The 115,343-nt window shown below is 45.9% G+C and carries 92 protein-coding genes and 1 pseudogene (1 of these 93 running past the window's edge); 75 read left to right on the top strand and 18 right to left on the bottom strand.

From position 1 onward, the window contains the following. Positions 1-496 precede the first annotated feature (496 nt). The 45 genes from AB4133_RS09885 to AB4133_RS10105 all read left to right on the top strand — a co-directional run bounded on the left by AB4133_RS09885 (position 497) and on the right by AB4133_RS10105 (position 44,545). Entirely contained in the window at positions 497-1,627 is a 1,131-nt protein-coding gene (locus AB4133_RS09885; RefSeq protein ID WP_372118522.1) for a flagellin, read from the top strand. Positions 1,628-1,708: 81 nt separating this feature from the next. After that, on the top strand, positions 1,709-2,134 hold the full coding sequence (flaG, locus tag AB4133_RS09890) for a flagellar protein FlaG (protein ID WP_017066380.1): 426 nt from the start codon (positions 1,709-1,711) through the stop codon (positions 2,132-2,134). 22 nt (positions 2,135-2,156) lie between these two features. Next, positions 2,157-4,184: a flagellar filament capping protein FliD gene (gene fliD / locus AB4133_RS09895; protein ID WP_372224321.1), complete on the top strand. Its 2,028-nt coding sequence runs from the start codon at positions 2,157-2,159 to the stop codon at positions 4,182-4,184. Between the two features lie 3 nt (positions 4,185-4,187). Next, a complete protein-coding gene (locus AB4133_RS09900; RefSeq protein ID WP_017060688.1) occupies positions 4,188-4,493 on the top strand; it encodes a flagellar protein FliT in 306 nt (101 codons plus the stop codon). A gap of 12 nt (positions 4,494-4,505) precedes the next feature. Continuing rightward, complete coding sequence (gene fliS, locus AB4133_RS09905) at positions 4,506-4,916, top strand: flagellar export chaperone FliS (RefSeq protein ID WP_004736194.1); 411 nt, start codon at positions 4,506-4,508, stop codon at positions 4,914-4,916. A 228-nt stretch (positions 4,917-5,144) separates the two neighbouring features. Beyond that, the gene (locus tag AB4133_RS09910; RefSeq protein WP_372224323.1) at positions 5,145-6,611 is read left to right on the top strand and encodes a sigma-54 dependent transcriptional regulator; all 1,467 of its coding nucleotides are present in this window, start codon (positions 5,145-5,147) and stop codon (positions 6,609-6,611) included. A 184-nt stretch (positions 6,612-6,795) separates the two neighbouring features. Beyond that, positions 6,796-7,836 (top strand): PAS domain-containing sensor histidine kinase, encoded by a 1,041-nt coding sequence (locus tag AB4133_RS09915; RefSeq protein WP_017060686.1) that lies wholly within the window; start codon positions 6,796-6,798, stop codon positions 7,834-7,836. 33 nt (positions 7,837-7,869) lie between these two features. Then, the gene (locus AB4133_RS09920) at positions 7,870-9,279 is read left to right on the top strand and encodes a sigma-54 dependent transcriptional regulator (protein WP_017060685.1); all 1,410 of its coding nucleotides are present in this window, start codon (positions 7,870-7,872) and stop codon (positions 9,277-9,279) included. A gap of 132 nt (positions 9,280-9,411) precedes the next feature. After that, positions 9,412-9,723, top strand: a complete 312-nt coding sequence (fliE, locus tag AB4133_RS09925) for a flagellar hook-basal body complex protein FliE (protein WP_017060684.1) — start codon at positions 9,412-9,414, stop codon at positions 9,721-9,723. A 16-nt stretch (positions 9,724-9,739) separates the two neighbouring features. Then, the gene (gene fliF, locus AB4133_RS09930) at positions 9,740-11,482 is read left to right on the top strand and encodes a flagellar basal-body MS-ring/collar protein FliF (RefSeq protein ID WP_017060683.1); all 1,743 of its coding nucleotides are present in this window, start codon (positions 9,740-9,742) and stop codon (positions 11,480-11,482) included. Continuing rightward, positions 11,475-12,536 carry a flagellar motor switch protein FliG gene (gene fliG / locus AB4133_RS09935; protein ID WP_017060682.1) on the top strand — a complete coding sequence of 354 codons (1,062 nt, stop codon included), beginning with the start codon at positions 11,475-11,477 and terminating at the stop codon, positions 12,534-12,536. Before fliF ends, fliG begins: the two co-directional genes overlap by 8 nt. 124 nt (positions 12,537-12,660) lie before the next feature. Beyond that, a complete protein-coding gene (gene fliH, locus AB4133_RS09940) occupies positions 12,661-13,461 on the top strand; it encodes a flagellar assembly protein FliH (protein WP_017060681.1) in 801 nt (266 codons plus the stop codon). Further along, positions 13,461-14,780, top strand: coding sequence for a flagellar protein export ATPase FliI (gene fliI, locus AB4133_RS09945; RefSeq protein WP_017060680.1), 1,320 nt, complete (start codon positions 13,461-13,463; stop codon positions 14,778-14,780). Before fliH ends, fliI begins: the two co-directional genes overlap by 1 nt. A 19-nt stretch (positions 14,781-14,799) precedes the next feature. Continuing rightward, positions 14,800-15,237 carry a flagellar export protein FliJ gene (gene fliJ, locus AB4133_RS09950; protein WP_372224325.1) on the top strand — a complete coding sequence of 146 codons (438 nt, stop codon included), beginning with the start codon at positions 14,800-14,802 and terminating at the stop codon, positions 15,235-15,237. A 182-nt stretch (positions 15,238-15,419) separates the two neighbouring features. Next, positions 15,420-17,549, top strand: a complete 2,130-nt coding sequence (locus AB4133_RS09955; protein ID WP_372224327.1) for a flagellar hook-length control protein FliK — start codon at positions 15,420-15,422, stop codon at positions 17,547-17,549. 90 nt (positions 17,550-17,639) lie between these two features. Then, positions 17,640-18,128, top strand: coding sequence for a flagellar basal body-associated protein FliL (fliL, locus tag AB4133_RS09960; protein WP_017060677.1), 489 nt, complete (start codon positions 17,640-17,642; stop codon positions 18,126-18,128). Positions 18,129-18,135: 7 nt separating this feature from the next. Further along, positions 18,136-19,179, top strand: coding sequence for a flagellar motor switch protein FliM (fliM, locus tag AB4133_RS09965; RefSeq protein WP_372224329.1), 1,044 nt, complete (start codon positions 18,136-18,138; stop codon positions 19,177-19,179). Positions 19,180-19,208: 29 nt separating this feature from the next. Continuing rightward, entirely contained in the window at positions 19,209-19,619 is a 411-nt protein-coding gene (gene fliN / locus AB4133_RS09970) for a flagellar motor switch protein FliN (RefSeq protein ID WP_004736208.1), read from the top strand. Next, entirely contained in the window at positions 19,619-20,059 is a 441-nt protein-coding gene (gene fliO, locus AB4133_RS09975) for a flagellar biosynthetic protein FliO (RefSeq protein WP_017060675.1), read from the top strand. The genes fliN and fliO overlap by 1 nt, the downstream gene beginning before the upstream one ends. Beyond that, a complete protein-coding gene (fliP, locus tag AB4133_RS09980) occupies positions 20,046-20,975 on the top strand; it encodes a flagellar type III secretion system pore protein FliP (protein WP_017064117.1) in 930 nt (309 codons plus the stop codon). The genes fliO and fliP overlap by 14 nt, the downstream gene beginning before the upstream one ends. 11 nt (positions 20,976-20,986) lie before the next feature. Then, complete coding sequence (gene fliQ / locus AB4133_RS09985; RefSeq protein WP_029235191.1) at positions 20,987-21,256, top strand: flagellar biosynthesis protein FliQ; 270 nt, start codon at positions 20,987-20,989, stop codon at positions 21,254-21,256. A 6-nt stretch (positions 21,257-21,262) separates the two neighbouring features. Continuing rightward, complete coding sequence (gene fliR, locus AB4133_RS09990; RefSeq protein WP_017060672.1) at positions 21,263-22,045, top strand: flagellar biosynthetic protein FliR; 783 nt, start codon at positions 21,263-21,265, stop codon at positions 22,043-22,045. Between the two features lie 9 nt (positions 22,046-22,054). Further along, positions 22,055-23,185, top strand: coding sequence for a flagellar biosynthesis protein FlhB (flhB, locus tag AB4133_RS09995; RefSeq protein WP_017064116.1), 1,131 nt, complete (start codon positions 22,055-22,057; stop codon positions 23,183-23,185). A 210-nt stretch (positions 23,186-23,395) separates the two neighbouring features. Next, positions 23,396-25,495: a flagellar biosynthesis protein FlhA gene (gene flhA / locus AB4133_RS10000; protein ID WP_372224331.1), complete on the top strand. Its 2,100-nt coding sequence runs from the start codon at positions 23,396-23,398 to the stop codon at positions 25,493-25,495. Between the two features lie 27 nt (positions 25,496-25,522). Further along, complete coding sequence (gene flhF / locus AB4133_RS10005; RefSeq protein WP_029235190.1) at positions 25,523-27,085, top strand: flagellar biosynthesis protein FlhF; 1,563 nt, start codon at positions 25,523-25,525, stop codon at positions 27,083-27,085. Between the two features lie 13 nt (positions 27,086-27,098). After that, the gene (locus AB4133_RS10010) at positions 27,099-27,986 is read left to right on the top strand and encodes a MinD/ParA family protein (RefSeq protein ID WP_017060668.1); all 888 of its coding nucleotides are present in this window, start codon (positions 27,099-27,101) and stop codon (positions 27,984-27,986) included. Continuing rightward, complete coding sequence (locus AB4133_RS10015; protein WP_017060667.1) at positions 27,979-28,713, top strand: RNA polymerase sigma factor FliA; 735 nt, start codon at positions 27,979-27,981, stop codon at positions 28,711-28,713. The genes AB4133_RS10010 and AB4133_RS10015 overlap by 8 nt, the downstream gene beginning before the upstream one ends. A gap of 42 nt (positions 28,714-28,755) precedes the next feature. Continuing rightward, a complete protein-coding gene (gene cheY / locus AB4133_RS10020; protein ID WP_016767062.1) occupies positions 28,756-29,124 on the top strand; it encodes a chemotaxis response regulator CheY in 369 nt (122 codons plus the stop codon). A gap of 105 nt (positions 29,125-29,229) precedes the next feature. After that, positions 29,230-29,961 (top strand): protein phosphatase CheZ, encoded by a 732-nt coding sequence (locus AB4133_RS10025; RefSeq protein ID WP_017064113.1) that lies wholly within the window; start codon positions 29,230-29,232, stop codon positions 29,959-29,961. Between the two features lie 9 nt (positions 29,962-29,970). Beyond that, a complete protein-coding gene (locus tag AB4133_RS10030) occupies positions 29,971-32,151 on the top strand; it encodes a chemotaxis protein CheA (RefSeq protein ID WP_372224333.1) in 2,181 nt (726 codons plus the stop codon). 13 nt (positions 32,152-32,164) lie between these two features. After that, positions 32,165-33,289, top strand: a complete 1,125-nt coding sequence (locus AB4133_RS10035) for a chemotaxis response regulator protein-glutamate methylesterase (protein WP_372073038.1) — start codon at positions 32,165-32,167, stop codon at positions 33,287-33,289. Positions 33,290-33,299: 10 nt separating this feature from the next. Continuing rightward, on the top strand, positions 33,300-34,082 hold the full coding sequence (locus AB4133_RS10040; RefSeq protein ID WP_017064111.1) for a ParA family protein: 783 nt from the start codon (positions 33,300-33,302) through the stop codon (positions 34,080-34,082). Next, positions 34,069-35,169, top strand: coding sequence for a chemotaxis protein CheW (locus AB4133_RS10045; protein WP_372224335.1), 1,101 nt, complete (start codon positions 34,069-34,071; stop codon positions 35,167-35,169). Before AB4133_RS10040 ends, AB4133_RS10045 begins: the two co-directional genes overlap by 14 nt. A 72-nt stretch (positions 35,170-35,241) precedes the next feature. Continuing rightward, positions 35,242-35,736 carry a chemotaxis protein CheW gene (locus tag AB4133_RS10050; RefSeq protein ID WP_017064109.1) on the top strand — a complete coding sequence of 165 codons (495 nt, stop codon included), beginning with the start codon at positions 35,242-35,244 and terminating at the stop codon, positions 35,734-35,736. Then, positions 35,736-36,248: a DUF2802 domain-containing protein gene (locus tag AB4133_RS10055; RefSeq protein WP_017060660.1), complete on the top strand. Its 513-nt coding sequence runs from the start codon at positions 35,736-35,738 to the stop codon at positions 36,246-36,248. The genes AB4133_RS10050 and AB4133_RS10055 overlap by 1 nt, the downstream gene beginning before the upstream one ends. A 278-nt stretch (positions 36,249-36,526) precedes the next feature. Next, the gene (gene ccmA, locus AB4133_RS10060; RefSeq protein ID WP_017060659.1) at positions 36,527-37,144 is read left to right on the top strand and encodes a cytochrome c biogenesis heme-transporting ATPase CcmA; all 618 of its coding nucleotides are present in this window, start codon (positions 36,527-36,529) and stop codon (positions 37,142-37,144) included. Position 37,145: 1 nt separating this feature from the next. Further along, a complete protein-coding gene (ccmB, locus tag AB4133_RS10065; RefSeq protein WP_017060658.1) occupies positions 37,146-37,814 on the top strand; it encodes a heme exporter protein CcmB in 669 nt (222 codons plus the stop codon). Between the two features lie 148 nt (positions 37,815-37,962). Further along, positions 37,963-38,703 carry a heme ABC transporter permease gene (locus AB4133_RS10070; RefSeq protein WP_017064107.1) on the top strand — a complete coding sequence of 247 codons (741 nt, stop codon included), beginning with the start codon at positions 37,963-37,965 and terminating at the stop codon, positions 38,701-38,703. 14 nt (positions 38,704-38,717) lie between these two features. After that, the gene (gene ccmD / locus AB4133_RS10075; protein WP_009848525.1) at positions 38,718-38,924 is read left to right on the top strand and encodes a heme exporter protein CcmD; all 207 of its coding nucleotides are present in this window, start codon (positions 38,718-38,720) and stop codon (positions 38,922-38,924) included. Then, positions 38,921-39,403 (top strand): cytochrome c maturation protein CcmE, encoded by a 483-nt coding sequence (gene ccmE / locus AB4133_RS10080; RefSeq protein WP_372224337.1) that lies wholly within the window; start codon positions 38,921-38,923, stop codon positions 39,401-39,403. The genes ccmD and ccmE overlap by 4 nt, the downstream gene beginning before the upstream one ends. After that, positions 39,400-41,370, top strand: coding sequence for a heme lyase CcmF/NrfE family subunit (locus tag AB4133_RS10085; protein ID WP_017060654.1), 1,971 nt, complete (start codon positions 39,400-39,402; stop codon positions 41,368-41,370). The genes ccmE and AB4133_RS10085 overlap by 4 nt, the downstream gene beginning before the upstream one ends. 5 nt (positions 41,371-41,375) lie before the next feature. Beyond that, complete coding sequence (locus AB4133_RS10090) at positions 41,376-41,927, top strand: DsbE family thiol:disulfide interchange protein (RefSeq protein WP_017066365.1); 552 nt, start codon at positions 41,376-41,378, stop codon at positions 41,925-41,927. Beyond that, entirely contained in the window at positions 41,924-42,415 is a 492-nt protein-coding gene (locus tag AB4133_RS10095; protein ID WP_017066364.1) for a cytochrome c-type biogenesis protein, read from the top strand. The genes AB4133_RS10090 and AB4133_RS10095 overlap by 4 nt, the downstream gene beginning before the upstream one ends. Continuing rightward, positions 42,415-43,635, top strand: coding sequence for a c-type cytochrome biogenesis protein CcmI (gene ccmI, locus AB4133_RS10100; RefSeq protein WP_017066363.1), 1,221 nt, complete (start codon positions 42,415-42,417; stop codon positions 43,633-43,635). Before AB4133_RS10095 ends, ccmI begins: the two co-directional genes overlap by 1 nt. 124 nt (positions 43,636-43,759) lie before the next feature. Beyond that, the gene (locus AB4133_RS10105) at positions 43,760-44,545 is read left to right on the top strand and encodes a VacJ family lipoprotein (RefSeq protein WP_017060650.1); all 786 of its coding nucleotides are present in this window, start codon (positions 43,760-43,762) and stop codon (positions 44,543-44,545) included. Positions 44,546-44,636: 91 nt separating this feature from the next. Here AB4133_RS10105 and AB4133_RS10110 read toward each other — a convergent pair whose 3' ends face one another. From AB4133_RS10110 to AB4133_RS10125, 4 genes are all read right to left on the bottom strand, one after another. After that, on the bottom strand, positions 44,637-45,941 hold the full coding sequence (locus AB4133_RS10110) for an outer membrane protein transport protein (protein ID WP_372113795.1): 1,305 nt from the start codon (positions 45,939-45,941) through the stop codon (positions 44,637-44,639). 296 nt (positions 45,942-46,237) lie between these two features. Further along, entirely contained in the window at positions 46,238-47,500 is a 1,263-nt protein-coding gene (locus AB4133_RS10115) for an outer membrane protein transport protein (RefSeq protein ID WP_102320197.1), read from the bottom strand. 297 nt (positions 47,501-47,797) lie between these two features. Next, on the bottom strand, positions 47,798-48,526 hold the full coding sequence (locus AB4133_RS10120) for a DUF3379 domain-containing protein (RefSeq protein ID WP_017060647.1): 729 nt from the start codon (positions 48,524-48,526) through the stop codon (positions 47,798-47,800). Next, a complete protein-coding gene (locus tag AB4133_RS10125) occupies positions 48,519-49,067 on the bottom strand; it encodes a sigma-70 family RNA polymerase sigma factor (RefSeq protein WP_017060646.1) in 549 nt (182 codons plus the stop codon). The genes AB4133_RS10120 and AB4133_RS10125 overlap by 8 nt, the downstream gene beginning before the upstream one ends. A gap of 552 nt (positions 49,068-49,619) precedes the next feature. Between AB4133_RS10125 and fadI the strand changes: the two genes are divergently transcribed. Together fadI and fadJ are read left to right on the top strand one after the other, a co-directional pair. After that, complete coding sequence (fadI, locus tag AB4133_RS10130) at positions 49,620-50,927, top strand: acetyl-CoA C-acyltransferase FadI (protein WP_371721004.1); 1,308 nt, start codon at positions 49,620-49,622, stop codon at positions 50,925-50,927. Next, positions 50,927-53,143 (top strand): fatty acid oxidation complex subunit alpha FadJ, encoded by a 2,217-nt coding sequence (gene fadJ / locus AB4133_RS10135; RefSeq protein ID WP_372224341.1) that lies wholly within the window; start codon positions 50,927-50,929, stop codon positions 53,141-53,143. The genes fadI and fadJ overlap by 1 nt, the downstream gene beginning before the upstream one ends. A 303-nt stretch (positions 53,144-53,446) precedes the next feature. On the opposite strand, the gene AB4133_RS10140 is transcribed toward fadJ, so the two are convergent. Continuing rightward, positions 53,447-56,224 carry an insulinase family protein gene (locus tag AB4133_RS10140; protein WP_102320194.1) on the bottom strand — a complete coding sequence of 926 codons (2,778 nt, stop codon included), beginning with the start codon at positions 56,222-56,224 and terminating at the stop codon, positions 53,447-53,449. A 305-nt stretch (positions 56,225-56,529) separates the two neighbouring features. Between AB4133_RS10140 and sixA the strand changes: the two genes are divergently transcribed. Continuing rightward, positions 56,530-56,994 carry a phosphohistidine phosphatase SixA gene (sixA, locus tag AB4133_RS10145; protein WP_017064097.1) on the top strand — a complete coding sequence of 155 codons (465 nt, stop codon included), beginning with the start codon at positions 56,530-56,532 and terminating at the stop codon, positions 56,992-56,994. Between the two features lie 111 nt (positions 56,995-57,105). On the opposite strand, the gene smrB is transcribed toward sixA, so the two are convergent. After that, on the bottom strand, positions 57,106-57,636 hold the full coding sequence (gene smrB, locus AB4133_RS10150) for an endonuclease SmrB (protein ID WP_372224342.1): 531 nt from the start codon (positions 57,634-57,636) through the stop codon (positions 57,106-57,108). 62 nt (positions 57,637-57,698) lie between these two features. On the opposite strand from smrB, the gene prmB reads away from it, so the two are divergent. The 10 genes from prmB (at position 57,699) to hflX (ending at position 69,956) form a co-directional block, all read left to right on the top strand. Next, a complete protein-coding gene (gene prmB, locus AB4133_RS10155) occupies positions 57,699-58,631 on the top strand; it encodes a 50S ribosomal protein L3 N(5)-glutamine methyltransferase (protein WP_017060640.1) in 933 nt (310 codons plus the stop codon). Positions 58,632-58,884: 253 nt separating this feature from the next. Next, a complete protein-coding gene (locus tag AB4133_RS10160) occupies positions 58,885-59,526 on the top strand; it encodes a LysE family translocator (RefSeq protein ID WP_372224344.1) in 642 nt (213 codons plus the stop codon). A 535-nt stretch (positions 59,527-60,061) separates the two neighbouring features. Then, complete coding sequence (locus AB4133_RS10165; protein ID WP_372224346.1) at positions 60,062-61,519, top strand: protein adenylyltransferase SelO; 1,458 nt, start codon at positions 60,062-60,064, stop codon at positions 61,517-61,519. 159 nt (positions 61,520-61,678) lie between these two features. Next, complete coding sequence (locus AB4133_RS10170; protein WP_372224348.1) at positions 61,679-62,407, top strand: response regulator; 729 nt, start codon at positions 61,679-61,681, stop codon at positions 62,405-62,407. A gap of 13 nt (positions 62,408-62,420) precedes the next feature. Next, complete coding sequence (locus tag AB4133_RS10175; RefSeq protein WP_372224349.1) at positions 62,421-63,866, top strand: ATP-binding protein; 1,446 nt, start codon at positions 62,421-62,423, stop codon at positions 63,864-63,866. A gap of 111 nt (positions 63,867-63,977) precedes the next feature. Then, a complete protein-coding gene (locus AB4133_RS10180) occupies positions 63,978-65,225 on the top strand; it encodes an ABC transporter substrate-binding protein (protein ID WP_017066147.1) in 1,248 nt (415 codons plus the stop codon). A 181-nt stretch (positions 65,226-65,406) separates the two neighbouring features. Next, positions 65,407-66,345 (top strand): carbohydrate ABC transporter permease, encoded by a 939-nt coding sequence (locus AB4133_RS10185; protein WP_017060634.1) that lies wholly within the window; start codon positions 65,407-65,409, stop codon positions 66,343-66,345. After that, complete coding sequence (locus AB4133_RS10190; RefSeq protein WP_009848502.1) at positions 66,342-67,199, top strand: carbohydrate ABC transporter permease; 858 nt, start codon at positions 66,342-66,344, stop codon at positions 67,197-67,199. Before AB4133_RS10185 ends, AB4133_RS10190 begins: the two co-directional genes overlap by 4 nt. Positions 67,200-67,205: 6 nt before the next feature. Next, entirely contained in the window at positions 67,206-68,318 is a 1,113-nt protein-coding gene (locus AB4133_RS10195; RefSeq protein WP_372224352.1) for an ABC transporter ATP-binding protein, read from the top strand. Between the two features lie 270 nt (positions 68,319-68,588). Further along, a complete protein-coding gene (hflX, locus tag AB4133_RS10200; RefSeq protein WP_017071725.1) occupies positions 68,589-69,956 on the top strand; it encodes a GTPase HflX in 1,368 nt (455 codons plus the stop codon). Between the two features lie 113 nt (positions 69,957-70,069). On the opposite strand, the gene pfaD is transcribed toward hflX, so the two are convergent. Genes pfaD through AB4133_RS10220 form a run of 4 tightly spaced genes read right to left on the bottom strand, consistent with a single transcriptional unit; the run spans position 70,070 to position 87,637 of the window. Further along, positions 70,070-71,707, bottom strand: coding sequence for an eicosapentaenoate synthase subunit PfaD (pfaD, locus tag AB4133_RS10205; RefSeq protein WP_372224354.1), 1,638 nt, complete (start codon positions 71,705-71,707; stop codon positions 70,070-70,072). Positions 71,708-71,745: 38 nt separating this feature from the next. Then, a complete protein-coding gene (locus tag AB4133_RS10210) occupies positions 71,746-77,730 on the bottom strand; it encodes a beta-ketoacyl synthase N-terminal-like domain-containing protein (protein WP_372224356.1) in 5,985 nt (1,994 codons plus the stop codon). Further along, the gene (locus AB4133_RS10215; RefSeq protein ID WP_372224358.1) at positions 77,727-79,775 is read right to left on the bottom strand and encodes a PfaB family protein; all 2,049 of its coding nucleotides are present in this window, start codon (positions 79,773-79,775) and stop codon (positions 77,727-77,729) included. Before AB4133_RS10215 ends, AB4133_RS10210 begins: the two co-directional genes overlap by 4 nt. Next, on the bottom strand, positions 79,775-87,637 hold the full coding sequence (locus AB4133_RS10220; protein ID WP_372224360.1) for a phosphopantetheine-binding protein: 7,863 nt from the start codon (positions 87,635-87,637) through the stop codon (positions 79,775-79,777). Before AB4133_RS10220 ends, AB4133_RS10215 begins: the two co-directional genes overlap by 1 nt. A gap of 709 nt (positions 87,638-88,346) precedes the next feature. Here AB4133_RS10220 and AB4133_RS10225 point away from each other — a divergent pair. Further along, entirely contained in the window at positions 88,347-89,180 is an 834-nt protein-coding gene (locus AB4133_RS10225) for a 4'-phosphopantetheinyl transferase superfamily protein (RefSeq protein WP_372224374.1), read from the top strand. Positions 89,181-89,182: 2 nt separating this feature from the next. Here AB4133_RS10225 and AB4133_RS10230 read toward each other — a convergent pair whose 3' ends face one another. Beyond that, positions 89,183-89,590 (bottom strand): thioesterase family protein, encoded by a 408-nt coding sequence (locus tag AB4133_RS10230; RefSeq protein WP_048607892.1) that lies wholly within the window; start codon positions 89,588-89,590, stop codon positions 89,183-89,185. Positions 89,591-89,936: 346 nt separating this feature from the next. Between AB4133_RS10230 and AB4133_RS10235 the strand changes: the two genes are divergently transcribed. From AB4133_RS10235 to AB4133_RS10245, 3 genes are all read left to right on the top strand, one after another. Continuing rightward, the gene (locus tag AB4133_RS10235; protein ID WP_372224362.1) at positions 89,937-90,932 is read left to right on the top strand and encodes a TRAP transporter substrate-binding protein; all 996 of its coding nucleotides are present in this window, start codon (positions 89,937-89,939) and stop codon (positions 90,930-90,932) included. 64 nt (positions 90,933-90,996) lie between these two features. Next, positions 90,997-91,752, top strand: a complete 756-nt coding sequence (locus AB4133_RS10240; RefSeq protein ID WP_048607896.1) for a TRAP transporter small permease — start codon at positions 90,997-90,999, stop codon at positions 91,750-91,752. A gap of 2 nt (positions 91,753-91,754) precedes the next feature. Beyond that, on the top strand, positions 91,755-93,116 hold the full coding sequence (locus AB4133_RS10245; RefSeq protein ID WP_017060625.1) for a TRAP transporter large permease: 1,362 nt from the start codon (positions 91,755-91,757) through the stop codon (positions 93,114-93,116). A gap of 54 nt (positions 93,117-93,170) precedes the next feature. Here the strand turns inward: AB4133_RS10245 and AB4133_RS10250 are convergent, their stop codons facing one another. From AB4133_RS10250 to AB4133_RS10260, 3 genes are all read right to left on the bottom strand, one after another. Further along, positions 93,171-93,344 carry a hypothetical protein gene (locus tag AB4133_RS10250; protein WP_017060624.1) on the bottom strand — a complete coding sequence of 58 codons (174 nt, stop codon included), beginning with the start codon at positions 93,342-93,344 and terminating at the stop codon, positions 93,171-93,173. A gap of 78 nt (positions 93,345-93,422) precedes the next feature. Next, positions 93,423-94,772: a sigma-54-dependent transcriptional regulator gene (locus tag AB4133_RS10255; RefSeq protein WP_372224364.1), complete on the bottom strand. Its 1,350-nt coding sequence runs from the start codon at positions 94,770-94,772 to the stop codon at positions 93,423-93,425. 29 nt (positions 94,773-94,801) lie between these two features. Continuing rightward, positions 94,802-96,622 (bottom strand): ATP-binding protein, encoded by a 1,821-nt coding sequence (locus AB4133_RS10260; RefSeq protein ID WP_372224366.1) that lies wholly within the window; start codon positions 96,620-96,622, stop codon positions 94,802-94,804. 163 nt (positions 96,623-96,785) lie between these two features. Between AB4133_RS10260 and AB4133_RS10265 the strand changes: the two are divergent. The 8 genes and pseudogenes from AB4133_RS10265 to AB4133_RS10300 form a co-directional block, all read left to right on the top strand. Then, positions 96,786-96,968 (top strand): annotated as a pseudogene (locus AB4133_RS10265) (hypothetical protein); the annotation flags it as partial. A 294-nt stretch (positions 96,969-97,262) separates the two neighbouring features. Beyond that, positions 97,263-98,561, top strand: a complete 1,299-nt coding sequence (tig, locus tag AB4133_RS10270) for a trigger factor (RefSeq protein WP_017065881.1) — start codon at positions 97,263-97,265, stop codon at positions 98,559-98,561. Positions 98,562-98,666: 105 nt separating this feature from the next. Further along, positions 98,667-99,293: an ATP-dependent Clp endopeptidase proteolytic subunit ClpP gene (gene clpP, locus AB4133_RS10275; RefSeq protein ID WP_004736080.1), complete on the top strand. Its 627-nt coding sequence runs from the start codon at positions 98,667-98,669 to the stop codon at positions 99,291-99,293. A gap of 81 nt (positions 99,294-99,374) precedes the next feature. Beyond that, complete coding sequence (gene clpX, locus AB4133_RS10280; protein WP_009847283.1) at positions 99,375-100,655, top strand: ATP-dependent protease ATP-binding subunit ClpX; 1,281 nt, start codon at positions 99,375-99,377, stop codon at positions 100,653-100,655. A gap of 132 nt (positions 100,656-100,787) precedes the next feature. Then, a complete protein-coding gene (gene lon / locus AB4133_RS10285) occupies positions 100,788-103,139 on the top strand; it encodes an endopeptidase La (protein WP_017060619.1) in 2,352 nt (783 codons plus the stop codon). Positions 103,140-103,307: 168 nt separating this feature from the next. After that, positions 103,308-103,601: an HU family DNA-binding protein gene (locus tag AB4133_RS10290; RefSeq protein ID WP_012604504.1), complete on the top strand. Its 294-nt coding sequence runs from the start codon at positions 103,308-103,310 to the stop codon at positions 103,599-103,601. Positions 103,602-103,819: 218 nt separating this feature from the next. Then, positions 103,820-105,685, top strand: coding sequence for a peptidylprolyl isomerase (gene ppiD, locus AB4133_RS10295; RefSeq protein WP_102429106.1), 1,866 nt, complete (start codon positions 103,820-103,822; stop codon positions 105,683-105,685). A gap of 224 nt (positions 105,686-105,909) precedes the next feature. Further along, positions 105,910-106,209, top strand: coding sequence for a helix-hairpin-helix domain-containing protein (locus AB4133_RS10300; RefSeq protein WP_017060617.1), 300 nt, complete (start codon positions 105,910-105,912; stop codon positions 106,207-106,209). On the opposite strand, the gene rrtA is transcribed toward AB4133_RS10300, so the two are convergent. Beyond that, positions 106,200-106,748, bottom strand: coding sequence for a rhombosortase (rrtA, locus tag AB4133_RS10305; protein ID WP_017060616.1), 549 nt, complete (start codon positions 106,746-106,748; stop codon positions 106,200-106,202). The two genes, AB4133_RS10300 and rrtA, sit on opposite strands and share 10 nt — an antisense overlap. 9 nt (positions 106,749-106,757) lie before the next feature. On the opposite strand from rrtA, the gene AB4133_RS10310 reads away from it, so the two are divergent. After that, positions 106,758-107,357 carry a tRNA-uridine aminocarboxypropyltransferase gene (locus AB4133_RS10310; protein WP_017060615.1) on the top strand — a complete coding sequence of 200 codons (600 nt, stop codon included), beginning with the start codon at positions 106,758-106,760 and terminating at the stop codon, positions 107,355-107,357. A 26-nt stretch (positions 107,358-107,383) separates the two neighbouring features. Here the strand turns inward: AB4133_RS10310 and AB4133_RS10315 are convergent, their stop codons facing one another. From AB4133_RS10315 to AB4133_RS10325, 3 genes are all read right to left on the bottom strand, one after another. After that, positions 107,384-108,727 (bottom strand): anti-phage deoxyguanosine triphosphatase, encoded by a 1,344-nt coding sequence (locus AB4133_RS10315; RefSeq protein ID WP_017060614.1) that lies wholly within the window; start codon positions 108,725-108,727, stop codon positions 107,384-107,386. Positions 108,728-108,782: 55 nt separating this feature from the next. Beyond that, positions 108,783-109,367, bottom strand: a complete 585-nt coding sequence (gene yfbR / locus AB4133_RS10320; protein ID WP_017060613.1) for a 5'-deoxynucleotidase — start codon at positions 109,365-109,367, stop codon at positions 108,783-108,785. 344 nt (positions 109,368-109,711) lie between these two features. Then, a complete protein-coding gene (locus AB4133_RS10325) occupies positions 109,712-110,944 on the bottom strand; it encodes a pyridoxal phosphate-dependent aminotransferase (protein ID WP_017060166.1) in 1,233 nt (410 codons plus the stop codon). Positions 110,945-111,240: 296 nt separating this feature from the next. Between AB4133_RS10325 and AB4133_RS10330 the strand changes: the two genes are divergently transcribed. The 4 genes from AB4133_RS10330 to menB form a co-directional block, all read left to right on the top strand. Then, positions 111,241-112,548, top strand: a complete 1,308-nt coding sequence (locus tag AB4133_RS10330; RefSeq protein WP_017060167.1) for an isochorismate synthase MenF — start codon at positions 111,241-111,243, stop codon at positions 112,546-112,548. Beyond that, positions 112,545-114,269, top strand: coding sequence for a 2-succinyl-5-enolpyruvyl-6-hydroxy-3-cyclohexene-1-carboxylic-acid synthase (menD, locus tag AB4133_RS10335; RefSeq protein ID WP_372224367.1), 1,725 nt, complete (start codon positions 112,545-112,547; stop codon positions 114,267-114,269). The genes AB4133_RS10330 and menD overlap by 4 nt, the downstream gene beginning before the upstream one ends. A 9-nt stretch (positions 114,270-114,278) precedes the next feature. Continuing rightward, positions 114,279-115,076, top strand: coding sequence for a 2-succinyl-6-hydroxy-2,4-cyclohexadiene-1-carboxylate synthase (menH, locus tag AB4133_RS10340; RefSeq protein WP_102393523.1), 798 nt, complete (start codon positions 114,279-114,281; stop codon positions 115,074-115,076). Positions 115,077-115,181: 105 nt separating this feature from the next. After that, positions 115,182-115,343: the beginning of a 1,4-dihydroxy-2-naphthoyl-CoA synthase gene (menB, locus tag AB4133_RS10345; protein ID WP_017064079.1), read on the top strand. 705 nt of this gene lie beyond the right edge of the window; only the first 162 of its 867 coding nucleotides appear in the window; its start codon is at positions 115,182-115,184; its stop codon lies off the right edge, out of view.

Raw genomic sequence — 115,343 nt, forward strand, 5'->3', positions numbered from 1 at the left:
CGATGAACCTTTTTTATTGCCTGCAATTTGGAGAAGGGGGGAGTTTTGGTGTTGGTCGTTGATTGGAAAGCGAGATTCCCTATCACGCTCGCTCCTCACTGTAGGGAGTGACGGGAATTGGGAAATGATGGTTTCCTCGCTTACTACATCGAAGCAGTCTTTCGTCACCCCAGAATCGAGTAGAACGAGATATCAGGGATCTCTTCTGACTTTATATTCAACACTACGCTCATTAACTTAAATAATGGGGCAACTTTAGCGAATGTCGCCCTATTAATTGAAGCCCGATCACACTTTCCTTTGTTGTTGAAAAGAATATGAAAAAAAGCGCATTTTTTATTAAAGCTTCTAATTAAGGCGCCGTTAAAGGGATTGAGAGAAATGATATGTACCAATGTAAGGTGAGAGAGACACTGGTGCATAAACAAATTGACATGTATTTGTGTGAGGTGAGAGTCACATAAGTGCATTAAAAAATGCCTAAAGGAGATCAACTATGGCGATTAATGTAAACACTAATGTGTCTGCAATGACGGCTCAGCGCTACCTGAATAGCGCGGCTGAAGGTACTCAAAAATCAATGGAGCGTTTGTCTTCTGGCTATAAAATCAATAGCGCAAAAGATGATGCTGCAGGCCTACAAATCTCTAACCGCTTAACGTCGCAAAGCCGTGGCCTAGATATGGCTGTGAAAAACGCGAATGATGGTATCTCTATTGCACAGACAGCGGAAGGTGCAATGAATGAGTCAACCAACATTCTGCAACGTATGCGTGACCTTTCTCTTCAATCTTCAAATGGTTCAAACAGCAAATCTGAACGTGTTGCGATCCAAGAAGAAGTCTCTGCTCTGAACAAAGAACTTAACCGTATTGCTGAAACAACTTCTTTTGGTGGTAACAGGCTTCTTAACGGAACTTACGGTAGTCAATCTTTCCAAATCGGTGCAGATTCTGGTGAGGCGGTAATGCTTTCTATGGGGAACATGCGCACCGATACTCAAGAAATGGGCGGTAAGAGCTACGGCGTAGAAGAAGGCAAAGATGCTTCTTGGCGTGTAGGTGCTGGTGCTGATCTAACGATTAAGTACAACGATAAATTTGGTGAAGCTCAAGAGTTGTCCATTTCTGCGAAAGAAGGCAACGATATTGAAGAGCTAGCAACTTACATCAACGGTCAAAGTGAAGACGTTAAAGCGTCTGTGGGTGAAGGCGGTAAACTGCAACTTTTCGCTTCAAGCCAAAAAGTTGAAGGTGATGTTGAGTTTGGCGGCAGCCTTGCGGGCGAACTAGGTATCGGTGCTGGTAAAGACGTTACCGTTAACGATATCGACGTAACTTCTGTTGCAGGTGCAAACGAAGCAGTATCTATCATTGATGGTGCTCTAAAATCTGTTGATAGCCAACGTGCTTCTCTAGGTGCTTTCCAAAACCGTTTTGACCATGCAATCAGCAACTTAGACAACATCAACGAAAACGTTAATGCGTCTAAGAGCCGTATCAAAGATACCGATTACGCGAAAGAAACAACAGCTATGACGAAGTCTCAAATCCTACAACAGGCGAGTACTTCTATCCTAGCTCAAGCAAAACAGTCACCATCAGCAGCTCTAAGCTTATTGGGCTAAACTTACCTCGGTAAGTAGCGGTAAACTCTACTCTGGGTAGAGTTTTACTGTTTGGCTCATAAAGGAGGGAGGGAGAGTGTTATGGAAATATCATCCAACGCATCGAACATCCAGCCTTATGGCTCACCTAATGGCATTAAAATTGCAAGCGATGAAGGTAGTAGTGCGTCGAGTCTTTCGCGACTAAAAGAAGCAACATCTTATGACAAGGTAGAGAAATCGAAAGAGGAAGCTACCGAAGCGGCGATTCAATTAGCTCAACATAGACAAGAGTTAAATGATGAAGAGCGAGTCAAAATGGTGGAGAAGGTAAACGAGTTTATCTCCTCTCTCAATAAAGGTGTGGCTTTTAAGGTCGATGAAGAATCTGGGAGAGATGTGGTTACCATTTATGAGACCACAACCGGTGATATTATTCGCCAGATCCCTGATGAAGAAATGCTTGAAATTCTAAGACGCCTAGCAGCCCAAAACTCGAATAGTCGAATATTTGAGGTGAAGGTTTAAGTCGTATTATTGAGGTGATTTAATGAGTTTTGGCCCAATGGGGATTTCGTCTGGCATGGATATCAATTCCATGGTCAGCAAAATTGTTGATTCGGAGCGTGTACCTAAACAGCAACGAATCGACAATGAACGAACGCGAATCGATACCAGCATTAGTGCCTATGGAAGACTCAGAGAATCCCTTGATTCGATGAAAAACCTGATGACAAACTTTCGTCAGGAAAAAGCTTTTGCTGTGCGAACAGTGGAAAGTACCGATGAAGCGCTTGTCTCTGCAACCGCGACTACCGAAGCGATCGCTGGCAAATATGCCATCGATGTGTTGCAGCTTGCCCAAAGCCATAAAGTGGCTTCTGATGTACTGTCAGAGGACATGAAATTTGGCCCAGGTAAGCTGCAGGTTTCGCTTGGTGATGACAGCTTTGACGTGCAAGTTGGCGACAGATCGAGACTTATCGAAGTTGTTCGTGGTATCAACGGTGCAGATAGCAACCCAGGCGTTCGTGCATCTATTATCAACGATGTCGAAGGTCCAAGACTTATTATTGCCTCGAACCAGTCTGGTTCAGATCAGCAGATCAGCATTAATGTTGAGTCAGATGCTGCCAATCCCTTAAAAAAACTCGAATACAAAACGCTTGAAGAACGTGTTAAAGCGCTAGAGAAAGCGCGCGTTGCTGCTCAAGATATTCTAGCTCTAACCCCTGCAGGAAAAGCCGTTGAACTCATCGATGAAGTGATCGCTAGCGATGACCCAAATGCGAATGAAACACTCGATAAAGATGGCAATGTCATCCCTGCATCCCAAACTGATTCTACCTCCGTTGCTGACGAAGACTCTCAAAGCCTTAGCTACGGAGAACAAGCCGCCGCCGACGGCCAAGCAGCTCTTGATGCAGCTAAAGCGGCAAAATCTGTCATGCCTGAAGACAATATCCCAGGTTGGACGGAAACTGCCTCTGGTACGCTTCTTGACTCTTACTATACACCAGAACTTGAGCTTGATGAAAAAGCAATAGAGAAGGCACCTGATGTACCGGGATGGTCAAATGCTGCCTCAGGTACGTTGACGGATTCCTACGTGACACCGAAAGAAGCCCAACAAAAGCTTGAGGCTGAGCAAGCGCGTATCGAAGAGAAGATTTCACAAGAAAAAGCGGAGTTGGCTGAGAAAGTTCAAAAAGGCGAACTCACCGCAGAGCAAGCCAAGAAAATTGAGCGTGCCAAATTAGAACCCGAAGAGCGCGAGCTCTTAGAGAAGGTCGATAAAGCGCAAGCAGATCTTGAACAAGCACAGCAATCTTTTGATACCTATAGTGGAATGACTGAAGTTCAGGCTGGCCAAGATTCTATGGTTGTCCTAGATGGTGTTGCTCAACTCTCTAGTAATAACAATGTGATTGAAGATGCCATTGAAGGTATTGATATTACGGTGAAAGGAAAAACGCCAAAAGATAAGCCGCCGGCAGAAATTGGTGTGGAGTACGACCGTAACAGTGTTCGCCAAGATATCGAATCCTTTGTGAGCTCTTATAACCAGTTCTATCAAGTGTCGAAAGACCTCGCGGGTGTTGATCCAACGACTGGTCAAAAAGGCCCGCTCTCTGGTGACAGTACAGTGCGTAACGCCGACTCCCGATTGAAAGGGGTGTTCTCATCAAGTATCGAAGGTGCGCCAGACAATCTAAAGTCTTTGACTGAATTCGGTATCACCACCACAAGACAAGGCTCGCTAGAAATCAACTACGATATGCTTGACCGTCAACTCAACAATAACTTTGATAAGTTGGGTGAGTTCTTTGGTGGCAACAACGGTTTCGCCAAAAAAGTGGAAGATGCGATTCAAGGTATCACAGGTATCACGGGTTCAATCCGTACTAGAGAAAAGAGCTTGGTCGAGCAAAACTACCGTTTGGTTGATGACCAAAGCGCGCTCGACCGCCGCATGGACAGCCTAGAGAGCCGTACCCACTCTAAGTTCACAGCCATGCAAGATGCGACCAGTAAGATGCAATCTCAGCTGGGCAGTATGATGAATGCGTTGGGCTAATAGATGAATAGCCAGCTACAAGAGCTTTGTGAACTCGATCAACTAATTATCTCTAAACTGGAATTTAGTGAAATTAATGCTGAAGAAATAACGCAGCTTGTCGATAACAGAGAACAGTTATTGCAAAACGTGCTTCAAATAATCGACTCACATCCCGACGTTAAGCAAAGTTCTGAATGGTTTGAAGCCATTACCAGAACCAGAAAATTAGTCGAATTGATGCAGTCTGAGACGAGTCGAGTAGGTAAGACCCTACATAAATACCGTCACGGCGCTAAATCAGTTCAACAATACAAAAAGTTTTTATAGAAGAGGTTTACTATGCGCGGTTCTTTACAGGCATATAAAAAGGTATCAGTGGATAGTCAGCTAACGGCTGCCTCACCGCATAAGATTGTACAAATGCTAATGGCCGGTGCTATCGAGCGTTTGATTCAAGGCAAAGCGGCAATGCAAGCAGGCAACATCCCAGTGAAAGGTGAGCGACTTGGTAAGGCTCTAGATATCATTATTAGCCTACGTAGTTGCCTATCTATGGACGATGGTGGCGATATTGCGAAAAACCTAGATCAACTTTATGAGTTCATGATCACGCAAATTTCTGCGGCAAATCACAAAAATGACCCACAGCCTATTGATGATGTTATCGATATTATTCGCGAAATTAAGAGCGCTTGGGACCAAATTCCGAACGAATATCACAACTTGACGTCCGCTGACGTAGGTATTTAAAGAAAAATTGCAGTTTTAACCAATCTCATATCCCTTAATTGGTTGGTTGCCTTATTTTTTTAATCAAATAAAATAGAAGCCATTAGATAGCCTAATGGCTTTTTTCGTTGCTGATTTCCTAAATTTGTCCACGTAGACCATAATCATTGATACTTTTCTCTGTTTTATCGATTACGTCGCTCACCGTTTTTCTGCATCGCACCAAAATAAAGGCAATAATTCCTACTTATGCAAGGTTTGGCAAAACTGCTTGTCGTCGACGATAACGCTCAAGATCGTCACAATTTAAGCACAATATTAGAGTTTGTAGGAGAGAGCTGCGAAGTAATCAGCTCTGAACAAGCACGTAAAGTTGACTGGTCACTACAGTGGGCCGGCTGCATTATTGGTACCATTAAAGGTAAAGGCTTCAACGCATTACTGAATGAGAAGCTTGTTCACGCCAATCACATCCCTTTACTGGTGATTGGCAAAAACAATCACCCGGTTGACGAGTTGACTAACTATGTTGGTGAGCTTGAACTTCCTCTTAACTTCCCGCAATTAAGTGATGCATTAAGACACTGTAAAGACTTCTTAGGCCGCAAAGGTGTTCAAGTTGTGTCTTCGGCACGCAAGAACACCCTGTTTCGCAGCCTAGTAGGACAAAGTGCTGGCATTCAAGAAGTACGTCACTTAATTGAACAAGTCTCTTCTACGGAAGCGAACGTGCTGATTCTTGGTGAATCTGGTACAGGCAAAGAAGTCGTAGCGCGTAACATTCACTATCACTCTAAACGTCGTTCAGGGCCTTTTGTTCCTGTAAACTGTGGCGCGATTCCACCTGATTTGCTTGAAAGTGAACTGTTTGGTCATGAGAAGGGCGCATTTACTGGGGCGATTACCGCACGTAAAGGCCGTTTTGAATTGGCTGAAGGTGGCACACTGTTTCTTGATGAAATTGGCGATATGCCGATGGCGATGCAAGTTAAGCTGCTACGAGTACTGCAAGAGCGATGCTTTGAGCGTGTAGGTGGCAATAGCACCATACAAGCTGATGTTAGAGTGATTGCGGCAACCCACCGCAACCTTGAAGATATGATCGACGATGATTCGTTCCGTGAAGATCTTTACTACCGCTTAAATGTATTCCCGATTGAAATGCCGGCGCTTCAAGATCGTAAAGAAGATATTCCACTGTTGCTTCAAGAGCTGATGACTCGAATGGAAGCGGAAGGCAGCATGCCTATCTGTTTCACGGCTCGTGCTATCAACTCTTTGATGGAGCATTACTGGCCAGGTAACGTTCGTGAACTAGCGAACCTGGTTGAACGAATGGTTATCTTGTATCCAAACAGCTTGGTTGATGTGAATCACCTGCCAACTAAATATCGATACAGCGATATCCCTGAGTTCCAGCCAGAGTTTAATAGCTTTGGATCTGAAGAGGAGCAAGAGCGTGATGCACTTGCTGACTTATTCTCAGAAGATTTCAGTTTTGATCAGCAAGATGATATTGCCGACAATGCTAATGCGCCTCAAGAGTTACCGCCAGAAGGGGTTAACTTGAAAGAGCTACTCGCGGATATGGAAGTGAATATGATCAATCAAGCGTTGGAAGCGCAGGGCGGCATTGTTGCTCGTGCTGCTGACATGCTTGGAATGCGTAGAACCACTCTGGTTGAAAAAATGCGTAAATATAACTTGCAGCGATAGTGTCCAGTTTTCGATGAAAACGAAAAACTAGCACACACTTTTTAGCTATTTGGTAACTCTAGCTAAGTGAACAGATAAACCATAGTCGAGTTGTTGCTTGCTTAACTATGTGATAAATATAGCAAATAGCCTGACTCGTGTTGTACGTCTCAGGCTGTTTTAGTATTTGAGGCAAATTTTTGACATGCGCGTATCTAACGAACCAGAAAATCAATCACACCTAGATTCTGTTGAACAGCAGGTTGAGCGCTATAAGCAAGTACTCGACGTGATGCCAGCTGGGGTTATCTTGTTAGATACACACGGCGAAGTGAGAGAAGCGAACCCTGAAGCGCATCGTATTCTTGGTGTTGAGTTGGTTGGCGAGAAGTGGTTTTCAGTTATTCAAAGTGCCTTTGACCCAAAAGACGATGACGGTCATGAGATCTCATTGAAGAACGGGCGAAAAGTGCGTTTGGCGATTTCAGCCTCTACCACGGGTCAGCTGATTTTGATTACCGATCTGACCGAGACCCGACTATTGCAGTCTCGCGTGAGTGATCTTCAGCGTTTGTCTTCATTAGGTAGAATGGTGGCCTCGCTTGCCCATCAAGTGCGAACGCCGCTTTCAAGTGCGATGCTGTATGCATCAAACCTTGCCGCGCCAAATCTGCCGCCGGCAACAAAAACGCGTTTTCAATCTAAGCTTATGGATAGATTGCATGACTTAGAGAAGCAAGTGAACGACATGCTGTTGTTTGCCAAAGGTGGTGACAACAAAGTCGTTAAGCCATTTACTGTGGCTGAATTGATCACTGAATTTCACCCTATGGTGGAAGCGGCATTGAAAACTAACCAGATTGATTATTGCCAAGAAGTTGAGGGCGAACAGACTCAAATGTTCGGCAACGCCAATGCTATCGCCTCAGCGTTAAGCAACCTAGTGTTGAACGCGGTTCAAATTGCGGGTAAGGAATCGCAGATCGATGTGTTTTTTAGGCCCGTAAATGGCGAGCTTAAGATATCAGTGCAAGACAGTGGCCCCGGCGTACCGAAAGAGCTTCAAGGTAAAATAATGGAACCCTTCTTTACCACTCGTTCACAAGGTACAGGTCTAGGCTTAGCGGTTGTACAAATGGTATGTCGAGCACATGAAGGCCGACTGGAATTGATATCAGAAGAAGGCGACGGCGCATGCTTTACCATGTGTCTACCGCTTGAAAGAAGTGCTTCTTCTGAAGACTAATAAGTTTTAACTGAATTTACACTGGAGAATCCTATGGCTCAAAGCAAAGTGTTAATCGTCGAAGATGATGAAGGTCTACGCGAAGCCCTTGTCGACACACTCGCGCTTGCTGGCTATGAATGGCTGGAAGCGGATTGTGCGGAAGATGCTCTGGTCAAATTAAAATCGAACTCCGTTGATATTGTCGTATCTGACGTGCAGATGGCGGGCATGGGTGGCTTGGCACTATTGAGAAACATTAAGCAGCATTGGCCAAATTTGCCGGTATTGCTAATGACAGCGTACGCCAACATCGAAGATGCCGTTGCTGCAATGAAAGAGGGCGCTATCGACTATATGGCAAAGCCATTTGCGCCAGAAGTGCTGCTCAACATGGTCAGCCGTTATGCGCCTGTAAAGTCGGATGACAACGGCGACGCTATCGTTGCTGATGAAAAAAGTATCAAGCTAATGATGCTGGCTGATAAAGTTGCGAAAACCGATGCCAACGTCATGGTGTTGGGCCCGAGTGGTTCTGGTAAAGAGGTGATGTCTCGCTACATTCACAATGCTTCTAGCCGAAAAGATGGCCCGTTTGTCGCGATTAACTGCGCGGCGATCCCAGACAACATGTTAGAAGCGACCCTGTTTGGTTATGAAAAAGGCGCATTTACTGGCGCTATTCAAGCTTGCCCGGGGAAATTCGAGCAAGCGCAGGGCGGTACAATTCTGTTGGATGAGATCAGTGAAATGGATCTTAGCCTACAAGCCAAACTACTGCGTGTTTTGCAAGAGCGCGAAGTTGAGCGATTAGGTAGTCGTAAGAGCATCAAATTGGATGTTCGTGTATTAGCGACCAGTAACCGAGACCTTAAACAGTATGTTTCTGAAGGGAATTTCCGTGAGGATTTATACTACCGCCTGAATGTATTCCCAATTTCTTGGCCTCCATTGTGCGAGCGTAAAGGCGATATTGAGCCTTTAGCCAAGCACTTAGTTGAGCGCCACTGCACCAAACTTGGTATGCCTGTACCCGTTATGTCAGCACAAGCGATCAGCAAACTCGTCAATTATCCGTGGCCGGGCAATGTTCGCGAATTAGACAATGTGGTACAGCGTGCGCTAATATTGAGCGAACAAGAGAACATCTCTGGTGAGCATATCCTTCTTGAAGGTGTCGATTGGCAAGACGCAAGCAGCCTACAACAAATCGTCGAAGGCAGTGACGTAGCTGCGCCAGAAATTAAGCCTATTGCCGAAGCAAACCCAATCAATAAAATCGCGGCTAGCAGCGAAGGGTTAGGTAATGAGCTTAGAGATCAAGAGTATGCGATCATTCTTGAAACCCTGATTGCATGTAATGGCCGACGCAAAGATATGGCTGAAAAACTGGGCATTAGCCCTCGTACACTGCGTTACAAGTTGGCTAAAATGCGCGATGCTGGAATAGATATCCCAAACTGAGGATAGATTAGTAGTGTCAGCTTTCTGACTAGTGTAATACGATATCTAGTCAATTAAATGTGTGGCACGCTAATTGCTCTGTCAATAATATAGCTAAATAGATGGTCATAATTTTGACTCCTGAGGTAGTAGATGAGAATAGATGGTTTACAAGGCGAAATGCAGGCAATGATGGTCGAAGCTGCCAGCGCGCGTCCCGCAGCAACGGGGCAAGCGGTCGGTGCAGATTTTGGCAACATGCTGACTAATGCCATCAATAATGTGAACTCATTACAAAAGACCTCAGGTGATCTTCAAGCTCGTTTTGATAGTGGCGACCAAAGCGTATCCCTATCGGACGTGATGATTGCTCGTAATAAATCTAGTGTGGCTTTTGAGGCGACGATCCAAATTAGAAATAAATTGGTCGAATCGTACAAAGAGCTGATGAATATGCCGGTATAAGTTGGGTAGTTAAATAGTGGCAGATAATAGTCAAACAACAGATTTAACCGTAAGCGATAGCAACGACCATGCACTTATTGCAGGCTCTGAGCTAGACGGAGAAGGGCAAAATCCCGATCTAGGTGAACGCAGTTCATCGAAGTTCGATATGGCTGTCGGTGATCTTGATTTACTTCGTCAGGTCGTCTTAGTCCTTTCTATCTCTATCTGTGTAGCGCTGATTGTGATGCTGTTTTTCTGGGTAAAAGAGCCAGAAATGCGTCCATTAGGGGCTTACGAAACAGAAGAATTGATCCCCGTTCTTGATTACTTAGATCTGCAAAAGATCGATTACACGCTTGAAGGCAATACCATCTCAGTACCGGCGAGTGAGTACAACTCATTAAAGCTTAATATGGTACGAGCGGGTTTGAATCAAGAGCGAAACGCGGGTGATGACATCCTCATGCAAGACATGGGTTTTGGTGTATCACAACGTTTAGAACAAGAACGCCTTAAATTAAGCCGCGAAAGACAACTTGCCAAAGCCATTGAGCAGATGAAACAGGTGCGTAAAGCTCAGGTTTTATTGGCCCTGCCGAAGCAGAGTGTTTTTGTACGTCATAATCAAGAAGCCTCTGCTTCTGTATTCCTAACTCTAAAAACAGGTACTAACCTCAAGCAGCAAGAAGTTGATTCTGTTGTGGATATGGTGGCAAGTGCCGTTCCGGGAATGAAAACCTCACGTATTACGGTGACCGATCAGCATGGCCGATTGTTGAGCTCAGGCTCTCAAGACCCTATGTCAGCGGCGCGTCGTAAAGAACACGAGTTAGAGCGCAATCAAGAACAAGCGCTGCGTGAAAAAATTGACTCCATCCTGATTCCTATTCTTGGGTTTGGTAACTACACCGCTCAGGTTGATATCCAGCTCGATTTCAGTGCTGTGGAGCAAACCAGAAAACGTTTTGATCCGAATACACCGGCGACTCGAAGTGAATACACCTTAGAAGATTACAACAATGGAAATACGGTGGCGGGTATTCCGGGTGCGTTGAGTAACCAGCCTCCAGCGGATGCCTCAATTCCACAAGATGTGGCTCAGATGAAAGACGGCGCGATGACAGGTCAAGGCTCTGTTCACAAAGAAGCGACTCGAAACTTTGAGCTAGACACCACCATCAGTCATGAACGTAAACAGAGCGGCACGGTTAATCGTCAGACGGTTTCTGTTGCGATCAAAGACCGCCAATCCTTGAACCCAGATACGGGTGAAGTGGTTCATACGCCAATCCCGGCGAGCGAAATCAATGCGATTCGCCAAGTACTGATTGGTACGGTGGGCTTTGATGAAACTCGTGGTGATTTGCTCAACGTATTAAGCATGCAGTTTGCACCTCAAGTAACAGATGTTGTTGCTGATGTGCCAATCTGGGAGCATCCAAACTTCAATGATTGGGTTCGTTGGTTTGCAAGTGCCTTGGTTATCATTGTGGTGGTGTTGGTACTTGTTCGCCCTGCAATGAAGAAACTGCTTAACCCAGCAGCAGACAACGATGAACAGATGTACGGACCTGATGGCATGCCAATTGGTGCCGACGGCGAAACCAGCTTAATTGGTGGTGATATTGAAGGTGGTGAGCTGTTTGAATTTGGTTCAAGTATCGACTTACCAAACCTTCATAAAGACGAGGACGTGCTGAAAGCAGTACGTGCACTTGTAGCGAATGAACCAGAGCTAGCAGCTCAAGTAGTTAAGAATTGGATGGTAGATGGCTAACGAAATAGTTCCACAACAAACTGAAGGCGGTGAAGTGCTTGATGTCTCTAGCGTGGATATCGGCTCTATCTCAGGCGATGAGCGCGCTGCGATCTTGTTGCTCAGTTTAAATGAAGAAGATGCTGCTGGTATTATTCGTCACCTAGAGCCAAAGCAGGTTCAGCGTGTGGGTAGTGCGATGGCGCGAGCTACAGACCTATCCCAAGAGAAAGTAGGCGCTGTGCACCGTGCTTTCTTAGATGATATTCAGAAGTACACCAACATTGGTATGGGCAGCGAAGACTTCATGCGTAATGCGTTAGTTGCTGCTCTGGGTGAAGACAAGGCGAATAACCTTGTTGACCAAATCCTTCTCGGCACAGGTTCGAAAGGTTTGGATTCGCTTAAGTGGATGGATCCTCGTCAGGTGGCGAGCATTATCATCAACGAGCACCCTCAAATTCAAACTATTGTGTTGTCGTACCTCGATGCCGATCAATCGGCTGAGATCCTGTCTCAGTTCCCAGAGCGAGTTCGTCTGGATCTGATGATGCGTATTGCCAACCTTGAAGAAGTTCAACCTTCGGCGCTTGCTGAACTGAATGAAATCATGGAGAAACAGTTCGCGGGTCAAGCGGGTGCTCAAGCTGCCAAAATTGGTGGCCTGAAAGCCGCGGCTGAGATCATGAACTACATGGATAACAACGTGGAAGGCGTCTTGATGGATCAAATCCGTGACCAAGACGAAGACATGGCAACACAGATTCAAGATCTGATGTTTGTCTTTGAAAACCTTATTGAAGTTGATGACCAAGGTGTTCAACGACTACTACGTGATGTTCCACAAGATATTCTACAGAAAGCACTTAAAGGTGCAGATGAAGGTCTACGTGAGAAGATCTTCAAGAACATGTCTAAACGTGCTGCCGATATGATGAGAGACGATATTGAGGCGATGCCGCCAGTCAAAGTCTCTGATGTTGAAGCGGCTCAGAAAGAGATTTTGGGTATCGCGAGGAAGATGGCAGACAGTGGCGAAATTATGCTGTCTGGTGGCGCCGACGAGTTCCTTTAATACAGAAATCTCAAAAGCCCCACACTGTTGGGGCTTTTCTTTATCCAATCTCGAATCACAGATTAACTCAGTTTAACTGCTTGAATTCACAATACAGTTAAGCCACTCATAGATAGGTACTGATATGTCAGGTGATAGAAAACGCGGCTTCCTTCGCCCTGAAGAAGATAATACGGTTGCCCAACCTCAGAAATGGGGGCTGCCTGACTACACCTCTGACGTGAGCAAACAAGCCAAAGAAACCGCTTTTAACTACGACCCTAGTTGGATGCCAACGGTTGAAGAAGCCATTGAAGATGAAGAGCTGGTTCTGACTGAAGAGCAAATCGAGCTGATTAAACAAGGCGCTTATCAGGAAGGGCTGCATCAAGGCCAAGAGGCGGGCTTTAAGCAAGGCTATGAAAAAGGCAAAGAAGAAGGTTTTGCTGCCGGTCACGAAGAAGGCAACGAAGCCGGCAAGCTTGAAGGCGTAACCGCGGGTCAAGAGTACATTCAACAGCAGGTGGCCGTCTTCATGGGGCTGGCAAACCAGTTCGCTCAACCATTAGAGTTGATGAACGCTCAGGTGGAGAAGCAATTGGTCGACATGGTGCTTACCATGGTCAAAGAAGTGGTTCATGTTGAAGTGCAAACCAACCCACAAATCATATTAGATACCGTTAAAGAATCGGTAGAGTCGTTGCCGATTTCTGGTCACGCAATCACATTGAAACTCAATCCGGAAGATGTGGCGATCATTCGCTCTGCGTATGGCGAGACTGAATTGGACTGCCGTAATTGGACGCTGGTCGCAGAGCCAGCACTCAACCGTGGTGATGTACAAATTGAAGCGGGTGAGTCGAGCGTTAACTACCGCATGGAAGATCGTGTAAAGAACGTTATTCAAAATTTCTGCGGCGCAAATCGTCACCAAGGTCATGAGTAATGCTTGAGTTAGCGAATCGTCTCAGTCAGTACAAAGTCGAGGGGCTAAAATCGCGACCAATTGCCTCTGGTAAATTAGTACGCGTTGTTGGCTTAACGCTTGAAGCGACCGGCTGTAAAGCGCCAATCGGCAGTTTGTGTTTAGTCGAAACCATGTCTGGTCAGATGGAAGCCGAAGTCGTCGGTTTCTCTGGCGATAACCTATTTTTGATGCCGAGTGAGCAAATCACCGGGATCTTACCTGGCGCTCGCGTCACGCCAATGACTACCGAAAGTGGTATCCCTGTTGGAATGGAACTGCTCGGTCGAGTGATCGACGGCGTAGGTAATCCACTCGACGGTTTAGGTCCAATCTATACAGAGCAACGCGCTTCATTTAATGCGGAGCCAATCAACCCGTTAGCTCGTAAACCGATTTCTGAACCACTCGATGTCGGCTTGAAAGCCATTAATGGTTTGCTAACCGTGGGTAAAGGGCAACGTATCGGTCTGTTTGCTGGCTCTGGTGTCGGTAAATCCGTAACTCTGGGCATGATGACTCGAGGCACAACTGCGCAAGTAGTGGTCGTAGGCCTAATCGGTGAGCGTGGACGAGAAGTTAAAGAATTTATTGAAGAGATTCTTGGTGAAGATGGCCGTAAGCGTTCGGTTGTTGTTGCCGCTCCTGCCGACTCATCACCATTGATGCGCTTAAAAGGCTGTCAAACCGCGTTGGCTGTCGCCGAGTACTTCCGCGACCAAGGCTTAGATGTTCTGCTACTCATGGATTCATTGACCCGTTTTGCTCAAGCTCAGCGTGAAATTGCTCTGTCTGTGGGTGAGCCGCCAGCAACCAAGGGCTATCCGCCATCAGTCTTCGCTAAGCTTCCTGCGCTGGTGGAACGAGCAGGTAACGGCAATGATGAACAAGGTTCTATCACGGCTTTCTTTACCGTGTTAACCGAAGGCGATGACTTACAAGATCCGATTGCGGATGCGTCGCGAGCAATTCTCGATGGTCACGTTGTGTTATCTCGTGAGATGGCCGATGCCGGTCACTACCCAGCGATTGACGTTGAGAAATCCGTCAGTCGTGTTATGCCGCAAATCACCACTGAAGAACATGTCTTGATGTCGAAAGCGGTAAGGCAAGTGCTGTCTATCTGCCGTAAAAACCAAGATTTGGTGTCGATTGGTGCTTACAAGCCAGGAACGGATCCAGCAATCGATAGTGCCTTCACGTTGAAACCAAAACTGGATGAGTACTTGCAGCAGAAGATGAAAGAGACCGTCCCATACGACATGTGCGTCAACATGTTGAAACATGTATTGGGTGGCTAACGGGTGAATAAGGTTAGTCATGGATAACGCATTAGAATTTTTGCTCGATCAAGCCAAAGATCAAGAGAACCAAGCGGTACTTGCGCTCAACAAAGCGAACTCTGAGCTGCAAGGCTACTATGAGCAGGTTGCGCAGATTGAAAAGTATCGACTGGATTACTGTCAGCAGCTCGTTGACCGCGGCAAGGTAGGCTTAACGGCGAGCCAATATGGTCACTTGAACCGCTTCTTAACTCAGTTGGATGAAACATTATCCAAACAGAGAGAAGCCGAGCACCACTTTAAAAATCAAGTCGACAACTGCCAAAGCTACTGGATGGAGTTACGCAAAAAACGTAAATCCTACGAGTGGTTGATGGAGAAAAAGCAGAAAGAGAAAGCAAAGCTGCAAGATCGAAGAGAACAAAAGCAAATGGATGAGTTTTCGACTCTGTTATACAGCCGAAAGAAGATGTGATCCTAAGCCACGAATGACGTCAGTGCTGTTCTCTATATTGTGAAAACCGAACTTATAGGCATGTTTCTTGCTCCGTTTTATATAAAATTGCGCGTTATGCCCACCAAAGGCATGAAAAGCATCCGACTTTCTTTTTGTTGCCTGATTCATGGCAGCAAAGCTAGTAGATAGAGCTTGTATATATGAATGTTAGTCTTTCCTCAAATTCAGCGACCAACAAAATGTCATCGTTGTTGGACACCGGTTCTGCCTCTTCCAAGGTAGAAGAAACCGGCGACTCTAAAGGTTTCTTTGAGTCCTTTAAAGAAGCGCTCGGCTTTGAAGAAAGTGACAGTAAAGTCGCAGCAAAAGACACAGAAAGCACTGCGAAACCTGATACTAAACAGACATCTACCGAAGGTGAAGCGTCAGCCGAAGCGAACAAAGGTGATTCCGCTGAATCAAAGGCTACTGACGAAGTGAGCGAAGCGCAAAGCAAGCAAGCAGCTTCAGAAGTAGAAGGCGAGAAAGCTGCTGATAAAACATCAGCAGAGGCTGCGTCTGGATCTGAGGCTCAGCTCAAAGCCAATTCGGGCACTGATAGCACTGTCGCTGATAAGACTGTTGCAGATAAGGCAGATGGTAAAGATGCGCAGGATACGACTAACGAATCTAAAGAACATATTGCTCAATCCCAAACTCAGGGTCCATCAGCGGTAGATGGTGCTACGCAGGCATCGCAAGCCAATGCAGCGATGAGCGAAGGCAATAAATTGCTTGGTCAATTGGATGAGGCAAACAAAACCCTAAATCAAGCGCCAAACGGCAAAGGCTTGCCTCAGCAAGGTCAGGTAGAACAAGCCCAAGGTAATATCACCGGTGCTTCTGTTGCAGGAGTTTCCGTTACGGATAAGGCGACACAACAAGCTAAGGCTGCAAATCAGGAGAAGAGCCTTGAAGTCGATTCTGAAATCGCTGTACTTACCGGAGGTAAGGGTGTTTCTCAGCTAACTGATACTGAAATTCGACAGTTGATGGATAAAGGCGTCACTCCAGAACAAATTGAAGCCAGTATGAGCCGAGAGCTGAGCCAAAAGAATGCAGCTAGTGCGGTTGCTGCCGAGCAGAGCCAAGCATTGTCAGCCGTGGATATTGAACTGGCAAAGCAAGTAGATGCCCATACCAAAGCGCTAAACCAATTGAATGGACAAATCGAATCAGAGCAGTCTGTTGTCGATAGCTTGCTTGATAAGCAACAAAGTGGCGCTAAGTTGACGGTTGATGAGCAAGCCGCTTTGGCTAAAGCGACCTCTAACCTAGACCTGTTGAATCAACAGCTCGCTAACGTTCAACAACAAGTAACAGCTTTGCTAAGTCAAGCTCCGGCTGCGAACAGTGCGTCTGGTGAACCCACTGCTATCGATTGGGATAATACGGATTCAAGCGAAACTAAAGCCTTAGCTGCGGCAGCATCAACAGCAGCTGTAGCGACGGCTACACAACAAGTGTCAGCGCAGGCCGCTTCTCAATCAGCAAACAATGCTCTTACGGACAAGGCGGCAATGCTGCACGCCAATAATGCACATGCAGCCCAACAGGCCGCAGCTCAACAAGCTAATGTGGCTTCACCTCAGCAGCAAGCAACGTTGGATCCAGCTTTAACCGCGCAAGGAATGGCGATGAATGCAACGCCAGCTGCCACAAAAGCAGGCTCGACTGATACGCTTCTTAAAGCGGGCGCCGGTGCAGCAGCACTGTCTGGTTTGGGTAAAGCGGGTGCTAAAGAAGATTCTAAAGATTCGACCTTTGCTCAGCAGATCGCTTCTGCGGCTGGTGCACAAGGTACGGCAACGGTGGGTTCAGCACCTACGCGAGCTGAAATTCAAGCTGCTCAACAAGCGCCCTTACAGCTCACCAAAGAGCTAGCCAATGAGCAAGTGGCTGAAAAAGTACAAATGATGATGTCTAAGAACCTTAAGAACTTGGACATTCGTCTCGACCCACCAGAATTGGGCCAAATGAAAATCCGCATGACCATGAATAATGACGTGGCAAGCGTGCACTTTACGGTGAGTAATCAGCAAGCGAGAGATGTGATTGAACAAACCTTACCTCGCTTGAGAGAGATGCTTGCTCAGCAAGGTCTGCAGCTTGCCGATTCGTCTGTTCAACAACAGAACTCCGGTCAGGGACAAGATAGATACAACAATGGTGAGCAACAATCCGGCGCTAACCGCACAAATGATACACAAGGTGATGAAAACCTTGATAGTGGCAGCAATCTTGAATTGAATGTCGCATCAAAGCGTGATGGAATTAGTTATTATGCCTAATATCAGGCTAAGAACGCTTGGTTAATAGAAAAAAACAGTTAATAAAAAGAACCATCAGTTAATCGCAAGAACAGGAAGTTAGAGTAAGATATGGCCGAAGAACAAGATGCACCTAAAGGGAAGAGCAAGCTCCTTATAATTATTATTGCCGTAGTTGTGTTACTGCTTGGTATAGGTGGTGCGCTGTACTTTTTCTTAGGTTCTGACGATAGCGCCTCTGAATCTCAGTCTCAGCCAGCAACGGCTGTGGTCGCTGCAGAGCCGGTTATGTATGTTAATATTCCTCAGCCCTTCTTGTTTAATGTGACAGGTGACAAAAAAGATCGCCTAGTTCAGATAAAAGCACAGCTCATGGTACGTGGCAGTAAGAATGAAGACCTGGCTCGTTACCACTCTCCACTTGTAGAAAGTACGCTACTGGCCACGTTCGCTTCGGCAACGGTTGATCAATTGCGCTCACCAACAGGCCGCGTGGAACTGCGTAATAAGGCAACAGAAGATATTAAAGCAAGCCTGGCTCAAGCTGTTGGCCAGCCTGTGATTGAAAAAGTGTTATTCACTGACTTCGTAATTCAATAGGTAATTTGTGACCGATTTATTAAGCCAAGACGAAATTGATGCGCTGTTACATGGCGTTGATGATGTTGAAGAAGTTGAAGATGTCTTAGAAACCGAAAATGACAATGCGGTCAATTTCGACTTCTCATCTCAAGATCGAATCGTCCGTGGTCGAATGCCGACCCTTGAACTTATTAACGAGCGCTTCGCACGTCATATGCGTATCAGCTTGTTTAATATGTTACGTAAAACGGCTGAAGTGTCGATCAACGGCGTACAGATGATGAAGTTTGGTGAGTACCAAAACACATTGTATGTACCCACCAGTTTAAACATGGTTCGTTTCCGTCCATTGAAAGGTACGGCACTCATCACCATGGAAGCTCGTCTGGTTTTCATTCTCGTAGAGAACTTTTTTGGCGGTGATGGTCGTTTCCACGCCAAGATTGAAGGTCGTGAATTCACGCCTACTGAAAGACGAATCATTCAGTTACTGCTGAAAATTGTTTTTGAAGATTACAAAGAAGCTTGGTCGCCAGTGATGGGGGTTGAGTTTGAATACTTGGATTCCGAAGTGAACCCAAGTATGGCGAACATTGTGAGCCCAACCGAAGTGATTGTTGTGAGTTCGTTCCACATTGAAGTGGATGGCGGTGGTGGTGACTTCCACGTTGTCATGCCTTACTCCATGGTTGAGCCGATCCGTGAACTGCTTGATGCGGGTGTTCAATCAGACAAGATGGAAACCGATGTTCGTTGGAGTACCGCACTGCGTGATGAGATCATGGATGTGCCCGTCAATTTCCGCGTGAATTTGCTAGAGCAAGATATTTCCCTTCGTGATCTGATGGAGCTGCGCCCTGGTGATGTTATCCCAATGAACATGCCTGAGCACGCAACCATGTTTGTCGAAGAACTGCCGACTTATCGTGTGAAAATGGGCCGTTCTGGTGAGCAGCTTGCAGTACAGATTTCGGAAAAAATTCAAAGACCACATGTGGTTAAAACTGATCTCGCTTTTCTAGGTAAAGACTTATTGTCTGAGCTCGAAAACAGTGATGATGACGAATAGTAAAATAGATAAAAGTATAGGAATTGGTAATGGAACCTAGTGAAGATCAAAAGCTAGCAGACGAATGGGCTGCAGCACTTGGTGAAGATCCTTTAGCGCCGTCAATTGATGTTGATGATGTGCTTGCGGCACCACTTGATGAGCTAACCGATTCATCATCTCCGATTTCTGAAGATGAGCGTCGTAAGCTGGATACCATTATGGATATTCCAGTGACTATTTCGATGGAAGTTGGTCGCTCTCAGATCAGTATTCGTAACTTACTCCAATTGAACCAAGGTTCGGTTGTTGAGCTAGATAGAATTGCTGGTGAGTCACTGGATGTGATGGTAAACGGTACCTTGATTGCTCATGGTGAAGTGGTTGTGGTGAACGACAAGTTTGGTATTCGTTTGACTGACGTTATTAGCCAAACAGAACGAATTAAGAAGCTGCGTTAATGAGCTTTTTGTCTCAAAGACTTGCGGGCTCTTTTCTCGGAATGACAGGTTTGTTACGAGGAATCTTGGGAGTAGGGCTATTAACGGCTCCTTCCATTGCCTTTGCAGCAACACCGCCTTCTCTCGATTTAGCGACCACCTTTGGGTCGCTAATTTTCGTTATAGCCTTCATTTTATTTATTGCTTGGCTACTCAAGCGAATGCAAGTACCTGCGATGTCGAATCAACAAGGTTTGGCGATTGTTAGGCAAATCCCTGTTGGTACTAAAGAGCGTATCGCTATTGTGCAAGCGGGTGATGAACAGTTCTTGGTAGGGATTACCACACAATCGATTCAGCTGATCTCTAAGCTCGATAAACCTCTTACTCAGGAGATGCTGGAAAAAAGTACATTTTCAAGTCAGCTTTCCCAGCTAATAAAAAAAGATGCAAACAAGTAACGGACTTTTGAACTCCTCTTACTTTCACCAAGCCGGAGCTTTCCGAGCGGTGAAAGTGTGGTTGGTTCAGCTTATTCTCCTATGCTCAATCGTATTCAGTGTGTCGGTATTTGCACAAGCTGAAGACGGCACCGTCATTCCTGCGAATACCGCTGGCTCGGAATCGGTCACTATCAGCACGATGGAACAAGACCAAGCCAAATCGACAACCATGACCACGGGCAGCTTGACTGGCAATGGTGGCGGCATACCTGCCTTTACCATGACAACCAATGCCAATGGCGGTGAAGACTACTCGATTAACCTGCAAATTCTCGCGTTAATGACCATGCTTGGCTTCTTGCCGGCGATGGTGATTTTGATGACATCGTTCACTCGTATTGTGGTTGTGATGTCTATCTTGCGTCAGGCGATGGGTCTACAACAAACACCGTCTAACCAAGTCATTATTGGTATCGCGATATTCTTGACCTTCTTCATCATGTCGCCAGTGATTAATCAAGTTAACGAACAAGCAGTTCAGCCTTATCTTAATGAACAGATATCGGCACGACAGGCATTTGATGTTGCCCAAAAACCGATTAAATCCTTCATGCTCAAGCAGACTCGAATCAAAGATCTTGAAACCTTTGTTGAGATTTCTGGCGCGGAAGTGACTAACCCTGAAGATGTTTCGATGGCGGTTCTGATTCCAGCATTTATCACATCGGAATTAAAAACGGCTTTCCAAATCGGATTTATGCTGTTCTTGCCTTTCCTAATCATCGACTTGGTGGTGGCATCGGTATTGATGGCTATGGGTATGATGATGTTGTCACCGATGATTGTATCGCTGCCGTTTAAGTTGATGCTGTTTGTTCTTGTTGATGGCTGGAACTTGATACTCTCCACACTCGCCGGCAGTTTTGCCTTGTAGCTGGGGGAATAATGAATCCTGAAATATTCGTAGAGTTGTTCCGAGATGCCCTTTGGATGGTATTAATCATGGTTTGCGCCATCATTATTCCTAGCCTGCTGATCGGTTTGGTTGTGGCTGTTTTCCAAGCTGCGACCTCAATCAACGAACAAACCCTGAGTTTCCTGCCGCGTTTGATCGTAACTTTGTTGGCGTTGATGCTATTCGCACACTGGATGACCCAGATGATGATGGAGTTCTTTTTTGAGCTCATCGAACGCTTGCCGCAAGTTCTGTATTAAACCGATATGGAATACCCAACGAGCCTTGTACTAGAGTGGTTAGCCAATTATTTTTGGCCATACACTCGCATCTCAGCGATGCTGATGGTGATGACGGTAACAGGGGCACGCTTCGTGTCGCCGCGTATTCGTCTGTATTTAGGCTTGGCGATCACTTTTGCGGTGATGCCTGCGATTCCGGCCGTTCCCAAAGAGATTGAACTTCTGTCCTTTCAAGGCTTCCTGACTGTCTTTGAACAGATCGTGATTGGCGTGGCCATGGGCTTTGTTACCCAGTTCATGATTCAAACCTTCGTCATGCTCGGCCAGATCTTGGGTATGCAATCGAGCTTGGGTTTTGCCTCAATGGTCGACCCGGCTAACGGGCAAAACACGCCGGTACTTGGTCAGCTGTTCATGCTGCTAGCGACCATGTTTTTTTTGGCGACCGATGGTCACTTGAAAATGCTGCAGCTGGTGGTGTTTAGTTTTAAGACCTTGCCGATTGGCAGTGGCTCTCTAACCTCTGTGGATTTTCGAGAGCTCGCGTTGTGGCTCGGCATCATGTTCAAAACGGCATTAGCGATGTCATTGTCGGGGATTATTGCGCTGCTAACGATTAACCTTTCTTTTGGTGTAATGACGCGTGCGGCACCTCAATTAAACATCTTTTCTTTGGGTTTTGCATTTGCGCTACTCGTGGGTCTGTTACTTTGTTGGTACATCCTTGGCGGCTTGTATAGTCACTATGAGCTATTCTGGATGCAGGGCGAACAACAGATATGTCGTCTAATCCGGTTAGATTGCTAGGAGACTGAAATGGCAGAGTCAGACGGTCAAGAACGCACAGAAGACGCCACGCCCAAACGCTTGCAACAGGCCAAAGAGAAAGGGCAGGTTGCAAGGTCAAAAGAGCTAGCGTCAGCATCGGTATTAATTGTCGGTGCGATTGCATTAATGTGGTTTGGCGAATCGATGGCGAAGGCTTTGTTCGAGGCGATGCAACGCCTGTTCTCTTTGAGTCGCGACGAGATCTTTGACACTAACAAACTCCTAGAAATCGCTGGTGGTGCACTGGTGAACCTGCTGTTCCCGCTGTTTTTGATACTGATAACTTTGTTTGTTGCTGCCGTCATCGGCGCTGCGGGTGTCGGTGGGATTAACTTCTCAATGCAAGCGGCGATGCCAAAGGCGTCTAAGCTCAACCCACTCAGTGGTATCAAGCGTATGTTTGGCCTGCAAAGTTGGGTTGAACTGCTCAAGTCTATTCTTAAAGTAGCGCTCGTATCGGGGATGGCGATTTATCTGATTCAAGCCTCTCAGCATGATTTAATGCAGCTGAGCATGGACGTCTATCCACAAAACATCTTCCATGCCTTGGATATCTTGCTCAACTTTATTCTGTTGATCAGTTGTTCTTTGTTGATTGTTGTGGCGATTGATATCCCATTCCAGATTTGGCAACACGCTGATCAGCTGAAGATGACTAAGCAAGAGGTGAAAGACGAATTCAAAGACACCGAGGGTAAGCCTGAGGTGAAAGGTCGAATTCGCATGTTGCAAAGGGAGGCGGCTCAGCGTCGTATGATGGCCGATGTGCCGCAAGCGGACGTGATAGTCACCAACCCAGAGCACTTCTCAGTGGCGCTGCGCTACAAGCAGAATCAAGACAAAGCACCAATTGTGGTTGCTAAAGGTGTCGACCACATGGCGATGAAGATCCGAGAGATTGCGCGTGAAAATGACATATATATCGTTCCAGCGCCGCCATTGGCGAGGGCGCTTTATCATACCACTGAGCTAGAACAACAAATTCCTGACGGTCTGTTTACAGCAGTTGCACAAGTGCTTGCATATGTTTTCCAGCTTAAACAGTACCGAAAACGAGGTGGTGAGCGACCAAAGCTGCAAGATTCTAATATGCCGATCCCACCTGATTTACGTCATTAGATCAATTGCTTGAGCTCTGCGTGATGAACCCTGATAATAGCGAGCTAGCTAATCTTCCTTTTATAGAGGTGATGGCGATAATTTGACGTGAGATGTTGGTACAGTGTTTGCTGTAGTAGCCTGAACATTATAAGCCCATAGCAAACAGCCCTGACTAAGACCTAATCCACTTGTTCAGAGAGCTACAACATAGCGAAACTGTCTAGATTTATGAAATTCTCCCTGCCTTTTGTGGACAAGCTACCTAAAATCCCTAACCGTGCCATGCCTGCGATTGGTGCACCTGTTATGGTACTTGCAACGCTTGCTATGGTGGTGTTGCCCATTCCAGCTTTCTTGTTGGATATGTTCTTCACCTTCAATATTGCACTGTCTATGGTTGTGCTATTGGTATCGGTTTATACCCGCAGGCCTTTAGATTTCGCTGCATTCCCGACCGTCCTGCTGATTGCGACTCTACTTCGATTGGCCTTGAACGTTGCTTCGACACGTGTGGTATTGCTCCATGGTCACGAAGGTGGCGACGCGGCAGGTAACGTGATTGAAGCCTTCGGTAACGTGGTTATCGGTGGTAACTACGCGGTTGGTTTAGTGGTGTTCTTGATTCTTATGATCATCAACTTCATGGTTGTAACCAAAGGTGCGGGTCGTATCTCGGAAGTAAGCGCGCGTTTCACGTTAGACGCCTTACCGGGTAAACAGATGGCAATCGATGCCGACTTGAACGCAGGTTTGATCGACCAAGACCAAGCGCGTCTGAGACGTTTTGAAGTCACCAAAGAAGCTGACTTCTACGGTTCGATGGACGGTGCTTCTAAGTTTGTTAAAGGCGATGCGATCGCTGGTATCTTAATCTTATTCATCAACATCATTGGTGGCTTGAGCATTGGTATGGCTCAGTTTGATCTTGGTTTTGGTGAAGCAATCGAAATCTACACGCTACTGACTATCGGTGATGGTCTGGTTGCACAAATTCCATCTCTATTACTGTCTATTGCAGCTGCGATGATGGTAACGCGCCAAAATACTGATGAAGATATGGGTGAGCAACTTGTCTTCCAGATGTTCGACAATCCAAAAGCCTTGATGATCACCGCCGCCATCCTTGGCATCATGGGTATTGTTCCGGGTATGCCACATTTCTCGTTCTTGAGCCTTGCCATCGTTGCAGGCGCGGGGGCGTATTACATCGATAAAAAGAACAAGAAGAAGGCGGAAGAGCCTAACCTTCCGGCGACAGTTGAATCGAATGGAGAAGTAGGCTCTCAGAAGGAGCTCTCTTGGGATGATGTTCAACCTGTCGATATTATTGGTTTAGAAGTGGGTTACCGTTTAATTCCTTTGGTTGATAGAGACCAAGGTGGTGAATTGCTTGAACGCGTTAAAGGTGTGCGTAAAAAGCTGTCTCAAGACTTTGGTTTCTTGATCCCAGCGGTACACATTCGCGATAACCTAGAACTGACACCAAACAGCTACCGTATTACCCTGATGGGTGTTGCTGTGGGTGAAGCTGAGATTAAGCCAGACATGGAGCTCGCGATTAACCCGGGCCAAGTCTATGGCATGATCGATGGCGAGCCGACGATTGACCCTGCCTTTGGCCTTGAAGCGGTTTGGATTCGTGAAGAGCAGCGTGAACACGCACAAGCTCTAGGTTATACCGTTGTAGATTCTTCTACAGTACTGGCGACACACCTTAGCCAGCTGCTAACCAACAACGCATCGCAGCTCATTGGCCACGAAGAAGTTCAGAACTTACTTGAGATGCTCAGCCGCTCAACACCTAAGCTGGTGGAAGGTTTTGTACCGGATCAATTGCAGTTGGGTGTGGTTGTGAAAGTGCTACAGAACCTGCTGAATGAAGCGATTCCAATTCGTGACATTCGAACCATAGTCCAAACTTTGTCGGAGTATTCAGGTAAGAGTCAAGAACCTGACATACTTACTGCGGCGGTTCGCATCTCATTGAAACGATTAATTGTTCAGGAAATCAATGGTATAGAGCCCGAGTTACCAGTGATAACCTTGATTCCTGAGCTGGAACAAATCTTGCATCAAACCATGCAGGCATCCGGCGGAGAATCTGCTGGTATTGAACCTGGTTTAGCCGAACGTTTACAGACCTCTCTCAGCCACGCTACACAAGAGCAAGAGCTGAAAGGTGAGCCCGCGGTACTATTGACCTCTGGCGTGTTGCGTTCGACTCTGGCTAAGTTCGTGAAGAACACGATCCCAAGCTTGCGAGTCTTGTCTTACCAAGAAATACCGGACGAAAAGCAGATACGTATAGTACAAGCTGTTGGTAATTAAGCCGCCTAATTAGAACGGACAATCGAATTGAAAATTAAACGATTTTTTGCAAAAGATATGCGAACGGCTCTGCTCCAAGTTAAAGAAGAACTTGGTTCAGAAGCGGTGATCATGTCTAACAAAAAGGTCGCAGGTGGCGTGGAAATTGTTGCCGCTATTGATGGCGAATCCAGCCCGTCGACAGCGAGCCAGAGATTAAATAAACCTCAGCAGCCTGCACAAAGCCAATATACGCAAATGGCCGCGCCCGCAGCTCCTGCTGGGCGACGTCAACTAGACGATGACAAGGTTAGCCTACAGTCGAATGTTGAAGGTGGACGCTCAATGACTAAGCGCTTTGCGAATATGCTTAAGCAATACAGTCATGGCGCCGATGATGAGCCACAGCATCGTGCAGAAAATGAAGATTCATTGTCAGCATTGCTCAATCGCCAATCAAGCACGGGCCATAAGCCTCATAGTCATCAGACTCAAAGCAATTTGCAGTCTCATGGCCATCAGCAATCTCACGGTAACCAACAGTCTCACGGAAATCTTGATTCTGCATTTGCTCGTGAAACGGGTTTGTCTAAGTTGATTGCTGAAGACCGCAGAGTAGAGCGCCCGACACCTCGCTTGGATCCTACCCGTTATGATCGTGGTCGAGAGAACACTCAGTCCAAAGGTTCTGATACTGAAATGGAAACGATGCGCGAAGAGATGACCTCAATTCGTCGTCTGTTAGAGCATCAAGTTTCTGGGTTGATGTGGCAAGAAGTTGAGCGCCGTGAACCACTGAGAGCCATGCTTATTAAGCGCCTTGAACGTATGGGTGTATCTGCAGAGCTTGCCGATCAAATGGCTTGCTACATTCCTGAAGATACTAAACCTGCACGTGCATGGAAGGCTCTGTTAGCTCTGGTTGCTGACCAAATCTCCGTTACACAAAAAGATATTTTAAAACGCGGCGGTATTGTGGCTCTACTTGGCCCAACCGGCGTGGGTAAAACAACGACTGTTGCAAAGCTAGCTGCACGTGCTGCCATGGAATATGGCGCTGATAACGTCGCACTAGTGACAACTGACACATATCGTATAGGTGCACATGAGCAGTTATCGATCTACGGCCGAATTATGGGTTGTCCTGTAAGAGTTGCTAAAGATTCTAGCGAACTGGCCGATGTAATATATCAGTTACGTAATCGTCGCCTGATTCTGGTCGATACTGCAGGCATGGGACAACGAGATGTTCGCCTATCTGAGCAGTTAGACACATTGATGCAAGAGAGTGGTTCCGTTATCAATAGCTACCTTGTGTTGCCTGCAACCGCGCAACGCAAAGTGCTGCAAGAAACAATTGAACACTTTAGAAGAATCCCGTTGTCGGGATGCATCATGACTAAGCTGGATGAATCCCTAAGTCTAGGTGAATTCATCAGTGTCGTAATACAAAATGCATTACCAGTTGCTTACATAGCAAATGGTCAACGAGTTCCTGAAGATATCGTTATAGCTCAGCCAAAGTACATGATTGCTAAGGCTAATGAGCTATTAGAAAAATCTACAGAGAATGAACCTCATTACTGGAATAGCGATTCTGAAGGGCTCTAGGCGGCGGATAAATATGAATGAAAATATGATACATGACCAAGCTAGCGGCCTCCGTCGCTTAACCAAGCCTTCACTCACAAAAGTTATCGCTGTAACCGGTGGTAAGGGAGGCGTTGGTAAATCTAATGTGACGTTAGGTATGGCTATTTGCATGGCGCGCCAAGGCAAAAAAGTCATGGTGCTAGATGCCGATTTAGGACTAGCGAACGTCGATATCATGCTAGGTATTCGTTCTAAACGAAACCTTGGGCATGTGTTGGCTGGCGAATGTGAACTTAAGGATGCGATTGTCGAAGGGCCGCACGGAATTAAAATTATTCCAGCGACATCGGGCACTCAAAGCATGACTGAACTTTCACACGCACAGCATGCTGGTTTGATTCGCGCATTCGGTTCGCTTGAAGACGAGATGGATATCTTGTTGGTTGATACCGCAGCCGGTATTTCGGACATGGTGATCAGCTTCTCAAGAGCGGCGCAAGACGTGGTTGTCGTGGTATGTGATGAACCTACCTCGATCACGGATGCATATGCTTTGATTAAGCTTTTAAGCAGAGAACACCAAGTTCAGCGATTCAAAGTTGTTGCAAATATGGTCAGAAGCTACCGCGAAGGCCGAGAATTATTTGCAAAGTTGACTTTGGTCACAGAGCGCTTCTTGAATGTGAGCCTCGAACTCGTAGCATGTATTCCTTTAGATGATAAAGTACGTCAATCAGTCAAGAGACAGAAAATCGTAGTCGATGCGTTTCCTCGCTCTCCAGCTGCATTGGCAATCAGCTCTTTGGCTAACAAAGCCTTGACCTGGCCAATACCAAAAACACCGAGCGGACACTTGGAGTTCTTTGTTGAAAGGCTGCTGAATCGTACTGAATTTATAGAGGAACCATTTGGTGAATAAAGCGCTTACTTACGACCAACACGCTAATCACAATAGCCAACAGGCTTTTTTTGAGAAGTACTCTGTGTTGGTTAAACGTATCGCTCATCACTTGTTGGGGCGATTACCGCCTAATGTATTGGTTGATGACTTAATTCAAGCTGGCATGATCGGCTTGATTGAAGCGCAACAAAACTATGATGGTACCAAAGGCGCAAGCTTTGAGACGTATGCTGGTATTCGGATTCGCGGGGCAATGTTGGATGACATTCGCCGTGGGGACTGGGTGCCGAGATCGGTTCATAAGAACAATCGAGAAATCAGCAGTGCAATTGCGGAATTAGAGGGTATCCTCAACCGCGACCCGAGTGATGCCGAAGTGGCAAAACACATGGGGCTCAGTTTAGAGCAGTATCACAGTGCTTTAACTGACATTAATTGCTCAAGACTGGTTGGAATTGAAGATTTAGGCGTCTCAGATGATGTAATATCTCCGAATGAAGACTCTCAAGATAATACGCCTTTTCAAGGGGTTGCTGATGAGTCATTCCGCCAAGCTTTGATCGATTCGATAAAACAACTTCCGGAAAGGGAAGGCCTTGTGCTTTCGCTTTATTACGACGAAGAACTCAATTTAAAAGAGATTGGGGAAGTGTTAGGTGTCAGCGAATCTCGTGTCAGCCAAATACTGAGCCAATCTATGCAGCGTTTACGCACTAAGTTAAGTGCTTGGACACAGAACGACTAACAACACTGATCCTATTCAGTGGAGGCTAATTTGAACAAAAACATGAAAATTCTCATTGTTGATGATTTTTCAACGATGCGCCGAATTGTTAAAAACCTACTTCGCGATTTAGGTTTCAACAACACTCAAGAAGCAGATGATGGCTTGACCGCGTTACCTATGCTGAAAAAAGGCGAATTTGATTTCGTGGTAACTGACTGGAACATGCCAGGCATGCAAGGGATTGACCTGCTTAAACACATTCGCGCAGACGCAGAACTTAAGCACCTTCCAGTGCTTATGATCACAGCTGAAGCGAAGCGTGAGCAGATCATCGAAGCTGCGCAAGCGGGTGTTAATGGTTACATTGTGAAGCCTTTCACTGCTGCAACGCTGAAAGAGAAACTTGATAAGATTTTTGATCGCTTATAAGCATCAATAAATTTAGGCACTTCTAGGTAAACACTGACTGATAAGTTATCTGTTTATCTCGATAGCCTAAGCGCACAAAGTATGCGGAGTAAGGCCGAATTCAGGATGATTTCATTAGAACAAGCAAAAAAATTAGTAGAGCTGCTTGAGAACGATGAGCAGCAAAATGCTGATTCTCTTGTGAGAAGCATTTATGAAGATAACTTTAGTCTTCAAGACAATCCAATGCTTCAAGAAATAGGAAGTCTGACACGCGACCTCCACGACTCTTTGACTCAATTCAATTTCGATGAACGCATCAGCGTTATCGCAAATGACGAAATCCCTGATGCAAGGGATCGCCTTCAGTATGTCATTGATAAAACGGAAGTTGCGGCAAATAAGACGATGGACGCTGTCGATCGCTGTATGCCAATCGCAGACAACCTACACGAGTGTTTACTTCAAGTAAGGCCTCAATGGAATGAACTGATGCATGGCCGCATTGAGCTGGCACAATTTAAAGCTTTATGTCACCGCATTGATGGATTGCTTGTCCAAGTAGAAGGCGACAGTACTGAACTACGCGGACAATTGACTGAAATCTTGATGGCTCAGGATTTCCAAGATTTAACTGGGCAGATAATCAGCAAAGTTATTACCTTGGTGAATGAGGTGGAAGGACGTTTGGTCGAGATTCTCACGGTATTCGGTGCGAATCAAAAAGAGCCAACTCCAGAGTCAGAGAAGAAAGCATCGATTGCGCCTGAAGGTCCAATTATGAACCCAGAAGAGCGCGAAGACGCTGTCGCATCTCAAGATGAAGTCGACGATTTGTTATCCAGTCTTGGATTTTAAAGGTAACGTATGAGCTACGATTTAGACGAAGATATTCTTCAGGACTTTTTAGTCGAAGCAGGAGAGATCCTTGAACTCCTATCAGAACAACTGGTAGAGCTTGAGAATAACCCTGACGACAAAGACCTATTAAATGCTATTTTCCGTGGTTTCCATACAGTAAAAGGTGGTGCTGGTTTCCTAGCATTAACTGAGCTGGTGGATACTTGTCATGGTGCTGAGAATGTGTTCGACATTCTGCGAAACGGCCAACGCAGCGTAACATCAGGTTTGATGGATACCATGCTGCAGGCGCTAGATACAGTCAATGTACAGTTTCGCGCCGTGCAAGATCAGGAACCTTTAGTGCCAGCCGACCAATCTTTATTGGATGAACTTCACCGTCTCTGTAAACCAGAGTCTGCGGATGAAGTGGCACCAGTAGAAGCGCCTGTACCTATTATCCCTGAACCTGTTGTTGCAGCGCCTGAGCCTGTTATTGCTGCTGAAAGCTCAAACATCAATGCATCTTCAGTCGATGATATCTCTGAAGATGAGTTTGAACGCTTGCTTGATGAGCTTCACGGTAAAGGTGGTTCACCAACAGCGCCTTCTGCACCAACACCGCCGCCAGCACCCGCTGCACCTCAGTCTGTTGCTGACAGTGGTGATATTACTGATGACGAATTTGAAAAGTTATTAGATGAATTGCACGGTGCGGGTAAGAGCCCGACAGCGGCAAGTTCAACGCCTCCTCCACCGCCAACGCCGCCAGCAGCACCTGTTTCGGCGATGTCTGAAGGCGATGATCTGATGACTGACGAAGAGTTCGAGAAGTTACTTGACCAACTACATGGCTCAGGTAATGGACCTTCGATTGAAGAATTGGATGCCGCGACTAAGCCAGCAGAAGTTAAGGCAGTAGCACCTCAAGCTGCGCCTAAACCTGCTGCGCCAGTTGCCGTTAAAGCTGAGCCAAAACCGAGCGCTCCAGCAAAAGCTGAAGTTAAAGTGCCGGCTAAGAAGCAACAAGCTGAAGCGACAGTTCGTGTTGATACATCAACACTGGACACCATCATGAACATGGTGGGTGAACTGGTATTGGTGCGTAACCGACTAGTCAGCCTAGGCCTCAACAGCAACGACGAAGAAATGTCGAAAGCTGTCTCTAACTTAGATGTTGTTACTGCAGACCTTCAAGGTGCGGTAATGAAGACTCGTATGCAGCCGATCAAGAAAGTATTTGGTCGCTTCCCACGAGTTGTCCGTGACCTTGCTCGTAGCTTGAAGAAAGACATCGTTCTTGAAATGCGTGGCGAAGAAACGGACCTTGATAAAAACTTAGTAGAAGCACTTGCTGATCCCCTGATTCACTTGGTGAGAAACTCTGTCGATCATGGTATTGAAATGCCAAACGACCGTGTTGCTGCGGGTAAATCACAAACGGGTAAAGTGATTCTGTCTGCCTCTCAAGAAGGTGACCACATTGAACTGGCTATCGTTGATGACGGTGGCGGTATGGACCCTGATAAGCTTCGTGCTATCGCGGTTAAACGTGGCCTGATGGATGAAGATGCAGCGTCTCGTTTATCGAATAAAGAGTGTTTCAACCTGATTTTTGCTCCTGGCTTCTCAAGCAAAGAGCAGATCTCGGATATCTCTGGTCGTGGTGTGGGTATGGACGTTGTGAAAACAGCGATCAACACGCTGAACGGCTCTATTGATATTGATTCAGAAATGGGACAGGGCACCAAGATCACCATCAAGGTTCCACTAACCCTAGCGATTCTACCAACCTTGATGGTCGGTGTTGCCGGTCATCCATTTGCATTGCCATTGGCATCGGTTAACGAGATCTTCCACCTAGATTTAAGCCGCACAAACGTGGTTGATGGTCAGCTGACGATCATCGTTCGCGATAAGTCTATTCCGTTGTTCTACTTGCAAAACTGGCTTGCACCTAAAGCGGGTATTGTTGAACTGCGCAAAGGACACGGCCATGTTGTTATCGTACAACTTGGTAGCCAACGTGTTGGTTTTGTTGTCGATACGCTTATCGGTCAAGAAGAAGTCGTGATCAAGCCGCTTGATAAGCTTCTGCAAGGCACGCCAGGAATGGCAGGCGCGACAATTACAAGTGACGGACACATTGCATTGATTCTTGATGTGCCGGACTTGTTGAAGCAGTACGCAGCTGCGTCAAGAATTTAATTTAAGGATAAATATGGCGATTAAAGTATTAGTCGTTGATGATTCGAGTTTTTTTCGTCGTCGCGTTAGTGAGATCATCAACTCAGAGGCTCGCCTAGAAGTCATTGATGTTGCAGTAAACGGTAAAGAAGCCGTTGAGAAAGCGAAACAGCTAAGACCTGACGTAATCACGATGGACATTGAAATGCCTGTCATGGACGGCATCACTGCCGTTCGTGAGATCATGGCCGCGTCTCCAACGCCTATTTTGATGTTTTCATCGTTAACGCATGATGGAGCGAGAGCAACGTTAGATGCGTTAGATGCAGGTGCTCTCGACTTCCTACCTAAGAAGTTTGAAGACATTGCACGTAACCGTGACGATGCAGTTGCATTGCTTCAACAACGTGTAATTCAGATTGCTGCGAAGCGTGCGTTTATGCGTCGTGCTCCTATTGCGCCGAGAGCGACAGCGACCACTTCAACACCTACGCCATTGCGCCAGCCGATTTCAACAGCAGCTGCGACTTCGACAGCGAAGCCTGCGGTTGCATCAACGGCGAAATTCAGAGCGTCAGGTAAGAAGTATCAATTAACAGCAATTGGTACTTCGACTGGCGGCCCTGTTGCTCTACAGAAGATTTTAACTCGCATCCCTGCTAACTACCCACACCCAATTGTGTTAGTTCAGCATATGCCAGCAACTTTCACTGCTGCTTTTGCTAGTCGATTGAACACCTTGTGCAAGATTGAAGTTCGTGAAGCGCAAGACGGTGATGTGTTAAAACCTGGAGTGGCGTATCTTGCTCCAGGTGGTAAACAGATGATGGTTGATGGCCGAGCAGGGTCTGCACGTCTAAGAATTATCGATGGCGGCGACCGCATGAACTACAAGCCTTGTGTGGATGTCACATTCGGCTCTGCTGCAAAGATCTACGGCGACAAAGTCTTGTCTATGATACTGACCGGTATGGGCGCAGATGGTCGAGAAGGTTCGCGTATGTTGAAAACTGCGGGCTCGACGATTTGGGCACAAGACGAAGATAGTTGTGTTGTATATGGTATGCCTCAAGCTGTAGCAAAAGCTGGCATTTCTACTGAAGACCTCCCTCTAGACCGCATAGCGGAAAGGATCTTGGTTGAAGTTGGGTTAGCTTAGGTAAATCGAAATGATTGTTTGGAGTGTTGCAAACCAAAAAGGTGGTGTTGGTAAAACGACCACGACCGTGACTCTAGCAGGTTTACTTGCGTTGAAGGGGCACCGTGTTCTATTGGTTGATACTGACCCACATGCATCACTGACCACCTATCTGGGGTACGACTCAGATACGGTGGAATCGAGCCTGTTTGATCTGTTCCAGTTGCGTGAGTTTAACGCGCAGACGGTAAGACCTTTGCTTTTACAGACGGAAGTCGAAGGTATCGATATTATTCCTGCCCACATGTCTTTGGCGACATTAGACCGTGTAATGGGAAATCGAAGCGGCATGGGGTTGATCTTGAAGCGTGCTTTGGCCGCTTTAAAAGATGACTACGACTATGTGTTGATCGATTGCCCGCCAATTCTTGGTGTGATGATGGTCAATGCATTGGCTGCAAGCGATCGTATATTGATTCCGGTACAGACGGAATTTTTGGCGATGAAGGGCTTAGAGCGCATGATTCGCACTTTGACCATTATGCAGAAGTCGCGCAAAACACCGTTTAAGGTGACGATTGTCCCGACGATGTACGACAAGCGAACCAAAGCCTCACTGCAAACATTAACGCAGCTCAAAGATGATTACCCAAACCAAGTTTGGACGTCTGCTGTGCCGATTGATACCAAGTTTCGAGACGCGAGCCTAAAACGCTTGCCAGCCTCTCATTTTGCATCGGGTAGCCGTGGTGTATTTGCTTATAAACAGTTGCTTATTTATCTCGAAAGGTTGGCGATAAATGAGCGCGAATAAAGAATCAACAATGGCGCAGCCAAGTCTCTCTAGTGAACAAGCACTGGATGATTACTTTACTGCGTTATTAGGCGATGAAAGCTTTGAATCTGACGATTTTTTTGTTGACGAGTCGAGCGACGAATCACAATCTGAAGAGCCAGAGCCAGAGCCAGAGCCAGAGCCAGAGCCAGAGCCAGAGCGCCAATTTTCGAGTCACCACTCTAGCTACGCAGAAATACGCGCGGCTGAGTTTGAGGTCCCTAACCTTGAAGATGTTCAGAAACTACTGAGTCGTTTAGAGGCGACCAATGTTGTTGATGAACTGAACCTTGATGAGTTGATGGATCAGAACACCCAGAAAATCGCCCAGCAAGCAGACATGCAAATGTTTGATGCCGCGGTTGAGTCTGTTCAAGTGTTCGAAGAGCCAGAGATTCAGGATTGGAATCTTCCAGAACCCGATTTATCAATTGTTTTAGAGCCACCTGTTGAATCGCAGCAAATTGAAGAGTTACAAGCTGAATCGTTGGAGACGGAACAAGTAGAAGTTAAGGCTGTTGAGCCTGAACTTGACGTTCCTGATCCCGAGACAGTTATTGAACCCGAAACTCAAGCAGGAGGTGCTGACCAGTTTACCTCTTGGGAAAGTACGGTTCGCAAAGAAGACTTTCAAGTCTTGTATTTTGATGTAAACGGCGTGACCTTTGCGGTGCCACTTGATGAGCTTGGCGGCATCCATCGCCTTGAAGAGTTAAGTCATATCATTGGTAAGCCAGCTTGGTATTTGGGTTTACAAACCAACCGTGATAGTCAGCTAGATGTGGTCGACACCGCAAAATGGGTGATGTCTGAGAAACTATCAGGTGACGAATACAAAGAAAACTATCAATATATAGTGATGCTTGGAGAGAGCTTGTGGGGCCTAGCGGGCACAGAGCTCAAAGGCACCGAGCTACTTAATACAGACAAAGTACGTTGGCGAGAAATGGCAGGGAAACGCCCATGGCTCGCTGGTATGGTAAAAGAAAAAATGTGTGCTTTGATTCATGTTGAAGCATTAATCGCCATGCTAAACGCAGGGCTAGATGTAAAAGCATTAAGCTAGTAATAAGCATTGGGCTAACAATAAGCATCAAGTTAATAATAGTGGTCGGTAACGACGGCAAGAGGATTATCTATGTCTCATATGAGTGAAGTTGAAGTAAGAAAAGAGCAAACGAATGATGAAGTACTTCAATGGGTGACTTTCCAGCTAGAAGAAGAAACTTACGGCATCAACGTAATGCAAGTACGTGAAGTACTACGTTACAGCGAAATTGCTCCAGTACCGGGTGCTCCAGATTACGTTCTAGGTATTATTAACCTACGTGGTAACGTTGTTACTGTTATCGACACTCGTTCTCGCTTTGGTTTGATGCAAGGTGAAATCACAGACAACACTCGTATCATCGTTATTGAATCTGAGCGTCAAGTAATTGGCATTCTAGTAGATAGCGTTGCTGAAGTGGTTTACCTGCGTTCTTCTGAAATCGACACAACGCCAAGTGTTGGTACTGATGAAAGTGCTAAGTTCATCCAAGGTGTAAGTAACCGAGATGGCAAGCTACTTATCTTAGTAGATCTAAACAAACTACTAAGCGAAGACGAATGGGATGAGATGGCTCACCTGTAATGTTTGAAGCGCTTCCTTTAAGCCCTGTCGCTCTGATATCAGGCGTTGGGGTTTTTACGTTATTTATCCTGATTTTGATTAGCAAAGTAAAACGTGCGATTCAAAAGCAGCTCGATCAGTCACGCCTGCAAGTTCGTAACTTGGACAAAGAGCTTCAAAAATCGAGTAAGCAATTACTTGAGGTTCGCTCTGTTGTGGTTGGCCTTGGCCAGAAAGTGACTGAACAACAAGATCTTATCAAACATTTGAATGAACGTATTGTTGAGCTGGAACATGCGGATACCGATGGACGTTTGTACACACGTGCAACGAAAATGGTTCAGCTTGGCGCTGGGATTAACGAGTTAATTGAAGAATGTGAATTACCCAAAGCAGAAGCTGAGCTGATGATGTCTCTGCAGAACAAGCTTGCTGGTAAAGAGAAAATTCCTTCATTACGAAGCGACCCTTCATCGTACGATCAGCAACCCGATGCCTCTCGCGATCGCAGAGACCCGCCTCGACGTCGTTAAATTGAGCGCTTAATTCGTATTGAGCAATTGATGTTTATTACGTATTCCTCTTAAAAGAAGCTTCGGCTTCTTTTTTTATGCCTGTCCGATCTATATAGAACGATGTTTATAAGTGCTTGTATCTACGACAATATCTTGTTTGTTGATGAAAATGTGTAAATTGTGATGAGGTGGTAACAGTTTCTTACCGACTTTGTTCTATCGAAAACGCCTAGTCCTGTTTTGTCACCATGTTGGTGTGCTACTATAGCGCTCTCATTACTCGACTAAATTTACCTATGCTAGAAGTCTCAAATTTAACTGCTATTCGTGACGACAGGATTCTGTTTGAATCGTTGTCTTTTCAATTGAAACCAGGTGAGCTGGTTCAAGTTGAAGGTCGTAACGGTACCGGGAAAACGACACTCCTTAGGATTATTACTGGCTTAGGCGATCGCGATGACGGCACTATCTCTTGGGACGGTGAGTCTATTGAATCGAGTCGAGATGTTTATCATCAAAATTTACTTTTTCTTGGTCACCAAACAGGCGTAAAGCGCGAGCTTAGTGCTTATGAGAATCTGAGCTTTTATCAGTCGATTCACAGTGGCGGTACCAGCAAAGAAGAGCTTTACCACGCGCTGGCTCAAGTCGGGCTTGCGGGCAGAGAAGACGTACCTGCGGGGCAACTTTCAGCAGGCCAACAACGCCGAGTTGCGTTGGCTCGCCTTTGGTTGAGCAAGCAAATGTTGTGGATTCTTGATGAGCCGCTGACTGCCATTGATAAGCAGGGCGTGAAAGTTCTCGAATCTCTTTTTTCTCAGCATGCAGACAACGGTGGCATTGTGTTGTTAACCACACACCAAGATATGTTTGCTGATAGCCCGAAACTAAGAAAAATAAAGTTGGGTGAGTAATATGATCTCTTCAATGACCACGATTATCCGACGCGAACTGCTTATCGCGTTTCGACGTCAAGCGGATATCTTTAACCCTTTGTGGTTCTTCATCATTGTTATCACGCTTTTCCCTTTGAGTATTGGCCCAGAGCCAAACCTACTTGCGCGTATTGCTGCGGGTATTGTTTGGGTGGCCGCTTTGCTGTCTGCATTGCTCTCTTTAGAGCGTCTTTTCCGTGATGATTTTCAAGATGGCGCCCTTGAACAGATGATGCTGATGCCAATCCCGTTGCAGTTGGTAGTATTGTCCAAAGTCATAGCACACTGGTTGTTGACCGGGTTACCATTGATTTTAATCAGCCCATTATTGGCTGTTTTGTTGTCTTTAGATTTTGATACATGGCTCTCAGTTGTGTTGACCTTGCTGGTAGGAACACCCGCATTGAGTTTTATTGGTGCGATTGGTGTTGCGTTAACCGTTGGGTTACAGAAGGGCGGAGTCCTGTTAAGCCTGTTAATCTTGCCGCTTTACATCCCCATTTTAATCTTCGCGACGTCAGCGATTGACGCTGCGGCTTTGGGCGTTGCATACAACGGTCAATTGGCGGTGCTTGGGGCAATGTTAATGGGTGCGATGACTATGACGCCTTTTGCGATCAGTGCCGCACTTAGAGTAAGTGTGAACTGATTGGGGTTCCGTTATCGTATAGCCAATGTGAACCAAATGTGTCGATTGGACTCATAGAGTCAATAAAACTGAAAGCAAGACAAATAAAATTATTATAATTATAGCTTTAATAGCTGTAAGCAATATGAAGTAAGAGTGAGATTACAACATGTGGAAATGGCTCCATCCCTATGCCAAAGCAGAAACCTCTTATCAGCTTGCTGGTAAACTTTTGCCATGGTTTTCGATCCTAGCGCTATTGTGTCTATCCGTCGGTACCGTGTGGGGGCTTGCATTTGCGCCTTCTGATTACCAACAAGGCGATAGCTTCCGTATCATCTACATCCATGTTCCGTCTGCAATCTGGTCGATGGGCGTTTACATGTCGATGGCGATTGCTGCCTTTATCGGTTTGGTATGGCAGGTAAGGCTATCAGACATGGCCGCACTGGCGATGGCACCGATTGGCGCTGTGTTTACCTTCATTGCGTTACTAACTGGCGCAGTTTGGGGTAAACCAATGTGGGGTGCTTGGTGGGTTTGGGATGCGCGTTTAACCTCAGAGCTGATTCTTCTATTCCTATACTTGGGTGTGATTGCACTACACCACGCTTTTGACGACCAAAAAACAGCAGCGAAAGCGGCAGGCATTTTGGCTATCGTTGGTGTCATCAACCTACCTATCATTCACTTTTCAGTAGAGTGGTGGAACACACTTCACCAAGGCGCGACGATCACTAAGTTCGACAAGCCTTCTATTTCAAGTGACATGTTATGGCCGCTTCTTCTTAACATCTTCGGCTTCGCCTTTTTCTTTGGTGCTGTGACTATGGTTCGTTTCCGTAACGAAATCATCAGTAAAGAAAGTCACCGTCCATGGGTTCGCAAGCTTGCGGCTGAAAAAGCGTAGTAGGGTAGGTAATTATGTATTTTGAATCTTTGAGTGATTTCTTTGCCATGGGAGGTTATGCCTCGTATGTCTGGAGTGCATTTGGAATCACATTCCTCGCGATGATCATTTTACTGGTCGTAAGCGTTCGTCGTGGTAAGCAATTACTAAATGAAGTACAAGCTAAGATTGATCGTCAAGCTCGTATCGATGCAGCAAAAAATATGGAGAACACTCTATGAACCCAAGACGTAAAAAGAGGCTGGGCATTGTCTTAGCGATCTTTTTTGGTATCAGTGCGACTGTTGGATTGATGGTTTACGCACTTAACCAGAACATGGATCTGTTCTACACACCAACTGAGCTGGTCAACGGCAAAGATGGTAAGAAACCTGAAGTTGGTCAACGCCTACGTATTGGTGGCATGGTCGTAGTCGGCTCTGTAAGCCGTGACGATGAATCACTACGTGTAAGCTTTGATTTGCAAGATGTAGGCCCTAAAGTAACAATTCTATACGATGGCATCCTTCCTGATCTTTTCCGTGAAGGCCAAGGTATTGTTGCTCAGGGTGTTCTTAAAAATGCAACGACAATCGAAGCGTTTGAGGTGTTGGCAAAGCACGATGAAGAGTACATGCCTTCTGAAGTTGCGGAAGCAATGAAGAAAACCCATGAGCCTTTGCAATACACGACTGAACAAAAAGAAGGAAATGCTCAATGATAGCCGAGATCGGCCATTTTGCGATGATCCTGTCCTTGGGACTTGCATTGCTGCTAAGCGTGCTCCCACTGTATGGAGCCGCTCGAAATAACACATTATTGATGAACAGCGCACGACCGTTGTCGTGGGGTATGTTCGGATTCTTAGCGATTTCGTTCTTTATCCTGTGTTACGCGTTCTACACAAATGATTTTACGATTCAATACGTAGCAAGTAACTCGAATAGCCAACTGCCTTGGTACTACCGAATTACGGCGGTTTGGGGCGCTCACGAAGGTTCATTACTGCTTTGGGTTCTTATCCAAGCGGGTTGGACGGTTGCTGTAGCGACGTTTAGTCGTGGTATGCCTCAAGAGTCTGTGGCTCGCGTACTGGCTATCATGGGTTTGATTACTGTCGGCTTCTTGCTGTTCATTATCGTAACGTCTAACCCGTTCCTACGTACATTGCCTTTCTTCCCTGTAGATGGCCGTGACTTGAACCCACTACTGCAAGACCCGGGTTTGATTATTCACCCGCCAATGCTTTACATGGGTTATGTAGGTTTCTCGGTAGCGTTCTCTTTCGCCATCGCTTCTCTAATGAGTGGTCGTTTAGATACGGCATGGGCTCGTTGGTCTCGTCCTTGGACAATCGCAGCTTGGTTATTCCTAACAGTAGGTATCGCACTAGGCTCTTGGTGGGCTTACTACGAACTTGGCTGGGGTGGCTGGTGGTTCTGGGATCCAGTAGAAAACGCTTCATTCATGCCTTGGTTGGCTGGTACTGCGCTGATGCACTCACTAGCGGTAACAGAAAAGCGTGGCACATTTAAAGCTTGGACAGTATTGCTGGCTATCTCTGCATTCTCGCTAAGCTTACTAGGTACATTCTTAGTTCGTTCAGGCATCTTGGTATCGGTTCACGCGTTTGCGTCGGATCCTGCTCGTGGTATGTTTATTCTAGGTTTCCTAGTCTTTGTTATTGGTGGTTCACTGCTGTTGTTCGCGGTTAAAGGCGCATCGGTTCGTGTTCGCGGTAACTTCGATTTGGTTTCTCGTGAAAACGCACTGCTTGGTAACAACATCTTATTGATTGCAGCGCTTGTCGTTGTATTAGTCGGTACGCTACTGCCATTAGTTCACAAACAGTTAGGCTTGGGCTCGGTATCTATCGGTGCACCATTCTTTGACATGTTGTTCTTTTGGTTAATGATCCCGTTCTCGTTCCTGCTTGGTATCGGTCCTCTGATCCGCTGGAAACGTGACAACCTATCTAAGCTTGTTAAACCAATGCTGATTTCAGGTGCATTCTCACTTGGCTTGAGTGCGCTAATGGTTGCTCTATTGGCCGACCGCTTCAGTGGTACTGCGTTTGCTGGTTGGGTAATGGCGTTCTGGATTATCTTCATGCACGGCTTTGAGTTGCATGAACGTGCGACTCACCGTCACACATTCCTGAAAGGTCTAACTAAGCTACCTCGAAGCCACTGGGCAATGATGTGTGGTCACATCGGTTTAGCTGTGACAGTGATTGGTATCGCGATGGTGCAAAACTACAGCATCGAACGCGATGTTCGTCTGGCACCTGGTGAAAGCTACCAGCTTGAAGAATACAGCTTCCTGTTTACAGGGGTTCGTGACAAAGATGGTCCTAACTACGATGGTTACATTGCTGACTTTGAAATTACTAAAGAAGGCAAATACATCAACACGCTTCACGCTGAAAAACGTTTCTACACCACCGCTAAGTCTATGATGACGGAAGCAGCGATTGACCGTGGTGTAACGCGCGATCTTTACATCGCGATGGGTGAACGTTTAGACGACAACAAATCTTGGGCTGTACGTATCTACTACAAACCATTTGTACGTTGGATCTGGGCAGGCTCTTTGATCATGTCGATTGGTGGCGCTATTGCTATCAGTGACCGTCGTTACCGTTTCCGTAAGCCAACCAAAAAGTCGGCTGAAGAGCAGGAGGCTTAATCCGAATGAACAAGAAGATTTTATTCATTCCATTGATTGCGTTCATGGTTCTAGCTGGAATCTTTGCAACGCAATTAATGCGCAACCAGTCGGGTGATGACCCAACTAAGCTTGAATCCGTATTGATTGGTAAGCCTGTGCCTGAGTTTGACCTAGAAGATTTAGAGCAACCAGGTAAGCTGCATGATCAAGCTATCTTTAAAGGTGAGCCGTTGCTTCTTAACGTATGGGCGACTTGGTGCCCTACTTGTTATGCAGAGCACTCTTACCTGAACAAACTTGCTGGTCAAGGGGTTAAGATCATTGGTCTTAATTACAAAGATGATCGCAATAAAGCGGTTGGTTGGTTAAAAGAGCTGGGTAACCCGTACCTAATCAGCCTGTTTGATGGTAATGGCATGCTAGGTCTTGACCTCGGCGTGTATGGCGCACCTGAAACTTTCCTAATTGATGCTAACGGTGTGGTTCGTTACCGCCATGTTGGTGATGTGAACCCGACCAACTGGGCATCGACGCTTGAGCCGATGTATCAAGAGTTGTTGGAGGAATCGAAATGATTAGAAAGGCATTGATTACTCTATTTGCTACGTTCGCAATCTCAGCGACGGTTTCTGCTGCACCTATCGAATTTCATGAATTTGATACCGTAGATCAAGAGCAGCAGTTCAAAGAGCTAAGCAATACATTACGCTGCCCTAAATGTCAGAACAACACGATTGGTGATTCGAACGCTGAGTTAGCGGTCGACTTACGTCAAAAAGTGTACGAGATGACAAAAGACGGTAAGTCGAAGCAAGATATCATTGATTACATGATTGCTCGCTACGGTAACTTTGTGACTTACAATCCACCACTGACACTAGCAACATCGATCCTTTGGATTGGTCCGTTTGCGGTGGTTGTGTTTGGATTTGGCTTGATCATTTTGCGAAGCAGAAAGTCAAAATCGAAAGCGGCAGTAGAGTCAGATAAAGACTGGGATGCAGACAAAGAAGCTCGCTTAAAAGCGTTACTCGATGAAGAGAACGACGGAGATAAGAAGTAATGACTCTATTTTGGATTTCTACCATTATCCTTTCGCTAGCGGCAATTTTCTTAATTGTTCTGCCTTTCATTAACAAGAAGGCAAACAATGACGAAATGCTTCGCGACGAGTTGAACAAAGCATTCTATAAAGACCGTCTTGTCGAGTTAGAAGTAGAAGCAGAGGAAGGTCTTGTTGATAACCAACAAGAACTGATCGATGATTTGAAACAGTCTCTGCTTGATGATGTTCCTGCACAAGAAGAGATGAAGAAGACTCAAATCTCTACGCTTGGTGTGGTTGTACCGTCGATCATCCTTGTCGTCGTTGTGACTTATGGTATGTACTTTAAGTTCGGTGCGTTGGACAAAGTTCAACACTGGCAAGAAGTGAGCTCGAACCTTCCTGAATTGTCTAAAAAGCTAATGTCATCGGAAGGTGGTGCACTAACGGATGATGAGTTGGAAGATTTGACTCTAGCGCTTCGTACTCGTCTGCATTACCAACCAAAAGATTCAACAGGTTGGTTGCTACTCGGTCGTATTGCACTGGCTAACCGCGACGCTGAAACAGCAAAAGATTCTATGGAACGAGCTTACAAGCTTGAACCTAAGAATGAAGATGTTCAGTTAGGTTTCGCACAAGCACTGATGCTTTCTCCTGATGAAGCTGATCAAAACCAAGCTCGTTTGATTTTGAGCCGTTTGATTCAAAACGATTACGTTGACCTTCGTGTGTTCTCACTGCTTGCGTTTGATGCGTTTGAGCGTCAAGACTACCCAGGTGCTGTGAAGTACTGGAGCATCATGCAACAGATGATTGGTCCACAAGACAGTCGCTATGAAATGCTTTCGCGCAGTATTGAAAGTGCTCAGAAGAAAATGGGCGACACTATGGGTGTCGACCAAGGTAAGACTGTTGCTGTAACGCTCGATCTATCTGCAGACGTGAATGCTGACCCTAACTCAGTGTTAATTGTGTCAGTACACAGAGCTGATGGTTCTCCAATGCCTATCGCAGCGGCACGCTACCCACTAGGGACTTTCCCTCGTACGGTTGTGCTAGATGACGGCAACAGCATGCTGGAAGGGCAAGAGCTGTCTAGCCTTGAAACACTGATGGTTAGAGCTAGGCTTGATACAGACGGCAACGTTTCAACTCGCGAAGGTGATTGGTACGGTGAAAGTGAAGTGGTTGAATTGGGCGCTCCAGTTACCATTGATATCAATAAGCAATATTAATCATCACTTTGCATAGGTGTTATCTATTCCGATTTGCAGATAAACGGTATAGACTTAGCCAAACAATTGAGGCCAGCGATTGCTGGCCTTTTTTATTATTTGAATTCCTTATGGAAAAGGTGATATGTCTGTCAGTGTTTTAAGACTCTCGAGTTTACTTTTTATCGCAAGCTTAACGGTTGGGTGTTCAAGTGCGCCGGACGAAAGTGTTAACGATGATAACCTCGAAACCTCTGAATACGTCGAAGAGTTCCACCCGAATGATCCTTTTGAAGGCTTCAACCGAGCGATGTGGGATATCAACTACGAATATCTAGATCCTTACTTAGTTCGCCCTGTTTCCCTCGCTTATGTTGACTACACCCCTGTGCCAGTGCGTTCTGGTATCTCCAATTTCCTAGCCAACTTAGACGAACCATCAAGCATGGTGAATAACCTTATTATGGGCAATGGTGAAAAAGCACTCGACCATTTCAATCGTTTTTGGATTAACTCAACGATTGGTTTGTTAGGCTTAATCGATATTGCTAGCGAAGCTGGGATCACCAAGTACGATGATAAGTCGTTCTCTGATGCGATTGGTCATTACGGGGTAGGAAATGGTCCGTACTTCATGGTACCGGGTTATGGCCCAGTAACAACGCGCGAAGTGACTGAAACCGTTGATGGTATGTATGTGCCTCTGTCTTTCTTGAACTTCTGGGCTAGCTTAGGAAAGTGGGCATTCGAAGGCATGGAAACTCGTGCTCAGTTAGTTTCTCAAGAAGCTCTGTTGGATGACTCGCCAGATCCATATGCTCTGACTCGTGAAGTTTACATTCAACGTCGTGACTTTAAAGCCGAAATCGAACCGGAAGAAGTCGATCTTGAAGAAGAAGATTTCATTGACGGATACCTAGAAGATTACTAGATATAAGATTTTGAATAACTGATAAAAGAAAGGCTCGATGTTGAAAATAACATCGAGCCTTTTTAATGCTTTCTACTTTTAGGGAGGTAGATTAGAAGCGGTAGTTAGCTTGGATACCTACTAGCCAGATGCTACCTGTTACTTCACCTTCGAAGTCACCACCAAATGGTGCAGAACTTGCGTCATCTTCAACCATTTTTGCGTCTTTAGCTAGAATGTAAGTGAAGCCAGCATCTAGAGTTAGTTGCTCAGACCATTGATATCCAGCACCAATGCTTAACCAAGTGCGGTCTGTTTCTGGGATCGTTGCCGTACGGTGCTCATCGCTTACCGCTGAAGTATCGTATGCGATACCAGAGCGTAGAGCTAACTTAGGCGTCATTTGGTAAGTAGTACCAAGAGCAAAGCGGTAGTTATCTTCCCAGTTCTCTTGCTTGATATCTTGAGTTCGAGCAGGACCGAATTCAGGGATGTCAGCTACTAGTTCTTTAAAGCTGCTCCAGTTAGTCCAGTTAACGCTCGCATGTACAGCGACCTTATCTGATAGTTGATGGAAGCTTGCTAGCTCGGCGGTAGCTGGCAATGCAAGTTGCATTGAGCCGTTATATTTTGACTTCACAGGAGTACCTAAAGCGCCAGCAACAGCATCAAAAGCGACACCATTTGCGTGGCCTTCAAGCGTTAGGTCTACTTCTGACTTGTAGGTAAAACCAAGGCGGTTGTTTTCATTGATCTGCCAAGCGGTACCAACTTGCCAGCCCCACGCTGTGTCATCACCTTCCATGTATTTTAAAGCTGTACCTTGAGGCATAGGAACTAGAGAGTTAACTGTAGATACCGCTCCAAAGCTACCTTCAGCCATGATGTAACGAATACCACCACCAATAGATACGCTTTCAAGTACTTGGTAAGCCGCGTTTAGGTTTAGCTCCATCGTAGTAACACTTGCTTCGTTACCGTGGTTTGCGCCACCAAAGTCTTTACCTAGGTCTGTTTCCATACCGTAGTTAGTGCCAGCAGCAAAGCCTAATGCGAACTTGTCGTTGTACTTATGAGAAACATAAAAGTTTGGGATTACTGCACTGTGCGCAAAATCGCTAGAATTTGACGAAGTAGATTGTCCCATCATGGACGTAGAAGTACCGTCGATATCGATGTTAGGGTCAACATAGATAGCACCAACAGAAACCTGAGTACCTTCTAGGTAAGTCAGCATGGCAGGGTTACGCCATTGTGCGTCTGCGCCGTCAGCCATTGCAGCTTCACCAGCGTATGCGCGGCCAAGGCCTGTTGCTGAGTATTCTGCTAGTTGAAAACCTGCCGCGTGAGTGACGGTAGAAGTCGAAAGTAGTCCAACTGCCACTGCAGCAGATAGAAGAGTCTTATTCATTTTCATTATTATGTTCGCTGAATCATAAGTATTTAGTGGCGTGATTCTACGTTTAGAGTCATTACTTTAAAAATGAAATTCGAATAAAACAGTGTTTTAGGGATTTAATGAGTAAATGTGTTTAATTATTAGAGAAATAATCTAAATGTTTCGGCTGTGTTGCGAAGTTTGAGCGTACACTTGTAGTCATATATTGACCTTGCAGGCTACAGTTGTAAGCTTAAATTGATGTGGGTCAGTGGTTTAGGTAATAAAAAAGGGTCGCATAATGCGACCCTTTGGGGATTACTTATTAGCTTATATTAGAAGCTACGGCTGTACTGTAGACCCATTAGGATTGCATCTGCACGAGTTGTTGCTGAAATTGACGAAACAACAGAAGTTGATTCATTAACTTTAACATCGTCGCCCATTAAGTATGTGAAACCAAAGTCTACGTTTGACGCTTCGTTGATGTGGTATGTGAAACCAGCTGAGAACCATTGGCGATCTGAATCTGGAACTGAAACTGAAGTGACTTCATCTTGTGCACTTGTGTCATACATGTAGCCGGCACGAAGTGTCCAATCGCGATTCATGTAATATGTACCACCTAGAGAGTAGTGCATACCATTCTGCCATTCGTAATTGTTTAGAACACCTGCTTTGTCTGCTTCTAGCTTGTCAAATGAGCTCCAACCAATCCATTGCACTGAGTAATGAACTGCGAATTTAGTATCTTCAATCTTGTGGAAACCAGAGAACTCGACCATATCAGGTAGAGGCATATGAAGGGTATCATCTTTATATTCAGTGCCTTGGTAGCTGATATCGCCTTCAGCTTCAAGTTTCGGAGAGTAGTGGTAAGCCAAACCAAAACGGTTATTTTCATTTAACTCGAAAACAGTACCAAGGTTAAAGCCCACAGCCCAACCATCCGCTTCAGCATCAAGAACTGTTTGACCTGCTTGTGGCAAGCCTGGGATTGGCGGAGTATTAACTTCCGAGCTCATTGTTCGTTTCAGTTCGCCTTTACCGTAAATAAGGTCAAGGCCTGCACCAAAGCTCCACTGTTTGTTTAGACGGTATGAACCAGCTAAACCAAAGTTAACACTTTTTACATCTGTTAGGCCGCCGTATTCACCACCCACATAGCTATCGCTGAATTCAGTTTTTGTACCGAAGTTAGAATAAGCATTTACACCCCATGCAAATTTATCATTTACTGGAACGATTAGATGAATGTTTGGTGCAATCGAAGTATCGCCAGCATCGTCATAGTCAGCATTGCTAGAATTACCGCCCATGAAGCCTGTGTAAGTAGCATCCTTGACTTCAATCATAGAAGTGATGCTTTCAAAACCAAGAGATAGTTCAGTTTTGTCAAACAGTGCCATTGCCGCAGGGTTACGTGCCATTACTGACGCGTTATCTGCGATTACTGCATCACCAGCGAAAGCACGGCCGATACCGGTAGCTGATTGTGCGTTAAGTTGGAAACCTGCTGCCATCGCTTGCGAAGACGCCAGTGTAATTGTTACTGCTAAAAGAGACTTTTTAAACAGACGCGTGTTGTTGGTAGTCATTCATTTATTCCTTTATATATCCGCCTCTACAGGGCGATTAATTTGAGCAATTGCTCAATGGTGGCTGATCCTATTCGCAAGTATACGATATACAAATCCGACCATTGGGAATTTTGAGTGGAAAATTATGGAAATGACGCCTATCTGGCACGAAAATGGTGTGAAATGCTGTTTTTTAGAGTTTTAACTCTAGAGGTATTGGTGGTGTGAATGGTTTTGTGGTTTATTTATAAATAAAGCCCAGCAATATCAGTAATATAATTGCTGGGCCTTTTGTGACGGGGCTTTGAGAGCGAATCAGCTCATTGGTTTGATCATTTTTGTCAGCTTTTCGGCGATTTTGGAAACATCCTCACCATTTTCACCCACAAGGATTAAGCTGCTGCCATCTACGGGTGTTACCGAGCCGGACATGCCTTTTTCATCAAAATCGATAGGTTTGTCTGTTGGAATACCGGTTAAAAACAGTGTTACTTTGCCTTTTGCGCCTTGGAAGACCATATGTACTGCGTTGGATTTACCAAAGCCACAGTGGTTTAGGTAATAAACATGGTAAGGGAAAGCGTCATCAAACTGAAAAGCAAATGGGTTCATTTTTGCGTTGATCTGCTGCGATGTAACCTGTTCATCGATGCTACTAACAAAGCTCTTCTCATCAACAACATGCTTCATCGCTGTATCAACTAAACTAGCTTGCGCAGGTGAAACGAATGCATTTCCCCAATTCACTTGGCCAACTAATAAACCTGCAACGAATGCTACTGAGGCGGCCATTGCCATTGCTCGTCTCGCAAACGTTGGCCTTACTACTTTGCTTTCTTCGCTTGAGGTCTGATTGAACAGAATACGATCAGCAAGATCGTCTGGCACATCCACATTCATCGCAGAGTGGATCTGTTTATCAAGCGCTAGTACATCGTCTAAGAAGTTACTATTGGCTTCGCTATTCGCGGTCGCATCAACAATATCTTGTGTACGTTGTTTAGGTTCCGACAATACACGACGACGAAATTCCAAATCATCCATTATGTTGCCCCCTCTCTGCCTCTTCTGTATCCAACAGCTCTTTCAACTGATTTCGAGCTCTGAATAAACGTGTCATCACCGTGTTTTTGTTGAGATCGAGAATATCGGCAATCTCATCACCACTAAAACCACCAATCACTTGCAAGAAGAGAGGTTCACGGTAATCAATTTCAAGTTTCATGATCTGGGCTTGCAACCACTGATGCTGATGGTGCGGGTCATCACTGACACTAGCATCGTTACCGTGATCGTCGATATCAACCAGATCAAACTGTTTGCGTTCAAAACGTCGAGCGTTCTCGCGTCTCAAGATGGTAATCAGCCAAGATTTGGCGGCTTTTTCATCTTGAAGGCTATCGAGTGACTTCCATGCACGAAGGCAAGTTTCTTGAACTAAGTCTTCGGCAATGCTTTTGTCTTTGCATAACCAATAGGCGTAGCGAAAGAGGTCACGATGATAGGCGCGCACAAGTGCTTCGTATTTTCTTTGTTTGTCCATATCAGAGTTGACCGGACGCTTGGCTGTTTTCTTTCCAAACATTTTTATTATTGACACACGAGCCTCCATAATTGCTCTGCGTATAGCTGTCCTCTATACGTTGTGCTTCGTTTTTATATTTTTAGAGCTAACGATCGGCAGGAAATCGTAAAATCACATTAAAATTGATCTACTTCAAAATCTAAGGCCTCGAACTCGTTATAGTACACCTTGTCGTCTAGTTAGTCATTCGTGGCTAGCATGTTGAGCAAGACGACACTTCCTTTTGAAGGCTGACTTTACTTTCTCCTAATCAGGAAACTGATTATTTCAATTGGCGCTAAGTTAATTGCTTTATATACATTCCGACCACACAGCTTTGTGTGGTTTTTTTTTGCCTCAAGAAAACCATTCCCTACACAGCGATAACAGTCTTTGCTTACAATAGTTTAGTCTCTTACGGCAACCTTTCCCCCAAAAAGGTTCGCCTGAATGCGCAGTTATATTTTCAAACAGTGAGATACTCGTATCACGTTTATTTAAACGCTCGTTTGATTTAATTAACAACTTCTTTACAATGCTTCAGGTCAGACCTCTTAACTTTAAGGAGAAACCATGGGCAAACAGGAAGTCAAAACGCGTTCTGGAGAACGTGTTGCCGTTGTCGCTGGATTACGAACCCCATTCGCTCGTCAGAGCACAGAATTTAGCCAAGTGCCTGCGGTCGACTTAGGCAAAATGGTTGTGAGTGAAATGCTTGCAAGAACGGATGTCGATCCTGCGCTTATCGAACAAGTTGTGTTCGGCCAAGTAGTGCAAATGCCAGAAGCGCCGAACATTGCGCGTGAAATCGTGTTGGGCACAGGCATGAACATCAATACCGATGCCTACAGTGTCACACGAGCATGTGCGACCAGCTTCCAAGCGGCAGTTAACGTGACCGAAAGCATTATGGCTGGCACGATTGATGTCGGTATTGCAGGCGGTGCGGACTCTTCTTCTGTATTGCCTATCGGTGTTTCGAAAAAGTTAGCGGCAAATCTATTAGCGCTGAGTAAAACGAAAACTATGGGTCAAAAGCTGAAGATTCTTAAAACGCTTTCCGTAAAAGATTTGATGCCAGTACCACCTGCAGTTGCAGAGTACTCGACCGGTTTATCCATGGGACAAACGGCTGAGCAAATGGCTAAGACGCATGGTATTACTCGCGAAGCTCAAGACGCACTTGCTCACCGTTCTCACTCTTTGGCTTCTCAGGCATGGAAAGAAGGCAAGATTAAAGACGAAGTGATGACTGCATTCCCGGCGCCTTACAAAAAGTATCTAGCGGAAGACAACAACATTCGCCACGACTCAACGGTTGAAGGATACGCCAAGCTACGTCCTGCTTTTGATAGAAAGTACGGCAGTGTAACGGCAGCCAATGCTACGCCACTGACTGATGGCGGTGCAGCAGTGATGTTGATGCGCGAAGGTAAAGCGAAAGAACTAGGCTTAGAAGTGCTTGGTTATATTCGTGGTTATGCGTTCTCAGCGATTGGTGTTGAAACAGATATGTTGATGGGCCCGACTTACGCGACCTCACAAGTATTAAAGAACACCGGTTTAGAGTTGTCAGACCTTACACTGATCGAGATGCATGAAGCATTCGCTGCCCAAGTTTTGGCTAACGTTAAAATGTTCGCGAGCGATGAGTTTGCACAGAAGAATCTTGGCCGCGACAAAGCGATCGGTGAGATTGATATGGAGAAGTTCAACGTGCTGGGTAGCTCGATTGCTTACGGACATCCGTTTGCAGCGACTGGCGCGCGCATGATGACTCAAACATTACGTGAACTGAAACGTCGCGGTGGCGGCTTGGCATTGAACACAGCTTGTGCGGCTGGTGGTTTAGGTGCAGCAATGATCTTGGAGGTAGAATAATGTCTACGACTCTTGATGCAACAACAGAAAAAGAAACAGTCGCTCAACCAGATTCAACCTCTGCGACTGAATCAACCAAAAAGAAAGCGACAGCATTTACTCTCAATATCGATGAGCAAGATATTGCTTGGTTAGCGATTGATGTACCAAACGAGAAAATGAACACGCTGCAAGCGGCTTTTGCTGAAGAAATGAAAGCCATCTTCGAGCAACTCAAAGAAAAGCAAAGCCGAGTTAAGGGCCTAATCGTTCATTCTCTTAAGCCAGATAACTTTATCGCTGGTGCTGATGTAAGAATGCTTGATGCGTGTATAACGGCTGACGAAGCACAGTCTCTGGCTCGCCAAGGGCAGGAGATGTTCCAAACGCTTTCTGAACTACCGTACCCAGTAGTCGCAGCGATTCACGGCCCATGTTTAGGTGGTGGTTTAGAGCTTGCACTGGCGTGTGATTACCGTGTATGTACCGATTCAGATAAGACTCGCGTTGGTCTGCCAGAAGTACAGTTAGGTCTGTTACCAGGCTCTGGCGGTACACAGCGTCTACCTCGCCTTATTGGTTTGCTGCCATCTCTTGACCTAATCCTTACGGGTAAGCAACTGCGCGCTAAGAAAGCGAAATCGCTCGGTGTTGTCGATGCTTGTGTGCCTGAAACTATCCTGCTTGAAGTCGCTAAAAGCTTTGTTGAAAAGAATACGGGCAGTAAAAAAGGTAAGCGCCTTGCGTCGAAAAGCCAAGCGTCGACCAAAGAAAAGCTGATTTCACGTAACGGCCTTGGTCGTAAAGTGATTTTTGAACAAGCTTCTAAGAAGACCAATCAGAAAACACGCGGCAATTACCCAGCAGCGGATGCGATTTTAGACGTGATTCGTTATGGCCTTGAGAACGGCTTTGATAAAGGTCTTCAGTATGAAGCGAAGCGTTTCTCAGAACTGGTTATGACTTCAGAGTCTAAAGCCCTTCGTTCGATTTTCTTTGCAACCACGGAAATGAAAAAAGAACACGGCGCAGACGCAGAACCCAAAGCGGTTAAGCGTGTTGGTGTGCTAGGCGGTGGTCTTATGGGCGCAGGCATCAGCCATGTCAGTGTTGCTAAGGCGAAAGTGCCTGTACGCATTAAAGACGTATCAAATGAAGGTGTACTGAACGCGCTTAACTACAACTTCAAGTTGTTCGATAAGCAGCGTAAGCGTCGCATTCTGAGCCGAGCGGGCCTTGAAAGTAAGATGCTTCAACTGTCTGGTGGTATCGACTTTACGAGCTTTAATCACACCGATGTGGTGATTGAAGCGGTATTTGAAGACCTCGACCTTAAGCAGTCAATGGTTGCGGACATCGAAGCCAATGCCAAGCCAGAGACTATTTTCGCGACGAATACGTCTTCATTGCCGATCCATAAGATTGCGGAGAAGGCGCAGCGACCAGAAAACGTGGTCGGTCTTCACTACTTCAGCCCAGCCGAAAAAATGCCGCTAGTAGAAGTTATCCCTCATGAAACTACGTCAGAAGAGACGATTTCTACGGTTGTTGCATTAGCGAAGAAGCAAGGTAAAACGCCGATTGTTGTGAAAGACACGGCTGGTTTTTATGTGAACCGTATTCTTGCTCCGTACATGAACGAAGCAGCGCATTTACTGCTAGCGAACGAGCCGATTGAAAAGCTCGACAGCACGTTATTGGACTTCGGTTTCCCGGTTGGTCCTATCACTTTATTAGATGAGGTGGGTGTTGATATCGGTGCGAAGATCATTCCGATTTTAGTGAATGAGCTTGGCGATCGTTTCCAAGGTCCTGATGTGTTCGATATTCTTTTGAATGACAATCGTAAAGGCCGCAAGAGTGGTAAAGGTTTCTACACTTACAAAGGCAAGAAGAAGGAAGTGGATAAGTCAGTTTACAAGCTGCTTAAGCTGCAACCAGATCCTAAGTTGAGCGATAACGATATCGCGATGCGCTGTGTGTTACCTATGCTAAACGAAGCGGTTCGTTGTCTAGACGACGGCATTATCCGCAGCCCTCGTGATGGTGATATCGGTGCGATTTTCGGTATCGGTTTCCCGCCATTCCTAGGTGGTCCGTTCCGTTATATGGATCAAATCGGCATTAAGTCACTGGTTGAGATGATGAACGATTTCGCTAAGAAGTACGGTGATCGTTTCGCGCCATGTGATGGCCTACTGACACGTGCTGGATTGGGTGAGTCTTTCTACAAGTAACTCTCTAACTCATTGATTAAGAAGCCCGTATCAAGCAATTGATGCGGGCTTTTCTGTTTTATGAACGAGTGTGAAAGGAATGAGATTCCCGACTCAGTCGTTCCTCCTTCTCGGGAATGATGATTGAGAGATAAAAAGTAAGTTATTGCGTTGATTAGAAAGGTGGTCAAACACACGTCAATCAAAACTACCGTCATCTCCTAAAGCGACGAAGGAGCGTAATAGGAGATCTGCTTTTGGACTGCATCCAATAAAAAAGGTTGATGCTTTCACATCAACCTTATGATTTTCATTCCAACTTTATCAGCCTAGCTCAGTATCTTTCGGGCGTAACTGAAACTCATCAATAGAGCCAATTTCAACACCTGCTGACAGCTTCTCTTCCTCATTATGAGCATTACCGTGAGCATGCATAATCAGGCGATTTGCCGTGCGTGGTTTTAGCTGGCTAACCACAAAACGCATCATGTCTGAGCGAGTTAACCCCTTAAGGTCTTCCAATACGCGCTCTCTCTGGTTGAACTCAACATCCTTATTGCCTATCGCAACCCATAAGCGCTGAGCTCGCCCTCGCAAAGTCGTATCTGGTGCCGAAATCTGATTCCAGAGACCGCGCTTACTGCTGTGCCATTGATAGTCGTTAAGCTCCAACAGCACCATGTAAAAGGCATTGAGGAACTCATCTATTGAAGCTAACAAGTCAGCAGGGGCGGCATTCGGTGATTGCACATACAACACAATACCAGGGTGTCGGTTGAGCGGCATATTGCCAGTACCGACCATGTAACCTAGCTGCTGCTTGGTTCGTATCTCATGGAAGAAAGTGGCCGACATCAAATGGTTTGCCAATGAATACAGCGCGATATTTTTAGGTGAAATATCAGGGCATTGGTAATAAACCACAATTGCTGAATCATCTTGGTTACACACCACTTCACGTTGGAAGCTGCCGTTTTCACCGAGCATGATGAGCGGACGCAGTGATTCTTCGTAAGCCTGATCTTGAACACGCAGTGCATCTTTTAGCGTTTCAGCCATCTTGTGTGCATCGGCTTTTTTCCAGTCGCCATACACAAACATCTCAACATGAAGTTCCGCCAAGATTGCTTGAACAAAAGAGGAGAGCTCATCGACCTCTATCGTTTCTAGGGCTTCAATTAACACGGAATAAGGCGGGTTATTTGGTTGAAGTATCCCAGTCATTGCATTAAACAACTGCGAAATAGGGCGATCTTGCGACGCGTTGTTCCAGTTTCTGAGCAATTGATGCTTGATGGTTTCGAAGCGTGTTGGACTAAAGTCGCGTGCTTGGAAACGTTCAAGAATCATATTGAGCAGTTGTGGCTGTTTCTCGCTAAACCCGGACAGAGTGAGCGTTACACCGCCCTGATGGGTGTACATGTTGTAGCCCATTCCGGCGATTTCAGCCTGATACGTATCTTTTTCGAGTGAGTCTAAGAACATTTCTACACACAAGCGTGTTTTAACGATATTTCTTGGGCTAGCGACTGAGTGCGGGCTATCGATAGCAACATACACCACACCTTTTGGCACCCGGAATTGATGGTCTTGCAGATGCCATAGCTTAAAGCCATCGAGCTCTTCTAACAGTTGTGGGAACTTAGCGTCACCTTCGAGTTCAGTCGGGTCTAGATCGTAGCAAATAAACGGGTTTTTGCTTGGGAGTTCAAACTGCCAACCGGGGTTAATGCACGTAAAGCATTGAACTTGTTCAGCGCTAAAAGGTGTGACCGAGTAGGGAGTAAAGTACCACTTCGCTTCCCTGTCATACTCGAATCCCTGAGCAACAATGGTCGCTCGCATGTTGTCTACGGTTAAGTAAGGCAGCAAAGAACGCTGTAATTCGTCATCGAAATGCGACATTTTGTAATCGCCATACACCACATCTTGCTCTTGGTAGTGCTGCATGTTGATGACGAGGTGGCTGACGACATCAAGCGGTCTTGCTGGCTCTTGAAAGCGGAAAGCAGACTCTAAAACGGCGCGTTTTTCTAGGTAGCGCCACTCTTCTATGCCTTGTTGTTCGACTAACTTGATGTACTGAAATATCGCTTGGATGATGTTATCGGTTTTGGTTAAACCTTCTATGGTCAATGAGCAACTGACTGTGAAATCACGGTAGTTACTGCCACTCGCGCCACCACCTGCAGAGAGAGATGTTATCCAGCCTTTCTCTTTGAGTTGCATCATCAAACTGCCTTCACCTTCGTAACCTAAAAGGTGGGCAAAGAACGACAAAGGCTTAACGCCGTAGTGTTCGTCCATGCTTGGCATCGGGAAGGTTAAGATCAGTTTGCGCACTTCTTTAATCGGCTCAACGCGGACTTGTACACCCGTACTTAACTCGCCGACAATCGGAACTTCAACCTTTTTGCCTTGTAGGTTGTGATTGGTGATTGAGCTAAAGCGATCCTCAACCCAGCTTTGCATCTCATCTAACGACTGATTGCCAGACAGTGTCAGTGTCATCAAGTCAGCAGAGTATTGTTGCTGGTGGAAAGCCAAGATCTCTTGTCGAATCGTCTCGCCGTTTCTGTCACCCAACGTATCGATATTACCGACAGAAAACTTCGAGAATGGGTGATTGTGATTCACCAGTTCTTTGGTAACTTGGTACAAGCGTCGTGAGTCGTCGTTGAGTTTCATCTTGTATTCGGAGTCAACGGCTTGGCGTTCTTTGTCTAACGCTTCTTCGTTGAAAAGGGGAGCGGTAAAAAATTGGCTGAAGCGATCGAGTGCGGTTTCAAAGGCATTCAATTCAACATCAAAAAAGAAGCAGGTGTGCTCTGTTCCTGTCCAAGCGTTGTTGCTACCGCCATGCTGGCTGATAAAACTTTGGAACTCTCCGACCTTTGGATACTTTTCAGTTCCCAAAAATAGCATATGCTCTAAGTAGTGAGCTAAACCCTCTCGGTCTGTAGGGTCATCAAAATGCCCCACATTGACGGCTAATGCGGCTGCTGCTTTTTGAGCATTTTGATCCTGAACTAACAGTACACGTAACCCGTTATTTAAGGTTATGTAGCGGTATTGATGTTCATCATTTGGGCTTAAGTGCACAGGAGCATCTCCAGAGAAGGTGGTTTTTAAATTATGTACCCGATGATTCGGCGTGCAAACCTTGTGATCATATTTTGGGATATGAAGTGCTTTTTGGCGATTTCTAAATCACTTTTATCGATTTTTATCAGTAATTTATTTTCTTTTAACAAGATTGTTAAGAAAGTCGAACTCTTTGGCAAGTGACTTGATATAATTATTTATATTGACTGCGGTTTCTCTGGATTGAGAGCCAAACCTAAGTAGCGTTTCGCTGATATATGGGATATATCGACTTTCGACATGTTACGAAGACAGGATTGAACATGAAAATATTCATTATGCGCCACGGTGAAGCAGAACATTTTGCCAACTCGGATGCAGAAAGAGCGTTGACCAAGCGCGGGAAAATGGCTTCTCTTGCCGTGGCACAAGCTGCAAATGAGCAGGGGATTAGTCAATTCGATAAAGTGCTGGTGAGCCCATATTTAAGGGCACAAGAAACGTGGTTAGAGATCTCTCAGGCGTTTTCTGGAAAGAAAGTAGAAACCTGTGATGATATTACGCCTTATGGAATGTCCGACGATGTGTTTGATTTGACCTTAGCAATGGCTGAAGTAGAAAAACTAGAGACCATTTTATTTGTTTCTCATTTACCTCTAGTTGGCTACCTAACTGCAGAGTTTGCAACAGGCATGGCGCCGCCTATGTTTCCCACTTCGGGCCTAGCGTGTATCGACTTCAACCTTGAGACACAAAAAGGTGAGTTGCTTTGGAACATCAATCCATAAGCTCGTTGAGCTCTGTTTGATGACAAAGTTGCAGACAATTAGAAAGGGCATCTCAATATGATTGGGATGCCCTTTGTTGTTTTTTGGTGAGAGAGAGTTTGTTAACCAGAATTACTTCTCAGGAACCGAAAGCAAGACTAACAGCGCGCCATTGCCGCCAAACTCTAACGGCGCTTGGTGGAAAGCCATCACGTCTGGGTGCTGTGCTAACCACAAAGGCACCTTCTGTTTAAGGATGTGTTTACCGATACCGTGTTGAACACAGGCACACGCCACGCTCTCTTTCACGCAGTGCACAATCATCGCGCCAAGCTCACGTTTGGCTTCTTGTTGAGTCATACCATGCATATCGAGATACACGTCAGGCACGTAGACACCACGACGGAGGCGCTTGACCTCATATTTAGAGACATCATCACGCGCATAACGCGTCGGACCGTCTTCGCTAAGATGCGGAATGAACTCATCCGAGAAATAAAACTCGCTATCACTGGCTTGTCTTGTCGTTCGAGTAATTTCTTTTTGCTTGGCATTTCTTTTTGGCTGCTGGACTATGGTATCCTGTTGCAACTTTTTAACGCCCTTTACTGCATCGTTGAACAGGGCGAAATCGTCATCGAAGTCGGTGTCTTTTTTGCTCATCAGGTTATGAATTCTAATTAGAAACGTAATTAGCAGTATTGTAGCGCTTTTCGGAGACAATTTTGGATAAGATTTTTGTAGAAGAAGCGGTATCAGAACTACACACGCTTCAAGATGTGATTCGTTGGACTGTTAGCCGCTTTAACGCAGCGGGCCTATTTTATGGTCACGGCACTGATAACGCGTGGGATGAGGCAGTACAACTTATCTTACCTACTCTTTATCTGCCGATTGATGTTCCTTCGCATGTGATGAACTCTCGTCTAACGAGCAGCGAACGTCTACGTATTGTTGAGCGCGTAATCAAGCGTATTAATGATCGTACACCAACGGCTTACCTAACCAACAAAGCTTGGTTCTGTGGTCTTGAGTTCTTCGTTGATGAGCGCGTTCTTGTGCCTCGTTCTCCAATTGGTGAGCTGATCGAAGCTCAATTCCAACCTTGGTTAACTGAAGAGCCAACTCGCATCATGGATATGTGTACGGGTAGTGGTTGTATCGCTATTGCTTGTGCTCACGCATTCCCAGACGCTGAAGTAGATGCGATTGATATCTCTACTGACGCATTGCAAGTTGCAGAGCAGAACGTTCAAGATCACGGCATGGAGCAGCAAGTGTTCCCAATCCGTTCAGATCTTTTCCGTGATTTGCCAAAAGAGAAATACAACCTGATCGTATCTAACCCACCTTACGTGGACGAAGAAGATATGAACAGCCTGCCAGATGAGTTTACTCACGAGCCAGAACTTGGCCTAGCAGCGGGTACAGACGGTCTGAAATTGGTTCGTCGCATCTTAGCTAATGCACCAGACTACCTAACTGACGACGGTATTCTTATCTGTGAAGTTGGTAACTCAATGGTTCATATGATGGATCAGTACCCAGAGATTCCATTCACTTGGATTGAATTCTCTAACGGTGGTCATGGCGTATTCATGATCACTCGTGAGCAGCTTGTTGCTTGCGCTGATGAGTTCTCTATCTACAAAGACTAGGTTTCAATTATTAGGTTAGTGCCCCTATCTTAGGGCTGTAAGCTTAGAACCTGACATCTAGTAAGACGTTCGATTTGAAACGTTTTTATTTAAACGCCATGCAGCAATGCATGGCGTTTTTTATTGCCTAGATTAAAGATGTTTGCATTTATATCGAAGACGTTAAGCGCAATATTTAGTTGATTAATATGAGGGCTTATTACATATTGGTGTTTAATATTTAGTCGTTTTAGTGAGTTAAGGAGGATTCACGATGAGCTTTGATACATGGATTTATTATTTGTTGGCAGTACTGATATTAACGGCATCGCCGGGCCCAAGTTCTTTATTGTGCATGACCAAAGGTGTGCAGTCGGGTTTTAAATTATCAATATTTACTGCGCTGGGTAGCTTAACGGCGATCACCGGAATCTTAACGTTATCGTTCACCGGTTTAGGGGTGATCATTGCTTCATCAGAAGTGGTGTTTAATGTCATTAAATGGACAGGCGCTGCGTATCTTATCTACCTTGGCTGGAAGTCTTTACGCTCTAACCAGCAAGATTACGACAATCTATCCAGTCAACAAACCGATTCTCAACCTGTTAAAGAAAGCGCGGTGCAACACTACTTAAGTGGTTTTATTGTTGGCGCGAGTAACCCGAAAGCGATTCTATTTTTTACCGCACTTTTCCCACAGTTTATTGATCCCTCAATTGCGCTATTACCACAGTTTACCGTGTTTGCTTTTACCTTCGCAGTGATGGAATTGTCTTGGTTATTGGTGTATGCCTACTTGGGGGCGAAGTCGTCAAATTGGTTGTTTGCGAAAGGTCGAGCCAAGGTCTTTAATCGTGTCACTGGAGGTGTCTTTATTGGGGCTGGCGCACTGCTTTCGACGACCAGTCGAGCATAACTTTCTGTTTTATCAGAGAGGTGAATGGTTACAGAATATTCTTGATGCTGTCATAAAAGGTTAATATTAATGTGCTTGCTGCTTTTGGCGAAAAGCCGATATATTGTAGTTACACCATCACGTTCTCAAGGAGAGACATATGCAGCATCAAGAAATGATTCAACACAGTAACTTTGGCGTAATCAGTCGTACTTGGATTTTCTCTACCCTTTCTCTAGTGGGTATTCTTGCTCTAATGTAGTCAGCTTCATGGCTCTATAGTTTTAGTTTTTATTATGAAATCACTTGTTAAAAAGTCTTCAAAGTCAGAACTCTTTCTCTTATAAATGTGGCTTTTCTCATCAGGCTAGCCACTTAACTTTTTCTTAGTCATCTTCTTCTAGCAAGCATCCCCCAGTAATTTACTCCTAGTCACCACTTTCTTCTTGTGGAATGGTTTATCACCTTACCTCTATAAACAAGCGCCATCGCACTTCTGAAGTTGTTACGAAACTGTGATAATCTTAAGTTATCTTTTATCTACAGTGTATCTCTCATGTCTGTCTGGGATTCTATTTCATTTAACAATCGATTTACTGCATTACCTCGACTGTTCTATACCCCAATTCAACCTACACCGCTCAGCAATGTCCAATGGCTCGCATGGAACCATAAGCTTGCGGATGAACTCGGTTTTTTGTCATTTGATGATGCTTCCGAGGAATTGCTTGAAACGTTATCTGGCAATGTTGAACCTGAGCAGTTTTCGCCTGTAGCAATGAAATACGCAGGCCACCAGTTTGGTTCTTATAACCCGGATTTAGGTGATGGAAGAGGGCTGTTATTAGCTCAAATTGTCGCGAAAAGTGGCGAAACGTTCGATTTACACCTTAAAGGTGCCGGTAAAACGCCCTATTCACGTATGGGCGATGGACGCGCTGTTATTCGATCAACCGTTCGTGAGTACTTATGTAGCGAAGCGATGGCAGGGCTCAATATCCCAACCACTCGCGCGTTGGCTATGATGACTAGCGACACACCGGTATATCGAGAGAAGCAAGAGTGGGGCGCATTGTTGGTGCGTGCTGCCGAATCACACATCCGTTTCGGTCACTTTGAACATCTGTTTTATACCAATCAGTTGGCTGAGCATAAGTTGCTGGCCGATAAAGTCATTGAATGGCACTTCCCTGAGTGTCTCGATGAAGAGAAACCCTACGCTGCTATGTTTAATCAGGTTGTTGACCGTACCGCGGAGATGATTGCGTTGTGGCAAGCGAATGGTTTTGCTCATGGCGTGATGAACACCGATAACATGTCGATCATCGGGCAAACTTTCGATTATGGTCCGTTCGCGTTTCTTGATGAATATGACCCAAGATTGATCTGTAATCACTCGGATTACCAAGGTCGTTATGCTTTTAACCAGCAGCCAAGAATAGGGCTTTGGAACCTGTCGGCACTGGCTCACTCACTTTCTCCGCTGGTGGATAAGGCCGACTTAGAGGCGGCTTTAGAGCAGTACGAACCGCAAATGAACGGTTACTTTAGTCAGATGATGCGTCGTAAGTTGGGGCTACTTTCGAAACAAGAAGGCGACAGTCGTTTGTTTGAATCTATGTTCGAGCTGATGTCGCAAAACAAAGTCGACTACCCAAGGTTCTTTAGAACGCTATCGAACCTAGACACCTTGTCGCCACAAGAAGTGATTGATCTGATAATTGATCGAGAGGCAGCAAAACTGTGGGTAGATAACTACTTACAACGCTGCGAATTGGAAGATAGCTCAGTGGTCGAGCGCTGCGAAAATATGAGACAGGTAAACCCGAAATACATCCTCAGAAACTACCTAGCTCAGCTAGCGATAGACAAAGCAGAGCGCGGTGATAGCAGCGATATTGACGCTTTGATGGTGGTACTGGCAGACCCTTATGCGGAACACCCGGATTATGAATACCTTGCGGCTCTACCTCCTGAGTGGGGTAAAGCCATGGAGATCAGCTGCTCTTCATAACCAACCAATAGCGGATTAAGCCCTAAAGATTCAGATAGAGGTCACTAAGTTGTGATCTTTATCTGTTTGTTCTTCTAACTTTACAAACATGTCAATAATCAAACAATCGGCCAGCCTATACACTATGTGAATAAGTTGTAAATTTAATAGGTTTGGGCGATGCCAACAAATACTCGAATTCTCGTGGTGGATGATGATCAAGAAATCCGCGAGCTGCTGGAAGAGTACCTCACAAAATCTGGTTTCGATGTTTCTTCTGTGGGAGATGGTGTTGAACTAGAAACTCATCTGCAAAGCCAAGGTTATCCTGACCTGATACTTCTAGACGTGATGCTTCCTGGTGACGATGGTTTTACCTTGTGTCAGCGCGTTCGTAAAAATTCTAATGTGCCTATCATTATGCTGACTGCGGTATCGGATGAAACCGACCAGATCATTGGTTTGGAAATTGGTGCAGATGATTACATTGCCAAACCGTTCAGTCCGCGCCAATTAATGGCTCGCATTAAAGCTCTGTTACGCCGTGTTCAAGTGGTTGACGACAAGCCAAGTGATGCATTGCCTAAACAGATCATCTTTGGTGATTGGACTCTCGATACACTTGCGCACCGAATCTCACACAATGAAAGCGCCGAAGAGATGGATTTGTCGGGCAGTGATTTCTCACTGTTAATGCTGTTCCTTACTCGCCCCAATGAGGTGTTAGACCGAGACACCATCTCTTTTGCGACCAGAGGACGTGAAGCACTGCCTTTTGAGCGTGGCATTGATGTTCAATTAAGTCGTTTGCGAAGCCGACTGGGTGATAGCGCTAAATATCCGCACTACATCAAAACCATGCGTGGCAACGGCTATATATTGGCTGTACCTGTGCATTATGAGCACTGAGTAAGAAGTCCGTATGAAGTGGTTGAGAAGTTTAAAGCCAAATTCCTTGGTTGCTCGAACCTTGCTTTTGACCTTGCTAGCCGTCGTCATCGCACAAGGCATTGCAACGTCGATTTGGTATAGCGAATCCAAACAAAAAGAACTAGAAGGTATTCGTTCTGCTTCTTCGAGCATGGCGAACATGTTTGCCTCAACAGTGACTTTCTTCCAGTCTCTGCCCGTCAAATATCGCCATATCGTGTTAGACCAAATTCGTAACATGGGCGGGACGCGCTTCTTCGTTTCTTTCAATAAAGAGGCGTTGATTGTCGAACCGATCCCTGATACCCGTTTAAAAACCGCCTCGATTGAAGCGATAGAAAGTGTTTTGAGTAGCAAGCTCAATAAAGTCGAATCAGTGCGGGTTGATTTCTCTCGCCCTGAACATCTTCGTTTGCTTAAAAATGACATCTACTTGAGCGATCTCCCACGATCGTGGGCACATCATACTTTAACCTTAGAACCTCTTAACCCTCCTATTCTGGTTGTTCAGATAGAATTAGCCAGTCATGAATGGGTGTATATCGCCGCGTTGTTGCCTGCGCCTTACGTCAAACTCGACGATACGATTCTCGGCAGAGAACAGGTGATCTTCTTAGTTTCCTCGACCCTCATTCTTTTGGTTTTGACTTACTTGATGATTCGTCGGCAAGTACGCCCTCTTAAAAAATTAGCAAGAGCGGCCAATGAGATGAGTATGGATATTCAGCAGCCACCACTTAATGAAGAAGGAGCAACGGAGCTGGTGACGGCGACCCGAGCCTTCAATCGCATGCAGCAACGAATTCGTCGCTATGTTGCCGACCGTGAGCACCTTTTCTCGGCAATCTCCCATGACTTAAAGACACCAATAACACGACTTAGATTGCGTGCAGAGTTGTTGGAGAGTGAAGTAAAGAAAGACAAATTCAACAAAGATCTCGATGAGCTTGAGATGATGGTTAAGGGCGCTTTACAAGCGGTAAGAGATACCGACCTTCACGAAAACAACGCCATTATCGACCTCAATGAGATGATGCTCTCCGTGATTGAACTGCACAACCAACATCAAACCTTGGTTGAGTTTGAGCCCATTGTGGTTGACCCGTTAGTCGCCAAACCATTAGCCATTAAACGTGTGCTGACCAATCTTATCGACAACGCTGTGAAATATGGGACATCAGCTGAAGTCGATATTAACAGTGATTCGGTGTGGGTTATCGTGACTATTCAAGATCACGGAAAAGGTATTCCTGAAGACAAGTTAGAGTTGGTGTTTGAACCTTACTTCAGGCTCGCCACTGACGACCAAGGACACGGTTTAGGGCTTGGAATCTGTCGAAACATCCTACACGGACACGGCGGAGATCTCATTATTCGTAACTCCCCTCAAGGCGGCTTAGAAGCTAAAGTCTATATTCCACGCGGCCTAGAAGTTTAATGTAACAATTGTGTTACATTGAGCTTACCTTTTGTTTCAATCTTACAAATCAGAATAAGTAGACTCTGTATTGAACCGGACGTCGAGTCCGCTAAAACATGGAAGATAATAATGAAAATCAATAAAACCCTACTTACTCTATCTCTTCTTGCTGCCTCAACATTTTCTCAAGCTGGTGAAGTGGAAGTGCTTCACTGGTGGACTGCCGGTGGCGAAGCGAAATCCGCAGCTGTACTGAAAGAGATGATTGAAGAACAAGGCCATACTTGGAAAGATTTCGCTGTTGCTGGTGGCGGCGGTGAAAGTGCGATGACTGTTTTGAAAACTCGAGCAGTGTCGGGCAATCCTCCATCTGCGGCGCAGATTAAAGGTCATGATATTCAAGAGTGGGGTGGTTTAGGTTTTCTAACGTCTCTCGATGCAACTGCGAAACAAGAAAAATGGGATGAGCTACTGCCAGAAGTGGTCACTAAAGTGATGAAGTGGGATGGCGAATATGTCGCAGTTCCTGTCAACGTTCACCGTGTTAACTGGCTTTGGGCGAACCCTGTTGTTTTAGAAAAATCAGGCGTGACGGTTCCAACTACGTTAGATGAGTTCTTTGTTGCCGCAGACAAGATTAAAGCGGCTGGCTTCATTCCACTGGCTCACGGTGGTCAACCTTGGCAAGACGCGACGGTATTCGAAGCGGTGGCACTTGATGTGCTAGGCAGTGAAGACTACAACAAAGCGTTCGTTGACCTGGATATGGACGTGTTGTCTGGTGACAAAATGGTGGAAGTATTCACCAAGTTCAAAAAGATGCGTGATTACATCGACAGCAACTCTCCGGGTCGTGATTGGAACGTAGCAACTTCGATGGTTATCAATGGCGAAGCGGCAATGCAGATCATGGGTGACTGGGCGAAAGGTGAATTTACTGCGGCAGGCAAAGTACCGGGTAAAGATTACATCTGTGCACCAGCACCGGGCACTGATGGCCAATTCACTTTCAACATCGATAGCTTTGCGTTCTTTGAGCTGAGTGACAAAGAGAACCAAAAAGCGCAGCAAGACCTAGCGAAAACCATTCTTACCAAAGATTTCCAAGAAGTCTTCAACCTTAACAAGGGTTCTATCCCTGTACGTCTAGATATGGACATGTCTAAGTTCGACCAATGTGCGTTGGATTCAATGGCAACCTTCAAAGCGAGTGCGAAATCTGGCGATCTTGTTCCGAGTATGGCTCACGGCCTAGCGACAACAAGCTACGCTCAAGGCGCGATTTACGACGTGGTAACCAACTTCTTCAACGAAAAAGATGCCGATCCAAAACAAGCGGCGGCTAAGTTAGCGAAAGCTGTGAAAGCGGCTATCTAATATAACTTGATAAGCGACACACAACGCACGTGAGTGACGGGTTGTGTTGCTTTACCAAACCCCCAGGGTGGGTAGGCTCGTAGGGAGCCTATCTACTCTTCACTCCCAATTCTGATATGCGTGATGCTGATGTGGTGCCGAAAGGTAAGCCATTGGCTCGATTGTGCAACAAGGATAAGTTATGGAGCATGTTTTGACTGAGTCGACTCCAAAACCCACAAGGAGCCAGCCTGCGCCCAAGCCTAGCTTTGCTGACAGGTTGCAACATTGGTTACCCAAGATTGTACTGGCGCCGACCGCGTTAGTGACCGTGGTGTGTATCTACGGCTATATATTCTGGACGGCGGCGCTGTCGTTTACGAATTCTCGATTTTTACCGAGCTTCAACTTTGTTGGTTTAGCTCAATATGAAAAGCTGATGGACAACGATCGCTGGATCACCTCAATCACCAACCTCGGTGTGTTTGGTTTTCTGTTCATGGCGATTGCTATCTTGTTGGGTGTGGGTTTGGCGGTATTGCTTGACCAGAACATCCGTCAAGAAGGCGCGATTCGTACCATTTATTTATACCCAATGGCCTTGTCATTCATCGTGACGGGTACCGCTTGGAAATGGATTCTCAATCCGGGTCTTGGCATTGAAAAACTGATGCAAGATTGGGGCTTTACCGACTTCAAATTCGATTGGTTAGTCGACTCTGAAATGTCGGTCTATACCTTGGTTATCGCAGCACTTTGGCAGTCGTCAGGCTTCGTGATGGCGATGTTCTTAGCCGGCCTTCGTGGCATTGATTCTTCAATCATCAAAGCCGCTCAAATTGATGGGGCAAGCTTACCCACTATTTATCTGAAAATCATTCTACCTTGCTTGCGCCCTGTGGTTTTCAGCGCGGTGATCATCACCTCACACATTGCGATTAAGAGTTTCGACCTTGTGACCGCGATGACAGCGGGTGGCCCAGGTTATTCATCGGATCTTCCTGCGCTATTCATGTACGCACACTCATTTACGCGTGGACAAATCGGCCTTGGTGCTGCCAGTGCCATGATGATGCTTGCTGGTATCTTAGCGATTCTCGTGCCTTATCTTTACTCTGAACTTAGGGAGAAAAAGTCATGATGAATAACATCAATTTTGCTCGAATCTTTATTTATTCAGCACTGCTTTTCTTCTGCTTGGTGTATCTAATGCCATTGTTTGTCATGGCGCTGACCTCATTCAAAACTCTGCCAGACATCAAGGCAGGTAACTTGATGAGCTTACCGAAAGAGTGGGTGTTTGATGCTTGGTATAAAGCGTGGGACACCGCCTGTACGGGCGTGAAATGTGAAGGCATCAAAGGCTACTTCTGGAACTCGTTCCAAATGGTGATTCCTGCGGTTGCGATTTCAACATTGCTCGGTGCATTCAATGGTTATGTAGTGACGAAATGGCAATTCCGAGGCTCGAATCTGTTCTTCAGCTTACTGTTGTTTGGTTGCTTCATTCCGTTCCAAGTGGTGCTACTACCAATGGCAACCATGCTCGGCAAGATGGGGCTAGCGAACACAACCATCGGCTTGGTGATTGTGCACGTTATCTACGGCATGGCGTTTACAACTCTGTTTTTCCGTAACTTCTACATCTCGATTCCGGATGAATTGATCAAAGCAGCAAAACTGGATGGTGCAGGCTTCTTTACCATTTTCTTCAAGATCTTATTACCGATCTCTACGCCTATCATCATGGTGACGGTGATCTGGCAGTTCACCGCAATCTGGAACGATTTCTTGTTCGGGGTGGTGTATTCCGGCTCAGAGACTCAGCCAATCACCGTAGCATTAAATAACTTAGTCAACACCAGCACGGGCGTTAAAGAATACAACGTTGATATGGCTGCCGCGATCATCGCCGCGCTGCCAACGCTGTTGGTGTATGTCTTCGCAGGAAAATATTTTGTTCGTGGCCTAACGGCAGGATCAGTAAAAGGATAATTACCCATGGCAACATTAGATTTAAAACAGATCCGTAAAACCTATCGCAACGCGGACAACGAAACGTTAAAGGGCATCGACATCAGTATCGATTCGGGGGAGTTCTTGATACTTGTCGGCCCTTCGGGGTGTGGGAAATCCACCTTGATGAACACCATCGCTGGGCTAGAGAGTATTAGCTCGGGTGAAATCGTGATTGATGGTGTTGACGTGGCCCAGGTTGAACCTAAAGACCGCGACATCGCGATGGTATTCCAGTCGTACGCGCTTTATCCAAACATGACGGTACGCGGCAATATCGCTTTTGGTTTGAAGATTCGCAAGATGCCGCAGCAAGAGATCGATGCAGAAGTAAACCGAGTGGCTGAAATGCTGCAAATTGAGCAACTGCTTGATCGTAAACCATCACAGCTATCTGGTGGTCAGCGCCAGCGTGTCGCGATGGGACGTGCACTAGCGCGTCGTCCTAAGTTGTACCTGTTCGATGAACCGCTTTCTAACTTGGATGCCAAGCTGCGTGTTGAAATGCGTCATCAGATTAAACGCCTTCACCAAAAGCTTAACACCACCATTGTTTACGTCACCCATGACCAAATAGAGGCGATGACCTTGGCGGATCGTATTGCGGTGATGAAAGATGGTGAACTGCAGCAACTCGGTACGCCGCAAGAGATCTACACCAAGCCAAATAACATGTTCGTGGCGGGCTTTATGGGTTCACCATCTATGAACTTCATTAAGACCATGGTGGATTTGGATGATGAGCAGAATCCGATCATCAAAGTAACGGGTACAGCTGAGCAAGAGCACCACATTCGATTACCACAAAGCATGCGTGAGCAAGATGGCAAAGAAGTGGTGATTGGCCTGCGCCCTGAACATATTACCGAGCAGGAAAGTGAAGATGTGTCGGCAACGACCAAGCTAGACTTGCAGTTAGAAGTGCTAGAACCAACAGGGCCAGATACGATTGCGATGGTGAAAGTGAACGACCAAGAAGTGGCATGTCGCTTGTCGCCAGAATTTGAAGTGTCAGTTGGGCAAATGGCGCCGCTGCATTTTGACTTATCAAAGGCGGTATTCTTTGATGCTCAGACTGAAGCGAGAATTGATTTTTAGTTTTTGAGACAGTAGCTCAATGAGAGTCTAAGCTTAAGCAAAGGCAGTATCACTAATTACTAATAAGTAACGTGATGCTGTCTTTTTTGTTGTTTTAGCCTGTTTTATTTCCTCACGAAAACAGAGGGATAAACGAGATAAATGGATTAACTGCAATAATATCGCCAAATAGCCTCCGTTAGCTCTATAAAGCTGACCGAGAACAGCGTAGGATCGCGCTACTTTAGACCAAATACTAGGTTGCACATTAGTGCATAAACAGAAGAATACATGAAACTAACAGCAAAACCCTCAGCTAGTAACGCTTTACTTATTTCTATTACGACACCGGACTTCAAAGGTGACGAAGCAAAAGAGTCTCTTGCCGAACTTGCTCGCTTAGTAACAACCCTAGGGTTTAAAGTGGTCGGTACACAATCACAGCACCACAGTTCAACACAACGACAAAACGTGTTGGGTGCAGGTAAGCTTGCAGAAATTGCACACTTAACCGGTTACCAAGGTTCGATTGAAGAAGCCGAAGATGAAGATTTTATCGATGAGTCTTTTGATTTTCGTGCTGGTATCGATGAGTTAGATTTTGATGATCTTCCATCTGAAGACGTGGAGTTTGGTACTGCTGACGTAGTGGTATTCGACTGTGATTTGAGCCCATCTCAACTGCGTAATGTAGAAGCTCACTTGGGTGTCGAGGTGTTTGACCGTACTGGTATCATCATTGAGATCTTCAGCCGTCATGCTCGTACTCGTACCGCACGTCTGCAAGTTGAAATCGCTCGACTAAACTACCTAGTGCCTCGACTGCGTGAGACGGCCGACGGTGATAAAGAGCGTCAAATGGGTCAGGGTGCAGGTGAAACTTCACTAGAGCTAGACCGCCGTAAAGTACGTGACCAAATTGCTGCACTTAAGCGTGAGCTGGTTAGCGTACAAGACGAAATGAAGAACCGACGCACTCAGCGTTCGGAGCTTTTCACTGTTGCTCTGGTTGGCTACACCAACGCGGGTAAATCTTCGATGATGCGCGCTATGACCGCAACCGAAGTGAGCGGTGAAGATAAGCTATTCGCGACCTTAGATACCACGGTTCGTGCACTTCAGCCGATCACTCAGCCGCGTATCTTAGTGTCAGATACGGTGGGTTTCATCAAGAAACTGCCACACGATCTGGTTGCTTCATTCCACTCAACACTAGCAGAAGCGCATGATGCTTCATTACTGCTTTATGTGGTTGATGCTTCTGATGTTTCATTCCGCGCACAGCTTGATGTGGTACACGAAGTATTAGCGCAAGTGGGCGTTGAAGGCAGCGAAAAACTATTGGTACTGAACAAGTGCGATAGATTGAGCGAAGAAGAACAGTTAGAGCTGATTGAAGAATTCCCAGATGCAATGCTGACCTCGACTCGTGACCCGCTCGATATCACCAAACTACACAAGTACATTGTGGGTGTGGCTGAACAAGGCATGATCGAAGAAGAGATCACGATTCCTTATTCTGGACAAGGCATTATCGGTGAGATTCGCTCAAACATGAGTGTGGTGAAGGAAGAATACGACTACGAATGCATCAAGCTTACTGTACGCTCAAGTGCAATTGATTTAGCGCGCTTGAAAAAGCGTATGCAGAAGTCTTAATTTTGTAGCGAGCCTGGCAAGAACAACCAAAAGAAAAGCGACCCGATAAGGTCGCTTTTTTGTTTCCTGTCGCTGAGTAATTAGTTACTCGTCAACCAGTCCATTTAGGTCATTTACGCCATTCTTTGAGTTGGCTTCCATCGTGCTAGTTCTGGATCAAGCTTGATGCCTTGCGAAGTCAGCAGGTTAACACGTGCTAAGTAAGCCGCACCGTGCATCAGGTGCTTAGCAAGGTCGACCGCATTACGCTGCTGGTAATCATCTAGGTAGCTGTCTTTTGCCCACGCGTTGAATGCGCCAAGTGCAGGGCCAGCCCATACTTGATAATCCATTTCACGACCTTGTTCGCCCGTGTTTGACCAGCGGCTAGAAAGCCCCAAGTACCAGCGGAAAATCAACGCCATTTTACGCTTCGGGTTGCCTTCAGCGCGTTCGATCTGTTTAGGGTCGCGCTCGTTAAAGTGAGCAACAGTACCTGCCCAGATGTCATCCAATGTTGAACGGAATACCTGCTTCTCTAGCTTTTGACGTTCTTCAACTGGAATCGCTTCAATGGAGTCGTAACGTGTGTAGATCTCGTAAAGCTTGTTTGCACGCATTGGGAACAAGGTACCGCGCTTAACCACTTGCAGCTTCACGCCCATTTCGAACATGTCTGCTGCCGGAGCCATAGTCACGTCAGCCATTTCAGTTGTCGAAAGCAGCTTACGTGTGTGTTCGCTCGCGCCAGCTTCAACACAGGCTTGGTTAATAGAACCAGTAACAATGTATGCCGCGCCCATGTTAAACGTTGCTAGAGCTGCGTCAGGCGTGCCGACGCCACCACCACAACCAACACGCAGCGGTGTTTTGAATTGGTACTGAGCTTGGACCTGTTCTTTCAACGCAAGAATCGTTGGTAACAGGGTAACTAGAGGGCGGTTATCGGTGTGACCACCAGAATCCGCTTCTGCAGTAATGTCATCCGCCATTGGAACCAACTGTGCTAGCTCCATCTGTTCTGCTGTGATTCGACCTTCATCAACCAAAGCTTGCAGCATTTTCACAGGAGCAGGCTGCATGAACTTGCTTGCGACTTCAGTACGGCTCACTTTTGCGATGACTTTGTTGCCAATCTGGATTTCGCCTTTTGCATCACGGCTTAGACCAGCAGCGCGATAGTGAACAATTTGCGGTGTTAAACCTAAGAAGGCTGAAGCCTCAACCGTTTTCACTTTGTGCTTCAAAAACAGCTCTACACTGCCGCGCTCTAGTGCAGGTTCACTTGGGCTGTGAATCAGGTTAAACGCGTAAGGGCCGTTTGGTAGCGCTGCTTGAATACGGTTGATCGCTTGCTCAACGCGAGACGGGATTAAGCCTGCCGCGCCAAATGAACAAAGAATGCCTGCCTGACCAAGCGCAATTACAAGCTCTTCAGATGAGATGCCGTTGGCCATTGCGCCTGCGTAGTACGCGTATTTTACGCCATGACAGCGACGAAACTCTTCGTCGCCCAAGCTTTGTGTACCGAGTGCAGGAGCAAATGCGCTAACAGGTTGGCTGTTCGCTGCACTTGCTGAATCACCCGATGTAATTTCAGCTTGTTGGCTGACGCCTAAGCCTTTTTCTGGGTGGCTCACTACGTAACAAGCAAGGCTTAAGTCTTTTAAGATGGTCGACATTGCCGCGCTATCAAAATGAGTTGTGTTCTCTTCAATCTGCCAAGGCCACGGAGATAGCTTTTCATTATTAATTGTAGTTTGAGTTGTCATACTAAATTCTTTCCTAATTCTTTGTCTCTAATGGCGGCTTATGCTTTCTTGATACCAGAAGCTTTATCGCTAGCAGGGGCTTCTTCGATACAAATGGCGATGTCTTTCACTTCGTAAATACGCAGACCATCTTTGCTCAGGTTTGCGTCACCAACGATGATGCGTTTGCCGTCTTCGTCTTTAACCGCTGTGATATGTACATCGAGAGACATCTGTTTGTTCAGAGGGTTAATCTGACCACGGTATTTCCATTTCACTTCAGATTGGATTTGACCGAACTTTGGATTGCGGAAGTCAGCGCCAAGATCTTTGTTTAGCGCATAGGTTTGCATCAGCTCGATGATCGCTTCGACACCTAGAGAACCTGGCATTACAGGATCTTGATGGAAGTGGAATTGGAAGAACCAATCACTTGGGTCAATCGTACGCTCAGCGTATAGGTAACCAAGACCGTCTTTACCACCATCGCTAGTGATCTGCACGGTATCGATAAAGTTCAAACGACCGCCGGCCAATTTGTAGTGCTCTTGTACTTCACCAGTAGACGAGACAGGTGCATTGAAGTAACGCGTCGTTTTGTCTAGCAGGTTGATGTTTACATCCGGCGTGCGCTTGTTATCAACGTGCCAAGGATGAGTCACCTTACCGTTGTCCAAACCCAGTTGGTCTTTCAGTGCTGCGCCTTTGAAGTAACCAAATACCGCTGTACCTTCGTAGAATGGCACGCCGTCAGTGCTCAGTTCGAAGCTAAAGCTCTGTACGATGTTTGTACCCATCATTACGGTTGAAAGCAGGCGAGAATCGTTGGTGATCGTTTTGCCACGCAAGTCGACGTTACGCAGCATTTTGCCGCTGCCGTCTAGGTTACGGAAAAACAGTTCTTCACCTGGGAAGCCTAGTGTGGTGCCCATGTAGCCAGAGATGAAGCCGTTTGGCTGCAGTGAAATCTCCATCAACACCGAGTAAGGCATCAAGGTATGGTGGCTGTTTTCATCAAAGTACCATGCATTTTCTGGCACTTCGTATTCAGCGATACACGATGAAGGTTTCTTGAAGTCGCCACGCTTGCCGTCGATCTCAACGACACGAGTGGTTAACTGCAAGTCGCCACACGGAGTACGTGGTGGAATCATCCCACGGTAGATAGAGAAATCAGGGCCGAAACATTTTTCGATGTCGCCAGTCGCGAATTCGAACATGTGGTATGGCGTGAATGGAACCGTATCGGGTGTGCGGTTCGGGTAATCAGGCGTTACCGGAGCTTCAACATGTTGAAGAGGAATCACGCCTTTATTTGGCGCTGTTTCTAGGTCTTCAATTTGCGCCATCAACGGCGCATTTGCTGAAGCCTGCTGATTAATGGCGGGTGTATGGCCCAAGCTTTTATGGTCCAAGTTTTCGATAACAGGGGTCGCGACAGCTGTTTCTAAAGAAGGCAGGTAACGAGTACATTCGTCATCTTCTTTGATCATCACACCCAAGTTTTGGAAATCAACAATCACTTTGCCATTCAGTAAAATATCGATGTTAGCTTTCGCGTATGGGCGAGGGCTTAGACCAATCTCGGTCACTTCCATGCGGTAAGTCAGTTCTGCCGATTGTGGTAGAACTTGACCACGACAGCGTACTTGTTGAGGGGCATTTTCAAGCGGTTGGAAACGACCATTTTGAACAAGCGTGTGCATGCCAAGGTGCATCATGAAGAATTGCAGCAGTTGACCACAACCTTCTGCCATCAAAGAGCCAGCCATTACTGAGTCATCTTTGAAGTGACAAGGGAAGTACCAGTGCTCAGGCTCTAGCTGTTTGTGACCTTCAATCAGACCAAGTCCCCATGTGCCACCTTGCGGTTCAACACGGCTAACCTTTTCGATCATCATGAACTTCTCTGCGCTGAAGCACAAAGAAGGCTGGTGGCGATCAGATTGGTGAGTCGGGCCAAAACACTCTGCAATGTTAGCAGTCAGTAGATGACGTAATTCTTGGTGGTTAAACTGGGTTTTAGGGCAGTGCAACATAGGGTCGAAGCGTTGCTTAGTTGCAAGCTTACGAGCCTTGATTTCATCTTCAGTGTGAATAACACCTTTGCCGTCAGCCAGCTCTTCGTCAGTGAAGAAGCCTGCACAACCGTTATCCATTTTCAGGATCATCTTGTCGCCAACGAAACATTCGTACGAGAAGAAGAACAGTAGCGTGTCGCCATTGCGAGCAAAGCTGTTGATTGAGATGTCGTAACGCAGCGTATCGCCACCACGAGGCAAGTCGCCAAGGAAGGTCAGCGTACAATCAAGCAGGCGATAAACACGTTCGCCTTTGTTTTCGAAATCAATGCCTAAGTAGCTGATCAGCATGAGGTCACACTGACCTGATTCTACCGCCACTGCCCAAGGGATTTGACCATCAACAAGATACGGCGCATCAACTGGGATGTCGTACTCTGTGGTCATAGTGCTTGGCTTGTACTCATTCACTGTCGCGTTGAGCTTAGTAACACGAGATACCAATAGGTAGTCTGTAGTTGGTAGGCGAACGCGGCGCGAGTAGCTATCGATGATCGCGTAGTCAGGGCCAAATACATTGGCGATGTCGCCTTCAGCGTATTCAACCAGATCATCGTAATCCCAAATGCATGGTTTACGGATAGGTTTTACTGGTGCTGGTGTCGCAAGTACATTTACTGGCTCTGACTGAACCTGAGCCGGTTGAGCTTGAACAGACTGAGCTGATGTTTGTTGACCATTCGTTTGTTGAGAAAGGGCATTGCTATCTAAACCAGATGTCACTGCGTTTAGCTGTGCTTTTAATAGCGCATCAGCCATTTGCATGCCTTGGGCACGAGTGTGCAGGAATGCTTTGTGTACTTGCTGAGCTGCTTGCTGATTTTGAGCAAAAGCTTGGTTGTGTGGTGTTACAGACGGCTGTAATGCTGCATCCGTATTGGCGTCGATTTGAGACACGTCATTTTTAGCGGATAGGACATGAGTCATATTGCTGTGGTTACCTGTTAGCTGACTGTGGCGAGTTGGCGCCAGAGTAGGGGATACTGATGTAGGAGTTTCGATGACTGGCTCTACCGCGTTCTGCGCTAATGCTTTCTTCTCTAACTCTTTTTGCACAAGAGCTGCTTGAATGCTTGCTGTCGTTGGAATCGACGCCACTCTTGTTGCTTGTTTACCAGAAGCTTTCTGTTGAATCGTTGCCAAGTTGGTCACTGGGGTTTGGGCAATATGTTGATAGATATCACGACCACCAAGAGTCACTTGCTTAACTAATTGACGTTTAGCATCGCTCGCCAGTTCATTGCTTAAACGAACGGAAAGTGATTGAGATTCAACACTCGATTGGCTCAGTAACAGCTGCGAACATTGGCCTTCGCTGATGTTGGCAACAATCGCGTTCTTAGAGCGGACATTTGGATTCAGTGGCTCATGGTTCAGGTTGAGCAGACCGTGTAGTAGGCTTGCCATGCCAGAAGCAGCAGAGCAATGACCAACACGTTGACTCGCTTGAGTCGTCCTTGTGCTCGCTAAACTTAGAGACGAAGACTGATATGACGAAGACTCTGGTGCATGGTTAAGCTCAAGCAGAGAAACATCGTTCGAGCTCATACCGACTTGAGTCAGTAACTCATCAGCAACGGCGTTGTTATTCTCGCTTGAACCAAAGGCCAATGCGTTGATGCTGCCGTAAGCCGTATCTTGGTTGCTCGCTACTTGACTATCTTCAACAAGAACAATTGCACCTGCGCCTTCGCCGACATTCCAATTGCCGTCTTGCGGTTGGCCGAACTTTGGAGAAAGTGACACTGGGCTCACGCTGTTCTTGAGAATCACATGTTCCGCACTGCCGCTTAGGTCGACGGCTGCAATCACAACGGCGTCCATGGATTCTTGCGACATGAGGTTTTGCGCGACATCGATACAACGAGCAACTGACTGTTCAGCGGCTGAAATCGTAAAGGCAGGGCCGTTAAAGTCCCACAATGAAGAGATACGCGAAGCCATGATGTTGCCGATGAAACTGGTGTATTGGTTCAGCTTGGCTGCGTCCATCACACTGTCCATCGCGATGGTTTCTAGCGATTGGTATTCGTCTTGTGTTAGCTCAATACCCATGTTGGCAAAGCTGTCAGCCAGTTGGCTATGCAGGTTTACGCGTCCACGGAATTGGTGCATCTCAAGCTCTGTTTCCATCGCAACGAGTACTGCAACCTTTTGGCCTGCTACAAGCTTGGCATCTTTGATGGCTTCGTCTGCAACTTTCATCAGTAACAATTGCTGAGAGATCAAACGGTCATCTTCATTAGGCGGCACTTTAAAGCGCAGGAAATCGAGATCGAATTGATCGATGTATGCTCCGTTTGGAATGCCGTGTAAACCAAACTGATTCAGTAGTTCTGGATGTTGGTCTAAGCCTTTCCAGCGTTTCTTAGGCAAAGCAATGAAAGCATCGTTGTTGGTTTCAATTGCAGTGCTCAGCGCGTTGATACTTTGCAGAGAACCGAAGTGAGACGCTAGGCCAGTAATGCTTAAATTAGACGGTTGTAGGCTTGGAGATGCCGACTCTAAAGTCTGGGTTACATGACTCGTGTCTGAATACGCTTCAAGCAGTAAGTGAGCGTTACAACCACCGAAACCAAATACAGAAACACCCGCGCAGCGCTCTGAGTTACCCGCTTTACTTGGCCAAGGTTGAACCTGTGTTGGTAGGGTCTGTGAACCAAATAAACCTTCTGGTGAAGACAGTGGCTTGTCCAAATTAATACTTGGAGGAAGCACGCCTTCTTTCATCGCAAAGATCATCTTCATGATCCCCGGCATACCCGCCGCAGTCAGTAAGTGGCCGAGGTTGGACTTCGCAGAGCCAATCGATGGCGGGTTAGAACCATTCAATTTGTCAGCAAAGAAACGCTCCATTGAGGTTAACTCAACCTTGTCACCTAATGGTGTGCCAGTTGCGTGACACTCAATCACTTCAATGCTGTCTGGTGTTAGGTTTGAAGCCTCGTAAGCGCGTTCAAAGGCTTGTACTTGTCCTTTGCTGTTTGGGCTTAATACGAACTGGCCACGGCCATCGTTCGACAAGCCAATACCACTGACAACTGCATAGATATTGTCGCCATCATGTTCTGCATCAGCTAAGCGTTTTAGGACTAAAACACCGGCACCTTCGCCAGCAAACAGACCTTTACTGTTGCTATCAAACGGAACCGAAACACCGTGGTCAGGGTAAGCGTGGAAGATGGAAAAACCCATGTTGATAAAGAATGGGTCAGCACCGGATACTGCGCCCGCCAACATCATGTCGGCTTTGCCCGTGTTCAAGTAATCACACGCTAACTTCAATGAATACACGGAACTTGCACATGCGGCATCTAGGCTAAGTTGGACGTTGCCTAAACCCAATGCATCAGCCACTAACTTAGAGGCGTTGTGTGCTGCCGCACCGTTGATCGGGTTGAGGTCTTGCACGGTTTCATTGGTTGGCAGCAGTGAAAACTGGTCATTAGCCAATTTAGCTTGTAGTGCTTTCTCGACCACCGAGTGATACATCGGCAGAAACAGATCGTTTGAGCGTGTGGTTGGGAACGAAAGGGCACCCATGATCACGCCTGTGCGCTCTAAAACATCGGCATTCAGATCAATGCCAGCGTCGACTAAAGCCTTACGACTGGTGTCCAAAGCCCATAGGAAACTTTGGTCAACACCGTTGAATGACTCAGCTGTTAAGCGGTAGCCATTGCTGTCGAAATTGAAGTTTTCGATGTAGCCGCCTTTATCACAGTAAAAGCGGTCTGATTCGCCTTGCACGCCCTGATAGCTTTCAGGTTTAGCACCTAACTTTTCAGCGCTTAATGTGGTGCGAGAATCTTTTTTATCTAGCAAGTTTTGCCAAAAGTCTTTTGGCGTATCCGCTTCTGGATACTGGTTAGCAATACCAACAATCGCGATCTTATTGCACTTCACTTGCTGCTTATTCTTAGTTTGAGCTTGATATTGAGATGGCTTCGATTGAGAACTCATACTAGCTCTCCTTGATGATTCACTGCGCTGCATTGAGACACACCACTTAATTGCTTAGCGGTGGTGATCTGTTGTTCTAGCCCTTGAATAAGTGGCTCGACAGACAGTGGAATTTGATGAGTAATGAGCTGACCAATGCATTTGATGAGCGTGACAACATCATCACCGCCTTTGGCATTGGAAGCGATTGAGCAGTACTGGTCTGCTACGTTGTCGCTACGATTGATCTTGTCGATCAATGTGCTGGTTTGACGATCGGCACCCACTTCAACAAACAGGCGAGCACCTTGTTGACGCGCACTCTGGATCAACGCGGTGAAATCCAGCGTCGAACAGAAAGTGTCGGCAATCGAAAGGGCGATGCTGTCGCTGTCTATATTGATTGGTTCGCCAGTCGGTAGACCTGCTGCGCTGATAAAGCGGATATGCTTTGGCAATTCGTCGAACAGTGGTTGTGTGTAAAACTCACGCACTTGGCTATGTTGGCTCAATGCCGGTGTGGTGTGCATTGCGGTAACACGATTCGCGGCAATGCCACGTTTACCCAGTTTCTTGAGCAGAGCACGACAGGTGCTTTCACAGCCTGCCAGTACGCAAGTGTCACCTTGGATAATGGCAAGGTAAGCACGTGGAAACTCTGGTAACAGAGCCTCAATCGCTTGCGCATCACTGCGAACCACAAAGCTATTCCATTGGATGCTTTCGTCGCCGTTCAGCTGCCAATCTTGACGTACTGCGGTGAGTTCGCCAGAAATAGCCGTGGTGAAGATAGGACTGGTTTGAGTCATCTCAATCAGCGCATGCGGATTTTTCCAAACATTTAAGCTGGCCCACATGGAGGCTTCACCCTTGGAGTAACCCAAAGCGAAATCTGGCTGCACTTTGAATTCATCACACAAGAGCTGCGTTAGTAAATAACTACTGCCGACACCTGCAATTGCCAATTCACTGAGCGACATTTCTTGCGAGTTTTCTGCGTAGGTTTTGTCAGCCTGCAGCATCTCTTTCAAGTTACCTTCGCGTTCTAAGCGAGCAAATAACTGTGGGAAATGGTGGTGAAATTCGCGCAACATGCCGGGATAAACCGTGCCAACACCAGGGTAAACAAATGCAACGCCACCTTTGCTTTGAGACATCGGTGAGAAACAACTGCCTGCTGGCGTTTTGTAGTGGCTATTGTCACCCACTACTTTTGGCAACGCATTTTCTATCGCGGTGATCTCTTGTAGTGCAGCCTCAATTGAAGCGGCTTGAATCACGATGTTCGCACCACGGCCAGCATGGTGTTGAACGCTTTGAAAGTGGCTTAGGTTTGAATGCATCACGCTGGCGATAGCAAGTTCATGGTCTGCCGATTCGTTAACGCATTTAAGCTCTTCTCTTAACGAGGTTAACTGAGAAACCAGTTCGGCTTGGTCATTGCCAGAAACTACAAACATCAAACGCTCGCTGGATAGCAAGGGCTTTGGCTCGTGCAAACCGGTCGCTTGAGTCAATATCAGGCTGGTGGCTTTTGGGCTATCGTCACTGAAAGTTAACGCAGCAACACGTGCTTTGTTTGGCTCAGTGAACCAGTAATGGTTAGGTAATGAATGGCTCGGTAATGAACGGCTCGATATCGCATTAACTATATTCAACAATTCATCAAACTGCTGCGAAGCCGATAAGTCAGAGTGTTGCTGTTGATGACTTAAATCTGTAGCGGGGCGGCGCGCAATATCCAGAGCAAGCTGAACGCTATCTCCAGTAGCTGTATCTACAAAACCCGCTAGATAAGCGTGTGGATGAATCTTGTTTTGAGCAGCATTCAGCGCACTCAACATCAACAATGATGGTGAGTGAGAATCCAAACAGAGCTTAACCACGCCACCTTGATTGACTGCCTCGATGGCGTGAGTAAGTGCTTGATTAAAATTGCCATCAACCACAACAGTAACAATCTCTGGAAGCGAAGGTGATAAGTCGGCAGAAAGCTCAGCCGCATTTGCTGGCTGAGCTAAAAGAGCGATGCGCAATGGCATCGCTTTATTAGTAGGAACAGTCACTATGACAATTGCTCCTTTTCTGCGTTCTTAGTCGCCTCTTTTTTCGATACTGCAGAGCTAGACTTCGGCAAAAATGCGTCGTTTAAGCTCTTGCTGATGGTGACTTTGGCACCTTTCATTACCGCACTTAAACGACCATCTTGGTGGTAAAGCGAGATATCAGCCTGCAGTGAACGAGCCGTGCTTTTTATCACGCTCAGTTCTAGCCAACCTTGGTCACCATTGTGCATCGGTGCGTAACAAACAAACTCACCAATTGCAGACGGTAGACTTGCCGCGCCGTACTTCAATCGAGCCCATACCAGCATTGCTTGCAACAGATAATCTTCAGCAAATGGTTGGCTATCGCCAAAGCCTTGCTTCGGAATAAATGATCCGCAGTCGCTGTTTTCAATCTGAGGCAACTGGCATTGAGCCAATAAGCCTAAGTCGTCAAAGCGTTCGACTGAGGTAATACCTTGCAGTCTTGGTCCGTGAAACAGAGTGCCGTCACTGTATAGAGCTTGTGCCGTTGTTACAGGTGCTGAAGTGTTGGCTTCAAAGCGCTTTGTCGACGCTTGTTGAACATATTCAGACACTTGCACAGCAGCGATTTGCAACTGAGCTTGATACTGTGGTCGTCCTTGGCAGCTGATTACTGCTTTTAGCTGATCTTTTGATTTAGCATCAGAGGAAAGAACCAGTTTCAGCTCTTTCACTTCATCAGTATCAAAAATCACACCTTTCAGCAGTTTGTAGTTGTGAACGCTAACGTTCACCCCTAACAGTTGCTCTGCGACTTCACGCATCCATTGGATGGCACACACTGTCGGTAACACTGGGTTACCGGCAATGCAGTGATCTTGAATGAAAGGCAATGCCTTTGGATCAAGATGACGTGTCACAGTAATGCTTGTATTCAGCGGACTCTCTGCAAGGTGCACAGACTCCGCATTAAGCTTTTTTACAGCAGCTTCCTTGTTGTTAGAACCTTGCATGCTCGTACCAACCAGCAGTTGAATGCCAGTTTCGTTCAGTAGTTGAGAACTAAATAGCTCTGCACCCGCCTGAAGAGGAATTACGTACACACCGCGCTCTGTAAACATACGTTTCAGTGCTGCGTTGACCATGCCACCGTCCCACGGTCCCCAGTTGAAGCTCATCACTTTCGCTTGAGGGTTACGAGCAGACAGCTGTAGAGCCGCTTTGTTCAGGATCTCGTTGGACATTGAGTAATCGCTTTGGCCTGTGTTTCCGTAGAAACCCGCCGCCGAAGAGAACATCGCAATCAGTTTTAGCTTGCTGCTATCAAGACCACCAAGAACCGCTTCTAGTCCGCCCACTTTGGTGCCGTAAACCATGTTCAGTTCATCAAGCGTTTTGTCTTGAATATGCTTGTCAGCCAGTACACCTGCACCGTGGATAAGACCTGTGATGCCTTCGAAGTTTGCCAGTGTTTTTGCTACTGACTCATGGTTCGATACATCTAGGCTTAGGTATTCAGCGCTCGCGCCGATCTCATTGAAAGCGGCAAGTGCTGCGTTGATTTCAAGGCTGCTCAATACAGGTTTTAGCAAGGCATCTACTTTCTTCGGCGTTGGTTTGTCACCTGTTGCTTGTAGGTGAGCGATAGCCGCTGGTTTTAGCTCTTTCTCTTGCTTACCTTGTGCCCACTGAGGTAGCTCAACTGAAGTAATATGCTTACTACGACCTGCAAGAACGAAATGAGATTTACATTGCTTAGCAAGCGTCAGTGCACATTCAAACGTCACGCCTTTAGCGCCACCAGTTACGAGAACTTTGTCGCTCTTGGTGAGTTGAGCGCCTGTGTTTTTAGTTTGTGCAGCGCCTGGTGTTGTCGCAATCAGTGTTGCACGACCAGATTCACCGTTTTCCGTATGGCTAAGGCCGATTTCAACCGTGTTGGTATCGATATCGAACAGTTCACCTGTGATAGCTTCAGCTAGGTGACGAGCATCAATAGAAGCGTCAGCATCCAATGCACGGCAGAATACGTTTGACCATTCATGGCTCAGTGTCTTAGTTAGACCAGATAGGGCCGCTTGGTTAAGTTCTGCATTCGCTAATTGCTTAGTATCTAGGTAACCAAAGCCACCATCGATACGGCTTAGTGTGAAGAACACGCTACGACCAGAAACGGCATTCAGTTGGCCATTTAGGTGCTTGGCGAATAAGAACGCTGTCGTCAGTGAAGCTCTTGAGTCTGCATTCAAGTTAACCGCTTGCTCGTTGCTTTGTTTAGCATCAACGATAGCTTGTAGGTGAATGAAGCCAGCAATCACTTTGTTCGACGTTTTAAGGTCTGCTTCGATGTCGTTAATAATTGCAGTCACACCAGCATCATCGACGCTGTTGAGTGTGTAGCTTGCGATTTCACTGTTTAAAGGTGACGCGGCAGAAAGAGCACTACGCACTACAGCAACTTGAATGCCGTTAGCGGTCAACTTTTCTGCTAGAACACCGGCGTTGTGACCATCATCTGTGATCACGACACAAGCGTCTTTTGAGAAACAATCGACGAGTTTATCTGCCGCTGGTAGCTTTTTTAGCGCTACCTCATTGTGTGGAGGAAGTTCCGCTGTCGCTGTTTCTGCGATAGGCGTTACTGATTCAGCTTTAGCAGTCGCTACAGGTGCAGCAACGGATAGCTTGCTTTGCATGTAGGTAACGATTTCACCAAGAGTACGACACTCAGCTAAGTCTTCAGGGTTTAGCTCTGGCAGCGTTGGTAGCTGGTCTTGAACCGTACCCAAGATCTCAACGCGTTTAATCGAATCGATACCAAGGTCAGCTTCCATGTCCATCGCTAGGTCGAGCATTTCTGCTGGGTAGCCTGTTTTGTCGGCAACCACTTCCATCATAGTTGATTGAACGTGAGCAGGGTTTAGGTCGTTGCTCGTGCTTTCTACAGTTGCTGCAGCGACTTCTGGAGCCGGTGTTGCGTTAGGATCTTCATTAGCGCCTAGCTTGCTGTTCATGCTTTTAGTATTCATGTAAGCAACGATTTCACCCAGAGTACGACACTCAGCTAGGTCTTCAGGGTTTAGCTCTGGCAAGGTTGGTAGTTGGTCTTGAACCGTACCAAGGATCTCAACACGTTTGATTGAGTCGATGCCAAGGTCAGCTTCCATGTCCATTGCTAGGTCGAGCATTTCTGTTGGGTAGCCCGTTTTATCCGCTACTACGCTCAACATTGTGCTTTGAACTTGTTCTGCGTTTAAACCGTTTGATACTGCTGGCGCAGATGCTTGAGCTGCTACTGGAGCAGAAGCTGGAAGCTTGCTGTTCATGTAGGCTACGATTTCGCCTAGAGTGCGACATTCAGCTAAGTCTTCAGGGTTTAGTTCTGGAAGAGTAGGCAGTTCATCTTGAACCGTACCTAGAATTTCAACACGTTTGATTGAGTCGATACCAAGGTCTGCTTCCATGTCCATTTCTAGATCTAGCATTTCAGTCGGGTAGCCCGTCTTCTCTGCTACCACTTCTAACATGGTTTTTTGAACGACAGCCGCATCTAGACCATTGCTAGCTGTTGCCGGAGCAACTACTGGTGCTTGTGAAGAGACTGGAGCAGAAGCCGGAAGCTTGCTGTTCATGTAAGCAACGATTTCGCCAAGAGTACGACACTCAGCTAAGTCTTCAGGGTTTAGCTCTGGAAGAGTAGGCAGTTCATCTTGAACCGTACCAAGAATCTCAACACGCTTGATTGAATCGATACCAAGGTCTGCTTCCATATCCATTTCTAGATCAAGCATTTCCGTTGGGTAACCTGTCTTCTCAGCAACCACTTCTAGCATGGTTTGTTGAACGATTTTTGCATCAAGACCATTAACTACAGCAGCTGCTTGAACTGGTGCAGCTTCATTAGTTGAAACTCCAGAAGGCATCTTGCTGTTCATGTAGGTAACGATTTCACCAAGAGTACGACACTCAGCTAAATCTTCAGGGTTCAGCTCAGGTAGGTTTGGCATTTCGTCTTGAACGGTACCAAGGATCTCTACGCGCTTGATTGAGTCGATACCAAGATCTGCTTCCATGTCCATTTCTAGATCAAGCATTTCCGTTGGGTAACCGGTTTTCTCAGCGACCACTTCTAGCATCACTTTTTCAGCATCGGCTGATTGTACTGCTACTGGTACAGCCACAGGAGCTGGTTGCGCTTTAACTGGCACAGGTTGAGCTGCAACAGGTGCTGCTGCTTGAGCCGCTACTTGTGGTGCAGGAGCTGCTTTCTGTACTGGCGTAACTTGAACAGACTGAGCTTGAACTGGTGCGGCTTGGACAGCAGTCGCTTGTACTTGAGCTACAGGCTGTTGAACGATAGCTGCTGGAGTAGTAGTTAGAGTAGCTGGAGCTGGAGCTTGAATCGCAGGCTGAGCATTTACAGAAGCAACGAAGGTTGGTTGTGCCGTTTGTACTGAACCTTGCGTCAGCATATTAAGTGCTGAGTTGTTGCTGTGTGCTTGCATCTCTAGGTAATGAGCGTGAGCTTTTAGCGTTTCAGCTTGGTGCTGGTGGAACATTTCCATAGAACGCTGTAGGTTCTCAGGAATTGCTACGCCTGCTGTTGCCATTTTCGCTTGCTCAGACATTAGGGTGTTGAACGTGTCACCGTATTGCTGAGGAATTGCAAGGAACTGCTGATGTACTTCTGCTGCTTGTTGTTGAGCATTGAAGAACGATTGCAGTGAAGACTCATCAACCGTTACTTGAGCTGCAGGCTGACTAGTCGCTGGGGCTGTTTGAACCACTTGTGATTGTGGAGTAGCTGTTGCTACTTGTGCACTTGGTGCCGGAGCAACTGACTGTTGTACATTTGAAGCTTGAGGAGCAGCCACAGGTACTTCAACGATTTCTGTTTTAATCACTTCTTTTTCCACGATTTTCTCGACTTCAACTTTCACTTCAACAATCTCAGTCTTTTCGGTGACGTTGCCCGAAGCCAATGATTGATCCATTTTCTTACGAGTAGCAGGGCTGATGTAGTTGGTTGCATTCAGCTTGATGTTCATTGGTGATGCCTTTGCAGGTTCAGCAATGTCAGCTTGGTAAGGGTCAATGTTGTCTAATGAAACACCTGTCACGCACAGTTGAACCGCAGCTAAACGAAGCTGTTGGTCACTGTCTCCTTTAGGGCTTGGGTTGATGCTGATTGCGTAAAGTTCTTCGTTTTTATCAGCCAGTGTTTTCTCAACCAGCTTTTGAAGAATGTTTTTCGGACCGAACTCAACGAATACGCGCGCGCCTGCTTCATACATCGCTTCAATTTGCTCGCTGAAACGAACCGATTGCAGCATGTGTTGTTTGAATGCTTTCTTAATCGCTTTAGCGTCTTTGCTGTGCAGTTTGCCCGTTGCGTTTGAGTAAAGCGGCAGCGTTGGAGCGCTAAATGAAGCTTTATCAATTGCAGCTGCAAATGGCTTTTGAGCATGAGCAACAAGCGGGGTGTGGAAAGCACCAGATACTGGCAGAGCAATTGCTTTGAAGCCTTGCTCAGTTAGCGCTTGGGCTGCCTGCTGAACGGTTGCTGTTGGACCAGCAATAACCAATTGAGTCGGAGCGTTGTAGTTGGCAATGCTCACGCCTTCGAATTGGCTGATGCAGCTTTCAACGGCTGGAAGTTTGTCTGCGTCTAGAATGACCGCAAACATAGTACCGCTGTCGCCTTGTTCAGGTGTCGCCGCCATCGCATCGCCACGAGCGAAAGCTAGTTGGTAGTAATCGTCTTGCGAGATAACACCCGAAGCACATAGTGCGCTTAGTTCACCAAAGCTGTGGCCTGCAACCATGTCTGCTTTGAAGCCAGCTTGAGTCATGATGTCGAACTGACCCATAGACACAGTACCAATTGCACTTTGCGCATTGGCCGTGTTGGTTAACACCGCTTCTTGAGCTTTGGTTGCTTCTGGTGTGAAGGTTGGAATGGGGAATAGAATTTGGGACAGAGCCGTCTTCTTGTGCTGACCAAATACTTGGTCCGCTTGAGCAAGCTGTTGGCGCATCTCTGGGTAATGACAAGCAAGCTCGCGACCCATGTTGAGATATTGCGAACCTTGACCTGCAAATAGCGCTGCTACTTTACTAGTGCCGTTTTCAGCAATCAGTGCTGACTCACGGTAGCTAGTACCGTTTGGCATCTGCCAATGTGCTTTGGTTTGGCTCTCAAGCATAGGAATCGCTTGAGTCAGTTGCGCTTGAAGGTCTGCTTGGTCAGTGACAACTAAACCAAGACGAGCATGCTTAGCGTCAACTTCGCGTAGAGCGTGTTGCTCAGCAAGCGCTTCCAGTTTGAACGCTGCATCTGCAGTTTGAGTTGAAACCTGTTTAAGTTCATTGATCAGTGCTTGACGAGATTCTGCGCTGAATAACAGAGTTTGCGGCACTTGGCGTTGACGGTATTTGTCACCGCGAGTGTGCTCTGGTGTGTACTCTTCCAATACCACGTGGAAGTTAGTGCCACCAAAACCGAATGAGCTGATACCTGCACGGCGTGGTGTGCCGTCGACACGTTTCATCCAAGGGCGCGTTTGTGTGTTTAGGTAGAACGGCGAGTTTTCGATATCCAGTTTAGGATTCGGAGCCGATACGTTAATCGTTGGCGGCAGTACTTTGTGGTGCAGTGCTAAGGCAGCTTTGATTAAACCTGCAGTACCCGCGGTTGATTTAGTGTGACCAATTTGAGATTTCACAGAGCCTAACGCAATGTGTTGCTTCTCTTCATTGTTCTCACTGAATACCGAGTTTAAGCCACCAAATTCAGCAACATCGCCTGCTGCAGTACCTGTGCCGTGCGCTTCTAGTAGGCCAAGCGTGTGCGGTGCGAAACCTGCATCATCATAAGCACGTTTGAGTGCTTTTGCTTGTCCTTCAGGGCGAGGCGCGTAAATACTCTTGAACTTACCATCCGAAGAAGAACCGACACCTTTAATCACTGAGTAGATTCTGTCGCCGTCACGTTCAGCATCTTCAAGGCGCTTAAGAGCAACCATGCCGATGCCTTCACCAATCATCATGCCTTTTGAATCGATGTCGAAAGGTTGAATGGTTTCGTTTGTAGTGAATGCTGGGGTTTTAGAGAAGCTCATGTACATGGTTGGTGAGTTATCAGTACACACACCACCAGTGATCATCATTTCACTGCGGCCTTCAACCAGCTCGCTCAGTGCCATGCGCATTGCGGCTAGAGAACCTGCACACGCAGCATCTACTACACAGTTGATGCCACCAAGGTCAAAGCGGTTAGCAATACGACCTGAAATTACGTTACCTAATGAACCAGGGAATGAGTTCTCTTCCCAGTGGATGTATTGGTCTTGGAATTTTTTGATCAGCATTTCGCTGTCTTCGTCGTTGATGCCACTGCTCTTGAAGACTTTTTTCAAAACAGGGTATTGAAGACGAGCATTCAAGCTTTGAGCGATCTTCTGACCACCGCCTACACCGAGTGTAATACCGATCTTATCGCGATCGTAACCTTCAGGAAGTTTCGCATCTTCAAGTACTTCTTTTGCCACGATCAGAGATAGCAGCTGTGACGTATCAGTCAGTTCTAGGATATTTGGCGGAAGGCCGAATTCCATAGGGTTGAAGTCAACTTCTGGGATGAAGCCACCGCGCTTACAGTAAGATTTGTCTGGCGTAGTACGATCTGAATCGTAGTAATCTTCTGGGCGCCAGTGTGTATCAGGCACTTCGGTAATTGCATCGATCTTTTCGCTGATCAAATCCCAGAATTTGTTTAGGTAGCGAGAGTTCGCAAACATGCTTGCCATACCAACGATAGCAATAGGCATGTCTTTAAGACGTTTATTAAGTCGAGTGTCGTCGACTGATTCCGGTGTATTTTTTTCGGGTTGGCTCATTATGAGTCTCCACTTGAAATCACTGAGGGCGATGTCGTGTTTTGAAGCTGCGATTTTAAATAAATCGAAAATAAATCTGAGACAGATTTGGGCAAACGCAGCTGAAGAGTAAGGCTGCCGAAAGTTGGCCACCTGACTGAAATAGGGGGTGCGAAGTACAGTGACTTGCAGGGGTTGATTACGTTTTTCATGCGAGAAGAGGGCATTCGAATGTGAGGTTAATGTCCATTTAAATCCTGTCCAAAGTACTGCTTTATGCAAAGCAGGTATCCGCAATAAAAACGTGTGAATTTGTTTAATGGTTGAGCAGGCTACCCGAGGTGAGTGGCCGATACAATGCTCCCAGAGGCCACTATGATCTGTTCAGACCAGATGATTTTACTGAACTTTTGTTTTTTGTATTTTTAATGCAATTAACTTATTGATAATTAACGGGTCTGAGTGGTTGTTTAGTGTTTGTACTCTATTTTTTGACTTGGTGAGATCTATGTCAGATTTTTGTAAGTAACATTTAATAGATGCCTGTTCCGTAAGGCTAAGTGTGATCTGTGTTTTAATTTGTTATTATTTGAAAAATTAGTTTTAAGTCCGCATATGAAGGGTGTTTCCTGCGCAGATTCTCTATGTTTATCTCAAATCATAGGTGACTTAAATTTGTTCGTTTTGATGGTTTTTTGATAAGTGGTTTGAAGAAGTGAGCGTGAGTAAATTGGAAAATCCAATCGTTGATTTGTGGCTATGTTCTTTGAGTAATTTGCGTGATGATGTAGGCAGTAAGTCACACCTCAAACAGACACTCACAGCTGATGAAATAGCGAAGGTCGAGCGGTATCGAATGCCCTCATCTCAGATCCAAGCGCTCTATGTTCGTAACTACTTACGAGAGGTTCTGTCGATCTACTCTGATTTGACGGCTGAAGAGTGGCGATTTGAGTATGGTGAAAAAGGCAAACCAAGCTTGATTGCAGAGCAGCAACACAAAACCGGACTGAATTTCAATATTAGCCACAGTCAAGATCATTTACTGATTGCTGTCTGCCGAACGAAAGGGCAACCACTACAGCTTGGGGTGGATATAGAACATGCAAGAAGCTCGACCAACATCGCGGCGATCATGAAGCATTACTTTTCGGAATTTGAGATTAACGATTTACTCGAGCTGGATGAGGTATCTCAAAGAGAGCGTTTTTTCGATCTTTGGGCGCTGAAGGAGTCGTATATCAAAGCGACAGGCAAGGGGCTAGCCACATCGTTGCGAAGCTTCTCGTTCGATTTCTCTAATTTGACCAAGCGAACATTTTTGACCAAGCAAGTAGTGGAACAATCAGGCTTGTATCGCGAAATCAGGCTACATAGCGGGATTGGGTTGAATTTGGATTCTGCTCAACAAGACGATAGTTCTACAGATTGGCAGTGTTGCTTAGGGCGGCTGGATGAACAGTATCGCTTTGCGGTGACGCTTGGCGGGAATTTGCTCCCCATGCAGATAGAGATGAGAACCTTTTCGTCGTCTCATCTCTTGACGTCTATGTGGATAAAATAAAGTTAGCTCGACTCTCCAAGCATCGCTTTTAATACTTCTGCGGGTACAGGCTGAAGTTGTTTGTCTTTATCTAGGCAAACCATCTCGATATCACCAATCACGGCAGGTTTGGTTGCATCTTTACGCCAAACCTCTTGTCGCCATAAGGTTTTGTATTTGCCATCGAGCTCAAAAGAGGTTCGGATATCGCAGATCTCTGCGAACTCAACGCCGTCTTGAAAGGTCATATTGGCTTTATACACCGCAAACCCCAGTCCATGTTCATTCCACAACTCTGCCAGTTTATCGCTGCCCAACACATGCTCGCGCGCACGCTCAAAGTATTTAAGAAAGTTAGGGTGATAAACCACACCTGAGTGATCGGTATCTTCGTAGTAAATCTGTACTGGGTGATGGTAGATCTGACTCATGGGTAGCAACTCTTGGTAAGTAGTGGATCAGTAAATCTGACTAAGTTGTGCAGCACTCTACAGGATAGGTTGAAATTACTTCAAGGCATCATCGTGAAAGGGGCTTTTGGTCAGACCTCATTTATCACTGATGCTTTGGTCAACTCCCACCCATTTACAAATATTCTATGTGTCATTTTCCACCCATTAATTTTTGTAGCGAGTTAGCGACAACTGCAGGCAGATCTGATGAAGCCTTGCGGTTAAAGGCTTGTTAATGAATTGTGTCAATATGGCGCGCTAATTGCCTTAGTGAAAGCACGCAGTTCCCATTGAAGGGCTGCTTTGTTTACTAAGGAGAATAATAATGTTTAAGCCTCTTACCCTGCTGTCTGTATCTGCTCTGGCGCTCACAAGTTTTAATGCTGCTGCAAACTGTGACCCTGGTGAAATCGTGATTAAATTCAGTCATGTAACCAATACCGATAAGCACCCGAAAGGCATCGCCGCTTCTTTACTGGAAGAGCGAGTAAACACAGAAATGAATGGAAAAGCTTGTATGCAAGTTTTCCCTAACTCAACACTTTACGATGATAATAAGGTACTGGAAGCCCTGTTAAATGGTGATGTTCAAATGGCGGCGCCATCGCTGTCAAAATTTGAGAAGTTCACTAAGAAATACCGCATTTTTGACCTTCCTTTCCTATTTGAAGACGTAGAAGCCGTTGACCGTTTCCAAAACTCAGAATCTGGTGAAAAGCTGAAGAACGCGATGAAGCGTCGTGGCCTGCAAGGTCTTGCGTTTTGGCACAATGGCATGAAACAGATGTCGGCGAACAAACCTCTTATCAGCCCTGAAGATGCAAAAGGTTTGAAATTCCGTGTTCAAGCATCGGATGTATTGGTGGCTCAGTTTGAACAACTAGGCGCTAACCCACAGAAGATGTCTTTCAAAGAAGTGTACGGTGGCTTGCAAACTAAAGTTATCGATGGTCAAGAGAACACATGGTCAAACATCTACGGTAAGAAGTTCTTTGAAGTACAAGACGGCGTGACCGAAACTAATCACGGTATCTTGGATTACCTAGTTGTAACCTCTAACGACTTCTGGAAAGACCTACCTGAAGATGTACGCACACAGCTTGGCACTATCGTTCAAGAAGTGTCTGAGACGCGTAACGCAGAATCTTCAAAAGTTAACCTAGCGAACAAAAACAACATCATCGAAGCGGGTGGTGAGGTTCGTACACTTACGCCTGAACAGCGTCAAGCATGGGTAGCTGCACTTCAACCAGTATGGAAGAAGTTTGAAAAAGACATCGGTTCAGACCTTATCGATGCAGCGTTAGCTTCAAACCAATAACACCGCTAAGGGAGTGGCGAGTATTCGTCACTCCTTATTAAAACAATTATAAGCGGAGTCAATTATGGAAAAGCCTCAAATGGAACAACCAAATTCTAGCGAATCAGCACTGGAAACCTCTCTTTTTTCCAAAGTCGGAAGAGTTACGGATGTGATTGAAGAGTCACTAATCGCATTTTTCCTTGGCGCAATGACGCTACTTACTTTTGCCAACGTGGTATTTCGATACGCATTCAATGACAACATCTTATGGGCACTGGAACTGACCGTGTTCATGTTTGCTTGGATGGTGTTAGTGGGCGCATCTTATGGCGTTAAAAAACACTTCCACATTGGTGTTGATGTGATCATCAACCTTGCCCCAGAAAAGCTACGCAAAGTGTATGCGCTCATCGCCGTGACAAGCTGCCTAGCATTTTCAATCTTACTTCTTATCGGTTCTTGGAATTATTGGTACCCATTCGCGACCGATCGCGCATGGTACGAGACCGACGATATTCCAATGCCAGAGATGCTTCAGTTTCTTGCTGACTGGCTGAATGAAGGCGAGCGATACGAGAAACTGCCACGTTTTATTCCTTATATGGCGCTGCCGATTGGTATGGCAATGCTAACGTTCCGTTTTGCTCAAGTTGCTTACCAAGTCGTAACAGGCAAGCTTGACCGCATGATTGCAGGACACGAAGCCGAAGAAGAGCTGGATGCGTTGAAAGCAGACGTGCTAGCGGGCTCTGACGAAGATGCGACAGCGGTATTGAATTCGACTCCGCAGAACAAAGCGAATGAGTCGAGTACAAAATCTAACGGTAAGGAAGACTAATCATGGCAATGTTATTTCTATTTTTAATGGTAATTGCTTTCATGTTGGTCGGTGTACCAATTGCAATTTCCCTCGGTTTATCGAGCGTAATATTCTTATTGATGCACTCAGATGCGTCATTAGCTTCAGTCGCACAAACGCTGTTTAATGCATTTGCAGGCCACTACACACTCTTAGCGATTCCTTTCTTTATTTTGGCCTCTAGCTTCATGTCTACTGGTGGCGTGGCGAAACGTATTATCCGTTTTGCTATCGCGATGGTAGGTTGGTTCCGCGGCGGCTTGGCGATGGCGTCGGTTGTGGCATGTATGATGTTCGCAGCCCTTTCTGGTTCATCTCCTGCAACGGTAGTGGCGATCGGTAGTATCGTTATCGCAGGTATGATCAAAAACGGTTACTCAAAAGAGTTCGCGGCAGGGGTTATCTGTAACGCGGGTACTTTGGGTATCTTGATTCCGCCGTCCATCGTGATGGTGGTTTACGCGGCTGCGACCGATGTATCGGTAGGTCGTATGTTCTTAGGTGGCGTTATTCCTGGTTTGCTGGCGGGTGTGATGTTGATGATTGCTATCTACATCGCAGCACGTATTAAGAAGATTCCGGCACAGCCATTTGTGGGCTGGGGCGAGATGTTCGCAGCTGCGAAAGATGCGAGCTGGGGCTTGCTGCTGATTGTCATCATTCTAGGTGGTATCTACGGCGGCATCTTTACTCCGACAGAAGCGGCGGCAGTGGCTGCGGTGTATGCCTTCTTCATTGCCAACTTTATCTATAAAGATATGGGGCCTTTCGCTGACAAGAACAATACAAAGCCTGCTTTGGTTAAGGTGTTCCAAACGTTTTTCCATAAAGACACCAAAGACACACTTTACGATGCAGGCAAGCTGACGATCATGCTGCTGTTTATCATTGCCAATGCTCTGATTCTTAAGCATGTACTGACCGAAGAACGCATTCCTCAAATGATCACTGAGTCTATGCTATCTGCGGGCTTGGGTCCGATCACCTTTTTGATTGTAGTAAACGTTTTACTCTTGATTGGTGGGCAGTTCATGGAGCCATCAGGCTTGCTGATCATTGTTGCTCCTTTGGTATTCCCAATTGCAATTGCGCTCGGTATCGACCCAATTCACCTAGGTATCATGATGGTGGTGAACATGGAGATAGGGATGATAACGCCGCCTGTCGGGCTCAATTTGTTTGTGACCGCAGGTGTCGCGAAGATGTCGATGATGAACGTGGTAAAAGCCGCATTGCCGTGGGTTGGGGTGATGTTCTTATTCCTGATTATCGTCACTTACGTACCTTGGGTATCAACATGGTTACCAACCACCTTGATGGGACCAGAGATCATAACCAAGTAGCTATTTGAGTCATTCACTGACATGGAATTTAATCCATAAAAAATGAGGAGGTCGCTAGACCTCCTCATCTATATTTCTGCCACGATTTGAATGAGGCTTTATCTGCTCATACAAAGCGCGTTTTGCCTCTAATTCTGGCGTGTGTAGATCGACATGATTGTCAGCATAAAAAATACCATCTATCTCGAAAGTATCGGTAATCGATGGCACTTTTGTTTTCTCACCCATAGTTATTTCCTTATTACTTTGATTGCATAACATCCTGTTATCAAAATAAGTATAGGTGATCTTGCTCCCAAATCTAATTTAGTTTTCGTTTTGTCTGTATGACTCTTTCACTAGCTGGTGTTTTTGCATCTTATCGTAGAGTGTTTTTCGGGGAAGTTGTAGTCTATCCATCGTCTCTTTGATGCTGCCATTACACTCAATAAGCGCTTGCTTTAACGTGTTTTTCTCAAAATCACAAACCAGTTCTGCTAACGACAAATGTTGGGTCGACTCCGAAGTGCTGTCTGATAAGTGAGAAAGCTTACCTAAAAGTACAAAACGCTCTGCAGTATTACGTAATTCTCGAACATTTCCCGGCCAATCATGAGCCAAAAGTGCGTGCAGCTCCTTTTGTGGAAGGGCAGGGGCAGTCTTGCCATAACGCGCCGCAGCGACCAGTAAGAAGTGGTGGAAGAGTGCTGGGATATCTTCTTGTCGGCTTCTTAACGGCGGTAAATCTAAGGTCACAACATTGAGTCGATAATAGAGATCTTGGCGGAAAGAGCCTTCTTCAGCGGCTTTCTTTAGGTCGACTTTGGTTGCTGCTATCACTCGAATATCTAGTGGCACTAAACCGTTTGAACCAACTCGCTCAATAACGCGTTCTTGTAAGACGCGTAATAGGCGAATTTGTGCCTGCATCGGCATGGATTCAACTTCATCTAAGAATAGAGTTCCGCCTTGAGCAAACTCGAATTTACCCACTCGCATGCTTTCTGCGCCCGTGAATGCCCCTTTTTCATGGCCATACAGTTCACTCTCAATCAGGTTTTCAGGAACAGCACCACAGTTGACCGCGACAAAGTTTTGCTCTCGACGGCTGCTTTGTTCATGCAGAGAACGTGCTACTAACTCTTTACCTGTACCTGTCTCGCCAAACAATAATATATCGGCATTGGTGTCGGCAATATGGGTGATGATGGAGCGCAGCTCAGTCATGGATTGCGTATCACCAATGATTCTAGGGCCGAGCGCTTGGCTGGCTTTGAGTGAACGTTTTAACTCAAGGTTCTCTAGTGTGAGCTGACGTTTTTCTATCGCTCGCTTAGTGGTTTCGATTAGGCGTTCATTAGCGAAAGGTTTTTCAATGAAGTCATAGGCGCCGTATTGGATGGCTTGAACGGCCATTGAAATATCGCCGTGACCAGTAATCATGATCACGGGGATCTCTTTGTCTTTGTGCATCACGGTGTTGAGCAGATCATGCCCGGATAGACCTGGTAGACAGATATCAGTGATGATCACGTGAGGTAAGCCGTTTTCTTGAATCGCGAGCAGAGCAGACTCCGCATCGGGAAAGAATTCGGCATCAATGTCGGCGAGCTCGAAGCTCTGTTCAATCGCCATTCTTAGATCGGATTCATCATCAATGAAATAGACGTGACACATAGTGATTCCTTTACTTCTTTGTATTCTGGTTATTGCTGAGTTTTTGTTTGCTGTTCATGTCCAACAAGGGGCAACTCTATGCTGATTCGAGCACCGCCTTGAGGGCTACTACCGGTAACGAGCTTGCCATTTATTCCGTTGATTATTTGTTGAGAAATCGATAGCCCAAGTCCAAGTCCGTTTTTCTTGGTGGTATGGAAGGGTTCAAAAAAGTTTCCGCTAAAAGGGGAGGTGAAGCCGGGGCCGTTATCATCGACATGAATTAGCAAGGTATTGGCTTGTTGATGGTCGGACTCTCTAATCTCTAACAGAATAGCTAATTGTTTGTCATCTTGTTGTTCCACCGCCTGAATCGCGTTGGTCAGCAGGTTAATGATCACCTGTTCCAGTTGAATGGCGTTGGCGAGCACGCAAGCATCAAAGGTCTCAGGGAGTTCGTTGACCTTAACTCGCTCGCTCTTGAGTTGTGGCTTCATCAGCTCTTTCGATGAATGTAAAACTGGGAGTATTTGTAAGGTGTGTAGCTCTTCCGCAGTAGATTTTTTGGCGAACGAGCGAAGCTGGTGGCTGATTTTCGCCATACGATCAGTGAGTGCCGAGATTCGCGATAGATTGTCATCGACACGATCGGTTTTTTCTTTGGCAAGAAACAATCGGCCGTTGTCGGCATAACTGCGAATCGCGGCAAGCGGGTTATTCAGTTCGTGACTGATGCTCGCTGACATCTGCCCTAGCACTGCTAGTTTGGCGGCTTGGATGAGCTCGTCTTGGGTTTGCCTCAGAACATGCTCGGTTTCGATACGGTGTTTGATCTCAACATGTAACTCCGATGTACGTTCAAGCACTTGAAATTCGAGTTTTTGCTTGGCTTCGGATTGCAGCCTGTCTATCTGTGCTCGTCTTTGTTGTCTATGGTGGTTGAGCTGCATTGTTAGATAAATAATCGCAAAGATTAGGCTCAAAACCACAAGGTAAGCAACCAAGTCCCACCAAACTAAGTGGGTTGGAGAAAATACCCGTATGGTGAGTCTTGGTTCGGCTAGGAAACGCGAAGAACTAAAGAACTGCTCTTGGACGAGTTTGTGTGGCGACTCAATACGACTGGTGGCACTGTCTAAATCGCCGGAGAAGTGCAGGCTTTCTATTTTTGTATCGAGATACTGCCTGCTTTCTTGAATTCGAGTGTGTTGTACTTCGCTTAGCGGCTGAAGGCTTTTGAACAGCCACTCAGGGTTACTCGACATAAATACAATTTGATCTTTATCGTCAGCAACAAAAAAACTCTGTTTGCCTTTCCAACTTGCTTCAATCAGCGATAAATCCATCTTTACGACAATGACGCCAATAATCTCGGCGGCATAGGAGACGGGGTAAGAATAATAATAGCCTCGCTTTCCAGAGGTTGAACCTAGCGCAAAATATTGATTTTCATTGCCAATAATCGCTTCTTGAAAGTAGGGGCGGAAAGCAAAGTTACGACGAATAAAAGAACGCGGTTGATTCCAGTTACTGGCTGCAATGGTGGTGCCGATACTGTCTAGTAGGTAGGTGTCGGATGCTTGAATCACCGAGTTTACGTGCTCTAGATAACGATTAGTGAGTTCGATTTGCGCAGAGTTACTTGGAGAGTGCAGGGCATCGACCAGCTCTTTGTCTTTTGAAAGCAGCTCGGGAATGTGCGCGAACTTATCCAATTGGCTTGAAATATGAACAGAAAAGCGGTCCAGCTTAGATTGATGATCATTTAACAAACTTTCATGGCTCGTGCTCCACACCCAATGACCGCCAAACACCATCAGTAAACTGTATGTGACCATTAACAGTATTGGGATTTTAAAAGCTTGAAACATGAAGGCTCTCCGCTGATTTCTTTGGTAAACAATCAAGCCTGTCTTCTCTCGTTTATGGTAGCAAATAGCGGTAGTTTTTGCTGAAAGCAGAGAGTGAACAGATGGATGTAGGTTAAGGGTTTGTAACGGGGATTGTTGAAAAAGTTATCGACTCTGAGGGGTAAAACAAGAGCAAGATCTCTTTTTAAGGTTTTTAGCAAAAAAAGCCCTCGATTCCCTTGAAAAAGTCGCTATTGTCCCCATTTCTGTTGTGCTAAGTGATGATTTGATCGTTTTTGTATCACTTAGTTGGACGAATTTAGAGCATTCATCATCATGCAGAGGTGAACGGCTCGACAGAGATTAAACAGATCGCTAGAATGTCGCGTCTAAAATTTCTGTCCTGAGGCTAATCGGAGATACCTTTCTTGTTTCTGAAAACAAGCTTTATTGCGTTTTAATCGACGTGTGAAGAACGAAGATATCGCTGATTAGTCTGGTGTTTGGTTGAATAATCAATTCAGACATCAATGCTCGATTTTAAATTAGGTGTTCGGATAGAGCACTACACAAGGATGCAGCCAACAACGTCTGCTTTTGAATTAAAGCTAAGTTACGGCTCATATGCTCAGATTACTGAGCCAGTTTTGAGGTTTATATAATGCAAGTTACTGTTGAAACGCTAGAAGGCCTAGAGCGCCGTCTTAATATTACTGTTCCTGCTGCTAACATCGAAGATGCAGTTACAGCTGAACTACGCAACATCGCGAAAAACCGTCGTTTCGATGGTTTCCGTAAAGGCAAAGTGCCAATGAAGATGGTTGCTAAAATGTACGGCAAAGCAGTACGTCAAGACGTGATGGGCGAAGTAATGCAACGTCACTTCATCGAAGCGATCGTTAAAGAGAAAATCAACCCAGCTGGCGCACCTACTTTCGCACCAGTTGAAAACAACGAAGGCGCTGACCTAGTATTCAACGCAACTTTTGAAGTTTACCCAGAAGTTGAGCTGAAAGGTCTAGAAAACATCACTGTTGAGAAACCAGCAGTAGAAGTTAAAGAAGCTGACGTTGAAGAGATGATCGAAACTCTACGTAAGCAACAAGCAACTTGGACTGAAGTTGAAGCTGCTGCTGACGCTGGTTCTCGTGCAACTATCGACTTCGTTGGTTCTATCGACGGTGAAGAGTTTGAAGGCGGCAAAGCTGAGAACTTCCCACTAGAGATGGGCGCTGGTCGCATGATCCCTGGCTTCGAAGACGGTATCGTTGGTAAAACAGCAGGTATGGAATTCGAAATCGACGTAAACTTCCCAGAAGATTACCACGCTGAAAACCTAAAAGGTAAAGCAGCTAAGTTCTCTATCAAGCTGAACAAAGTTGAAGCTCGTGAACTTCCAGAACTAAACGAAGAATTCGTTGCTAAGTTCGGCGCAACTGACGGCGTTGAAGGTCTTAAAGCTGAAGTTCGTAAGAACATGGAGCGTGAGCTTAAGCAAGCTGTTAAGAACCGCATCAAAGAGCAAGCTATCGACGGTCTAGTTAACGAAAACAACATCGACGTACCTTCTGCTCTAATCGATCAAGAGATCGGTGTTCTACGTCAACAAGCTGCTCAACGTTTCGGTGGCAACACTGAAGCTGCTGACCAACTTCCACGTGAGCTGTTCGAAGAGCAAGCTAAACGTCGCGTAGTTGTAGGTCTTCTTCTTGGTGAAGTAATCAAGACTGAAGAGCTAAAAGCTGACGACGAGAAAGTTAAAGCTATCATCGAAGAGATGGCTACAGCATACGAAGATCCAACAGAAGTTATTGCTTACTACGAGCAAAACGAGCAAATGATGAACAACATGCGCAATGTTGCTCTAGAAGAGCAAGCTATTGATGCAATCATCGCTAAAGCTCAAGTTTCTGATAAAGAAGTTAGCTTCAACGAGCTAATGAATCAGCAACCTGCTTAATATAGTAATATCTGACGTAGAAGGTTGACGTACGGTCAACAATTCTGCTAACAATGGTCCGTATGATTTAATCATTCGGGCCATTTATTTTAGGGACATAAGAATATGAGCTACCAAGAAAAAAATACAATGCCATCGATTATGGACGCACTAGTTCCTATGGTGGTTGAACAGACTTCCCGTGGTGAACGTTCTTACGATATTTATTCTCGTCTATTAAAAGAACGTATCATTTTCTTAACAGGTCAAGTGGAAGACCACATGGCAAATCTTGTCGTGGCTCAACTGCTTTTCTTGGAATCAGAAAACCCAGACAAAGATATCTATCTTTACATCAACTCACCTGGCGGTAGCGTAACAGCAGGCATGTCTATCTACGACACAATGCAGTTCATCAAGCCAAACGTGAGCACAGTATGTATGGGTCAAGCTTGCTCTATGGGTGCATTCTTACTAGCGGGTGGTACTCCTGGTAAGCGTCACGTGCTTCCAAACTCACGTGTAATGATTCACCAGCCACTTGGCGGTTTCCAAGGCCAAGCGTCTGATATTCAAATTCACGCGCAAGAGATCCTAACGATCAAACAAAAGCTAAACAAACTATTGGCAGAGCACACAGGTCAGCCTCTAGAAGTTGTTGAGCGCGATACAGATCGTGATAACTTCATGTCTGCTGATCAAGCAGTAGAATACGGCTTGGTGGATTCAGTTCTTAATCACCGCGGTCAATAATTGCAGGGCAATTGTTTAACGCAAAGTGATTCAAATTGATATACACTCAAGCATAGAGAGTTAAGGCTAAGAGGTTAGCGAATGACAGATAAAAGCAAAGAGGGTGGTAGCGGTAAACTGCTTTACTGCTCTTTCTGTGGCAAAAGCCAACACGAAGTTCGCAAGTTAATCGCAGGTCCTTCTGTTTACATTTGTGATGAATGTGTCGATCTTTGTAACGACATTATTCGTGAAGAAATTAAAGATGTTCTTCCTAAGAAAGAATCGGAATCGCTGCCAACGCCGCGTGAGATTCGTGAGCATCTTGACGACTATGTAATCGGTCAAGAATACGCGAAGAAAGTGCTAGCAGTTGCAGTTTATAACCACTACAAGCGTTTACGTAATGGTGATACGACAGCTGAAGGCGTAGAGCTAGGTAAGAGTAACATTCTTCTTATCGGTCCTACTGGTAGTGGTAAAACACTACTGGCTGAAACATTGGCTCGTTTCCTAGACGTTCCTTTCACAATGGCAGACGCAACAACACTAACCGAAGCGGGTTACGTGGGCGAAGATGTTGAAAACATCATCCAGAAGTTGCTTCAGAAATGTGATTACGACGTAGCGAAAGCGGAACGCGGCATTGTTTACATCGATGAAATCGACAAGATTTCTCGTAAAGCTGAAAACCCATCAATCACGCGTGACGTGTCTGGTGAAGGTGTACAGCAAGCTCTACTAAAACTTGTTGAAGGTACAGTAGCTTCAGTTCCACCTCAAGGTGGTCGTAAGCATCCACAGCAAGAGTTCTTGCAAGTGGACACGTCTAAGATCTTATTTATCTGTGGTGGTGCGTTTGCAGGCCTAGATAAAGTGATTGAACAGCGTGTAGAAACAGGTTCAGGTATCGGCTTTGGCGCAGAAGTGCGTTCAAAAGATGAAACCAAAACTATCGGTGAATTGTTCACTCAAGTAGAACCTGAAGATCTAGTGAAATATGGTCTGATTCCAGAATTCATTGGTCGTCTACCTGTGACAACAACACTGACAGAGCTTGATGAAGAAGCGCTAATCCAAATCCTATGTGAGCCAAAGAATGCACTTACAAAACAGTACGCAGCATTATTTGAGCTTGAGGATACAGAGTTAGAATTCCGTGAAGATGCTTTACGTGCCATTGCTAAGAAAGCAATGAACCGTAAAACAGGTGCTCGTGGTCTACGTTCTATCTTGGAGGGTGTTCTACTAGAAACTATGTACGAACTGCCATCTTCAACTGATGTAAGCAAGGTTGTGATTGATGAGTCGGTAATTAATGGTGAGTCAGAACCACTATTAATTTACAGCAACTCAGATAACCAAGCAGCTGTTGCAGAGTAGGTCTTTTTTAGACAAGTCACTCAAATTGAAAAAGGAGGTAAGCAATTACCTCCTTTTTTTTATTCTTCCATTGAATCCAGTCGTTTAAGCCCCATATACTGCTTTATAAGTTAAAGCGGAAGAGAGAAATATATGAACTTGGAACGTTCCGAGCGTATCGAAATCCCCGTGCTACCTCTACGTGATGTAGTGGTTTACCCACACATGGTTATTCCATTGTTTGTTGGTCGTGAAAAATCGATTACTTGCCTTGAATCGGCAATGGAAGCTAACAAACAAGTACTACTTGTAGCGCAGAAAGAAGCGGACACTGATGAGCCTTCAATTGACGACCTATTTAAAGTAGGTACTGTCGCTACCATTCTTCAGTTACTAAAGCTCCCTGATGGTACTGTTAAAGTGCTTGTCGAAGGTCAGCAGCGTGCAAAAATTCACCAATTCAAAGAAAGTGAGTTTTTCTTAGCGGACGCAGAATACGTTGTAACCTCAGAACTTGACGAAAAAGAACAAGAAGTGGTTGTTCGCAGCGCGATCAATCAATTCGAAGGCTTTATTAAGCTGAACAAAAAGATTCCACCAGAAGTTCTAACATCTCTGAACGGTATTGACGAGGCAGCTCGCCTTGCTGATACGATTGCTGCACACATGCCACTTAAACTGGTAGACAAGCAGCACGTTCTAGAAATCTTAGATGTGACTGAACGTCTGGAATTCTTGATGGGCCAAATGGAGTCAGAAATTGACATCTTGCAAGTTGAAAAACGCATTCGTGGCCGCGTTAAGAAGCAAATGGAAAAATCTCAGCGTGAGTACTACCTGAATGAGCAAATGAAAGCGATTCAGAAAGAACTTGGCGAGATGGACGACGCTCCTGATGAATTCGAGACTCTGAAGAAGAAGATCGAAGACTCTAAGATGCCTCAAGAAGCTCGTGAAAAAACCGAGCAAGAACTGCAAAAACTGAAAATGATGTCGCCAATGTCTGCTGAAGCAACAGTAGTACGTAGCTACATTGATTGGATGGTGGGCGTTCCTTGGGCTAAGCGTTCAAAAGTGAAAAAGAATCTAGCGAAAGCGGAAGAGATCTTAAACGAAGACCACTACGGCTTAGAGCGTGTTAAAGAACGTATTCTTGAATACTTGGCAGTACAAAACCGTATCAACAAGCTAAAAGGCCCAATCCTTTGTCTTGTTGGTCCTCCTGGTGTAGGTAAAACCTCGCTAGGTCGTTCGATTGCTGCGGCAACGGGTCGTAAGTACACGCGTATGGCACTTGGTGGCGTTCGTGATGAAGCTGAGATTCGTGGTCACCGTCGTACGTACATCGGTTCACTTCCGGGTAAACTGATCCAGAAGATGTCTAAAGTTGGTGTTAAGAACCCACTGTTCCTATTAGATGAGATCGATAAGATGTCTTCTGATATGCGTGGCGACCCATCTTCAGCACTTCTAGAAGTTCTAGATCCAGAACAAAACAACGCATTTAACGATCACTACCTAGAAGTAGATTACGATCTGTCAGATGTTATGTTCGTGGCAACATCGAACTCGATGGACATTCCTGGGCCTCTACTGGACCGTATGGAAGTGATTCGTCTATCTGGTTACACAGAAGATGAGAAGCTGAACATTGCTAAGAGCCATTTACTGGACAAGCAAGTTCAACGCAACGGTCTTAAGCCTCATGAAATTGAGATTGAAGACTCTGCAATCATCGGCATCATTCGTTACTACACGCGTGAAGCGGGTGTACGTAGCCTAGAGCGTGAAATCTCAAAGATCTGTCGTAAAGCAGTGAAGAACATCTTGCTAGACAGCGATCTTAAGTCTGTAACGGTTAACATTGATAACCTGAAAGAGTACTTAGGTGTTCAACGCCACGACTTCGGTAAAGCGGATGAAAGCAACCGTATCGGTCAAGTAACAGGCCTAGCGTGGACTCAAGTGGGTGGTGATCTACTGACTATCGAGACCGAAGCAATGCCGGGCAAAGGTAAGCTAACGCAAACTGGCTCACTTGGCGACGTGATGAAAGAGTCGATTCAAGCGGCAATGACAGTGGTTCGTTCTCGTGCTGAAAAACTGGGTATCAACTCAGATTTCTACGAAAAACGTGACATTCACGTTCACGTACCAGAAGGTGCTACACCGAAAGATGGCCCGAGTGCGGGTATCGCAATGTGTACTGCACTTGTCTCTAGCTTGACGGGTAACCCGGTTAAAGCAGAGGTCGGTATGACAGGTGAAATTACCCTTCGTGGTGAAGTTTTACCTATCGGTGGCTTGAAAGAAAAACTGCTTGCTGCACACCGTGGCGGCATCAAAACTGTACTGATCCCTAAAGACAATGAGCGTGATTTGGAAGAGATTCCAGACAACGTAATCGCTGACTTGAAGGTGATCCCGGTTCAGTGGATTGATGAAGTACTCAAAGTCGCGCTAGAACGAGATCCGTCAGGGGTCGAGTTTGACGTGAAAAAATAGTGATGCATAGCAAAAATAAGTAAAGAATTACGCTGATAGGCCCGAAAAGGCTTGTCAGCGTTTTTTTTGGACGCTAAGTTATTGATCAAAGCGGCAGCCCTTTTGCAATAAGGCTTGCGGCTAAATTAAAACCAAAATGGAACGTACAGTCATCAGAAGTAGTCACAGATGACACATAGGGGAAAAACAGTGAATAAAACACAACTAGTAGAATCAATCGCAGAAAACGCAGACATCTCTAAAGCTTCAGCTGGCCGCGCTCTAGACGCATTCATCGAAGCAGTTGGCACAACGCTACAATCTGGTGACCAAGTTGCACTTGTTGGCTTTGGTACTTTCAGTGTTCGTACTCGTGCTGCTCGTACAGGTCGTAACCCAAAAACTGGTGAAGAGATCCAAATCGCAGAAGCTAAAGTACCTGGCTTCAAAGCGGGTAAAGCACTTAAAGACGCATGTAACTAATTTTCACTGCTGAAACCTCCATTTAAGAGGGGAAGGCAGTAAAATGCGTTTACTGTTTGAAAAATGATGTTTCATTCTTAAACAGTATGTGTACAAAGCACATTGAACTTATTTAAATTATGCGCATCCTACTGATGCGCATTTCTTTTTCTGATAATATCGCGTGAATAGATTTTTATTTTGAAGCCAATGCTTCATATCCGGAGAGCACTTAAATTATGATGGATCGATTACGCGAAGGCGTGAATAGCATCGCGGTAAAAATTATCCTTGGGTTGATTATCCTGTCATTCGTATTCGCAGGTGTAGGCAGCTACATCACCGGTGGCGGTAACAACGCAGCAGCTAAAGTTGGCAACACAGAAATTGCTCGTGGTGAGTTCGAACAGGCTTACCAAAACGAACGTAATCGTATGCAGTCTCAACTTGGCGATTACTTCGCGCAAATGCTTGCAGACCCTGCTTACGTAGAGTCTTTCCGTAAATCAGTACTTGATCGCATGATCAATGACGTACTGCTTGAGCAGCAAGCTGAGTCTCTAGGCCTACGAATCAGTGATTCTCAAATCCGCACCATGATTCTAGAAATGCCTCAGTTCCAAACGGCGGGTCAATTCGACCAAGAAGTTTACCAATCGGCACTACGTCGTGCAGGTTTCAGCGCAGAGAGCTTCGCTGAATACATGCGTCGTGACCTTATGCGCAACCAGCTTGTGACTGCACTTCAAGGCAGTGAATTCGTTCTTCAGGGCGAAATCGATACTCAGAGCAAGCTTATCGCACAAACTCGTGACATTCGCACAGTGACACTGTCTGTTGCTGACCTTGCAAAAGACATCGAGTTAACTGACGAGCAAATCGAACAGTACTACCAAGAGAACCCAGCAGCTTACACTCGTCCAGAGCAAGCTAAGGTATCTTACATTGAGCTTTCTGCTGAAGCGCTTAAGTCTCAGCTTGAAGTAAGCGATGAAGAAGCACAGAAATACTACCAAGAGCACCTAGACAAGTACTCAACGGAAGAGCAACGTAAAGTTAGCCACATCCTAGTTCAAGGCGATGACGAAGCGAAAGCTCAGGCAATCCTAGACGAGCTAAATGCAGGCGCTGATTTTGCTACGCTAGCGGAAGAGAAATCTGACGACTTCGGTAGTGCAGACGTTGGCGGTGACCTAGGTTGGATTGAGCGCGATGTTATGGACCCTGCATTCGAAGACGCGGCTTTCGCTCTTGAGAATATTGGCGATACTACTGGCCTAGTTAAATCTGATTTCGGCTACCACATCATCAAGCTAGACGAACTAAAAGCGTCTCAAGCTCAGCCTTACACTGAAGTAGCGGCAGAGATTAAGACAGAGCTTCTAGACCAACACGCAGTTGATCAGTTCTACGAGCAACAAACTGAGCTAGAAAAAGTAGCGTTTGAATTCCCAGATTCTCTAGTTGATTCTGCAGAAGCTATCAACGCGAAGATCACAACGACAGATTTCATCTCTCAAGTTGACGCTCCAGAAGTTCTGATGACGCCTGCAGTTATGCAAGCTATCTTGAGCCCTGAAGTGAAAGAAGACGGTCTAAACTCGGAAGTTATCGAAGTTGCACCTGAGCACGTAATTGTTGTTCGTGTAGAAGAGACTCGTGATGAGACAGTTCTTCCTCTAGCTGAAGTGAAAGATCAAGTTGTCGCTGCACTGTCTGCTGTACAAGCAGAGCAGCAAGCGGTTGAGCTAGGTGTTTCTCTAGTGAACGAACTTGAGCAAGGCAATGAAGCAGTACTAGCGGACAACAACCTTGAGTTCACTGAACTTGAAACGATTGACCGTAACTCGCCATTAGCGGCATCTGTATTCGCTCTAGCGAAACCAGAAGCAGGTCAAGCTGTGTTCGGTCAATCTAAAGACCAAGACGGTAATATCGTTGTTGTTGAGCTTTCTAAAGTAACGGCTGAGATCAACCCAGCCTACAGCACTCAAATTGGTGCACAGTTGGAGCGAGTTGGTAACCAGCAAGACCTGACTAACGTATTAAACGTACTTCGTAAAAACGCAGACGTTGAATACTACGTAGTGGGTCAAGGTCAGTAAGCGTTTGATTACCTCAGTAGCAAGCTCAAGTTAGAGCTTACTACTGAAATCAACACGTGATTGTTAGGCTTTAATTCAGATTTGTGAGCCAACAAACAAGCTGATGAAAATAAGATGTATAACGAAGCGGGTCACTTAGGTGATCCGCTTTATTTTTATCTGGTGATAGTGTTATCTAGCGCGGCAAATGCATAAGTTACGTTTTTTGAACAAAGGAACTATTTATGCGCACGATATATTCAACACTAATTCTTTCATTTCTGATGCTCTTAAGCCCTGCCGTGTTTGCAGACAGCCCAACCAAGGCTGAGCTTTACGAAGGCATTGAGATTACGGTCAACATCAATACCGCGACGGCAGAAGAACTTTCAGCACTATTGGTTGGCGTGGGTGACAAGAAAGCCAAAGAAATCGTCGATTACAGAGATCAGAACGGGGCATTTACTACTGCTGATGATTTGGTGAGTGTCAAAGGGATAGGTGAAGCGACGGTTGAAAAGAACCGCGAAAGAATTCAACTTTGACCCGTTTTTCTACTTGTTAGAAATGAAGCGATAGATATGAAGCCTCCGGCCAATGCACCTGCTAGGTGGGCTTCAATCGCGATACGAGCATTAATCAGTTCACCAGTCGTGCTAGAAGGGCCAATAAGCTGCTCCCAAGCGATTTTAGCGACTAATCCGAATACTAACAGCCAACTAGACTTCCTGCCGTTTAAAGCCTCTCTGAGCGCGAATAAGCCAAACAACCCATGCAAAGTGCCCGATAGGCCAACGTAGATCTGAATACTTGAAAACAACAGAGCGACGCCAGTCACTAAACTGATCACAAGCAAAGCAACAACAAGCTGTTTTTTACTCGGTTGAAACAGGTAGCTGATGATCCACAAGCCTGCTAGATTCATCAGAAGATGCGAGTAGTTGGTATGTGAAAAGTTTCCTGTTAGGATTCGCCACCATTGCCCATCGGCAATCGCATTGCTATCCCAAACGACCCAAGCTTGTATTGGCTCAAATTGGAATAAGACGCATAAAAGTGAAATGAAAATTAAAACAGGGTACACATTAAATCCATGTCTCGTTATTGCCCCCAATGCAGCAAGGCTTTGAAAGCTTGTATTTGTCAGTGGGTTACACCACTCGAATCGAATGTTGAGCTTATCATTCTTCAGCACCCATCAGAAGAGCATCGTCCGATGGGAACAGCGCGTATTCTCTCGTTATCTCTTAATAACAGCGTGACGTTTGTTGGCGAAGACTTTTCAGACAACGAACAACTCAACGCATTGTTGTGCGATGAACAGTATCAACATGTGATTTTATACCCAAGCGAAAACTCTGTTTCAGTTGAGTCGGCGACATCTCCCAATAAGAAGCTGCGTGTGATTTTATTGGATGGCACGTGGAAGAAAGCATTCAAGATGTGGCAAGTATCGAGTAACTTGCATGCGTTGAACACGGTTCATTTACCGAAAGATCTCAAGGGTAATTACCGAATTCGCAAAGCACCCAGTGAAAATAGCCTTTCAACCGTTGAAGCTGGCTATCATTTACTTAGCTTGTTAGAGCGTGATGGCGACTTTAGCCCTTTGCTAACGGCATTTGACCAAATGATTCAGTTTCAAATCAATCAAATGCCGCCGGGCGTGTTTGAGAAAAACTACTTAGATTAAGCCGTTTTAGTAAAGTGAGTCAGGAATTAAAACTCGGTATGAGCTGAGAACAGTTGCTGATGCATTTTCTGCGCAAGATCATCAGTCATCGATGAAATGTAATCGGCTATCACGCGCATTTTTCGAGACTCATCTTGATGTTGTAGCCATTGCTTCTTGATGGGCAGTGGCAGCAAGCGTTCAGGATCTGCGCTGAATGCTTCAAACATATCCATGATGATCTGTTGACCTTTGTATTCGATGACCTGAACCTGTGGCACTTGAATAACGAACTCGCTGACAAAGTGTTTCAGCTTATCGAGTGTGCCGTCCATGCTCGGCTCGAGCACCGCATTGTAAGCCAACAGTACATTCTCAAAGTTAGCCTCCACTCGCTTAATCGAGATACTGGTCAACAGTGCGTTGACTATCCCACCAATCGCATCCTTTCGACGATACTGTTCACCAGAGAAAAGCATCTCTGTAATTGAATCTAGGTGTTCACAAATCCATGGGTCGGCCATCTCTTTCAGTTGAGGGTAAGCCGATTCGACCCACTGAGCTTTGGTCACAGAGCCAAGCACAATCGCATCTTCTAAATCGTGCACGCCATACGCGATGTCGTCAGCAAGTTCCATGATCGAACAATCCAGTGACTTATATTTGGTCTTGTTGTGCTCAAGTGGCTCGGTATGCGTTTTTCTTTTCTGTTTTAGGAGCTGTTGGTCGCTGCTTGAAAGCGGTTCAAGCACCCAGTTAAACAACTCTTCATCATGATCGTAGATGCCTTTTGCTGGCATCCAATCTTTAGCTCGGAGTTGTCGTTGATGCTTAACGGGTTCAGACTGCAATTTAGCTTGAACCTCACTCAGCAGAGAAGGGTACTTAATTAGACCTAACAAAGTGCGTCGAGATAGGTTCATCCCGTGATGTTCAGTGTAAGGTTCTAGCTGTGTGACTATGCGAAACGTTTGAGCGTTGCCCTCAAAGCCGCCGTGGTCGCGCATCATGTAGTTGAGTGCGACTTCGCCGCCATGTCCATAGGGTGGATGACCGATGTCGTGAGCCAAACACAGTGAATCAATCAAACTGTCTGAGGGTAATAGGTCTCGAAATTCGGGCTGCTTTTTCTTCAGTTGAGCGACGATACCGGTGCCAAGCTGAGCGGCCTCAAGAGAGTGGGTAAGGCGCGTTCGGTGAAAGTCGTTGACCGTGGTGCCATGGATCTGGGTTTTCGCTTGTAAGCGACGGAAAGCAGCAGAGTGAAGCACGCGCGCACGGTCACGCTGATACGGGCTGCGGTGGTCATCCCGTCTTATTTTATGTTCATCGTCATTTCGATGCTGCCATTCTTGTTCGAGTACAAAGGGTGGTTCGAGTTGAGAATTCAAAATAGCACCTATCAAATTGATTTTATTTAGCTAATTAAAAACAACTTATACCCAGCTAGCTTATCTCGTCTAGTGATAATTCAAAGCTCGGTGCGAATGTGGTGAGAAAGTAGTCCATTTCTGGGCTTTTGCGTTGTTCGAGTGTCTCTTCCAATCGGCGCTTGGCTTGCTCGTATTCATGATTGCCCGCACTGAGCTCTTCCAAGCATTTCAGGTACGCACAGATAGTATCTGCCTGCTTGACGATGCTTTGCTCTTCTTTACTCGCAGTACCAGATATTAAGAAGGGGGCGAAGTCGTCTCTGAACTCTTCTGGCAACATCGAAAGCAGTCTTTGTTCTGCCGCGGCTTCTATCTTCTTATACTCTTGTGCAATGTCCGGGTTGTAGTATTTAACAGGCGTTGGCAAATCACCCGTCAGTACCTCACTGGTGTCGTGGTACATGCCAAGCAGAGCAATGTGCTCGGGGTTAAGCTGACCATCAAACTTCTTGTTTTTGATCAGTGCCAAGGCGTGTGCCACGAAAGCAACCTGTAGGCTATGTTCTGAAATGTTCTCGCTTGATACCGAACGCATCAGGGGCCAGCGTTGAATTAGCTTCATGCGTGCGAGATGGGCAAAGAAATGGCTCTGTTTCATAAATGTCCTTATAGTACCAATCGTAGTAAATAACTGGTCATCCTAGCTTGTTAAAAAACTCGATAACTATGTTAGAATTTTTGATTGTAGAATAACTACTTATCGAAGCTGCTTGTCGAAAATAGCTGCCTTGTTCTCAAGCTTTTTCCCTACGCTATTTCTGAACACTTACTTACTGTGATTGGTATAAACAATACTCCACTCGTATCTTGTGTTTGCACAGGGATACGAGACAGCGGATACAAAAAAGGCTCCTAAACAGGAGCCTTTTAAGCATAGAAGTGAATGAATACAAGTTAAAGTCTTTTAAAACAGCAAATTGTAGCCATCTTTCTTTGTGCTCATTAACCTTCGATGAGGTCGTCTTGGCTGTAAGTCTGTAAGAAGCGCTCTAAACGACCAATTGCGATTTCTAGATCTTCGATGTGCGGCAGAGTCACGATACGGAAGTGATCCGGTTTCGGCCAATTGAAGCCCGTACCTTGAACCAATAGCACCTTCTCTTGCTTAAGGAAGTCGAGTACAAACTTCTGATCGTCTTTGATGTTGTACATGTTGGTGTCGATTTTAGGGAACAGGTACATTGCACCTTTCGGTTTCACACAAGAAACGCCAGGGATCTTGTTGATCAGTTCCCATGCACGGTCACGCTGTTCAAGCAGTCGACCGCCTGGAAGAATCAGCTCATTGATACTCTGATAGCCACCGAGTGCGGTTTGGATAGCGTGTTGCATCGGAACGTTGGCACACAAACGCATTGAGGCCAGCATTTCTAGCCCTTCTACATAGCCTTTCGCTAGGTGTTTAGGGCCTGTTAAGAACATCCAACCACCACGGAAACCACATACACGGTAAGCTTTAGATAGGCCGTTGAACGTGACCATTAATACGTCTTCAGCAAGCGTTGCCACTGAAGTGTGTACCGCACCGTCGTAAAGTACTTTGTCGTAGATTTCATCGGCGAAGATGATCAAACCGTGCTCACGAGCAATCTCAACCACTTGTAATAGGAAATCACGGCTGTATACCGCGCCTGTTGGGTTGTTCGGGTTGATAAGAACGATGCCGCGCGTCTTTGGTGAGATCTTCGCGCGCATGTCGTCTAAATCTGGATACCAATCAGCATCTTCATCACACATGTAGTGAACCGGTGTACCACCAGAAAGCGCAACAGACGCTGTCCATAGTGGGTAATCCGGAGCGGGAACTAAGATTTCATCACCATTATCCAGTAGCGCTTGCATAGACATAACGATAAGCTCTGATGCGCCGTTACCAATGTAAACGTCTTCTACATCAAGGTTACGTAGGCCTTTTTTCTGGTAGTGCTGAACAACCGCTTTGCGGGCTGAATAGATGCCTTTCGAGTCGCAGTAACCTTGAGATGTCGGTAGGTTACGGATTACGTCAACAAGGATTTCATCAGGGGCGTCAAAACCAAATGGGGCGGGGTTACCAATATTAAGCTTCAGTATTTTATGCCCTTCTTCTTCCATGCGCTTAGCATGTTTGAGTACAGGCCCCCTGATTTCGTAGCATACGCTGTTGAGTTTTGACGACATCCCGATATTTTGCATTGCCGATTTCCTGAAATTAATTTAAATACTTTATTAAAGTACCGCAAAATGGCGTTTGATAGAATAAAAATCTGATGAATGTCGCATTTCAGTGTCACGTTTAGCCTTTTTGTTGTCACTCTTTTCTAAATTTTAATTAATCGCTTTCTTGGTTATTGGCTAAGATGAATAAAGGGGCGGGATCGCTTAAAATCACAGGAATGTTGAAAAGATATAGTACATTCTTGATCTAAGTGGGTACTGCCCATAAAGTATCAAACTAATATAATAATAATTTAGATGTGAACGAGGTCGATTTGTCACATTTCCAGCAAACTATCTCCGCTTTGATTGAGCGAGTACAAAATGCCCAAGCAAGCGAAGTTCGTTGTGTTGAAGTTCTAACGCAAAAACCATCGTTTGCATTTATAGAATGGCTTCATGCTCAACCGCTCTTTCCTAAGTTCTACTGGCAGTCACGCGACACTCGTGAAGAGGTTGTTGCGCTCGGACAGTTACATACGTTTTCAGATCCTGCACCCGCGTACGCTATTCTTGGTGAAGACCAACGAATCTGGGGTGGACGCTCGTTTGATGGGCACACCGCAAAGAACCGTCGCTGCATGGAGTCGTTTTTCTTCCTTCCTCAGGTTGAATTGATCCGCTTTGACAATACTTGGTCGCTGGCGGTTAATTTGTCCCCTGATCGCGTTTCTTCTATTAATGCTTTGAATAAGCTTTCTGTAGAAGCCGCGATATTGGCGCCTTTGTCTGCCCATATTGAACAGATCAATCACGTTCCAGAAAGAGAGCAGTGGGGCAACCTTGTCGATAAAGTGCTGCAAGGCATTAGCGATGAAGAGTACAAAAAAGTCGTTTTAGCACGTAAAACCACACTGCAACTCGATGCGCCTATCTGCGCAGCTCAATTACTTAAAGCCAGCTATCTGCAAAATCACCACAGTTTCCACTTTATGTTGGTGCTGGATTCTAAACACAGTTTCATTGGCTCGACACCAGAGCGCTTATATAGCCGACATGGTATGGAGCTTGATACCGAGGCGCTTGCTGGAACCATTGGTCGCGGAGAGAACGCTACTGAGGATATGGAACTGGCCAACTGGCTTTCTCAAGACAGCAAAAACCTCAATGAGAACCAGTATGTGGTCGACGACATCATTGAGCGTCTCACTCCTCATTCTCAAACGGTCCATGTTGAAAAGGATGCGCGTCTAGTGCGCTTGCGTAAGGTGCAGCATTTGAAGCGCAATATCCATGCTCAGCTCAACAATGGCGTTAATGGTGTGCAGTTGCTTGCTGCCTTACAGCCAACTGCTGCGGTGGCGGGTTTACCTCGTAAAGAGGCGATGGATTTCATTCTTGAACACGAACCGTTTGCACGAGGTTGGTATGCAGGCTCTGTAGGCTATATCAGTCATCAGCGAGCGGAATTCTGCGTGGCGATTCGAAGCGCCTTGATTGTAAACGATCAAGTACAACTGTTTGCTGGCGCGGGGATCGTGCCGGGATCGGTTGCCGAACATGAGTGGCAAGAGCTGAATAAGAAGATGTCGACTCTGCTCAGTCTCATTTCTGATCACCCACCATTAGGTGTGGCGTCATGAATCACGACCAAGCTGTATTAAACAGAGTTTGGTGTAACACATTACTTGAAGAGCTTGCCCGCAGCGGTGTTGAACATGTTTGCATCGCGCCAGGCTCTCGTTCAACACCATTAACACTCGAAGCCGAAGCTAACTCTAAGCTAACCTTACATACGCACTTTGATGAGCGCGGGCTTGGCTTCTTGGCTTTAGGTTTAGCTAAAGCGAGCAACAAACCCGTTGCGGTGGTTGTTACTTCTGGAACTGCCGTAGCTAACCTTCTACCAGCGACCGCTGAATCTGGATTAACGCGAGAAAAGCTAATCTTGTTGACCTCCGATCGACCGATTGATTTAGTCGACTGTGGTGCCAATCAAGCGATTCAGCAGCAGGGTATCTTTTCGTCTCACGTTGAAACGGCACTAAACCTTCCAAGTCCAACGACACAAGTTTCTTTGAATTGGCTTTTGACGTCGGTTGATAACGCACTGGCGAAACAGCGCAGCGTCGGTGGGGCTATTCATATCAACTGTCCGTTCCCAGAACCGCTTTATTCCGCTAATAGCGCCGAGATGTATGCGGATTATACAAAGAGCGTGGCAGCTTGGAGAGCTTCAACCTGCCTTTACTCGAACACTTATTTGCCCAGTCATTTAATCGCTCAGCCTGTCTCAGCAAGTGATTATGTCGCTCGTAAAGGCGCAGTGATTATTGGTTCTATCGAGAATGAAGCCGCAATTAAAGCCAAGCAGTTTGCGACAGCTTTGGGCTGGCCAGTATTCTGTGACCCTCAATCAGGTGTCAGTAGTGACTGGAAACACTATGATTTATGGATGCAAAGTGACGCAGCCAAAGCACAGCTTAGTCAGTGTGATTTTATTATCCAGTTTGGTGAGCGCATCGTATCTAAGCGTCTTAACCAATGGGTAAAAGAACAAGCTGCCACATTTTGTTCATCGCAGTACATCGTTGTGTCACCGGATTCGCACCGAATCAACCAAGATCATCTGCCTCAAACCCATATCGTTGCTGATATCGAGTCATGGGTGTCAGAGCAGAATTTACCTACCTTGTTAGGTCAGCATGCAGGTTGGGCGGCACCTTTGGTCGAAATCGCGAATACGGTTCAACAATTAGCGTTGGCGCAAATATCCAACAATGACCAATTGACGGAACTCAGTGTTGCCGTTGACTTGTCGTCTAGACTTAAAGGCAGAGAGCTATTTGTGGGAAACAGCTTGATGGTAAGGCTGGTGGATATGCTGTCTTCAATATCTGCGAATCGGGTTTACAGCAATCGTGGTGCATCGGGCATTGATGGCTTGGTGGCGACGGCTGCGGGTGTAGTGAAAGCCAACCAGAACCCCTTATTGATGTTGATTGGCGATACTTCTTTGCTTTACGATCTCAACTCACTGGCTCTGCTGACTCATAATTTAACGCCGATGGTTATTGTTGTGACCAACAATGATGGTGGTGCGATCTTTGATTTATTGCCGGTGCCAGAGCAGCAGAAACAGTCACTTTATCAAATGCCTCATGGTTTCAGTTTTGAACACGCTGCTGCGCAATTCCAGTTGGGATACGCTGCGCCAGAAACCTTGAATTGCTATCAAACCATTATCGAACAACATTTCGAACAGGGTCAGGGTACCTTGCTCGTGGAAGTTAAGACGCCTCCCGAACAAGCGTCTACTTTGCTGAAACAATTCAGTTCAATGCTCACCGAGGCATTAGCCTAAGGACTTTACATGCTTTACTCCGATTATTACCCAGCTGTACAAGATTCTTCTGACAAACCTTTGCTTGTTTTCTTACATGGTTTACTCGGAAGCGGGGATGATTGGAGTGCATGTCATCCATTCCTCGAGGATTTTCCTCTCCTTTGCATAGATTTACCCGGACACGGACAAAGTCGCTTTATCGATCCGGTAGGGTTTGATCATTGCTGTAAGAAAATTGTCCAGTGCATCACATCCCAACTGGCTCTCAACGATCTTCCTGCCGATTATCCTATCGTGGTGATTGGGTATTCTATGGGCGGAAGGCTTGCCATGTATGGGGTGACAAGCCCTTGCTTTGAGGCACTCAACCTAGAGAAAGTCATCATTGAAGGTGGCAACTTTGGCTTGGAATGTGATGAAGAAAGAGCACAAAGGTTAGTACACGATACGCAATGGGCTGTTCGCTTTGCACAGCAGTCGATTGAAGATGTTTTAGACGATTGGTATCAACAAAGCGTCTTTTCTTCACTAAATCATGAGCAAAGACAAACTTTGGTCATAAAGCGTAGTGGTAACCTTGGAGTATCCGTAGCAAATATGTTGTTATCTACTTCGTTAGCTAAGCAACCGGATTTACGTGCCACATTGAAATCTCATGAGCATTTATTGCATTATGTATGTGGAGAAAAAGATCGTAAATTCATGGAGCTAGCTGAGAATAGTGGCTTTGAATATAGTCAGGTGGATTACGCGGGTCATAATGTTCATTTTGAGCAACCAGAGATGTTTTCAAATCTGATCATCCAATGTATCGCCAGTCGTTGATGAACTGACTGAGCGAACCTCTCGTATCAAGCGCTATAGAAAGCAGAGCAACACCGTCGCGACTCTACGCTAGTCGCGCTCTCTAATAGAACAATGGGAATCATCATGGCTAAAACAGTAGGCATCACAGAAGAAGAACTTTACGCAGCCGTTAACTGGCGCGATGAAAGCAGTCAATATGAAGATATTCAATACCACAAGTCTGATGACGGTATTGCGAAAATCACGATTGCTCGCCCTCAAGTGCACAATGCGTTCCGTCCACAA

The sequence above is a fragment of the Vibrio sp. 10N.286.52.F8 genome (assembly GCF_041468745.1).
Classification (GTDB): Bacteria; Pseudomonadota; Gammaproteobacteria; order Enterobacterales; family Vibrionaceae; genus Vibrio; species Vibrio crassostreae_C.

Coding starts and splice junctions, on each gene's coding strand:
- AB4133_RS09885 (WP_372118522.1), top strand. CDS start 497: ATGGCGATTAATGTAAACACTAATGTGTCTGCAATGACGGCTCAGCGC.
- flaG (WP_017066380.1), top strand. CDS start 1,709: ATGGAAATATCATCCAACGCATCGAACATCCAGCCTTATGGCTCACCT.
- fliD (WP_372224321.1), top strand. CDS start 2,157: ATGAGTTTTGGCCCAATGGGGATTTCGTCTGGCATGGATATCAATTCC.
- AB4133_RS09900 (WP_017060688.1), top strand. CDS start 4,188: ATGAATAGCCAGCTACAAGAGCTTTGTGAACTCGATCAACTAATTATC.
- fliS (WP_004736194.1), top strand. CDS start 4,506: ATGCGCGGTTCTTTACAGGCATATAAAAAGGTATCAGTGGATAGTCAG.
- AB4133_RS09910 (WP_372224323.1), top strand. CDS start 5,145: ATGCAAGGTTTGGCAAAACTGCTTGTCGTCGACGATAACGCTCAAGAT.
- AB4133_RS09915 (WP_017060686.1), top strand. CDS start 6,796: ATGCGCGTATCTAACGAACCAGAAAATCAATCACACCTAGATTCTGTT.
- AB4133_RS09920 (WP_017060685.1), top strand. CDS start 7,870: ATGGCTCAAAGCAAAGTGTTAATCGTCGAAGATGATGAAGGTCTACGC.
- fliE (WP_017060684.1), top strand. CDS start 9,412: ATGAGAATAGATGGTTTACAAGGCGAAATGCAGGCAATGATGGTCGAA.
- fliG (WP_017060682.1), top strand. CDS start 11,475: ATGGCTAACGAAATAGTTCCACAACAAACTGAAGGCGGTGAAGTGCTT.
- fliH (WP_017060681.1), top strand. CDS start 12,661: ATGTCAGGTGATAGAAAACGCGGCTTCCTTCGCCCTGAAGAAGATAAT.
- fliI (WP_017060680.1), top strand. CDS start 13,461: ATGCTTGAGTTAGCGAATCGTCTCAGTCAGTACAAAGTCGAGGGGCTA.
- fliJ (WP_372224325.1), top strand. CDS start 14,800: ATGGATAACGCATTAGAATTTTTGCTCGATCAAGCCAAAGATCAAGAG.
- AB4133_RS09955 (WP_372224327.1), top strand. CDS start 15,420: ATGAATGTTAGTCTTTCCTCAAATTCAGCGACCAACAAAATGTCATCG.
- fliL (WP_017060677.1), top strand. CDS start 17,640: ATGGCCGAAGAACAAGATGCACCTAAAGGGAAGAGCAAGCTCCTTATA.
- fliN (WP_004736208.1), top strand. CDS start 19,209: ATGGAACCTAGTGAAGATCAAAAGCTAGCAGACGAATGGGCTGCAGCA.
- fliO (WP_017060675.1), top strand. CDS start 19,619: ATGAGCTTTTTGTCTCAAAGACTTGCGGGCTCTTTTCTCGGAATGACA.
- fliP (WP_017064117.1), top strand. CDS start 20,046: ATGCAAACAAGTAACGGACTTTTGAACTCCTCTTACTTTCACCAAGCC.
- fliQ (WP_029235191.1), top strand. CDS start 20,987: ATGAATCCTGAAATATTCGTAGAGTTGTTCCGAGATGCCCTTTGGATG.
- fliR (WP_017060672.1), top strand. CDS start 21,263: ATGGAATACCCAACGAGCCTTGTACTAGAGTGGTTAGCCAATTATTTT.
- flhB (WP_017064116.1), top strand. CDS start 22,055: ATGGCAGAGTCAGACGGTCAAGAACGCACAGAAGACGCCACGCCCAAA.
- flhA (WP_372224331.1), top strand. CDS start 23,396: ATGAAATTCTCCCTGCCTTTTGTGGACAAGCTACCTAAAATCCCTAAC.
- AB4133_RS10010 (WP_017060668.1), top strand. CDS start 27,099: ATGAATGAAAATATGATACATGACCAAGCTAGCGGCCTCCGTCGCTTA.
- cheY (WP_016767062.1), top strand. CDS start 28,756: ATGAAAATTCTCATTGTTGATGATTTTTCAACGATGCGCCGAATTGTT.
- AB4133_RS10025 (WP_017064113.1), top strand. CDS start 29,230: ATGATTTCATTAGAACAAGCAAAAAAATTAGTAGAGCTGCTTGAGAAC.
- AB4133_RS10030 (WP_372224333.1), top strand. CDS start 29,971: ATGAGCTACGATTTAGACGAAGATATTCTTCAGGACTTTTTAGTCGAA.
- AB4133_RS10035 (WP_372073038.1), top strand. CDS start 32,165: ATGGCGATTAAAGTATTAGTCGTTGATGATTCGAGTTTTTTTCGTCGT.
- AB4133_RS10040 (WP_017064111.1), top strand. CDS start 33,300: ATGATTGTTTGGAGTGTTGCAAACCAAAAAGGTGGTGTTGGTAAAACG.
- AB4133_RS10045 (WP_372224335.1), top strand. CDS start 34,069: ATGAGCGCGAATAAAGAATCAACAATGGCGCAGCCAAGTCTCTCTAGT.
- AB4133_RS10050 (WP_017064109.1), top strand. CDS start 35,242: ATGTCTCATATGAGTGAAGTTGAAGTAAGAAAAGAGCAAACGAATGAT.
- AB4133_RS10055 (WP_017060660.1), top strand. CDS start 35,736: ATGTTTGAAGCGCTTCCTTTAAGCCCTGTCGCTCTGATATCAGGCGTT.
- ccmA (WP_017060659.1), top strand. CDS start 36,527: ATGCTAGAAGTCTCAAATTTAACTGCTATTCGTGACGACAGGATTCTG.
- ccmB (WP_017060658.1), top strand. CDS start 37,146: ATGATCTCTTCAATGACCACGATTATCCGACGCGAACTGCTTATCGCG.
- AB4133_RS10070 (WP_017064107.1), top strand. CDS start 37,963: ATGTGGAAATGGCTCCATCCCTATGCCAAAGCAGAAACCTCTTATCAG.
- ccmD (WP_009848525.1), top strand. CDS start 38,718: ATGTATTTTGAATCTTTGAGTGATTTCTTTGCCATGGGAGGTTATGCC.
- ccmE (WP_372224337.1), top strand. CDS start 38,921: ATGAACCCAAGACGTAAAAAGAGGCTGGGCATTGTCTTAGCGATCTTT.
- AB4133_RS10085 (WP_017060654.1), top strand. CDS start 39,400: ATGATAGCCGAGATCGGCCATTTTGCGATGATCCTGTCCTTGGGACTT.
- AB4133_RS10090 (WP_017066365.1), top strand. CDS start 41,376: ATGAACAAGAAGATTTTATTCATTCCATTGATTGCGTTCATGGTTCTA.
- AB4133_RS10095 (WP_017066364.1), top strand. CDS start 41,924: ATGATTAGAAAGGCATTGATTACTCTATTTGCTACGTTCGCAATCTCA.
- ccmI (WP_017066363.1), top strand. CDS start 42,415: ATGACTCTATTTTGGATTTCTACCATTATCCTTTCGCTAGCGGCAATT.
- AB4133_RS10105 (WP_017060650.1), top strand. CDS start 43,760: ATGTCTGTCAGTGTTTTAAGACTCTCGAGTTTACTTTTTATCGCAAGC.
- AB4133_RS10110 (WP_372113795.1), bottom strand. CDS start 45,941: ATGAAAATGAATAAGACTCTTCTATCTGCTGCAGTGGCAGTTGGACTA.
- AB4133_RS10115 (WP_102320197.1), bottom strand. CDS start 47,500: ATGACTACCAACAACACGCGTCTGTTTAAAAAGTCTCTTTTAGCAGTA.
- AB4133_RS10120 (WP_017060647.1), bottom strand. CDS start 48,526: ATGGATGATTTGGAATTTCGTCGTCGTGTATTGTCGGAACCTAAACAA.
- AB4133_RS10125 (WP_017060646.1), bottom strand. CDS start 49,067: ATGTTTGGAAAGAAAACAGCCAAGCGTCCGGTCAACTCTGATATGGAC.
- fadI (WP_371721004.1), top strand. CDS start 49,620: ATGGGCAAACAGGAAGTCAAAACGCGTTCTGGAGAACGTGTTGCCGTT.
- fadJ (WP_372224341.1), top strand. CDS start 50,927: ATGTCTACGACTCTTGATGCAACAACAGAAAAAGAAACAGTCGCTCAA.
- sixA (WP_017064097.1), top strand. CDS start 56,530: ATGAAAATATTCATTATGCGCCACGGTGAAGCAGAACATTTTGCCAAC.
- smrB (WP_372224342.1), bottom strand. CDS start 57,636: ATGAGCAAAAAAGACACCGACTTCGATGACGATTTCGCCCTGTTCAAC.
- AB4133_RS10160 (WP_372224344.1), top strand. CDS start 58,885: ATGAGCTTTGATACATGGATTTATTATTTGTTGGCAGTACTGATATTA.
- AB4133_RS10165 (WP_372224346.1), top strand. CDS start 60,062: ATGTCTGTCTGGGATTCTATTTCATTTAACAATCGATTTACTGCATTA.
- AB4133_RS10170 (WP_372224348.1), top strand. CDS start 61,679: ATGCCAACAAATACTCGAATTCTCGTGGTGGATGATGATCAAGAAATC.
- AB4133_RS10175 (WP_372224349.1), top strand. CDS start 62,421: ATGAAGTGGTTGAGAAGTTTAAAGCCAAATTCCTTGGTTGCTCGAACC.
- AB4133_RS10180 (WP_017066147.1), top strand. CDS start 63,978: ATGAAAATCAATAAAACCCTACTTACTCTATCTCTTCTTGCTGCCTCA.
- AB4133_RS10185 (WP_017060634.1), top strand. CDS start 65,407: ATGGAGCATGTTTTGACTGAGTCGACTCCAAAACCCACAAGGAGCCAG.
- AB4133_RS10190 (WP_009848502.1), top strand. CDS start 66,342: ATGATGAATAACATCAATTTTGCTCGAATCTTTATTTATTCAGCACTG.
- AB4133_RS10195 (WP_372224352.1), top strand. CDS start 67,206: ATGGCAACATTAGATTTAAAACAGATCCGTAAAACCTATCGCAACGCG.
- hflX (WP_017071725.1), top strand. CDS start 68,589: ATGAAACTAACAGCAAAACCCTCAGCTAGTAACGCTTTACTTATTTCT.
- pfaD (WP_372224354.1), bottom strand. CDS start 71,707: ATGACAACTCAAACTACAATTAATAATGAAAAGCTATCTCCGTGGCCT.
- AB4133_RS10210 (WP_372224356.1), bottom strand. CDS start 77,730: ATGAGTTCTCAATCGAAGCCATCTCAATATCAAGCTCAAACTAAGAAT.
- AB4133_RS10220 (WP_372224360.1), bottom strand. CDS start 87,637: ATGAGCCAACCCGAAAAAAATACACCGGAATCAGTCGACGACACTCGA.
- AB4133_RS10230 (WP_048607892.1), bottom strand. CDS start 89,590: ATGAGTCAGATCTACCATCACCCAGTACAGATTTACTACGAAGATACC.
- AB4133_RS10235 (WP_372224362.1), top strand. CDS start 89,937: ATGTTTAAGCCTCTTACCCTGCTGTCTGTATCTGCTCTGGCGCTCACA.
- AB4133_RS10240 (WP_048607896.1), top strand. CDS start 90,997: ATGGAAAAGCCTCAAATGGAACAACCAAATTCTAGCGAATCAGCACTG.
- AB4133_RS10245 (WP_017060625.1), top strand. CDS start 91,755: ATGGCAATGTTATTTCTATTTTTAATGGTAATTGCTTTCATGTTGGTC.
- AB4133_RS10250 (WP_017060624.1), bottom strand. CDS start 93,344: ATGGGTGAGAAAACAAAAGTGCCATCGATTACCGATACTTTCGAGATA.
- AB4133_RS10255 (WP_372224364.1), bottom strand. CDS start 94,772: ATGTGTCACGTCTATTTCATTGATGATGAATCCGATCTAAGAATGGCG.
- AB4133_RS10260 (WP_372224366.1), bottom strand. CDS start 96,622: ATGTTTCAAGCTTTTAAAATCCCAATACTGTTAATGGTCACATACAGT.
- tig (WP_017065881.1), top strand. CDS start 97,263: ATGCAAGTTACTGTTGAAACGCTAGAAGGCCTAGAGCGCCGTCTTAAT.
- clpP (WP_004736080.1), top strand. CDS start 98,667: ATGAGCTACCAAGAAAAAAATACAATGCCATCGATTATGGACGCACTA.
- clpX (WP_009847283.1), top strand. CDS start 99,375: ATGACAGATAAAAGCAAAGAGGGTGGTAGCGGTAAACTGCTTTACTGC.
- lon (WP_017060619.1), top strand. CDS start 100,788: ATGAACTTGGAACGTTCCGAGCGTATCGAAATCCCCGTGCTACCTCTA.
- AB4133_RS10290 (WP_012604504.1), top strand. CDS start 103,308: ATGACACATAGGGGAAAAACAGTGAATAAAACACAACTAGTAGAATCA.
- ppiD (WP_102429106.1), top strand. CDS start 103,820: ATGATGGATCGATTACGCGAAGGCGTGAATAGCATCGCGGTAAAAATT.
- AB4133_RS10300 (WP_017060617.1), top strand. CDS start 105,910: ATGCGCACGATATATTCAACACTAATTCTTTCATTTCTGATGCTCTTA.
- AB4133_RS10310 (WP_017060615.1), top strand. CDS start 106,758: ATGTCTCGTTATTGCCCCCAATGCAGCAAGGCTTTGAAAGCTTGTATT.
- yfbR (WP_017060613.1), bottom strand. CDS start 109,367: ATGAAACAGAGCCATTTCTTTGCCCATCTCGCACGCATGAAGCTAATT.
- AB4133_RS10325 (WP_017060166.1), bottom strand. CDS start 110,944: ATGCAAAATATCGGGATGTCGTCAAAACTCAACAGCGTATGCTACGAA.
- menD (WP_372224367.1), top strand. CDS start 112,545: ATGAATCACGACCAAGCTGTATTAAACAGAGTTTGGTGTAACACATTA.
- menH (WP_102393523.1), top strand. CDS start 114,279: ATGCTTTACTCCGATTATTACCCAGCTGTACAAGATTCTTCTGACAAA.